Genomic DNA, 110,744 nt, shown 5'->3' on the forward strand with positions numbered 1-110,744 from the left:
ATGATCGTCGAGGTCCAGTTTACGGGGCCGTCCGGCGTCATCGTGGCAGGTCGGCGTCCGTGCTCCGCAGGGCGGCGGCTTCATCCAGGACGAGCGCGAGCGCCGCCGGGTCGTGCGCGAACCGCCCGAGGAAGAGGCCGTCGACGGCGTCGCCGATGGTGGTCAACAGGCCGGGGCCGGCGCTGCCGCCGTAGATGACGGCCGAGGAGGTGCCGACCGAACCCTGCTCGGCGAGCGCGTCGAGATGGCCGCGGAGCCGCGCGCACACCGTCCTGATGTGGTCGGGAGCGGCGGGCTCGGCGGCACCGATGGCCCAGTGCGGCTCGTAGGCGACGATGACCCGGCCGACGATCCCCGCGGCCAGTGCTCCGGACAGGGCGTCGTCGAGTTGCTCGATGCAGGAGGCGGCCGCGTCCTCGGGGTCGCCCTGCGCAGCCTCGCCGATGCAGAGCACGGGAGCGAGTCCGTTGCGGAGGGCGGCGGTGGTCTTCGCGCGGACGATGTCCGGTGTCTCGCCGAACAGTCGACGACGTTCGGCGTGCCCGACCTCGACGACTTCGCAGCCGACCTCGCGGAGCGCTGCGCCGCTGACCTCCCCCGTGAACGCACCGCTGTCCTCGGTCGCGAGGTCCTGACCCCCGACGGAGGCGACGCCGCGGAGCCGCTCGACCGCCCCGGTCATCGACAGGTACCCGGGGATGACGAACAGCTCGGCGGCGCCGCTCCGGAGGGCGTGGTGCTCGGCCGTGACCCCCGCGACGGCCGAGCACCAGTCGAGCGTCTGCACGTGGCCGAAGTACATCTTCAGACTCACGCCGACGAGGATCGGGCGGGGGTGGTGGGTCATCAGGAGGCTTCGTACGCGCTGATCTCCTGCACCTTGTCGTTCGACGCACTGGTGGTGTCGAACTCGTAGGTGAGCCATTCGCGGACGTTGCGGCGGGCCAGCTCGATGCCGACGACCCGCTGGCCCATGCAGAGCACCTGGGCGTCGTTGGAGAGGACGGCGCGTTCGACGGAGAAGCCGTCGTGGGCGGTGACGGCCCGGATGCCCTGGACCTTGTTCGCCGCGATCGCGACGCCGAGGCCCGTGCCGCAGATGAGCAGGGCCCGGTCGGCTTCGCCGCGGGCGACGATCTCCGCGGCCGTCACCGCGACGGTCGGGTAGTTGGTGTGGCCGTCGGCGTCGACCCCGACGTCGACCACCGAGGCGACCAGGTCGCTCGCCTCGAGGTCACGCTTGAGGATCTCCTTGTAGTCGTAACCGGCGTCATCGGAGCCGATGACGATTCGCCAGGTGCGGGTCATGGTGTGCCTTTCGTGGGAGTGCGGGACGGGTCAGTGGTCGGACAGCAGGGCGCCGACGCGTTCGACGATGAGGGCGAGGGAGACGGCTCCGGGATCCTCGACGCCGACGGCCTTCGAGCCGTGCGATCGGGCGCGACCCATGCCGGGCATGAGTCCGGCCGTGTCGTGGGCGGCCGTGGTCGCCACGGCGGCCGCCGCGATCCAAGCGGTGGGGAGATCGTCGCCGTCGCCGACGCGTGCTGCCAGGGTGTCGGCGAACGGGACGAGGGCGTCCACGAGGGTCTTGTCGCCGACGGAGGCCTTGCCGTAGCGCATGACGGCGTCCTTCGCGGCGGTGACGCCCTCGCTGACCGCGGTGGCCGTCGGGCGTTCGGTGTCGCCGAGGCGCTCGCCGAGGGTGCGCAGCATGACGCCCCAGAGGGCTCCGGACGTGCCGCCGGCCCGGTCGGACCAGGCGTCGCCCGCTCGGTCGAGCACGGTCGCGACGCCGGCGCCGGCCGCTCGCAGACGTTCGGCCTCCTCGGCGGCTGCGGTCGCCCCGCGGTCCATCCCGATGCCGTGGTCGCCGTCGCCGACGATGGCGTCGAGGCGGCCGAGTTCGTCGGCGTGCTCCGCGATCAGTTCGTGGATGGCCGTGATGGCCGTGGCGACGACGGCCGCGGACTCCTGTGACTCGGCGGACGCCTCCGGAACGACGAACTCGGCGGTCTCGGTGTCCTCGGCGGTCACGGTCTCGAGGGCGCCGGTGTCCACCGCGCCGGTGCGGTAGGCCGGGGTGTCGGCGGGCGCGCCCCACAGCCGTTCGAGCTCCTCGTCGACCCACAGCAGGGTCAGGGAGACGCCGGCCATGTCGAAGCTCGTGCAGAATTCGCCGACCTGCGGGTCCACGAGGGTGACGCCGGCGTCCTCGAGGAGGGTCGCGACGCGGTCGTAGACGACGAAGAGCTCCTCGGACTTCACCGAGCCGAGACCGTTGAGGATGGGGACGACGCGCGCCCCGTCCACCGTGACGCCCTCGGGGATCTCGGCGCCGTCGAGCAGGTGCCGCACGAACAGCTCGGCGAGGCCGTCGGCGGACGGGATGTCGGTCTCGTCGATGCCGGGTTCGCCGTGGATGCCGAGCCCGACGGCCATCCGCCCTTCCGGGACGGAGAACAGGGGCTCGTCGGCACCCGGCAGGGTGCATCCGGAGAACGCGACGCCCATCGAGCGGGTGCGGGCGTTCGTGAGGATCGCGACGCGCTCGACGTCGTCGATGCGGTAGCCGCTGGCTGCTGCTCCGCCCGCGACCTTGAAGACGGTCAGGTCGCCCGCGATCCCGCGGCGCTTCTGGAGTTCCGTCGCCGGGGCGCTGAAGATGTCGTCGGTCACGGTGACCGTGCGGCAGTCGATGCCGTCGGCGCGCACGGCGTCCTGGGCGGCGGTGAAGTGCAGCACGTCCCCCGCGTAGTTGCCGTAGCTGAGCAGGACGCCTTCGCCCTGTTCGCTCGCGCGGATGACGCTCTCGACCTGGTGGGCCGAGGGGGAGGCGAACAGGTTGCCCATCGCCGCACCGTGGGCGAGGCCGGGGCCGACCAGGCCGGCGAACGCGGGGTAGTGCCCCGACCCGCCGCCGATGACGAGCGCGACCTCCGGTTCGGCGGACCGCGTGGACCGGGAGACGCCACCGGAGACCTTGCGCACCCAACGACCGTTGGCTCGGACGAAGCCGTCCACCATCTCATCGGCGAAGTCCGCCGGCCGGTTCCAGAGCCTGGTCATCTGCATCTCCTCGTCATCGAGTCCGTCGTTCCGGCACCAGCCGGTACATCGCGATAATCCTATAGGATATTGGAACCGAGCGGAACCCTGGGTTGCACGACGCAGGGGCCCGACGGTGCATCGGGACGGTCGGGCATCGGCCTGCCGCGGCACGCGAAGGCGCTTCGGCGTCGTCCAGGCACGCATCGCCGCCCCGATGGCTGAACCTGCCGGGGCCAGTGTGGGGGAGACACGGCCCCGACAGGTTCGGCGATCGGGACGGCGAGCGTCAGGGGCGACGTGCTGCGGTGTCGCCCTGCGGCATGTCGGCTGCCGCGCGTTCGGCGCGTCGAGCGTCGAGCAGGGACGGTGTGATCGCGAAGGTGATGCTCGACGAGCGGCGGGGTGCGTCCTCCCGGAGGAAGCCGAGACGCTCCGCGAGGGCGATGGACCGGGTGTTCCCGGGTTCGATGACAGCCGTCACCGTCGTCGCCCCGACCTCGGTGAACGCCAGGTCGAGCATCGCGGCCGAGGCCTCGCTCGCGAACCCCTGGCCGCCGGCAGCCGGGTCGAGCACCCAGCCGATCTCCACCGAGCGCTCGGTCGGCCGCACGTCGCGGAGGTGCAGGGAGACGTCGCCGACGAGCTCCCCGTCCCGTTCCACGGCCAGCGCGAGGAAGTCGCCGGACTGCCACAGGCGGCGGTGTCCCATCCGATGGCGCAGGTGCTCCAGGGACGCCTGGCGGTCGCGGACCGGCCACGGCAGGTGCTCGACGACCTCGGGGGAGGACTGGATGCGGTACCAGGCCTCGGCGTCCTCGAGGCGGTGACGCCGCAGGACGAGGCGGTCGGTGCGGATCGGGTGCGCGTCGACCGGCGTCTCGATCCGCGGCCCGCGGAAGAGGCGAGGGCGCGAGACCCCTGCCGGGATCAGCGGACGGAGTGCTCGGACGACCTCGCCGAGGGTGACCCGCAGACCCTGCGTCGCTCCGGGCGCGTCACCCGGCCGCCGGCGATGGCGGGAGGTGTACGGCGTGCCCAGGGGCTCTGCTCGGGTCATGCCCTCCACGGTAGGCACCTCGCTCATGCGCTCGGCCTGAAAAGATATGAGCCCGCTATGAATCGCCCGTCGCTGCGTGTTCCCCGCACCGGACGACGGATAATCGATGCATGCCCTCCGACCTGCCGACGCAGGTCGTCGACTCGGGGCGCCGCCGGGCGGTCCTCGCCAAGCTTCCGCGGATGTACCGGGCCGACGGCTCGCCGATCCGTGTCCTCCTCGTCGACGACGAGGCGGTCCTCACCGACCTCGTGAGCCTCGCCCTCGGCTACGAGGGGTGGGTCGTGGACGTCGCCACCAACGGGCGCGAGGCCGTGCAGCGGTACCGCGCCGAGCGACCCGACGTCGTCGTCCTCGACATCATGCTGCCCGACATGGACGGCTTGAGCGTCCTCCGCCAGCTCCGCAGCTTCTCGCAGGGCGAGCCGGAGTCGGGCACACCGACCCTGTTCCTCACGGCGCGGGACTCCGTGGACGACCGCATCATGGGACTCACCGCCGGTGGTGACGACTACATGACGAAGCCCTTCTCGCTCGAGGAACTCGTCGCACGCCTCCGCGGCCTGCTCCGCCGGACCGCCCACGTCGTGTCCGACGACGACTCGCGCATCACGATCGGCGGCCTCTTCCTCGACGAGCGCAGCTACGAGGTCAGCCGCGATGGTGAGCCCGTCGCGCTCACCACCACCGAGTTCGAACTCCTGCGCTACTTCATGCGCAACCCGAAGCGCGTGCTGAGTCGCGCACAGATCCTCGACCGGGTGTGGAACTACGACTTCGCCGGCAAGGCCAGCATCGTCGACCTCTACGTCTCCTACCTGCGGAAGAAGATCGACGCCGACCGTGCGCCGATGATCCACACCGTCCGCGGGGTCGGGTACGTGCTGCGGCCCGTCGAATGAGCACCGGAGCGGTCCCGACCGCGGGCGTCCCGACGTTCCCACCGAAGCAGCGGCACCCGTGGACCCTGCAGCGCCGCCTGGTGACCGGCATCGCCGCCGTCATCGCCGCGGTCCTCGCGGTCTCCGGCGTCCTGACCATCGTCACGGTCGAGGCGTCGGTCACCGCGGTCGTCGACACCCAGCTCACCGGTTCGATGGAGGCCTTCGAGCACTCCGTCGTGAAGTTCCACGACCAGCAGTCCCGCGACGGGGCCGTCGCCGACCCGGATGCGACACGGGGCGAGCCCGGCTACGTCAAGCCGTTCGTCGACTACGTCGGCCACGGGCCAGGGACCCTCATCGCCCTCATCACCGATGGCCAGGTGGTCGACTCGGCACGGTTCACCCAGTCCAACGCGAAGGCGCTCGACGTCCGCACGCAGGCGCTCATCGAGGAGGCCGCAGCCGCCGGCGGCACCGAACGGCAGAACATCGGCCTCGGGTCGCTCGGCGGATACCGGCTCGAGTTCCTCGACCACGGCGACGGCGAGACGCTCGTCGCCGGGGTCTCCCTCGCCACCCCTCGCGCGGCCGTGCAGCAGGAGGCGATCGTCATCGCGATCCTCGCCGTCCTCGCCCTCGCCGTCACGATCGTCGGGGCGATCATCGTGGTCCGGCTCGCGCTCCGCCCGCTCTCGCGGGTGGCCGCCGCCGCAGCCGAGGTCTCGACGCTGCAACTCGAGCGAGGCGACACGGGGATCGACGTGCGCGTGGATCAGGCCGACACCGACCCGCGGACGGAGATCGGCAAGGTCGGCGAGGCGCTCAACGGCCTCATCGACCACGTCGACCGGGCGCTCGCCGTGCGCGCCGCCACCGACAAGCGCATGCGGCGCTTCGTCACCGATGCGAGCCATGAGCTGCGGACGCCGCTGGCCGCGATCCAGGGCTACGCCGAACTCACCCGCCAGGACAGCGAGAACCTCCCGCCGATGACGGAGCACGCCCTCGCCCGCATCGAGTCGGAGGCGACGCGCATGAGTTCGCTCGTGAGCGAGCTGCTCCTCCTGGCTCGACTCGACGAGGGCCAGGACCTCCACCTGGACGACGTGGACCTGAGCGACCTCGTCGCCGCCGCGGTGAGCGATGCGGCGGTCTCGGCTCCCGGGCACCACTGGTCGGTCGACGTGCCGGAGCGCGCGATCATCGTCCGGGGCGACCGCGAGCGGTTGCACCAGCTCGTCGTGAACCTGCTGTCGAACGCCGCGGTGCACACCCCGGCCGGCACCTCGGTGGTGACGCGCATCGCCGCGCCGAAGAACGCCGACGAGCCGCAGCGCGCGGCCCTCACGATCGCGGACGACGGCCCCGGCATCGACGAGGCGTTCCTCCCTGAGCTGTTCGACCGCTTCGCGAGGGCCGATTCGTCCCGGTCTCGGGCCGCGGGCAGCACGGGACTCGGTCTCGCGATCGCCCTGTCGATCGCCGAAGGGCACGAGGGCGCGATCGAGGTCGCTTCCTCGCCCGCCGGCACGACGTTCACGGTGACGTTGCCGTGGTCGGGGCCCTCCGACGAGCACCCCGCCGTCCGGTCGTCGGCCGGTGGCGCGGCCGCGGTGCACCCGGACGAGGTCCCCTCGGCCCGGTCCTGACCGCCGCCCTTCGACAGGCTCAGGGACCGGGGGCCACCGAAGCACCCCGCCCCGGTCACCGACCCACCCACCCCGGTCACCGACCCACCCACTCCGGTCACCGAGCCTGTCGAGGTGCGGCCTCAGCCGGCGGCGCGGCGGAGCGCCACGAGTTGCTCGGCCGAGTGCGCGAGGTGTGCACGCAGTTCCGCCTCGGCGTGGTCGCCGAGGAGTGCGTCGACGAGCCGGTCGTGCTGGCTGATGAGTTCCTCCGGCGGGAGGACGCTCCGGAGCTGCACCATGAACAGCCCGAGCTCGGCGAGCAGTCCGGCGTGGGCTTCGAGCAGCCTCGGACTGCCTGCGGCGGCCACGATCGCGTGATGCAGCTCGGCGTGGGCCCGCTCGATGCGGCGTTGCCCGTGGGGTCGTGCGGTGCAGGCCGTCCGGAGCGCCTCGTTCGCCGCGACGATCGCGTCGTGCGGTCGCGGTCCTGCCGCCGATCGCGTCCGGAGCAGCCGGAGTGCCTCGACCTCGATCGCCGTGCGGTACTCCATGAGGGCCAGGACGTCCGCATCGCTGAACGACCGCACCCGTGCGCCGCGGTAGGCCTCGAACGTCACGAGGCGTTCGGCCGCGAGCATCTGGAGCGCCGCGCGGACGGTGTGCCGGTTGACGCCGAACCGGGTGGTGAGGGCGGCCTCCCGGAGCGGCTCGCCCGCGACGGTTCGGCCGTCCAGGATGTCCTCCCGCAGCGCGTGTGCGACGGTCTCGACGGCGGTCATCGGATGCCCGGGCGACGGCTCCGGCGCGCCGGCGTCACGAGGATCGCCAGCCCGGCGAGCAGGAGTGCGGCGCCGACGACCGTGGTCGGCCCGAACGACTCGCCGAGCAGCAGGATACCCAGCAGGGTGGCCGTCATCGGTTCGAAGAGGGTCAGCGTCGCGACCCGTGAGGCGGGCAGCCCGCCGAGCGCGTAGCCGAAGAGCAGGTACCCGGCGAGGGTGTTCACGAGCGCGAGCCAGGCGACCGCGAGCGCTCCGGGGACGGTGGCGATCCAGGCGACCTCGGTGGCGAGGAGCACGGGCAGGGAGACGACCGCGGCCGAGCCGAAGAGCGCCGCCATGGTGCCGAGGGGGCTCCAGCCGTGGTCGATGAGCGCTTTGCTGCAGAGCGTGTAGAGGGCGTAGGAGGCGCCGGCACCCACCGAGGCGAGCAGCCCGTCCACGGTGACCTCCCCGACGCCGCCGGTCAGGCCGGACAGGACGGCGACGCCGGCGGCCGCGACCACGGTCGCGAGGAACCAGCGGGCGCTCGGGCGACGTCGATGGATCGCCCATTCGAGGAGCCCGGTGATGGCGGGTGCCGAGCCGAGCGCGGTGAGGGTGCCGATCGCGACGCCGTTGCGCTCCGCGCCGAGGAAGAAGAAGGGTTGGTAGGCCGCGACACCGACGGTTCCGAGGACGATCGCCGCGATGAGCGCCGGCCGGCCGAGCGGCGTGGCCCGCGGACGAGCTGCGGAGGGGGAGTCGGTGCGGGCCACCATCGCTCGCCTCGCCACGACGGCCCACACCAGGACGAGGAGGACGCCACCGAACACGATCCGTGCGGCGCCGAAGGCGACCGAGCCGACCTCGATGGGGAGGAGGGCGTGCACCGTCCCCGTCGTGCCGAAGCACACGGCGGCGAGGATCGCGGCCGCAACCGGGAGGCGCTGCGCCGCCGGGGCTGGAGCGCTCTGGCCGGCCGAGGTGGCTGATCGGGTCATGGGGACAGCCTGGCGGAGGATTGTGTAACAATCAACGCCCGACGTCGTGGGACCACGTACGACGACGCCCGCCGGCTCGAGGGGCAGGCGGGCGTCGTCGCGATGGCGGATCAGTTGATGGAGGCGACCATCGAGACGCCGAGCAGCAGGGCGGCACCGGCGGCGACGATCAGGGCCAGCGCGAGCATGGTGCCCGAGATGATGACGGCGGTGAGCGCGAAGCCCTTCGAGCGCGGTTTGCGGGCCAGGGCGATGATGCCCATGACGAGCGAGGCGATCGGGAGGAGGACGAACGAGGGGGCCACGATCGCGGCGATCGACAGCGCGAAGGCGATGATCGACAGCGTCTGCGTGGAGCTCTCGCGGTCTGCCGCCGCGGTGGCCGGCACCGGCGGGAGGGCGGCGAGGGCGGTGGTCTGGGTGGTGGGGATCGTCTGGACGGGTGTCGTCTGATCCGGGAGGGGTGTCGTCTGGGCGAGCGGGTCCGTGCCGAACGATTCGGTCGGGGCGTCGGCCAGGGTCACGTCCTCGGCGGGCGAGGTCGTGGGGGACTCGGTGGTGGCTGAGGCGGACATGGGCTTCGTTCCTTCCTCCGCGGTTGCGGAGCTGTCTCCGCGGTTGCGGAGCTGTTCGGTTGCTGGTGCAAGCCTCCTCCGATCGTGTCCGTCGCGGATCGCCCGCGCGCCCGATCTTCCCTCGTCCTGCGGGACCATCCGGGGTGACCGGTCCGTGGGTCGGTGGTGCCACCACGGTGGACACATCACGGATCGTCCAGGATGTCCCGCATCAGATTCAGGCTTCCTGCGCCGCAAGGGGAGTGCCTATCGTGGCGGGGGCATGACCCGCCGCATCGGAGCCGCTGTGCTCGTCCTGCTCGGAGCCTCCGCGCTCGCCCTCACCGCAGCCGTTCCGTCGGCCTCCGCCGCCACCACCTCGAGCTGGGCGGCGTGGCCCACCTTCTCCGGCGCCTCGGTTCGTACCAGGGCACGATGACCTTGGCCGGGCAGCCCGCCCTGACCGCGACGCTCACGAGCGACTCGCTCGGCGGCGCGAACCTCGTCTCCGGCGCCTCGAACTGGCTGGCGGCGTCGACCCCGGTGGGCGCGAAGTACGGCAGCAGTCGTGATCAGCCCTATCTGAACCTCCGGCCGAAGGCGAACAACCCGGCGTCGCCCTCGACCACGACCTACTCCTTCTCGACGCCGACACCGCCGTCCGGCTGGACGTTCGTGCTCGGCGACATCGACGCCGACCAGGTCACCGTGACGGCGATCGGTCCCGACGGGGTCGCCCTGGCAGCGGACGAGCTCGGGTTCAACGGAGGATTCAACGCGTGCGCTCCCGGCCTGACCGGCAAGCCCTCCTGCACCGGTTCCGCGACGGACGTCCCCACCTGGGATCCCGCGACGCAGGTGCTGCGCGGCAACGCCGCCGCCGCCGACACGAGCGGTGCGGCGGCCTGGTTCGAGCCTTCCGCTCCCATCTCCAGCCTCACCTTCTCCTTTCAGCAGCGCGCAGGGTTCCCGGTGTTCCAGACGTGGTTCGCGTCGATCGCGCGTGACGTGACCGGTACCGTGACCGACCAGGTCACCGGTGGTCTGGACGGCGTCGGCGTGCGGCTCATCGACCGCGACGGCCGGGTGGTCGCCTCGACGACCACTGCCGATGGAGGCGCCTACGCCTTCCAGGGCTACTTCGCGACCGACGGCTACACCGTGCAGCTCGTCCCGCCGGCCGGCAAGATCGCCGTCGAGGCGACGCGGGTCGGCGCCGACCTCACTGACACCGACGCGATCGCGGACTTCGTCGTCCGCGACATCGTGCCCGTCGCGGTCTCCGGCACCGCCCTCGACGCCGATGGTGTCCCCATCGTCGGGGCCACCGTCACGATCGACGGCGTGGGGAGCGTGACCACCGACACCGACGGGGACTATCTCTTCGACACCGTGCCGGTCGGCGACCACACGCTCGTCATCACGCCACCGGCGGGGTACGCCGTGCAGATCGCGCCGTCCCCGTTCTCCGTCCCGGCCGGGAGCGAGACGCCCATCACGGCACAGGACTTCGTGCTCGTCGCGAACCCGCGCCTCGGCGGCGTGATCAGTTCCGGCGGGGTCGGCGTGGCCGGGGTCACCGTGAGCGCCGAGGGTCCGAGCGGCGTCGAACGCGCCGTCACGGCCGCCGACGGCTCGTACAGCTTCCCGCTCCTGCCGGCGGGGTCGTACACCGTCTCGATCGTCGCGCCCGAGGGCTACGTCGTCTCCGGAACGGCGACGCGCTCCGAGGAGCTCGCCGACACGGATCTGGACGCGGTCGACTTCGAGCTCGCCCGGCTCGGCACCGTCATCGGTGATGTCCTGACGGACACGGGTACGCCCATCTCCGGAGCCACCGTGACGGTCGAGACGCCGACGGGCCCGGTGGTGTTGACGACGTCCGGTGAGGGCTCCTACGGGCTCGCCGACCTGCCACCCGGCGACTACCCGGTGACGCTGACCGTGTCGGCAGGGTATTCCGTCCCCGATGGCGGGGTGACGACCGCGGTCGCGGTCGTCGGCTCGGACGGTTCGGTGCAGACGGTGCCGAGCTTCGTGCTCGTCGTGGACGCGGTGCTCGGTGGGCTGACCGGAACCGTCGAGACGGATGCCGGAGCCCCGCTCGCGGACGTCGGCGTGACGGTCGACACCCCGGCCGGCGAGGTCGTCGTCACGACGGACGCCGAGGGCGCCTATCTCCTCGACGATCTCGCCGCGGGGTCGTACGAGGTCACGGTGACGGTGCCATCGGGCTACACCGCCGAAGGTGCCACCTCGGCCGTCGCGATCGTCGCGGCCGACGGATCGGTGGTCTCCGTGCCCGCGTTCGTCCTGGTCCCGGATGCCGTCACGCCCGTGCCCTCGGCGACCCCGAGCGACCCCGCCGTGCCGGGCACCTCGGGCCGCCTGCCCTCGACCGGCGCGGACACGATGCCGTGGATCGTCGCGGCCGGAGTGCTCTTCGTGCTCGGAGCCGCCGGCGTCGTGACGGCCGCGGTCCTCCGACGTCGACGTGCCGAGCGGGACACCCCGTCCGACGTTTGACCGCTCCGTCGTCCCGAAGGGGATCGGAGCACGCGGCTCGTCCGTAGACTTGGGCGAGCCGCGCTCCGACCAGGGGCGCGGATCGCATTCGTGAACGGGGACCCGTGGACGTCATCGGCTGGGTGGACGGCGCCACGACGGCGTTGCCCGATCCGATGATCTGGCTGGTCGGCCTCCTCTTCGCCGTGGCGGAGTCAGGGCTCTGGCTCGGCCTGCTGGTGCCGGGGGAGCCCGTCGTGCTCCTCCTCTCGGCGATGCTCGACTCCGGTCCGGCCGCGCTCGTCCTGTTCCTCGCCGTCGCGCTCGGTGGATCGCTCGGAGACCACCTCGGCTTCCTCATCGGTCGTCGGAGCGGCGGGCGCCTCCGCGACACGGCCGTCGTCCGGCGTCTCGGCGTCGGCGGCTGGGACCGGGCGGTCGAGGCGCTCGAACGACGCGGAGCCCAGGCCGTCTTCCTCACCCGCCTCGTCCCCGTGCTCCGGTGCCTGACGCCGGCCGCGGCCGGGGTCGCCCGCGTGCCGTACCGATCGTTCCTCCTGGCGTCGGTGCTCGGTTCGCTCCTGTGGTCCGCCGTCTTCGTCGGGGTCGGTTCGCTCGTCCGCGTCGTGCTCGACGGGGTCCGCCAGTACCTCGGCTCCGCCGGGTGGGTGCTGCTGCTCGCGCTCGTCGTCGTGGTGTCGGCCGTCGCGATCGTCCGCGCTCGACGGGGCCTCGCGATCCCCGGCGACGAAGCGATGATCCCGGTGACCCTGCACGAGAAGACGCCGCTCGCGCGCCTCCGCACCCAGCTCTTCGCGGACGACGACTGGCGGAACCTGCCCAATGCGATCACGGCGGGACGCATCCTCCTGCTCCCCGTCTTCGCCGTCCTCGTGATCACCGGCTCCTACTGGGCGGCGCTCGTCGTGGGGGCGGTCGTGTTCCTGAGCGACGTCGCCGACGGGCAGATCGCGCGCCGGACGGGGGCCGTCTCGGCGCTCGGCACCTGGCTCGACGGCGTCGCCGACCGCTTGACCGTCGTCGTGGTCGCAGCCTCCTTCGCCGTCGCGCAGATCATCCCGTGGCAGGTGTTCGTCGTCATGATCGTGCCCGACCTCCTCCTCGCGTTCATCGCGGTCGTCGCGTTCCGCGGGACGCCCGAGGTGCCGGTGAGCCTCGCCGGCAAGATCCGTACGGTGCTCCTCTTCGTCGGCTTCTTCGCGTTGCTCACGGGGCTCGCGCTCGGCGGTGGTGATCCGGCCTCGCCGCTGTCCCGCGTGTTCGGCGGTATCGGCTTCGTCGCGATCCTCCTCGGGCTCGTCGGGCACTTCGTGGCGGCGACCCAGTATGCGCGACGCATGATCGTCACCTGGCAGCGGCAGGGTGTCAGCCTGTCCCGCTGATCCCGGCCGGCTGTGCTGCCGGCAGCTTCCCCGAGACGCGCCCGGCGTGGACGCAGGCGGTGTCGTTTAGGCTCGGAGCATGCCAGTCGACTATCCGGACCTCGTCATCTTCGACTGCGACGGCACCCTCGTCGACACGGAACGCATCTCGGTGCGGGTGAACCTGCAGCTCCTCAACGAGGTCGGCGGCGACTACACCGAGGCCGAGGTGCGCGAACTGTTCGTCGGCGCATCGCTCGAGACCTACGCGACGCTCGTCGAAGCGCGGCTCGGCAAGCCCCTCGAGGCCGACTGGATCCAGCGCTGGAGCGACATGTTCCGCGGGATCTGCGAGCGCGAGCTGGAAGCGGTCGACGGTGTCGTCGACGCCCTCGACGGCATCGCGGCGACCGGGGTGCCGTTGTGTGTCGCCTCGAACGGCATGTTCCACGACGTCGTCCGGAACCTCGGCCAGGTGGGTATCCACGACCGGTTCGCCGGGCGGATCTTCAGCGCCACCGACGTCGCCGTCGGCAAGCCGGCCCCGGACCTGTTCCTGCATGCGGCCGCCGACTTCGACACAGCCCCCGAGCGGTGCGCGGTCGTCGAGGACAGCGTCGTCGGCGTCCTCGCCGCACGGGCCGCGGGGATGACCGTGTACGCCTACGCCGGTGGCATGACCCCGGCCGAGCGCCTCATCGGCGACGGCACCCACGTCTTCGACGACATGCGTGAGCTGCCCGACCTCATCCGAGACACCTGGGCGGAAACCGCCACCACGCGCTAGCCGCGACTGCGCAGTTCCGGGAACCGGCCGTCGTCAGGCACGGTGGCTCCTCCGGCGTCCGGGGCGGTCGCATCCTGCTCCTCGACGGCTCGTCGCGGGCGTTCACCGCCGCGCGCGACGGCCTGGCCGAACGCCTGCGGTCCCGTCGTCGCGAGGCGTCTCCAGGGCAGGGTCCCCTCGATCTCGATCTGCAGGGAGAAGCTCAGCAGGGTGCGGATGACGACGATGATCGCCAGGACGGCTGCGTCGGTCAGCGACGGCGTGGAGGTGACCGTCTTCACCAGGTCGGCGGCGACGAGGATCTCCAGCCCGAGCAGGATCACCGAGCCGATCGTCTCCCGCAGCATCCGGAAGGCCCGCCCGCCGTCACGGGTGCGGAGCCACAGGCGGGCCGACAGGGTGACGGCGATCACGAAGCCCACGACCATCGCCCCGACACCGGCGACCTCGAAGACGATGGTGACCAGCTCGAAGAAGTCCATGCGCCCATCATCCTCGTCGCCTCGCCGGACGGGAAGCTGCGCCGACCCGCTATGGTGGTCGCGAGTGACACGGGGTGCCGATCCCATGACGACCGGCTGAGAACACACCCGTCGAACCTGATCTCGTTAGTCCGAGCGAAGGGATGTCGCGAATGAGCATTCGCACACCGCAGCAGTCTGCCCACCCGTCCACCGACGAGTCCGCCGCCGGCGGGTTCGCGAGCGCCGCGGGGGACCTCCTCGACCGCCTGCGCGAACACACCCCGCTCGTCCAATCGATCACGAACGCCGTGGTCACGAACTTCACGGCGAACGTCCTCCTCGCCGTCGGTGCCGCCCCGGCGATGACCGACATCCCCACGGAGGCCGGGCCGTTCGCCCGCATCGCCTCCGGCGTGCTCCTCAACCTCGGCACACCGCAGGCGGAGCAGCGCGAGGCCATGATCGAAGCCGCGACCGCCGCGAACGAGGTGGGCACCCCGTGGGTGCTCGATCCCGTCGCGGTCGGGTCCCTCCCCGTCCGGACGGCGCTCGCCGCAGAGCTCCTCGCACTCCGGCCGACGATCGTCCGGGGCAACGCGAGTGAGATCATCGCCCTCGCCGGCCTCGGCGCCGGCGGTCGCGGGGTCGACAGCACCGACTCCGTCGACAGTGCGATCGAGGCGGCGACCGCGATCGCGCGCCGCTCGGGAGCCGTCGTGGCGATCTCGGGGCCGACCGACGTCATCACCGACGGTGAGCGCATCGTCCGCTGCTCCAACGGGCACGCCTGGCTCACGCTCGTGACGGGCGGCGGGTGCGCGCTCGGCGCCGTGTTCGCCGCGTTCGCCTCGCTCGACGACGACCGGTTGCTGACGACGGTGGCCGCCACGAGCGTGTACACGGTCGCCGCTCAGCTTGCCGCCGCGGAGAGCCGCGGGCCCGGGTCCTTCGCCCCGGCGTTCCTCGACCGCCTCCACCTCCTCGACGCGGAGACCGTCCGCCGACTGGCGGTGGTGGCATGAGCGCCGGGACGATGTCCGACGGGGTGCACGCGGCCCGTTCGCACGCCGCCCTCGTGCGCCGGGCCATGGCGACGTATCTCGTCACGGACGCCTCGGCCAGCGGCGCCCGGGGCGTACTCGACGTCGTCCGCCGAGCCGTCGACGGCGGGGTGACCGCGGTGCAGCTCCGGGAGAAGACCGCGACGGCCCGCGAGCTGTTCGAGCTGACGCTCCGTGCCGCGGAGCTCGTCTCGGGTCGAGCCCTGCTCCTCGTCGACGACCGGGTCGACGTCTTCCTCGCCGCCCGTTCCGCCGGCGCCGTCGTCCACGGTGTCCACGTCGGGCAGAGCGACCTCCCGGTCGACGCGGTCCGCCGGATCGTGGGTGACGCGGCCGTGGTGGGCTTGACGGCGAACACGCCCGCCCATCTCGCCGCGGTGGCCGCCCTGCCCGCGGGGACCGTCGACTACCTCGGCGTCGGCGTGATCCGCCCCACGGCGACGAAACCGGACCACCCGGAGCCGCTCGGCGTGGACGGGTTCGCCGCGATCGCCGCCGCCACCCAGCTGCCCTGCGTGGCGATCGGCGGGGTCGGGCTCGCCGACACCGCGGCCCTTCGATCGGCGGGTGCCGCCGGGCTCGCGGTGGTGTCAGCCATCTGTGCCGCCGACGATCCGGCCGCGGCGGCTCGCGCGTTCCGTGCCGCGTGGGACGAGGTGCCCGCGTGAGCGCCACCGACTCGCTGAGGACAGCCCCGGCCCGGCCGTCGCACGACGCGGGGATCGGGCGACGGCCGCTCGTCACGAGGACCACGCCGCGGGTGCTGAGCATCGCCGGCACCGACCCGACCGGCGGCGCCGGTGTCCAGGCCGACCTCAAGAGCATCGCCGCGAACGGTGGATACGGCATGGCGGTCGTGACCGCCCTCGTCGCGCAGAACACCCGCGGTGTCCGTTCCGTGCACACCCCGCCCGTCGGGTTCCTCCGTGAACAGTTGGACGCGGTGGCCGACGACGTCGTCATCGACGCCGTCAAGATCGGCATGCTGGGCGACGCACGGATCATCGAGGCCGTCGCCGCGTGGCTGCGCGAGACCGTGACCGGACCCGTCGTGCTCGACCCCGTCATGGTGGCGACGAGCGGCGACCGCCTCCTCCGGCAGGACGCCGAGGCCGCCATGCGCGAGCTCCTGCCGCTCGTCGACCTCGTCACCCCGAACCTCCCCGAGCTCGCGGTCCTCGCGGACGAACCGGTGGCGGAGCGCTGGGCCGACGCCCTCGCGCAGGCGCGGCGGGTGTCGGAACGGGCCGGGGTGATCGTGCTCGTGAAGGGTGGGCACCTATCCGGGGTGGTGGACTGCCCGGACGCCCTCGTCGACGCCGGCGGCGGCCTCGGTGCCGGCCGCTCGCTCGTCGAGTTCGACGGACCTCGCGTCGCCACGACGAACACCCACGGGACCGGCTGCTCCCTGTCGAGTGCGATGGCGACCCTCGTCGCCCGCACCGGCTCCTGGTCGGAGGCGCTCGGCGCGGCGAAGTCGTGGCTCACCGCGAGTCTCGAGGCGGCGGATGCGCTCGAGGTCGGCGCGGGGAGCGGGCCCATCAACCACTTCGCCACGGTGTGGGAGTCGGCGGGCCTCGGTGCGCGCCGGGCGGACGGTGCCGCGCTCGTCGCGGGCTGGTGGGACGACATCGCGGAGCTGCGGGCTCGGATCGACCGGCTGCCCTTCGTCGCGACGCTCGCCGACGGCACCCTCGATCCGGCCCGGTTCGCGTGGTACCTGCAGCAGGATGCGATCTACCTCCGCGCCTACTCGCGGGTGCTCGCGCGGGCGAGCGCGCTGGCCCCGACCCCCGAGGAACAGGTGTTCTGGGCGACGGGCGCCGCCGGCTCGATCGAGGCCGAGATGGAACTCCATCGCACCTGGCTCGAGGCCTCGGCCGCAGCTGGGGAGGAGATGGAACCGTCGGCGACCACGACGGCCTACCTCGACCACCTGCACGCTGCGAGTGTCGACGGCGACTACGGACGGGTGATCGCCGCGGTCCTCCCGTGCTACTGGATCTATCAGGATCTGGGGGAGCGGCTCGTCCAGGCGTCGCACGCCGCGCACCCGTTCGCCGCGTGGCTCGACACCTACGCCGATCCCGCCTTCGCGATCGCCACCGCGCGCGCGATCGAGATCGTCGCCGGTGCCGCCGAGCGCGCGGACGCGACGGGACGTCGGGCGATGCGTCGGGCGTTCCTGGCCTCTGCGGCACACGAGGAAGCCTTCTTCGCCGAGCCGATACGATGAATGGCGGATCGGCCACCGCGGTCGTGGACCACGAGGGAGGCCCCTGATGCTGACGAGCAACGAGTACTTCGACGGCAACGTGAAGTCGATCGGCTTCGCCACGCACGAGCCGGGAGCCGAGTCGGCGAGCGTCGGGGTCATGGCTCCGGGGGAGTACACCTTCACGACCGGCAAGGCCGAGGAGATGTCCGTCATCTCCGGCCGACTCCGCGTCCTGTTGCCCAACACGAGCGCCTGGCAGGACTTCGGCCCCGACGCCCAGTTCAGCGTCCCGGGGAGCAGCAGCTTCCAGGTCCAGGTGGAGGTCGCCACCGCCTACCTCTGCCGCTACCTGAACATCTGAGCGGCTGCCCTTCGACAGGCTCAGGGACCGGTGGGTGCGTCTCCGGCCGGTCTCGGCTCAGGGTCCGGCGACGACCTCGAGGGTGAAGACGACGGTCGAGTCGTCGGAGCGGTTCGTCAGCGTCACGTCGGTGCTGCCGACGGCGAGGGGCTGCAGGCCGGGGTTGAAGGAGGCGCCGCCCCGGGAGCCACCGGGCACGTACTCGGCGATCGACGGGTCCTCGATCTCGGCGGACCAGGCGTTCGGGTCGACGGCGACGAGGTCCACCACGTTGTCCAGCCCGACGGAGATCGTGCGGCCGTCCTGATCGACGAGCTGGACGATGACGGGCGCGATCACGCCGGCGGCACTCGCGGAACCCTGGCCGGAGGGTTCGTCCGAGCTGCCGGTGCACGCGCTGGTGCCGAGGAGGGCTCCGACGATCGCGATCACGGTGAGCCCTCGGGTGGCGCTGCGCATGGTGATCCTCTCTCGGCGTGACCTCACCCTACCGTCGGGCGGCGACGGACCTCAGGACCGCTGGGCCAGCGCGTCGGCGGCCGTGCTGAGACGACCGTCCTCCATGACGAGCACCTGGTCCATGCGTCCGAGGTGAGTCCGGTCGTGGGTGACGAGCAGGGTCGCTGCGCCCGACGATGCGGTGAGTTCGAGGATGAGCTCGATGATGGCGGAACCGCGTTCGTGGTCGAGCGCGCTGGTCGGCTCGTCGACGACGAGCGCGTCCGGCTCGTTCATGAGCGCCCGGGCGATGTTGACGCGCTGCCGCTGACCACCGGAGAGCTGGTGCGGCCGTTTGCCGGCCTGGTCCGCGAGTCCCACCGCGGCGAGCAACATCGTGGCCCGATCACGGGTCCGTGCCCGGTCGGCCCGGGAGGCGCGGCCGCCGAGGGTCCCGAGCACGCACAGCTGTTCGAGGGCGGTGAGCGACGGCAGGAGGTTGGCCTGTTGGAAGACGATACCGAGGTTCGTCCGGCGGAAGTCGGTGGCGGCTCGACGGTCGAGCGAGGTCACGTCGATCCCGGCGACCTCGACGGTGCCGCTGTCGGGGCGGATGAGTCCGGCCGCGACGGCGAGGACACTCGACTTGCCCGAGCCGGACGGGCCGGTGAGCGCGGCGACGGTCCCGGCCGGGACGATGAGGGTCGCGTGGTCGACGGCGGTGACGCGGTGGTCGCCGTCGGGGAAGGTGAGGGAGACGTCGGTGAGCGAGATCATGCGGGGACTCCGATGGTGACGGGGGTGGGTGCTGGAGTGGATGCGGTGGCGGAGCCCGGGTTCACCGGTTGCCGCCGAGCGCGGTCAAGGGATCGGCCGACAGGATCGACCGCAGCGCGAACGCTGCGCCGACGAGCCCGAGGGCGATCATGATGACGCCGGGCAGGAGCGTCGTCAGTGGGCTGAGGACGAACGGCAGCGCCGTGCCGGCGGCGGAACCCAGCACCGCCGTGAGCCCGATGCCGAGCCCGACGCCGAGGAGGAGCAGGACGGACGCCTGACCGAGCGCGTCGAGCGCGAGCCGCCGGGTCGTCGCCCCGAGCGCTTTGAGGATCGCGACGTCACCCGCGCGCTGCATGGTCCACACCGTGAAGAACGCACCGATCACGAGCGCCGAGATGCCGAACAGCATGCCGACCATGAGCAGCAGGGATCCGATCTCGGAGCGGAACGAGCCGATCGCGAGCAGCGAGGAGAGGACGTCCTTCGACACCGTGCCGGTGGCCTGCTCAGCTGCCGTGACGGCGTCCGCGGTCGGGGTACCGGAGATGGCGAGGGCCGTCGCGCCGTCTGCCGGGGCGCCGGAAGCGCCTTGGATCGACCGCCAGCTCGCGAGGCTCGTCCAGACGACGGGCGTGTGGCTGTACCACTGGTCGTCGACGACCGCGCCGACCGTGAGCGCCTCACCGCCGGCCGAGACGGTGTCACCGCGGACCACGTGGAGGGCTTCCGCGGCGGTCCGGCTGAGCCGGGCCGTGCCGTCGGCGGGTGCGTCGGGTGTGCGCTCGGCGCCTGCGGCGGCGCCGGCGGCGTCGGCGGTCCCGAACACCGCCACCGCGGTGCGTGCGTCGTCGGTCGTCAGGCGCGTCTGGCTGATGCCGAGCTCCAGGACGTGGTCAACGCCGGGGACGGCTGCCCACCGGTCGGCCGTGGCCTCGTCGATCGCCGAATCCGCGAACGTCGCCGGTCCGTCGTCGGCCGGGCCGGCGAGGACGATGCTCGACGCGCCGAGCCCGGTGATCGCGGAGATGTTCTGGTTCGCCAGGCCCGCCGTCAGGCCACTGAGGAATCCGACGAGCAGGGTGATGAGGGTGACGACCGCCCCGATCAGCACGAAGCGACCGGTGGCGAAGCGCATGTCGCGCCAGGCGACGAACATGGGGACTCCTTGTCGGCCGCCCGACGGCGTCTCCGTGGTGCGGCACCCTCTCAGCGTCGTCGAGCCGAGGCGGCACGGCATCGTCGGACGGGAGGGTCTCCTGGCACGGTCGGATGGAGGCGACGTTCCACCTTTCTGATGATTCGCCCCGACGGCTCGCGTCGTACGCTGGGCGGATGAAGCACTCGGCACTCAGCCCCGTGTTCACCGGCCTGCAGCTCGGCCTCCACGGCCTCGTCACCGCACTCATCGCGCTCGTGATCGTGCGATCCGTCTCGGTCGGTGGCCCGACGATGTCCGCGGCGCTCGTGTTCGCCGTCGTCATGCTGGCCACCTACACCGCCGGTGCCGTCGTCGGTGGTCGGCTCCGCCGGACGGCCACCGCGCCCACCGACCACGGTGTCGCGGCCACCGGGGCTCGTCGAGGTCGCTCCTTCGTCCTCGCCTGGTTGGTCTTCCTCAGCGTCGAGTGGGTGGTCCTCGTCCTGCTCAGTCCCGATGCGGCCTACCTCGTCTTCCCGTTGTTCTTCCTCTACCTCCACCTGCTTCCACGGGCCGTCGCGGTCCCAGCCGTCGTCATCGCCACGCTCTCGGCGATCGTCGCGATCGGTCTGCACGCCGGGTTCAGCGTCGGAGGCGTCGTCGGTCCGCTCGTCGGTGCGGCGGTGGCCGTGGCGATCGGCCTCGGCTACGAGGCGCTGGCTCGGGAGGCGGCCGAGCGTGAGCGGCTGATCGCCGACCTCGTCGCCGCCCGGGAGGAGCTCGCCAGGAGAGGGCAGGAGGCCGGCAAGCTGGCGGAGCGGGAGCGCCTCGCCGCCGGGCTCCACGACACGGTCGCCCAGGCCCTGTCGAGCATCCAACTGCTCCTGCATGCGGCCGAACGCTCCGCGGGCGAGGGGTCTGGAACCGGACAACTGCGCTCCCACATCGGCCTGGCGAGGGACGCCGCCGCGACCGCGCTCGCCGAGACACGCAGCCTCATCGACGAGCTGAGCCCGCCGGCGTTGGTGGGTGCCACGATCGCGGACGCACTGGGCCGGCTCGCGGAGACGACGACCGCGGAGAGCGGCACACCGGTCGCCACGACGGTCACCGGTGACGCCTTCGTCCTCGGCACGCCGGTGACCACCGCGCTCCTCCGGGCCGCGCAGAGCAGCCTCGCGAACGTCGTCCGTCACGCCGGGGCGACCCGAGCGGACGTCACGCTCAGCTACCTCGACGGAGAGGTCATCCTCGACATCGACGACGACGGTGCCGGGTTCGATCCGGCGACGGTCGTCGAGCGGGCTGCGGGCGGCTCGTTCGGCATGGTGTCCATGCGTCGTCGCATCACCGAGTTGGGCGGCGCCGTCGACGTCCGGAGCGCACCCGGTGCCGGGACGACCGTCACCGTCCGGTTCGCCGCACCGACCGCGACACCGACTCCGGACTCGACACCGGCACCGGACACGAGCAGGGAGGAAGCGACGATGCGCGACGGTGGGACCGATGCCTGAGGGCGCGAGCGAAGCCGGGGCCCGAGTGGTCGTCCGGGTGGTGGTGGCCGACGACCACCCGATCGTCCGAGCCGGACTGCTCGCCGTCCTGGCTCCGATCGCCGACATCGAGGTCGTCGGGACGGCGGCGACCGCGGCCGAGGCGGTCGCGGCGGCACCTCGAGCCGACCTGGTGCTCATGGACCTGAGCTTCGGCGACGGCCCCACCGGCATCGATGCGACGCGGGAGATCAGGGCACGCCCGGAACCACCCTCGGTCCTCGTGCTGACGAACTACGACTCCGACGCAGACATCCTCGGTGCGATCGAGGCCGGGGCCGCCGGGTACCTCTTGAAGGATGCCGCGCCCGAGGACCTCGTGGACGGCATCCGCTCGGCGGCCGGCGGGAACTCGGTGCTCGGCCCGGCCGTCGCGACCCGCCTGGTCGCACGGGTGAGCGCGCCGCAGCAGGCCTTGAGTGCACGCGAGATCGAGGTGCTCGCACGCGCCGCCGAGGGGCTCACCAACCTGGAGATCGCCGGACGACTCCACGTCGGGGAGACGACGGTGAAGTCGCACCTCGCCCACATCTACACGAAGCTCGACGTGTCGAACCGTTCGGCCGCCATCGCGGCAGCGCAGCGCGCGGGCCTGTTCCGCACCCGCTGAGCAGGGCTAGGCGCCCTTGACGTGCTCGTACGCGGCGAGGGCCGCCTGCCTCGTCTCACCGAGGTCGACGATCGGCTCCGGGTAGTCGGGCGTCCCGAACTCCGGCACCCACCGCTTGATGTAGGCGTCGTCGGGATCGAACCGTTCCCGCTGGCGTTCCGGGTTGAAGATCCGGAAGTACGGCGACGCGTCGAAGCCGCTCCCGGCGACCCACTGCCAGTTGAACGGGTTGGACGCCGGGTCCGCGTCGACGAGGGTGTCCCAGAACCACTCCTCACCGAGCCGCCAGTGGATGAGGAGGTTCTTCGTCAGGAACGACGCGACGACCATCCTGATCCGGTTGTGCATGCTGCCGGTCGTCCACAGTTCGCGCATACCGGCGTCGACGAGGGGGATGCCGGTGTGGCCGGTGGTCCAGGCGGTGAAGGCGTCCTGGTCGACGTCCGGCCAGGGGAAGCGGTCGAAGGCCTGCCGCCAGTTGCGGGTGGCGAGGTCGGGGAACGCGAAGAGGCAGTGGTAGGCGAAGTCGCGCCAGCCGAGTTCCTTGAGGAACGTGGCTCCGTCGTCGCCGAGGTGTCGGCGGTGGTCGCGAGCCGCGTGCCAGATCTGCGGTGAGCTGATCTCCCCGAACCGCAGGTGCGGCGACAGCCCGGAGGTCGACGGCTGGGCTGGGAAGTCACGATCCTCCGCGTACCCGGAGACCCCACCGTCGAGGAAGTCGGCGAGTCGTGCGTCCGCTCCGGCCTCGCCCGGCGTCCACTGTTCGCGGAGCCCACCCGCCCAGTCCGGCTTCGTCGGGAGGAGGTCCCACGATCCGAGCTCGTCACCGTCAGGCGCGTCCGAGACGCCGGTCAGCTCGGTGGGCGCGGGGAGCGGATGCCTCGGCGGGTTCGCCGAGTGACGTTGCAACGACGCCTTCCAGAACGGGGTGAACACCGAGTAGGGCTGGCCCTGCCCGGTGACGATCTCCCAGGGTTCGGCGAGGAGGTTCGCGGCGAAGCTCCGGGCGTCGAGGCCGGCGTCTTTCAGTTCCGTCTTGATCCCGGCGTCGATCTCCCGTTCCGCGGCTCCGTAGCGACGGTTCCACAGCACCGCGCCGGCTCCGAGGGAGGTGGCGAGTTCGGGAACGATCGTGGCCGCACTCCCCGAGCGGAGGAGGAGGGTGCCGCCGAGCCCGCGGATGTCCTCCCCGAGCGCCTCGAGGCTGTGATGCAACCACCAACGGGAGGCCCCGCCGAGCGGTCGCAGCTCTTCGCTGTCGTCGAGGACGAACAGGCAGAGGATCGGTGCGCCGAGCTCGACGGCCGCGTGCAGTGCGGGGTTGTCGGCCAGGCGGAGGTCGTCACGGAACCATACGATCGTCGGGGCAGTGGCCATCCCGTCAGCCTACGCGGCGCGCTGGTCCGAGCTGCGGGGTTGACCGCAGCCGCAGCCGTCCGCTCCGGTCTCCGAGCCTGTCGAGGTGCGCTCAGCTCAGCGCGGCCTCGCGGTCGAGCAACGACCGCTTGACGTCGAGTCCCCACGCGAAGCCGCCGAGCGAGCCGTCCGTCCGCAACACACGGTGGCAGGGGACGAACAGGGCGGGTGCGTTCGTCGCGCAGGCGCTCGCCGCGGCGCGGACCGCCGACGGTCGACCACTCGCCGCGGCGAACTCCGTGTAGGTCACCGGGCGTCCTGCGGCGATCGTCCGCAGAACCGTCCAGGCGTGGGTGCGGAACGGGCCGCCGAACTGGGCGACCGGGACCAGGTCGATCGCCGTCAGGTCACCGTCGTAGTACGCGCGGACGGCGTCCATCGCCTCGACGGTCCCCGCCACCGTCTCGCCGGGTCGGTCGGCGGGCCGGATCCGTTCGAGCATCACGCCGATGTCGTCGGACCACCCGGAGGAGAGCACCGCCCCGTCCTCCCGCGCGAGGACGGTGAAGGGGCCGTCCGGGGTGTCGACGGTCTGGCTGATCGCGGCGAGCTGCGCGCCGGACGCCCGACCGTCGCCGCGGCGGACGCTCGTGCTGGAGATGATGGTGGTCATGCTGCTGGGCCTTTCTCGAGGGCTGATGGTCTGGCGGTCGGTGCCGGTGTGGACGCCGCCTTCCACAGGTGGAGGCAGACGTACGAGCGCCACGGGGCGAACGCCTCCGCCTCCGCGGTGAGGGTCCGGGCGTCGGAGGGCAACCCGAGCCGGCCTGCCCCGGTGCGGACGGCGACGTCGCCGGGCAGGAACGCGTCGGGGTTCCCGAGCACCCGCATGCTGACGTAGTCGGCCGTCCAGGGGCCGATCCCCTTCATGGCGAGCAGGCGGGTCCGGAGCTCGTCGCGGTCGTCGCCGAACCCGATGGCCAGCTCCCCGGAGACGAGTGCCCGTGCCACACCGAGCAGACTGTCGATCCGCGCTCGGGGCCCGACGAGTGCCGCCTCCCCGCCGTCCGCGATCTGCGTCGCCGTCGGGAAGAGGCGATGCAGCCCGTGCCGTTCGGGGACCGTCGTGCTCACCTCGTCCGCGAGACGGCGGAGCTGGGTGCGCGCCGCGGCCACGGTGATCTGCTGGCCGACCATCGCCCGGACCAGCATCTCCTCCGGGTCGACCGCCCCCGGGAGTCGGATGCCCGGTGTGGCCGCGACCGAGGGAGCGAGCCGAGGGTCGGCCGAGAGCACCGCGTCGGCGGACGTCGGGTCGGCGTCGAGGTCGAAGAGTCGGCGGACCCGGGCGACGAGCACCGGCAGGTCGGCGAGGTCCGTCACCTCGGCGGTCAGTCGGAGGTCGTCGCCGAGCTGCCGGACCTCGAACCACGCCGTGCCGCCGGGGAGTGCGAGAAGCCGGGAGTAGTGGTCGGGCCCGGCCAGCTCGACGCCCGGGACGGCTCGTGGCGCGAGCCAGGCGAAGACCCCAGCGGCGTCGAAGGGGCGTCGGAACGGGAGCGAGAGGGTGATGGAACCGGGGTCCGGTTCGCCGATCCTGCGGTGCTTCGCCCGGAGTTCCCCGGGGGTCAGCTCGAACACCTCGCGCATCGTGTCGTTGAACTGCCGGATGCTCGAGAACCCGGCGGCGAACGCGATGTCACCGAAGGGGAGGTCGGTTCCGGTGAGGAGCTGGCGCGCGCCCTGGGCGCGATGGGCCCTGGCGAGCGCGAGGGGTCCGGCGCCCAGCTCGGCGGTGAGGATGCGCGTCAGATGACGGGTCGAGTAGCCGAGGCGCGAGGCGAGTCCCGGAACGCCCTCGCGTTCCACGACCCCGTCGGCGATGAGCCGCATGCTGCGAGCGGCGACGTCGTTGCCGAGGTTCCAGGCCGGCGTCCCCGGCACCGCCTCGGGCAGGCATCGTTTGCAGGCGCGGAAGCCTGCCTCGTGCGCGGCGGCGCTCGTCGCGTAGAAGGTGACGTTCTCGGGCTTCGGGGTCCGCGCCGGGCAGGACGGACGGCAGTAGATCCCGGTGGAGCTGACGGCCGTGATGAACTGCCCGTCGAAGCGCTGGTCGCGAGCCTGGATCGCGCGGTAGCGTTCCGCGAAGTCCGTGCGCCGTGTGTCGTCCATGACCAGAGTCTGACACGCACCACCGACCCGGACGAGCGGGAATCGGACACGGCAGTGGGGCGGCGCGGGCTCGCCCTCCGACCGTGTCAGGCGCCGCGGAGCTTGTCGCTCAGCGTCGCGAGCGTGGTCATCTCCTCGGGGCTGAGCGAGGTGGTCACGCGCTCGGCGATCGTCGCGCCGTGGGCGATGGCGACGGTGCGGTAGACGTCGTAGCCGGCCTCCGTCATGCGCACGAGCGTGCCGCGTCCGTCGTCCGGGTCCGGGCACTTGCCGACGAGACCGCGGGCGACGAGTCGGTCGACGAGGCGGCTGATGCTCGGCTGCGACAACAGCACGCTGGAGTTGAGATCGCGCAGGCGGATGCGGTGGTCGGGCTCGCGCGACATCGTGTGGAGGACGTCGTACTCGTTCAGGGAGATACCGTGGCTCGGGAAGTCGTGCGAGATGTGCCGCATGACCTCGACCTGGGCGCGGAAGAGCGATTCCCATGCGGCGATCGCGAGTCGCCTCTCATCCATGCTGTCTCCTGGTGCTGTCCGACGATCCACCACCTGAATCTATCCTGGACGGCGCATGAGCAGCACTTCGGGACGGATGCTTGCGCATCGGGCGGACCCCGGACATGGCGAGAGCCGGTCGCAGAGGCTACGACCGGCTCTCTTTCCCTTGCACCAAGAGTGTCCTGCAATCACATTCCGTCAGCTGCCACAGCAAACATCTGACGTTCCAAAACCATATAACGGATCGGTAACGAGCGGTAGTTATCGAACTGTTATTTTTACTGGGAATTCCCCGAGTGACGCTACCGGCGCGGAGCGTCCGGGCTCACTCCTGCGAGCCACTCGGCACGACGTCGACGACGCGCACCGTGATCGTCGGAGCGGCAGCGTCGTCGGGCGAGGGGAGCAGCTCAGCGATCGCGCGGTGCACCGCCTGCGCAACGGCGGGCGACGCGTGTTCCGCGGCGACGGCGACGTTCGCGTGCACGGACACGGCGCCGCGGACCCGCTTGACGCTCACGCGCGCGCTCTGGTCCGGTGCGCCGAGGAGCGCTCCGACGCCCTCGCGCGCGGCACGCACCAGCGTCGGTTCGGCCGCCGTGAGCCGGACGACCCCCGGCACCGCCTCGACGGCCGCGTCGAGGACCATCGCGAGCGTGTCGAGCTCGTCGCCCGTGTCCGTCAGGTCACTCACCGTCCCCCACCTCTCCGTGCTGCTCGGCCTCGAAGTGCAGGTCGTCGACGACGACGTCGAGCCCCGCCACCACCAGGTCGGTGTGCTGCACGAGACTCGCGCGCACCTCCTCGCGGAACTGTGCCACAGCCTCGGCGACCGAACGGCCCCAGCCGATGCTGACCGTGACGTGCAGGGTGATCGGCTCGCCGACCACCGTCACGTCGCCGTCGAGCACACACCGGCCGACGAGCACGCCGGGGGTGCGGTCGCCGGCACCGCGGACCAGGCCGCGGACCGTCCCCTCCGTGATGACGAGTGCCGCATCGTCGTCGGCCGTCGCGAACGGGATGTCGCGGCCGGCCTTGGCCTCGCGGCCGATGTTCTCCATGATCCCGCGGATCCAGTCCTGGTCGAGCGTCGTGACCGCTTCCTCGTCGGCCTCGAGCAGCGGCGCCGCGAGTGAGCGGACCCGCCGCAGCGAGCGGAGGATCCGCTGGCACTCGGGGGAGTCGTCGATCGTGGGGTCCGCCGGCAGCATGTCCCGTTCGAGGTAGTCGGTGAGGGCGTCGATGCCATGTGCGCACCCGCCCGGCTCGAACCCGTCGCTCTGGGTCCCGTCGGTCATCGCCACCCCTCCATCTCCGTCATCAGTTTCGCTCTCGCCCTGGCGAGGCTCCCTCGCACGCTCGCGACACTCTGCCCGAGCTGCTCGGCGATCTCCTCATAGGAGTACCCGCCGATCTCGCGGAGCACCCAGGCCTGGTGCTGTCCGTGCGGCAGTCTGTCGAGCGCGGCTGACAGGGCTCCCAGCTGTGAGGACGCCTCGGCCTTCCGCTCCGGCCCGTCGCGTTCCGGCGCCTCGATGACGGCGTCGTCGGTCGAGTCGGTGTCCTTGCGCTGCCGCATGAGGTCGATCGCCCGCCGGCTGACGATGCGCATCAGCCAGCTCTTCACCATCGCCCCGTCCTCGAGCGTGTCGATGCGCTTCCAGGCCGAGATGAGCGCCTCCTGGACGACGTCGTCGCCGTCAGCGGAGGAACGGGTGAGTCGGACGGCGTATGCCTTCATCATCCGGCCGTATCGGGTGATGAGCACCTGGAAGGCGCGGGTGTCGCCGTCGACGCAGCGCTCGACGAGGGTGCGGTCCGTCGCCTGATCGAGCAGGCTCACGGGTGTCCGCGCAGGCTCAGCTCCCACCGTGCAGCCACCTCTCTGATCCGACCCGCGACATCGTGCGACCGCTTTCCCCAGAAGGGAGCGTGACATCAGCGGGCCACGCTCCGTCTCACTACTGTAGGCACAGAGCGGCGGTCCGAGCGACCGCCGTACGAAGGAGACGCAGGATGTACCGATTCCGACCAGCTCCAACCCGTATCACCACCGAGGAGACCGCACGATGAAGACCCCCAAGCTCCGGTTGCCGGGGTTCTCCTCCACCCCGGAGGAGCGCGAAGCCAGGCGCGCCAAGCACGAGCAGGCGAAGCAGGAACGGGCAGCGAAGGCGGCGGCGTCCTCGCCGCCCTCCGCCGCGGTGGTCGCGGCGCTGCAGCCCTCGGCACCGAGCGTCCGGATCAACGCGTTCCGCATCGGCCTCGTCGGCGGTATCGGCGTGCTCGTCGCGCTCGTGCTGGGCAGCATCGTCACCCAACTGAGCACCACGCTGATCTACGTGGGCGTCGCCCTGTTCATCGCCCTGGGTCTCGACCCGCTCGTGTCGTGGCTGGAACAGAAGCTGCCCCGCGGCCTCGCGATCGCGGTCGTCTTCCTCGCGGTGATCGGTGCCTTCGTCGGGATCATCTTCGCCATCGTCCCGCTGCTCGTGACGCAGATCACGAACTTCGTGAACGACTACCCGAGGATCTCGCAGCAGTTCCTCAACAGCGACTTCGTCGGCTGGGTCCAGAACACCGTGGGCAACACCCTCGACATCGACTCCGCGCTGAACGACGTCTTCGCGTTCTTCAAGGACCCGAACAACCTGTTGAACATCGGCGGCGGCATCGTCGCGGTCGGCGCCGGCGTCGCCTCGGGGATCACCGGCGCGATCATCGTCCTCATCCTGACGCTGTACTTCCTCGCGTCGCTCCGCTCGATGAAGGCCGTCACGTACCGCTTCCTCCCCGCCTACCGCCGCGAGGGCTTCGCGCAGGTGCTCGAGGAGATCACCCAGGCCGTCGGACGATACGTCGTCGGCCAGGTCGGCCTCGCGCTCGTCAACGGTGTGCTGAGCTTCATCTTCCTCAGCATCATCGGCGCCCCGTTCCCGCCGCTGCTCGCGCTCCTCGCCTTCATCGGATCGATGATCCCGCTCGTCGGAACGCTGAGCGCGTCGATCGTGAACAGCGCCCTGTGTCTCTTCGCCTCGCCGGTGACCGCGCTCTTCGCGATCGGGTACTACCTGATCTACATGCAGATCGAGGCGTACGTCCTCAGCCCGCGCATCATGAACAAGGCCGTCGCCGTGCCCGGCGCCCTCGTGGTCATCGCGGCGTTCGGTGGCGGTGCGCTCGGCGGCATCCTCGGTGCGCTCGTCGCGATCCCGGTCGCCGCGTCGATCATCATCATCGTCCAGAAGGTCGTCTTCCCGAGCCAGGACGCCAAGGTCGTCCCGGAGCAGAAGCTCGGAGACGCTGAGACGGCGGCCGTCGGCACGAGTGCGGCGGCCAAGTGATGGGGATCGCGACGTTCCCGGCCCTGGCCGCCGGCGCCCTGGTGCTCTCCGGCTCCGCCGGTCTCGTGGCCGAGTCGCTCCGGACGGCCGGAGACCTCGACCTGCCGACGATCTCCGTCACGCCGTACCAGGCCATCGGCATCCCGATCGCGCTCGTCGGCGCGTTCTTCCTCGCGGTGGGGACGCAGCTGCAGTCCCGTGGCGTCGGCAAGGTCGAGGCCGCATCGTCGGCCTTCGGTCTGAAGCAGTTGCCGCAGTTGCTCGGTCGGCCGTCGTGGCTCATCGGCACGCTCCTGCTGGCGCTGGCGATCGTCTTCCAGCTCGTCGCCCTCGCGTTCGCGCCACTCATCGTGGTCCAGCCGCTCGGCGCGATCGCCCTCGTGATCACGGCCCTCCTGAACGCCAGGGTGACGAAGGTCCGCATCACGAAGGAGCAGACCCGCGCGATGGTGCTCTGCGTCGCGGGCATCGGGCTCTTCGTGATCGTCGCAGCCCTGTACGCGATCGAGGAACCCATCCGCCAGCCGCAGCTGATCATCATCCTGATCATGCTCGCGGTCGTGACGCTCGCGCTCGCCGGCGCCTACGCGCTGTGGCGCCGCAAGCTGCACACGGTGTTCTACGTCGTCGCGGCCGGGGTGCTGTACGGCTTCGTCGTGACGCTCGCGAAGGTCGTCATCAACCGGGTCATCACGCAGAACTTCGAGGGCCTGACGGTCGTCGGCATCGTCGCCCTGCTCGTCGCTGCCGGACTGGGCGGCTTCTTCGTCCAGAAGGCGCACCAGAGCGGTCAGCCCGACCTGGTGGTCGCCGGCTTGACCGTCGTCGATCCGCTCGTTGCCGTCGGTATCGGCATCGTGGTGCTGGGCGAGGCCTCGAGTGCCCCCTGGTACGCGCTCGTCCTGTTCGTCGTCGCCGGAGCGATCGCAGTGTTCGGTGTCTGGAAGCTCGCGATGCGTCCGGTGCCGGCTCCCGGAGAGACCCCGAAGCGCCCACGCGTGCAGTGACCGGTGGCATGAGAACAGGCCCGGCGGGTGGATGTCCACCCGCCGGGCCCGTTCGTGTGCGCTGCCCCGCTGCGGCTCAGAAGAGGTCGGGCGACGGCGTGCTGGCGTAGCGGATCGACACGTCCGCGTGGCGGTCGAAGCGGTAGCCGACCCCGCGCACGGTGCGCACGATGTCCTCGTAGCGACCGAGCTTGGCGCGGAGACGACGCACGTGGACGTCGATGGTCCGCTCGTTGGGCACTTCCTCGTCGTCGCCGGCCCGCCACAGGGACGAGATGAGCTCGGCACGCTCGATGGTGCGACCCTCGCGGAGCACGAGGTACTGCAGGAGCTCGAACTCCTTGTAGGTGAGGGCCGCGGGCTCGTTGTCGAGGACGAGGCGCTTGCGGGAGATGTCGACGACGACGCCGGCGTGGGCGACGTCCTGCTCCTCCTCCTCGACCTCGTCACGGTGGGCCGCGAGGGCCGACGGGTCCTGGAGGGCGAGGCGGACGACGTCGAGGTCGCGTCCGCCGGCACCGCGGGGTGCGAGGGCGACGGCGGCGTGCGTCTCGGCGTCAGGGGCGAACTGGGCGGTCAGGGCCTTGATGGCCTCGACGATTTCGCCGAGGCTCGTACCGGCTGCCTGCGCCTTGGCCTCGTCGAGTCCGACGTAGAGGACGAAGCCGCGGGCTTCCGGACCGGCCGGAACGGCGCGGACGTGCGGCGTCGCGCTACGAGGGGCGTCCTCGACGGCGGCGAGCTGGCGGGCGGGGCGGGTGGTCTGAACGGCTGCAAGAGACATGAGCGGGAAGTCCTCGGGGTGATGATGCTGCGGCGGATCGTGCGCGGTGCGCTCGGGCTGATCCCGCCTGCCGGTGGGCAGTGGCGGTCCCGCGATCCGGGAAGGTGGCGCGTCGGCCGGGTGCGGACGGGGTGCGTCCGGGAGTCGGCTCACCGGGTGGGGGAGCGACGGACTCTGTCGTGCTGGAGCAGTGGAGCGGATCCGACGGGATCGCTACCGATGCTGGAGGTGTCGGATCAGCGACACATTCGGCAGCACATGACCGCGCGGCCGGGCATCATCATGCCGGCGTCCCCAGGGGCCTCGAAGGAGGTCAGGGTGGGCGCGTTGGTCGTCATAGTCCGCAATACAACAGGAACGGCCCGGATCCTGTCAAGTATCTGCGCCAGATGACGGTTTGTTGCGTGGGGGTGTTGCGGGCGCCCGTGGAACGGTTCGAGGCGGACCGCCGCCCGTCAGGGCGCCGATCCGCCTCGGGTCAGCGGGAGGTCGCGGCTCAGACGACGCCGTAGAGGCGGTCTCCGGCGTCGCCGAGGCCCGGCACGATGTAGCCGTTCTCGTCGAGACGCTCGTCGAGGGCGCCGAGGACGATGGTGACGTCCTTGCCCGCGGTCTCGGCCTCGAGGCGCTCGAGGCCTTCGGGGGCGGCGAGCAGGCAGATCGCGGTGACGTGCACCGCTCCGCGCTGGAAGAGGAAGTCGATCGCGGCGGCGAGCGAGCCGCCGGTCGCGAGCATCGGGTCGAGGACGAAGCACTGGCGGTCGGAGAGGTCGTCCGGGAGTCGCTCGGCGTAGGTGGTGGGCTCGAGCGTCTCCTCGTTGCGCACCATGCCGAGGAATCCGACCTCGGCCGTGGGGAGCAGCTTCACCATGCCCTCGAGCATGCCGAGTCCGGCGCGCAGGATCGGGACGACGAGTGGACGCGGCTCGCTGATCTTGACGCCGACGGTCTCGGTGACCGGGGTCTGGATCGTGATCTCCTCGACGGTGACGCCACGGGTCGCCTCGTAGGCGAGCAGGGTGACGAGTTCCTCGGTGAGGGCCCGGAACACGGGCGACGGTGTCGTCTTGTCGCGGAGCACCGTGAGCTTGTGGGTGATGAGAGGGTGGTCGGCTACGTGCACTCGCATACGATCAATCTAGTCGCTCGCGAGGTGACGAGGATTTCGGGGAGATGACGGATGCACGCACCGCCCGAGTTCGTCGCCTGGATGGACCTCGCCCTCGCCGAGGCGGAGGCGGCGCTGGAGACCGACGACGTCCCGGTCGGCGCCGTCCTCGTCGCTCCGGACGGGACCGTCGTCGCGGCAGGCCGCAACGAGCGGGAGCTGCACACCGACCCGACGGCCCACGCCGAGGTCGTCGCGATCCGTGCCGCCGCGAGCGCACTCGGCGACTGGCACCTGACGGAGCTCACGCTCGTCGTCACCCTCGAGCCGTGCGTGATGTGCGCCGGAGCGATCCTCGCGGCCAGGATCCCGCGCGTCGTGTTCGGCGCCTGGGACGAGAAGGCCGGCGCGGTCGGCTCGGTCTACGACGTCCTGCGCGACCGGCGGTTGCAGCACCGCGTGGAGGTCTACGCCGGTGTCGAGGCCGAGCGCTGCTCGACGCTCCTCACCGACTTCTTCCGCGGGCCGAGCGGCGTCACAGCTCCCTGAGTCGCCCCCGGTCCTTGAGCCTGTCGAAGGGCTCCCAGCACTTCCGGAGGCCACTGTCGGTCGGTGATGGCAGGATCGCAGGATGCAACCCGGCGTGATCCTCGACATCGTCCTCGTCGTCATCCTGATCGTGTTCGTGATCCGCGGGTGGCGCGCCGGGCTCCTCGGGAGCCTCGGCGGACTGGTCGGCCTCGTGGCGGGTGGTGTGGGCGCCTTCTTCGCGATCCCGCTCGTCGCCTCCTGGGTTCCGGACACGGCCTGGCGGGGCTGGGCCGCGGTCGCCGCAGCCGTCGTCCTCTTGAGCATCGGGTACACGATCGGTGCCGTCATCGGTGGGGCCATCGGTTCGGTCGTCCGGAAGACCCCGCTGCGCGGACTGGAGCGACTCCTGGGAGCCGCCCTCAACCTGGTCGTCACCGCGCTCGTCCTCGTCACCGCCGCGCTCGGTGTGGGGTCACTCGGCATCCCGCTCCTCGCGCAGGCCGTGGGGTCCTCGGCGGTGATCGGCACGATCGATCGCGTCACGCCCGTCCAGGTGAAGAGCACGCTCGCCCAGCTGCGTTCCACGGTGGTCGACGGCGGCGCGCAGCGAGTCATCGAGGCCTTCGGTGGAACGGCGGACGTCCCGGCGGCCCCGCAGCTCGACACCTCGACGCCGGCGCTGCAGACGGCGTCCGAGTCCGTCGTGCGCATCAGCGGCACCGCCGAGTCCTGTGCGCGGAGCCTCACCGGCAGCGGCTTCGTCTTCGCCGACGACCTGGTCATGACGAACGCGCACGTCCTCGCCGGCGTCAGCGAGCCGGTCGTCGAGGTGCCGGGGTCCATGCCCAAGCCGGGGCGGATCGTCTACTTCGACCCGGTCGACGACCTCGCCGTCATCCGCGTCGACGGGCTCGGTGCCCGGGTGCTGCCGCTGGCCGCCAACCCGGCGCCAGGGGCGAAGGCGGTCGTCGCCGGCTACCCGTTCGGCGGCCCGTACACCGCGGGTGGCGCGCAGGTCATCGTCGTCGGGCCGAGCCTCGTCGCCGACATCACCGGAGCGAACCCGACGAGCCGACAGGTGGTGACGCTGTCGGGGACGGTGCAGCCGGGGAACTCCGGCGGTCCGCTCCTCACCGAGTCCGGCGAGGTGGAGGGCGTCATCTTCGCTCGAGACGCGGACTCCGCGCCGATCGGCTACGCCTTGGCGATGGACGAGGTCCTGCCGGTCGTCGCGCTCGCGACCTCCCTCCAGTCGGCGGTGCCGTCGGGCGCCTGTCTCGCCGACTGACCCGATCCGGGCAGGTGCCGACGAGCACGCGGGTCCCTAGACTCGCAGGGTGAGTGAAACGATCAGCCTGCCCAGCATCGCCATCCTCGGAGCCGGTTCGATGGGAGGGGCCGTGCTGCGTGGCCTCGTCCAACCGGGTGTCGAGGTCGACGGTGGCATCACCGTCACGAACCGGACGATCGCCAAGGCGGAGGCCCTGGCCGAGCTGCCGGGGGTCACCTCGATCGCGCTCGAGCAGGATGCCGACGGCAACCGCCGGGCGGCGGCTGCGGCGAAGATCGTCCTGATCGGCGTGAAGCCCTATCTGGTCGCCGACCTCCTCGCCGAGATCGCCGACGCGCTGCAGCCGGGGACGATCGTCGTGAGCCTCGCCGCAGGCATCCGCGGAGCCGCGTTCGAAGCCGCCCTTCCGGCGTCGGTGTCCGTGCTGCGGTCCATGCCGAACACCCCGTCCTACGTCGGCTTGGGGGTCACGGGGCTCGCCCCGGGCACCCGTTCCTCCGACGAGGACCTCGCCGTGGTGACCGCGCTCTTCGAGACGGTCGGCCAGGTCGTCGTCATCCCCGAGTCGAAGATCGACGCGCTGAGCGCCATCTCCGGCTCGGGTCCCGCCTACGTCTACTACCTCGTCGAGGAGCTGACCCGCACGGCGATCGGCCTCGGCTTCACGCCTGAGCAGGCGTCGCTGATGGTCAACGGCACCTTCCGGGGCGCCACGGAGTTGCTCGCGACGACGGGGGAGAGCGCCGAGCAGCTGCGCATCAACGTCACGAGCCCGAAGGGGACGACGGAGCGTGCGCTCGCGGTCCTCGCCGAGGCGGGCTTCAGTGAGACCTTCGACCGTGCCGCGGCCGCTGCGATCGCACGTGCCGAGGAGCTCTCGGCGTCCTGACCCGCCGAGGACCCGATCAGCCCAGCGACCGCACGAAGCAGTCGAGGCCGGGTCTGTCGTCCCAGGAGACGACCGCGACGAAGCCGGACCGTCGGTAGAGCGCGATCGCAGCGGACCGCCAGTGCCAGACGGAGAGACGCACCGTGTCGTCGCCCCGTCGCCTGGCGGCGGTCGTCGCAGCCTCGAGCAGGGTCGCGGCCACGCCCCGGCGGCGGGCGCGAGGGTCGACCCAGAGGCGCTTGAGCTCCGGCGACGGGCCGGCCGTCAGCACGACGCAGCCGAGCACCCGACCGTCCTCGACAGCCAAGAGGATCTCGTCGGCGGCGAAGGCCGTGCCCGGGTCGGCGACCTCGGCCCGGTAGCGGGCGGGGAGGGTGGTCGTCGGAACGGCCTCGTCCTCACGCGGCTCCCGGCCGAGGAGTTTCTCGTGCTCGGTCCGCCGGTGGTACCCCTCGAGGAGCTCGGAGAACCGTTCGCGGTGGTGGGCGGTCGCCTCCGCCCACCGGTGGACGACGATCATGCGTCGCTCGTCTCGTCGAGCCCGAGGGTGGACAGCAGTCGGTCCAGCGCGGCGAGCTGGGCTGTGGCGTCGTAGTGGTCGTCGTCGGCCGTGCTCAGGGTGCTCACGCCCTCGACGAATCCGACGACGATCGTGGCCGTCGCCGCGACCTCGTCCGCGCTCAGCTCGGGCCGGATCTCGGCGACGAGGCGCCGGGTGCGGGCGACGAACACCGCGTGACCCGCGCGATGCCGTTCGGCGAGGACGTCGTCGTCGAGCGCCGCCGCGAGGTACCCCAGCCAGACTCTGGCCTCCTGGCGGGTCTCCTCGGTGAGGGAGAGGGCTTGGCGGAGGACGGCGCGCAGGGCGAGTCGTGGGGTGTCGGCGGACGCTTCGAGCTGGGCCGTACGCGCCGCCGTGCGTTCGTGGAGGAGGTCCCGTGCGTGCAGCAGCAGCGCCCGCTTGTCCGGGAAGCGGTGGAGGACGAGACCGGTCGTGCACCCGGCGCGGTCTGCGACGGCGCGCAGGGTCAACCCCTGGGGACCGTGCTCGCCCAGCACCTCCCAGACCGCGTGGGAGATGCGCGCCTGCGCCTCGGGATCCTTCGTTCTGGCCATGTCCGTCTCACCTCGTGACAGATGTTACCGTAATGAACGTTACGGAATGAAGGGATATGGGATGACGATCACGATCGACCGGGTCGACTGGGCAGACGAGGCCGGAACCGAACTGCGCCGGGCACAGCGCGCCGAGCTCGACGCCCGCTACGGCAGCGACGACCATGAGCCGGGAACACCGCCGTCGGGGGACGACATCGCGGTCTTCCTCGTGGCGAGGGACGAGGTGGGCACGCCGGTCGGCTGCGGAGGCCTGCGGCTCCTCGGGGAGCAGCGTGCGGAGATCAAGCGCATGTTCGTGGCTCCTCAGGCGCGCGGCACCGGCGTCGCGGCCGCGGTGCTCCGAGCGCTCGAAGCCGAGGCAGGATCGCTCGGTGTCGTGGAGCTGCTGCTCGAGACGGGGACCGCGCAACCCGACGCGATGCGGTTCTACGAGCGCGAGGGATACTCGCCCATCCCCGCGTTCGGGCCCTACGTCGACGAACCCCTGTCGCGCTGCTACGCCCGCCGCATCGACTGAGTCGTCAGCCCTCGAGGGACGCGAAGCGTTCGATGTCGGCGGAGGTGCCCGAGACGATGATCAGATCGTGGTTCGAGACGACGGTGTCCGCGGTCGCGTAGGTGAACGGCTTCCCGGGTGACTTCACCCCGACGACCGTGATGCGGTACTTCGTGCGGACGCCCGACTCCGTCAGGTTGAGGCCGCGGATGGGCTTCGGCGGGTACATCTTCACGAGGGCGAAGTCGTCGTCGAACTGGATGAAGTCGAGCATCCGTCCCGACACGAGGTGCGCCACGCGCTCGCCGGCCTCCCGCTCGGGGTAGATGACATGGCTCGCGCCCACGCGGGCGAGGATCTTGCCGTGCGACTGGGAGACCGCCTTGGCCCAGATCTGCGGGATCTTGAGGTCGACGAGGTTCGCGGTGATGAGCACACTCGCCTCGATCGAGGATCCGACGGCCACGACGGCGACCGAGAAGTCCTGGGCGCCGATCTGGCGGAGGGCCTCGATGTTCTTCGCGTCGGCCTGCACGGTGTGGGTGACCCGGTCGGACCACTTCTGCACGAGGTCCGAGTTGTCGTCGATCGCGAGCACCTCGCGGTCGAGTCGGTCGAGCTCGCCGGCGCAGGCGGCGCCGAACCGTCCGAGTCCGATGACGAGGACCGGGGCGTCGTGCTTGATGCGGTCAACCAACGATGGGCCTCTCTTCGGGTCGCTTGAACAGCTGGCCGCTCTGGCTCGCGGCCACGGCTGCAGCGAGTGTCACTGTACCAACGCGGCCGAGGAACATGGTGACCGCGAGGACGTACACCCCGGCGTCGGGGAGGTCCGACACGAGGCCGGTGCTGAGGCCCACGGTCGCGAACGCCGAGATGACGTCGAAGAGCACGTGGTCGAGCGGTGCCTTGGTCATCTGCAGGATGACGATGGTGGACAGGGCGACGATGGTCGCACCCCAGAGGACGACGCTGACCGCGACGCGGAGCACGTCCTGGGGGATCCGGCGTCGGAAGACCTCGACACCTTCGCGGCCCCTCGCCTCGGCGAACGCCGCCAGGAACAGGACGGCGAGGGTGGTCACCTTGATCCCGCCCGCGGTGGACGCGGAGCCACCGCCGATGAACATGAGCATGTCGGCGACGAGCAGGGTGGAGCCGTTGAGATCACCGATGTCGACGGTCGAGAACCCGCCCGACCGCGTCATCGCGGACAGGAAGAACCCTTGGAAGATCGTGTCCCACAGGTTCCACTTGTTCCACGTCTCGGGGTTGTTGAACTCGAGCAGGATGAAGGCGAGCGCGCCCGCGAAGAACAGGATGATCGTGGTCACGAGGGTGAGCTTGACGTGCAGCGACCACCGGCTCGGGCGCCGGAAGTTGCGGCTCAACGCGTAGATGACCGGGAAGCCGATGCTGCCGAGGAAGACCCCGAGCATGAGGATGCTCAGGAACCAGTAGTCGTTCTCGAAGGCCGCGAGGCCCTCGGCGTTCGGCGTGAAGCCGGTGTTCGTGAACGCCATGGCGGCGTAGTAGACGCTGTTCCAGGCGGCGTCCCACGGGTTGATGCCGTCGAGCAGCATCCGCGGGAACAGGAGGACCGCGAGCGCCGCCTCGATCACGAGGGCGCTCACGGCGACGGTGACGAGGAGGTTGCCGATCTCGCCGAGGCGGACGGCCTGGCCCTCGGCGACCGGCCCGTGATGCGACCGCAGCGGGTTGGTGTCGCTCGCGGCCATGAGCTTCTGGCGCAGGCCGAGTCGTCGGGCGATGACGAAGCCGAGGATCGAGGCGAGCGTCAGGACGCCGAGGGCTCCGATCTGGACGCCGATGAACACCAGGACGTGCCCGAACAGGGACCAGTGCGTCGCCATGTCGACAGTGGAGAGTCCGGTGACGCAGATGACCGAGACCGCGGTGAACAGGGCGTCGGCGATCGGGGTCACCTCGCGGTCTGCGCTCGCGATGGGGAGCGAGAACAGCATCGTGAACACGAAGATCAGGAAGCTGAACACGAGGATGGCGAACCGGGAGGTGGACTTCGCCGCGAAGTCGCTGACGGCCTCCCTGACCCGTGCGAGTCCGTGCCGGACGATGATCTCGGGACGACGACCCATGGCATTGCCGCTCATCTGACCCCTCAACACCTCAGGACTGCGCCGGAGGCAATGGTACTCCGCGCGCTCGATCACTATCGTTGGAGCATGGCCGACATTTTCGACGTGATCGCTGACACCACCAGGCGGGACATCCTCGCACTGCTGCTCGAACGGCACGGCGGAGCGGGGACGAGTGTCTCCGAGATCGTCGCGCAGCTCGGCCTCAGCCAGCCCACCGTGTCGAAGCACCTGAAGGTCCTCCGCGAAGCGGAACTCGTCGAGGTCCGCGAGGAAGGCCAGCACCGCTATTACAGCTTGGACTACGCCCCCCTCGAGGACGTGGAGGACTGGCTCATCCCGTTCCTCAGCGTCGATTACGCGGACGACGACGTCGACTTCGCCGCCCTCTCGCTGCCGGAGCAGGCGAAGGCGGTCGCGGGCTCGGTCGGGAAGGTCGCTGCGGACGTCACGCACGCGGTCCAGTCGGTCACGAAGAAGCTGCGCCCGTAGGCCTGCCGGTTCCATACCGTTCACCCAGGGGATGTACAGGCGGTCGTCGTCCCTCTAGAGTTGCCATGCGGCGATCCGGACCTCGGACCGCCGTCCTAGAGTGTTCCCAGGCGTACCGGAGGGGTTCGATGACGCAGGATGCTGCAGACGTCCGCTTCCTCACCGTGGCCGAAGTCGCCGAGATGATGCGCGTGTCCAAGATGACCGTGTACCGACTCGTGCATTCGGGGGAGCTCCCCGCCATCCGGTTCGGGAAGTCGTTCCGGGTTCCGGAGACGGCTGTCGAGGCGGTCAGGCAGCGTCCTGTCGCCGACGTCGGCTGAGCGGTCTCCCGCTCCTACCAGCCTGCAGGCGAACGACGTGTGAACGACGCGCGCCGCAATCGGCTAGACTGGTGACAAGACTTGTTCTCTTCGGTCGCGATCCCTGCGGCCAAGCCCCCCAATTCTGTGAGGTAAATCCGTGGGTTCTGTTATCAAGAAGCGCCGCAAGCGTATGGCGAAGAAGAAGCACCGCAAGCTGCTTCGCAAGACCCGTCACCAGCGCCGCAACAAGAAGTAGCGAGCCGCTCCGTCAGGAGCGCTCGTCGAAATCGCGTCCACCGGAAGCGCCGGCCCCTGAGGGCATGGCGCTTTCTGGCGTTGGCGCGGTGGCCGGGCAACGCTCGCGCTGAGGGCCACGACGCTCCTCCACAAGCGAGCCAGGCAGCGACCGGTCCACAGCACGCCGCGGCACGCGGCCCCTCGGCCCGAGATCGTCGGCGGTCGTTCGTACCGTCGTCCCATGACCCGTGAACTCCCGCCCATCGCCCGCCGCAACCGTCGCGAACCCGCCTATCGAGTGCCGTTCATCGTCGAGCGGGACGACGCCCCGCGCTACCGGCTGCGGAACGTCAGCGACGAAGCCGTCCACTGGGTCGTCCTCCGGATGATCGGGCCGGGGTTGCTCTCGCCGCTGCAGCCGTGTCGGTTGACGCCGGAAAGTGCGCTCGAGTTCGAGGTCCTCGGCAGCACGCTCGCGCGTGCGAGCAGCGTGCAGGTGTCCTGGTTCCGCCCCGGTGGTCGCCAGTACCTGTGGCCCATCACCTTCTGACGGCCTGCGCGAGGGTGAGGCCTCAGCGCTCCTGGTCCCGTCGTGCCGCGAGCAGGTCGCGCGCGGTCAGTTTGTGCGTCCGCCCCGGGTACATGTCCGCGTCGAGACCCGTGACGAACTGCGCCGGGTCCAGGTCGAGGGCGGTGCTCAGGCGGACGAGGGTCTCGACGCTCGGGTGCACCTGCCCGCGCTCGATCTTGCCGATGTTCGTCCAGTGCATGCCGGCGAGCACGCCGAGGTCCTCGAGGGTCAGCTGGCGCTCGTTGCGAGCGGCGCGGAGTCGCTCGCCGAGGATGGTCGCGGCTTCAGAGTGTGCAGGCATCACTCAATGACAACGGACCTCGACCGGCCGAGGCCAGAGCGTCTGGACCCGATGCTTCCGGCACCAGTGCTGCTGTCACTCTTTGTCTCGTCCGGTCGCACCCGAGCATCGTCGCAGACACCCGTCGGAAAAGCGACAGGTGTCGTCGGAAGACCGCGCCCGGGCCGTGGGCCACCCCGTACAGTGGAAGGGTGTCCGCTCTCCATCTCACGCTCATCGGCAAACCCGGTTGTCACCTCTGCGACGATGCGCGTGCCGTGATCGACGAGGTCGTCGCCGGTCTTCCCGCCGACGCTCCGGCGATCGAGCGGGAGGAACTGTCGATCCTCGACGACCCGATCCTGCACGACCGCCACTGGGAGGAGATCCCCGTCGTCCTCATCGACGGCAAGGTCCACAACTATTGGCGCATCGATCCCGACCGCTTGCGGGCGGCCCTGCTCGCCGGCTGAGTCGTCGGCCCAACCGCCACCGTCCCGACCCATTGGAGTTCACGTGACCATCCGCCACATCGTCAGCTGGAAGCTGGCCGCCACCGACGAGACCGAGCGCGACGCCGCCTTCGCCACGATGCAGGCGGAGCTGGAGGGCCTCGCCGCGGTCATGCCGGACGACATCGAGAGCCTGCAGGTCGGGCGCAACATCGCATACCCGGAGAGCAACTGGGACGTCGTCCTGGTCGGCGACTACCCGTCCCTCGAGGCCCTTGAGCGGTACCAGGTGCACCCGGAGCACGTCCGCGTGGTGCAGATCGTGCGTCAGCTCGTCGTCGAGCGCTCCGCCGTGGACTTCGAGCTCGCGCGCTCCTGAGTCGTCAGCGACGGACCCCCTCGACGGCCGTGCCGTCGAGGTCGTCGTCGCGCCGGATCACGGCCGAGTAGCCCGTCGACTCCATGAGTCCCACCGTCCGCTCCGCTTGACGCGTGCTGGTCTCGACGACGAGGTGGGCGCCCGCGGGGAGCCACTCCGGCGATGCCGCGATGAGTCGCCGCTGGACGTCGAGGCCGTCTGCACCGCCGTCGAGCGCGATCGCCGACTCGTGGTCTCGAGCCTCCCTCGGCATCAGGGAGATCGAGGCGCTCGGGACGTACGGGGCGTTCGCGACCAGGACGTCGATGGACCCGCGGAGACGGTCCGGCAGGCCACCGAAGAGGTCGCCCGCCACGACGGTCCCGCCGAGTGGCGCCAGGTTGCGTCGGGCGCTCCGCACCGCGACCGGGTCGATGTCCGACGCCCAGAGCTCGAGACGGCCCGGCCACTCCGCGAGCAGGGCAGCGCCGACCGGGGCGACACCGCAGCAGAGTTCGACCACCGTCGCGCCCTCGTGCAGGTGCGCGGATGCGAGCTCCACCAGGAGGCCCGTCCGCTGGCGCGGCACGAAGACCCCCTCGTCGACGACGAGCCGATGGCCTCGGAACGCCACCCAGCCGAGGAGCTGTTCGAGCGGCCGGCCGTCGACCCGGGCCCGGACCATCGCTTCGAGCTGTTGCGGATCCGTCGCCTCCGCGAGGAGGAGGGCCGCCTCTTCCTCGGCGAACACGCACCCCGCGTCGCGCAGGCGCCGGACGACCGCGTCGTTCGTTGCACCCATCACATCGCACCCCTCGATCAGATGATCGAGGTTACCCGGCCGGCGGGGTCCGAGCCACGGACGGGACCGTCGGACTCGTCGCGGCTGTGCTCAGAGCTGTTCGGCTGCCGCGAGCACGCCGGGCAGCCAGGCGAGCGCGACGTCCTTCTTGCGTTCGAAGCCACCGTCGTCGTGGAGCCCGAACTCGCCGAAGCGGGTGGCCCCGTTCTCCGTCAACAGGGCGTCGAGCAGGGAGCTGCCCTGGTTGTAGGTGTCCTCGTAGCTGCTGTCGCCGAGACCGAAGATGGCGTAGCGGATCCCGTCGAGGTCGGTACCCGACTCTTCGAGCGCCTCGTAGAAGATCTGGCCGGTCTCACCGAGGAGGCCGTCGCCGTACGTCGAGGTGATGAAGATGTGGATCTCGTCGGCCGAGAGCTCGTCGGGGGATACGTCGCCGAGGTCGACGACGCGCCACTCGTGCTGCGAGCCGATGGCCTTGCCGAGGTCGTTGGCGAGCCGTTCGGCGTTACCGGATTCGGTTCCGTAGAGGATGACGATCTTCATGGGTGTCCTCTCTACGGGGCGAGGCGGGTCGGGCCGCGGAACAGGTAGGTCACCTCGCGGATCGAGGTCTCGTGCAGCATGAGCATCAGCACGCGGGCCAGGCCCATGCCGAAGCCGCCGTGCGCCGGGACGCCGTAGCGGAAGAAGTCGAGGTAGAACTCGAGCTCCTCGGGCTCGAGGCCCTTCTCCTTCGCCTGCTCGATGAGCACCTCGACGCGGTGCTCACGCTGTGCACCCGTGGAGATCTCGACACCGTTGTAGATGAGGTCGTAGCTGTTGGTGAGCGAGCCGTCCTCGCTGTTGCGCATGTGGTAGAACGGCCGGATGCTCGAGGCGTAGTCGGTGAGGAAGACGAACTCGTGGCCGTAGGTCTCCTTGACGTAGGCCGCGATCTGGCGCTCGCCCTCGGGGTCCATGTCGTCGTCGGCACGGGGCACCTCGTAGCCGCGCTCGGCGACGATGCGCTTGGCCTCGGCCAGCGGGATGCGCGGGAACGGACGGGAGGGGACCTCGAGCTCGATGCCGAAGAGTTCCGCGATCTGCTCGCCGTGCTTGGCCTTGACGGCCGTGAAGCCGGCGACGAGGAGCTCCTCGTGCAGCGTCATGACGTCCTCGTGCGAGTCGATCCAGCTGATCTCGGCGTCGACGCTCGTGAACTCGGTCGCGTGACGGCTCGTGAACGAGGGGTCGGCGCGGAACGCGGGTCCGACCTCGAACACCTTGCCGAAGCCGGCGGACTGCGCCATCTGCTTGAAGAACTGGGGCGACTGCGCGAGGTACGCCTTGCCCTCGAAGTAGTCGACCTCGAAGAGCTCGGCACGCGACTCGCTCGCGCTCGCCATGAGCTTCGGGGTGTGGATCTCGATGAAGTCGTTGTCGATCCAGTACTGACGCAGCGCGTGCTCGAACGTGGTCTGGATGCGGAAGATGAGGGCCTGCTTCGGCTGGCGCAGGTCGAGGAAGCGCCAGTCGAGGCGCTTGTCGAGTGAGGAGTCCGCCGCGATCGGCGTCTCGGGGTTCGCCGCGGTGACGACGTCCAGGGTGGCCACCTTGACCTCGATGCCACCGAGCTTGACCCGCTCGTCGTGCTTGAGCTCGCCGGTGACGGTGATGAAGGAGCCGTGCGCGAGGGCTGAGATGGCCTCCGTGGTGGCGAGGCGCTCGGCGGAACCCTCGACCTCGGGGTCGAGCTCCCGGACGGCCGGGTTCACCAGCTGCACGGCGCCGCTCTCGTCCCGGAGGACGACGAATTGCACCTTCTTCTGGTCGCGGACGGTCTCGACCCATCCGGAGACGGTGACGGGACCGTCGGACAGGGCGGCCAGGTTCTTCACAACGACGCGTTCACTCACCCCGACAGCTTAGCCGTCGCTCGTCGTTCGGATCCGGACGGAGGTCACGGTGAATCCGCAGCTTGGGGAAACGTACACTTGGAGGGTGGTAGCCGACCAGATCCATCTCGTGCGTCACGGCGAGGTGCACAACCCTTCTCGTGTGCTCTACGGTCGACTCCCCGCGTTCCGGCTGTCAGAGCTCGGCGAGCGCATGGCTCAGGCCGCCGCCGACGACCTCGTGAGCCGCGACCGCCCGATCGGCGCCCTGTATGCGTCGCCGCTGCAGCGCACGCAGGAGTCCGCCGCCCCGGTCGCCGCCGCCTTCGACCTCGCGATCGTCGCCGAGCCCCGGGTCATCGAGCCGTTCAACGAGTTCGAGGGCAAGCGGATGAGCCGTGCGCTCAAGAACCCGCTCAACTGGGCCAAGCTCCGCAACCCGTCCCGGCCGAGCTGGGGCGAGCCCTACGCGTCGATCGTGAACCGCATGACGGCCGCGATCGAGGACGCCTGGCGGGCGACACCGTCGGGCGATGTCGTCCTCGTTAGCCACCAGTTGCCGATCTGGATGATGCACAGCTCCGTGGTGGGTGCGCCGTACCGTCACGACCCCCGCCGACGCCGGTGCGCGCTGTCGAGCATCACCTCCTTCGAACGCACCGAGCACGGCTTCCTGGAGGTCGGCTACGTCGACCCGGCAGCACGTCTCGCGTCCGGCGCCACCGATGTCGGTGCCGTCTGATGGCCCGCAGATCGAGGACGTTCGCCGTCGCCGCCGTGTTGGCCGTCGGGGCACTCCTGCTGACGGCCTGCGGCAGCGACCCGCTCGCGGACCAGTACCGCGAGGGCAGCAGCAAGGGATACGTCGCGGGTGACGGCAGCGTGACCGAGGTCGCCGTCGAGGACCGCGGCGAGCCGATCACCTTCTCGGGCGTCGGCGAGGACGGCGAGCAGATCTCCTCCACGGACCACGCCGGCCAGGTCATCGTCGTGAACTTCTGGTACGCCGCTTGCGCGCCGTGCCGTGCCGAGGCGAAGGACCTCGAATCGTTGAACGCCGACTACACCGGCAAGGGTGCGACGTTCATCGGGGTCAACGTGCGCGACACGGCCGACACGGCGAAGGCCTTCAACGGCACCTTCGGCATCACCTACCCCTCCATCCTCGACGTCGACAGCGGCGAGGCGAAGCTCGCGTTCACCGGCAACGTGCCGCCGAACGCCGTGCCGACCACGATCGTCCTCGACGCCGAGGGGCGGGTCGCCGCGCGCATCCTCGGGCAGCTGCAGGACCGCACGATCCTCGACACCCTCATCCGCGACACGATCGCCGAGAGCTCCGCAGAGTGAGTCTGGGCGAGCTCGTCTACGGCGGCCAGCTCCTCGTGGCGATCCCGATCGCCATCGCGGCCGGTCTGCTGTCGTTCCTCTCGCCGTGCGTGCTCCCGCTCGTCCCCGGCTACCTCGGGTACGTCGGCGGCATGACGACGGTCGAGGAGGGGCGGTCCGCGGCCGGCCGCCGACGCGTCCTGCTCGGCGTCAGCCTCTTCATCCTCGGGTTCACCGTCGTGTTCGTGGCGATCGCCGCGTTCGTCGGCACCGTCGGCGCCTGGGTCGTCGAATGGGAGGGCGTGATCACCCGCGTCCTCGGCGCGGTGGTCATCCTCATGGGGCTCATCTTCATCGGACAGTTCTCCCGGCTCCAGCGGACGGTCCGCACGAGTTGGGCGCCGGCGACGGGCATCGCGGGTGCGCCCCTCCTCGGCTTCGTCTTCGCCATCGGGTGGACCCCCTGCCTCGGTCCCACGCTCACGGCGATCAGCGCCCTCTCGCTCTCCGGCGGCTCCGCCTGGCGAGGCGCCCTCCTCGGCCTGTTCTACTGCCTCGGCCTCGGCATCCCCTTCCTCCTCGTCGCGCTCGGACTCGGTTGGGTCACGGGGTCGCTGGCGTTCCTCAAACGGCACATCCGCACGATCAACATCGTCGGCGGCGTGCTCCTCATCGTGATCGGCGTGTTGATGGTCTCTGGTCTCTGGTCCGCATGGATGTACTCGTTGCAGGGGGTGATGAGCGGCCTTGTCACGCCCCTCTGATCACATCGATTCCGTCGCCCCGGCTCCGGCCGACGGCGTGAACCAGCCGAAGCTTGGCTTCGTCGGGTGGCTCCGGTTCTTCTGGCGCCAGCTCACGAGCATGCGCACGGCGCTCTTCCTGCTCCTCCTCCTCGCGATCGCCGCGGTCCCCGGCTCGCTCGTGCCGCAGCGGTCGAGCGACCCGAACGGTGTCACGCAGTACTTCACCGACAACCCGGACCTCGCGCCGATCCTCGACAAGGTCCAGGCCTTCGACGTCTACAGTTCGGCGTGGTTCTCCGCGATCTACCTCCTGCTGTTCATCTCGCTCATCGGTTGTGTGATCCCGCGGACGAAGCACCACTGGCAGGCACTCCGGTCCCGCCCGCCCCGCACGCCGGCGCGCCTGTCCCGGCTCTCCGCGTTCGAGCGCCGCAGTGACGACAGCGGGGCGACCCCCACCGAGCTCATCGACGACGCGACGAAGCAGCTGAAGCGGCAGGGCTACCGGGTCGAACGCTACGACGCCGAGGGCTCCGCCTCCGTATCGGCCGAGCGCGGCTTCCTCCGTGAGACCGGCAACCTCGTCTTCCACTCGGCGCTCGTCGGCATCCTCGTGACGGTCGGCTTCGGCGGCGGCTTCGGGTTCTCCGGGCAGCGGGTCCTCGTCGAGGGACAGACCTTCGTCAACACCCTGCTCGACTACGACTCCTTCAACCCGGGCCGCTTCTTCAACGAGTCGGAACTCGCGCCGTACAAGCTGACGCTCGACGAGTTCGGCGTGACGTACGAGACCGAGAACCTCGACGCCTACGGTCAGGCGATCGACTACCGCGCCAAGGTCACCGCGACCTCACCCGGTGGGAAGCCGCAGGACGCGACGATCAAGGTCAACGACCCGCTGCGGTTCGAGGGCACCGACGTGTACCTCCTCGGCAACGGCTACGCGCCGACGATCACGGTCCGCGACCCGGAGGGCAAGGTCGTCTTCAGCGACTCGATCCCGTTCCTCCCGCAGGATGCGCAGCTCACCTCGCTCGGCATCGTCAAGATCCCGGACGGTCTGGCCGAGCAGCTCGGCATGATCGGCTTCTTCTACCCGACGCAGGCCGCGTCCAAGCCGCCGTTCTTCTCCTCGTACCCCGACCTCGCGTACCCGGTGTTGACGCTCAACGTGTACTCCGGCGACCTCGGCATCAACGCCGGCGCCCCGAAGTCGGTCTACGCGCTTGACGTCGACGACATGAAGCAGCTCACGGGTGGCGACACCGGCGTCGAATCCATCGAACTCTCGCCCGGTCAGATCACCGACCTGCCGAACGGGCTCGGGACGGTGTCGTTCGACAACGTGGCCGCCAACCCGTCGACGGAGAACTACGCCGGCTCGGTCAAGCGGTTCGCCTCGTTCGACGTCCACCACGATCCGACCCAGCTGTGGGTCCTCGCGTTCGCCATCCTCGCGCTGTCCGGCCTCATCACCTCGCTGTTCGTCGCCAGGCGCCGCGTGTGGGTGAAGGCCGTGGCCGGTGCCGACGGCACGGTCTCGCTCGAATACGCCGGCCTCGCCCGTGGCGAGGACCCCGGCCTCGAGGCCGCGGTTGAAGCGATCGCGGAAGCCCACAGCCCAACGCCTGTCCCGTCCGAACCCGAAGGTAGAATCGCCCCGTGACCCTCGTCGAAATCTCGAACCTCTGCCTCTGGTCGGCTGTCGCCGTCTACGCGCTGGCGTTCATCGCCTTCACGTTCGACCTCGCGCGCCGGAGCGCCGAGGTCACCGCGGCGATCGACGCCGCCGAACGCGAGCGCGTCGCGCAGCCCGCTGCCCAGGAACGCGTCGGTGCCCTCGCCAACGCGAACGGCGGTTCGGTCGCGCCGATCAGCACGAGCGACGGCGTGGTCCGCAAGTCCCGCCGCCCGGCGGACGAGCCCGAGCAGCAGGCGTCGCGCAAGTCGCCGAGCCTCCGGGTCGGTGTCTCGCTCACCGTCATCGCCTTCCTGCTCCACCTCGTGGCCGACGTCACGCGAGGGATCGCCGCCGGTCGTGTCCCGTGGGCGAACATGTACGAGTTCGCGATGACGGGCACGCTGCTCATCGTCGCCGTGTTCCTCGTCGTCATCACGCGCGTCGACCTCCGCTTCCTCGGCAGCTTCGTCATCGGTCTCGTCACGGTCCTGCTCGGCCTCGCGACGGCCAATTTCTACGTCGAGGTCGTCCCGCTGCCACCGGCGCTGCAGTCCGCCTGGTTGGTCATCCACGTGTTCGTCGCGAGCCTCGGCACGGCGTTCTTCGCGATCGGCTTCGCGCTGAGTGTCGTGCAGCTCCTGCAGGGACGCCGTGAGCGCCGACTCGGGCTGGTGCAGCCCGCGCAGAGCTCGGGGCGACTCCGCTTCCTGCTCACCCTGCCGAACGCGGAACGCCTCGAGAACCTCGCCTACCGCGTGAACATCATCGGGTTCATCTTCTGGACGTTCACCCTCATGGCCGGCGCCATCTGGGCCGAGCGGGCCTGGGGCCGGTACTGGGGCTGGGACACCAAAGAGGTGTGGACCTTCATCATCTGGGTGATCTTCGCCGGGTACATCCACGCGAGGGCGACCCGCGGTTGGCGCGGATCCCGGGCGGCGACGCTCGCGATCATCGGCTTCAGTGCCGTGATGTTCAACTTCGTCGTGGTCAACGTCTTCTTCAAGGGCCTGCACGCCTACAGCGGCCTGTAAGCGGGACCGGTCCCCGAAGCGGCCCCTGACCCCGGTCCCTGAACCCCTCCGCCGGTCCCTGAGCTTGTCGACGGGCGGGCGTCAGCCGATCAGGGCGTGCGTCCGTCGCAGCCGGTCGAGCCACCAGGCGGTGCGTTCCGGCGACGCGGTGAAGTGGTCGAGGAGGTCGACGTCGACCTCCACGCGTCGCACCGCGATGCCACCGTCCACCGGGTCCAGCGCGCTGGTGGTCACATCGCCGCCGAGCAGCGCGGTCGTCCCGAGCCCGCAGTCGTAGTCGAGTTCGGGCAGTGCTGCTGCAAGGTGGGCTCCCATCGAGATCCCGACCGAGGTGTCGAGCGCGCTGGACACCACGATCGGCAGTCCTGCCTCCCCGGCGATGCGCAGTGCCGCGTGGACGCCGCCGAGTGGCTGCGCCTTGACGACCAGCAGGTCGGCGGCTCCGGCACGAGCGACGGCCAAGGGGTCCTCCGCCTTCCGGACGCTCTCGTCGGCCGCGATGGGGACGTCCAGGGAGGAGACGCGCTCACGGATCTCGGCGAGCTCGGCGACGGTCGCGCACGGCTGTTCGACGTACTCGAGGTCGAACGGTTCGAGGGCACGGATCGCGTGCTCGGCCTCGTCGACGTTCCAGTTCGTGTTGGCGTCCACTCGCAGCCGGCCCTCCGGTCCGATGGCCTTCCGGACGGCGGCGACGCGGGCGACGTCGTCGGCGAGGACCTGGCCGCGTTCGGCCACCTTCACCTTCGCGGTCCGGCAACCGGGGAAGCGGGACAGGATCGCCGCGACGTCGTCCGCGCCGACGGCGGGGACGGTGGCGTTGACGCGGATGCGGTCCCGGTTGAGCGGCGGGGACGCCGACCAGCCGAAGTCGATGGCGGCTCGAAGCCAGGCGGTGGCCTCGTCGTCGTCGTACTCGACGAAGGGGGAGAACTCCGTCCATCCCTCCGGCCCGCGGAACAGGACGGCTTCGCGGGTGTCGATGCCGCGGAAGCGGACGCGCAGCGGGATCGAGACCACGCGGGCTGTGGCGAGGACATCGTCGATGGTGGCGAGCATGCCCCTATCCTGCACCCTCCGATGCGCGGCCCCTCGGGGAGCCGGTGGACGGTCGTGACACAATCGGACGCGTGCCGCTGTTCTCCCGACGCAAGCCGACGCCCGGTGGTGGCCGTGGTGTGCCCGCGGACGAGCCGGGGACGTTCAGCGTGCCGGAGCCGATCTTCGAATCCGTCGCCGAGTCCGAGCCCGTCGAGCTGCCCGACGGCCCGGTCGAGGCCGCCGCCGAGGCGTCCGGGCCACGCGACCCGAACGCCCCGCCGGTCCCCGGGGGATCGCCGACCGCGCCGCTGACGAGCCCGCCCGCCGTCGAGCCGGGATCCGCGTCCGAACCGACGGCGGAGGATCTCGAGGCGGCGACCGCCCGCTTCCGCCGCCCGGGTTCGCGCGGACGGCAGAAACGAGCGAGCCCATCGGCTCGCCGCGCTCGAAGGGCCGCGCGATCGGACGCTGCCCGGTCGAAGGCCGCGCGCCCGAAGACGCCCGTCGTGGTCTCGGACGCCGTCGATCCCGAATCGGAGGCTCCGGCCCGCCGTGACGCGGCCGCGCCGGGCGCGAGCACATCCCAGCCGGCGCGGCCGGGCGGCTCGGCCTTCTCCCCAGCGATGTTGCTCCTGGCGGTCGTCGCCGTGACCCTCCTCGCCGCCCTGCTCGCCGTCGTGTACCGACCGGGCGAGGGCGCCTGGGCGGTCGTCACGGCGCTCGTCGTCGTCGGGCTCGTCCAGCTCGTGCTGGTGGTCGCGAGCATCGTCGTGATCCGACGGAGGGCACGCCGCGCGGGCGTCGTGGCGCTCGTGCTGCTCCTCGTCGTCAACCCGGTCACGGCGATGACCGTCGGCGGCCTCGTGTTCGACCGGTCGGGCGGCCAGTCCGCTGCCGGCGGCGCGCGCGAGGAGGACCACGACCCCATCTGGGACACCTATCCCGGCTCCGCCTACGTGGACGCCAAGGAGACCCTTGACGGACCGAGCTACGAGGCGTTCGTCGACCGCTCCGAGACGGTCCTCTCCGACATCCGGACCGCCCTCACCGCCGAGTTCGGCTTCGAGTGGGTGGAGCGACAGCCGGCCGAGAGTGAGCTCGACCACAACGGCTACGGCGGCGACTCGATGCTCTACGAGTACACGGCACCGGTGTGGCAGACGACCACGACCGTCCGCACCTTCGACGAGAAGTCGCGGGTCGTCGAGATCATCCGCGGGGTCCTGTTGCGCTCGGGCATCGCGAACCTGGACCTGCAGAACGCGCCGTCGTCGTGGCGCGAACCCGGCGAACTCACGGAGCAGTACGGCGGCGAGACGCTCGACACCCAGGCGCTCTGGGACCTCCACACCTACGGCGCCATCACGAGCGCGGGGAGCTTCGGCGCGAGCATCGTCGACCTCACCCTCGACCGCGCGGGGACCGTCGCGAAGGACCGCCAGTTCGACGTCACCGCGGGCATGGCGCTGGAGGGCATCGAGTTGCACCTCGACTCCTACGCGCTCCTCAAGGAGGCCGACCGTGCGGACTACCTCGCGGCCCTCGAACCCTACGCGGACCTCGACAAGCCGAAGTAGTGCCTAGGCTGGACGCATGAGCGATCGTGTGTCCGAACTGTTCGACCCGGAGATCTGGGACGTCGTGCCGGGGTTCGAGGACCTCACCGATCTGACGTACCACGTCGCGCGCGAGGGCGGCTTCGTCCGCATCGCCTTCGACCGTCCCGAGGTGCGCAACGCCTTCCGCCCGCACACCGTCGACGAGTTGTACCGCGCGCTCGACCACGCGCGGCAGAGCCCGACGATCGGGGTCGTGCTGCTCACCGGCAACGGGCCGAGCGCGAAGGACGGCGGCTGGGCGTTCTGCTCGGGCGGCGACCAGCGCATCCGCGGCCGCGACGGCTACCGCTACGCGAGCGACGACGCCGCCGACGACGAGACGGCGAGCGGGATCGACGCCGCACGCAACGGCCGACTCCACATCCTCGAGGTCCAGCGACTCATCCGATTCATGCCGAAGGTCGTCATCAACCTCGTGCCCGGCTGGTCGGCGGGAGGCGGACACTCGCTCGGCGTCGTGTGCGACCTGTCGATCGCGAGTCGTGAGCACGCACGCTTCAAGCAGACCGACGCCGACGTCGGCTCCTTCGACGCCGGGTACGGCAGCGCCTACTTCGCCCGCCAGGTCGGACAGAAGTTCGCACGCGAGGTGTTCTTCCTCGCGCAGGAGTACGACGCGGAACGCGCGCTGCAGGCCGGCGCGATCAACGCCGTGGTCCCGCACGCCGAGCTCGAGCAGACGGGTGTCGCCTGGGCGCGGACCATCCTCGGCAAGTCGCCGACGGCGATCCGCATGCTGAAGTTCGCGTTCAACGCCGTCGACGACGGCCTCGTGGGCCAGCAGGTCTTCGCCGGGGAGGCCACCCGGCTCGCCTACGGCACCGATGAGGCGGTGGAGGGTCGGGACGCGTTCCTGGAGAAGCGCAGCCCCGACTGGGCGCCCTTCCCCTGGCAGTTCTGAGGCGGTCGTGCGGCGCGGCACCCGGCGTACGCTGAGGGGATGACCCGTCCGCTGCATCCCGTCGAGGCGACCGCGTCGGCGATGTCCTCGGCGCTCGAGGCGGCGCTCGACGGATCCGGACCGGCGGTCCTGCCGGTGCAGACCGGGGTCGTCGCGCCGCCGCCCACCGCCGCGCCGGTCTCGGTCGACGACCGGGTCGCGCTCGTCATCGAGACCTCGGGCTCGACCGGTGTCCCGAAGCGGGTGGCGCTCACGGCGGACGCCCTGCTGGCGAGCGCGAACGGCTCCGCGACGGTGCTCGGCGGGACCGACGCCGATGGACGGTCCTCCCAGTGGATCCTCGCGCTGCCGGTGCACTACATCGCGGGCGTGAACGTGCTGCTCCGGTCCATCGTCGCCGGAACCACGCCGATCGAGCTGCCGGCCGGATCGTTCGACCCCCACGTGTTCTCGCGACACGTCGAGGCGATCTCCGCCGACGCGGGCTTCGCCGCGCTCGTCCCCGCGCAGCTGCGACTCCTGGTCGAGGCGGCGGAGCAGAGCGCCTCGATGCGCGACACGCTCGGCGGCCTGGCGGGGCTGCTCGTCGGAGGCCAGGCCACCCCGCGAGCGCTCCTCGAACGGTCGGCGTCGCTCGGCCTCCGCGTCGTGCGGAGCTACGGCTCCAGCGAGACCGCCGGTGGCTGCCTCTACGACGGGGTGCCGTTCCCCGGCGTCGAGGCGCGCCTGTCGAACGGCGAACTCCTCCTCGCCGGGCCGGTGCTCGCGGAGGGATACCTCGGCGAGCCCGACCGCACGGCCGCCGCGTTCCCACACGAGGGCGGGCGCCGGTGGTACCGCACCGGGGACACGGCCGAACTGACGGAGGGCGTCGTGCGGGTGACCGGTCGCGCGGACAACGTCATCATCAGCGGCGGCGTCAACATCTCCCTCGACCGCGTGCAGGCGGCCGTGCGGTCGGTGCCCGGCCTCGCCGAGGCGGTCGTCATCGCCGTCGCCGACGAGCGGTTCGGCCAGGCCTCGGTGATCGTCGCCGAGCGCGACCCCGCTGTCGAGGGACGGGCGGACGACGTGCTCCTCGAGACGGCCAGGAGCACGGTGGCCGAGGCGCTCGGACGCCCGGCACGCCCCGCGCGGCTGGTGCGTGTGGACGAGCTGCCGCTCCTGGCGAGCGGCAAACCCGACGTGGTCGCGCTCCGCGCACGGCTCGGCTGACGCCAGACGGGACGCCCCCGCCGACGCTTCCCTTCGCCGTGCCGTGGCGGTGGTTTGCGAGTCGTTCTCGCATACGGCAAGCTCTCCCATGCGCGTCGACGAGTGGCCGCAGCCGGGGGACGACGACAGGTGACGACGACGAGCGACACGGGCACCACGCCCACCAGGCCGACGGCGGCGTTCCGCGCCGACATCCAGGGTATGCGGGCCCTCGCGGTGACCGCTGTGGTGCTCGCGCACGCGACCGGGTGGCCGGCCGGTGGCTTCATCGGTGTCGACGTCTTCTTCGTGATCTCCGGGTTCCTGATCACCGGCCTGCTGCTCCGTGAGCACGAGCGGTCCGGACGCATCTCGCTGCCGGCCTTCTTCGGTCGGCGGATCAAACGGATCCTGCCGGCAGCGCTCGTGGTCCTCGCCGCGACCGCCGCCCTGGCGTCGTGGCTGTTCAACACGCCGCGGGCGATGTCGACCTGGTGGGACGCGGTGTCGGCGGCTTTGCTGGTGTCCAACTGGCGGTTCGAGGCGTCGGGGACCGACTACTTCCACGCCACGGACGCGGCCTCACCGCTGCAGCACTTCTGGTCGCTGTCCATCGAGGAGCAGTTCTACCTCGTCTGGCCACTGCTCCTCCTCATCCTCCTGGCGATCGCGGCCAAGGGGGCCCGGCCGGTCCTCCGCTCACGAATCGTCGTCGGGATCGTCCTCGTGGTGATCGTCGCGGCGTCGTTCGCCTTCGCCGTCTGGCAGTCCGCGGCGGCACCGCAGGCCGCCTACTTCGCGACCGGCGCCCGCGTCTGGGAGCTCGCGGCGGGCGCGCTCCTGGCGGTGTGCGCCCCGCTGCTCGCGCGCATGCCGATGGCGGTCCGCGTGATCGCCGGGTGGGCCGGGCTCGCGGGCGTCGTCGCGTCCGCCCTGCCGATCACCGGGTCGATCGGGTTCCCCGGCCCCTGGGCGCTCGCCCCTGTCGCGTCGGCGCTGCTGCTGATCGCCGCCGGGACCGGTGCCGGGCCGAGCTACTCCCGATGGATGTTCCCCCTCGGCAACCCCGTGAGCACCGGTCTCGGGGCCATCTCGTACTCCGTCTACCTCTGGCACCTGCCGATCCTCGTGTTCGTCCCGATGCTCGTGCCCGGCACCGCCCTGAGCACGGTCCCCGGGATGCTCGCGCTCATCTGCTGCATCTCCGTCCTGTCCTTCCTGCTCGTGGAGCAGCCCCTGCATCGGATGCCGCTCGTCGGCACGTTCCGCGGCGACACTGAGGGGCGCGCGGCCGCCTGGACCGCGTGGCGGGACCGGTTCGGTCAGCAGTTCCTGTACTCGGCAGTCGGTCTGGTGATTGTCGCCGGACTGGCCGTCATCGTGCTCGGGCCCGCACTGCGCATGCCGGTCGCCGCCGGAGGGCCGGCGGCCGTGGCTGCACCGGTGGGGGATCCGTTGCAGAGCATCGCGGGGGAGCTGCAGCTCGCGACCGAGGCGACGAGCTGGCCGGACGACCTGTCACCGAGCCTCGACGACGCGATCAGCGCGACCTCGAGCACGAATCCGGCGCGGGCGTGCTTCGACATCGGTGCGACGCCCGACGCGGGGTCCTGCACCTGGGGCGACGCCGGTGCCCCGAAGCACGTGTACCTCGTCGGTGACTCGACGGCGCTCGCCTACGCTCCGGCGTTCCGAGCCATCGCGGACCAGAGCGGTGGAGCGTTGCGGATCACCACGATGGGGTTGTACGGGTGCCGGTTCACGCAGGACCTCGTCCAGAACAGCGGCGCAGGCGTCATGGACGACTGCCCGACCCGGAAGCACGACATCGCCGAGCGCATCGCCGCGGACCAGCCCGACCTCGTGATCGTCTCGAACGCGTTCACCGACGGCCGCTCGACCGACGGACGCGCCTTGGACGCGGCGGCGATGGTCGCGTCGACGCTCGCCGAGACGGCCGCGTACCAGGTCCCCGGTCGGGTCGTGCTCCTCGCCCCACCGCCGCTCGGTGCCGAGCTCGGATCCTGCTACTCACGGGTCTCGAGTCCGCAGGACTGCGCGGTGGGTGTCGACGCCGCGTGGACCGACTTCGCGACCGCCTCGGAATCGGCCGCGGCGGCAGCGGGGGAGCGGTTCATCTCGTCGTTGCCCTTCAGCTGCGTCGACGGTGTGTGCCCGGCCTTCGCGGGGACGACGCCGACGAAGTACGACCGGGTGCACCTGACTCCGGCCTTCGCCGAGCACATCGCTCCGGCCGTCCTCCAGACGCTCCAGGCGGCCGGCGCGCTGTGACGAGATCCGCCGGAGGGCTCCGCGGGTAGACTCGCCGTCGTGGCACATGGAGCACGGCCGGCAGCGCCGAAACAGCAGAAGACGTCCGCACAGCGCCCGACCGCGGGACGCGGGGCGAACGGTGGACGATCCGGCAACCCGGCGCGTGGTGGCGGGCGCAAGGTCCCGCTCGCGAAGCCGGCAACGTTCCGCGACTGGGTCGGAGCCGCGCGGATCCGCACGCTTCCGATGGCGGTCGCACCCGTCCTCATCGGTACCGGCGCCGCGTCGATCATCGCCGGCCCCGGCGTCTACCACCCGGTCCGCGCACTGCTCTGCCTCGTCGTCGCCCTCGCGCTGCAGATCGGCGTCAACTACGCCAACGACTACTCCGACGGGGTCCGCGGGACGGACGACCAGCGGGTCGGCCCGAGCCGCCTGACCGGTTCCGGCGCGGCGAAGCCCAAGGCCGTCCTCGCCGTCGCGCTCGTGTTCTTCGGCATCGCCGCGGTGGCTGGCATCGTCCTCACGATCCTCACCCAGTTCTGGTGGCTGCTGCTCGTCGGAGCCGTCGCGATCGTCGCCGCCTGGTTCTACACCGGAGGCAAGCGCCCCTACGGGTACTTCGCGCTGGGCGAGGTCTTCGTGTTCGTCTTCTTCGGCCTCGTCGCCACGCTCGGCACGACGTTCGTGCAGGTCGGTCGGCTCAACCAGGAGGCATGGTTCGGCGCGATCGGAGCCGGCCTCATCGCCTGCGCGGCGCTCGTCGTCAACAACCTCCGCGACCTCGAGCAGGACAGGGCGGTCGGCAAGCGCACGCTGTCCACCTTCATCGGGCGCATCGCCTCGAAGGTGCTCTACTGCGTCCTGTTGCTCGTGCCGTTCGTCATCGCCGGCTTCCTCGCGCTGTTCTACCCGGTCGCGTGGCTCGCGATGTTCGGCCTGCTCGCCGCGCTCCCGGCCTGCGTCATCGTGCTGTTCTCGACGACCGCGAAGGAGCAGATCCTCGCGCTCAAGCTGACGGGACTCGTCCAGCTCGTGTTCGGCGTCGTGCTCGGCCTGGCGTTCTTCTACACGCCCGGCATCGCCGCCTGACGCTAGCGTCCCTGCTGCTCCTCAGGCGTCGACGCCGCGCGTCCGTCCGCGCTCGTGGCCTCGTCGGAGCGAGGGGTGCGTACGGTGTCCGCGTCGAGCGCCGCGTCCTCGGCGTCCTCGTCGTCGTGCGGCACCGGCTTGTCGCCGTGTCGGCGGGCGAAGAGCTCCTGCGCCACGGTCTCGCGCGGGGTGCGCAGGAAGATGTAGGAGACGCAGAGCCCGATGATCGCGGCGATGATCGCGGCGATCCAGGGCTGCAGGCCCGTGAGGAAGACGAGGAGCAGGAGCGGCACCGCGAACGCCAGCAGGCGGAGGACGGTGTACCGGACGGCGGCGGGAACGCGATTCACCAGTCAAGTCTAGGCGTCGTCCCTGAAGGCAACCCCAGGCAATCACGTCACCTGGCGTTTACGATGGAGACATGGTTCGTCTCTGGATCGGCCTCGCCGTCGCGGCAGTCGTCTTCATCGTGTATTCGGTGGTGGACTGCGCAACGATGCCCCGAGACCGCGTCCGGGGCATCTCCAAGCCGTCGTGGATCATCGCCATCCTCCTGCTGCCGGTCATCGGCGGTCTGCTCTGGTGGATCATCGGCCGGGTCCGCGCACCGAAGGCGGCGCCACGCGGCTCCGCACCCGACGACGACCCTGACTTCCTCAAGCAGCTCGATGCCGAACGCAACCAGGCGAAGCGCATCCGCGATCTCGAGGACGAGCTGAAGCGCTTCGACGACGAGCCCGGTGGCAGCGGGAGCGGCTCCCACGACGACCCGGCACCCGAATCCGACACCCCTGACGACGGCCCCGGTCGCAAACCGCCCGGCGCACCGAGCGCCTCGTGACCCCGCCCGCAGCACCCGAGCCCGCAGGCTCGGCCCCTTCGGCGAGCCCGGCGAGCGCATCCGCGTCGGCGCTCCTCGGGGCGTTCGTGGCGGCCGGCGTCTCCGACATCGTCGTGTGTCCAGGATCGCGCTCCCAGGCCCTCGCGCTCGCGGCGGCGGAACTCGCGGCCGCGGGACGGGTCGCCCTGCACGTGCGGATCGACGAACGGGTCGCCGGGTTCCTCGCGCTGGGACTGGGCGTCGAGACCGGCCGGCCGGCCGTCGTGATCACCACCTCCGGGACCGCGACGGCGAACCTGCACCCCGCCGTCCTCGAGGCGCACCAGTCGCGTGTGCCGCTGATCGTCCTCACCGCCGACCGGCCGACCGAGGCCCACGGGGTCCGTGCGAACCAGACGACCCGGCAGGACGACCTCTACGGTTCCGCGACACGCCTCGCGGTGGTCGCCGAGGCCCCGACGGGTGCCGAGGGTGAGCAGCGGGCGGCGCGCGGGCTTGCGCGCGAGGCCTACGACGCGGCGACCGGCATCCTCGACCCCGGTCCGGTCCACCTCGATCTCGCCTACCGCGAGCCGTTGTCCGGTGCCTTCGACCCGGAGCTGGACGACGAGGCCGATGCGACGGTCGCGCAGCGCGTCACGGCGGACGAGCATCCGCTCTACCCGGGACGTCCCCGGCTCGTGCTCGAGCGTGGACCGAGGACCCTGGTGGTCGCCGGCCACGACGCCGGCCCGGCGGCCGAGCAGCTGGCCGCCGACGGTGGTTGGCCGCTCATCGCCGAGGTCTCGAGCGGGGCCAGGTTCGGACGCCAGGTCATCGCCGCCTACCGCGAGCTGCTCCGGGAGGACGAGTACCGCGAGGCGGTCGAACGGGTCGTCGTGTTCGGCCACCCGACCCTCAGCCGTGAGGTCCCACTTCTGCTCCAGCAGGACCGGGTGGAGACGATCATCGTCGCCCCCGCCGGAGCCGAGGTCTACAACCCCGGGCGACGCGCCGACCACATCGTCTCCTCCGTCTCCGTGGAGCCGGGGCCGACCGACCGTGCCTGGCTCGGAGCCTGGGTCGTCGGATCCCGAGAGCGGGTCGTCGACCCGTCTCCGGCGGCACCCGACCTCGCGGGCCTGCACTCGACCACGCCGTCCGAGCGCCTCGCCTCGGTGCGGGCCGAGCTCGAGGCCGTCCGTCTCCCGGTCACCCGCGAGGTCCTCGTCGACGCCGTCTGGCGCGCGACCTGGCCGCACGACCGCCTCGTCGTCGGTGCGTCGCGACTCATCAGGGTCGCAGACGGGCTGGTCCCGGGACGCAAGATCAGTGTCCACGCCAATCGCGGCCTCGCCGGGATCGACGGCACCATCGCCACCGCCACCGGGATCGCGCTGGCGAGCCAGGCCGACGGCGGACCCGGTGTCACGCGTGTGCTCCTCGGCGACCTCGCGTTCCTCCACGACGTCGGCGCGTTGTTGCTCGAGGACGGCATCGCGCCGCGCCTGCAGGTGATCGTCGGGAACGACGGCGGCGGCACCATCTTCGACGGGCTCGAAGTCGCGCGCAGTGCGCCGAGTGAGCTGTTCGACCGGGTGCAGTACACCCCGCAGCAGGTCCGCCTGGAGTCGCTCGCGACCGCCTACGGCTGGGAGTATCGCCAGGCGACGACCCGGGCGGAGCTCGACCAGGCGTTCACCGCGCCGGTGACCGGACCCGTCCTCATCGAGGTGCCGCTGCCACGAGCCTGACCGCTCGGTCGAGGGTCGACTTCCGGGCCGGGATCCGGCCACAATGGGCGGATGAGCGCATCGAAGCACGCATCGACCTGGACGGCACCCCCTCGAGACACGCTCCGCGTGGGGGAGGGCTTCCGGCTCGCCGACGTCGACCCCGCGTCGACACCAGGGTTCGACGGCGACAAACAGCAGGGGGTGCACGAGCTGGCCGCAGGGGTGCCCGAGCTGTCCGAGCTGCAGGAGCGACTCTTCGCGGCGAGCACGCAGGGCGCACCGGATTCGGTGCTGCTCGTCCTGCAGGCGATGGACACGGCGGGCAAGGGCGGCATCGTCAAGCACGTCGTCGGCTCCGTCGATCCGCAGGGGGTGCACCATCACGCCTTCAAGAAGCCGACGGAGGAGGAGCGCGCCCACGACTTCCTCTGGCGGATCGAGTCCCAGGTCCCGATGCCCGGACAGATCGGTGTCTTCGATCGCTCGCACTACGAGGACGTCCTCATCGGCCGGGTGCGGCAGCTGGCGGAACCTGCGGAGATCGAACGCCGCTACGGTGCGATCAACGACTTCGAGGCCGGGCTCGTCGCGGGCGGGACGCGAATCGTGAAGGTCATGCTGCAGATCAGCTCCGACGAGCAGCGGGCCCGTCTCGCCGAGCGTCTCGAGCGCCCGGACAAGCACTGGAAGTACAACCCGGGCGACGTGGACGAGCGTGAGCTCTGGCCGGCCTACCAGGAGGCGTACCAGACGGTCTTCGAGCGGACGAGCACCGACGTCGCCCCGTGGTTCGTCGTTCCGGCGGACCGCAAGTGGTACGCACGCATCGCCGTGCAGCGTCTGCTCCTCGACGCCCTGGAGGACATCGACCCGCAGTGGCCGGAGGCCGACTACGACATCGCCGTCGAACAGGCGAGACTCGCGGCGAGCTGACGCACGCTGGTCCGGGTCCGGCGCGGCGTCGGCTCAGGCGGGGTCTCGACTCAGGCGAAGGCCTCGACGATCGGGCGGAACTTCATCTTCGTCTCCAGGAGCTCCGACGTCGGGTCGGAGTCGGCGACGATGCCGCAGCCCGCGTAGGCCGTGATGTCGCCGTCCGGCGCGATCTGCGCGCAGCGCAGGGCGACCGCCCACTCGCCGTCACCCGAGGCGTCGACCCAGCCGACCGGTCCGGCGTACCGGCCTCGGTCGAACGGTTCCAGCTCGCGGATGAGCGCGACCGCGTCGCGGGTCGGCGTGCCGGCGACGGCGGCCGTCGGGTGGAGGCCGTCCATGAGGTCGAGCGAGGAGGAGCCGTCGGACAGTCGGCCCTCGATGTCCGTCGCGAGATGCCAGAGGTTCGGCAGCTTCAGGGTGAACGGCGCCTCGCCGCTCCGCAGCTCCGGGCTGTGCTCCCGGAGGGCGGACAGTACCGAGCGCACGGCGAAGCGGTGTTCGTCCTGGTCCTTCCGGCTCGTCGCGAGCGCGAGCGCCTGATCGCGGTCGGCGTCGGCGTCGAGTCCACGCGAGATCGTTCCGGCGAGGACGCGGGCCGAGACGGCCCCACGGTCCACCCGGACGAGCGTCTCCGGGCTGGAACCGATGAATCCGTCGACCGCGTAGGTCCAGCAGTCGGGGTACCCGAGCGCGAGGTCGTGGAGGACCCGGCGGCGGTCGGCCTCCGCGGGGAGGTGCCCGGTGAGGTCGCGTGCCAGCACGACCTTGCTCAGCTCGCCGGCCTGGATGCGGGTGATCGCCTGCTCCGCCGCGCTGACGTAGCCGTCGCGGGACTGCTCGCCGGGGACCAGCTGGATGCGGTACTCCGGGCCGTACCCGGTGGTGTGGGGTTCGACGTCGTCGATGTCCCCGCTCAGCCGGACGCGCGTGATGAAGCTGGCGTCCGCGTACCGGCCGATGATGGTGCGTGGCACGATCAGGACGCTCGTCGCGGAGGACTCGTCGTCGAACGCGAAGGTCCCGAACGCGACGAGGCCGGTGCCGGGTCGTCGCACCTCGTCGGTGACGTCCGCGGCGGCGCACACCTCGCGCCATGCGGCTGCGGCGCTCGCGAAGCGGTCGGGGCCCGAGAACTCGAGTCGCAGCGCCTCGCCGAGTCCGACCAGGCCGTGTCCCTTCCTTACCCAGAGCAGCGGGGACGTCTGGTCGGCGAAGGGGAGGAGCTGGCGCGGGTCGTCGATGGCGACGGTCTGGGCGACCAGTGACGAGGTCAGGGGAATGGTCACCGTTCAACCCTACGCCTGTGGGCGGGCCGTCCCTCCCCGTCGCCGACGCCCGCGTGAACCCAACCGTTCGCTGGTATCGGGGCTCGTGGTCAGCCGACCGCCGGCGCGAGCGCTTGCAGCCCGGTCACCCCGAGGAGGGCGAGTTTCTCGGCGTCCTGACTGCCCGGGGCCGCCGTGTAGACGACGATGCGCAGGTCCGCGCCCGGGGTGGACAGGACGTCGCAGTCGACCGTGATGGGGCCGACCGCGGTGCGGGTGACCGTCTTGCGGCTCGCCCGATGCTCCGCGACCCTGGCTTCCGACCAGCGTCGTTCGAACTCGGGCGAGACCGACCGCAGTCGCGCGACGAGGCGGCCGAGTTCATCGTCGTGGGGGTACCGACCCACCGCGGCGCGGAGGTCCGCTGCCAGGTCGCTCGCGAACTCCTCCTCGTGCTGCTCGTCGAAGTCCGTTCCCTCGTGCCCGGACGTGAAGTACCGCCACACGAGGTTGCGGTCCGGGACGCTGAGCGCGGAGGGGTCGCCGTTCACCGCGGCCCAGAGCGGGTTCCAGAGGAGGATGTCGTGGGCTGCGGAGAACACCGCCAGCGGGACGTCGGCCAGGCGGTCGACGATGCGCTGGACACCGGGGCCGATGTGCCGTGGGACGACGCCCGCCACCGGTGGTGCGGCCCCGGCGACCCGGTAGAGGTGGTCGCGTTCCTGATCCGTCAACCGGAGCGCGACGGCCAGCGCTCGCAGCAGCTGCGGCGACGGGTTCCTGGCGCGTCCCTGTTCGAGCCGCACGATGTAGTCCACGCTGATCCCCGCCAGTGCGGCGAGCTCCTCACGCCGGAGGCCCGCGGTGCGTCGCCCCGGACCGGCCGGGAGCCCCACCTCGGCGGGGGAGACGCGCTCGCGCCAGGCCCGGAGTACGCCCGCGAATTCATCCATGCCGCCATTGTGCCCCCGCCGGCGGCCCGCATCGTGGTACTGCCGGTCCTCCTGTCGACGGGGACCTGGTGAGCCGACGATGACGGGACCAGCATGGACACATGACCACCACACTGATCACCGGGGCCAACAAGAGCCTCGGTCTCGAGACCGCCCGCCGACTCCTCGAAGCCGGCCACACCGTCTACGCCGGCATGCGCGACGTGAGCCGGGGTGACGCGGTCGCCGCCCTCGGAGCCCGTCCCGTCCAGCTCGATGTCACCGATCAGGCGAGCGTCGACACGGCGTTCGCCTCCCTTCCGGAGCTCGACGTCCTCGTGAACAACGCCGGCGTCCTCGGCACCTCCTTCGGCGTCGACGACCTCACACCGGCGTCGATGGAGGAGGTGCTCGACACCAACGTCGTCGGCATCGTCCGGGTCACCCAGGCCGCACTGCCCCTCCTGCGCCGATCGTCACGACCCGTCATCGTCAACGTCGCGTCCGGCGTCGGGTGGCCGCGTTTCCTCACGACCGAGGGCGCCGACGAGTACGGGGTCCCCACCATCCCGTACGCCGCATCGAAGGCGGCCGTCATCGCACTCACCGTGCAGTACGCGAAGAACCTGCCGACGTTCCGGGTGAACGTCAGCGACCCCGGATACACGGCGACCGACTTCAACGGCCACGGCGGTCACCAGACGGTCACCGAGGGGACGGACGCCACGGTGTCGCTCGCGCTCCTCGGTCCGGACGGACCCACCGGCGAATTCCACAGCCGGCACGGACGCATCGCGTACTGAGCGCGTGCCTGGGAGCCGCATCGGAACGGCCGGCTCCCAGGGCGGCGGACGTAGGATGGACGGGTGAACCGCGCCGACCTCTCCAAGCAGCCCGAGCAGGTCTCGGCCATGTTCGACGACGTCTCGACGAAGTACGACCGCATGAACGCGGTCCTCTCCGTCGGGAACGACGCCCTGTGGCGGATCGCCACCACCCGTGCCGTCGGGCCCGCAGCAGGGGAGCGCATCCTCGACCTCGCCGCGGGCACCGGCACCTCCTCGGCGGCCCTCGCACGCAACGGTGCCCAGGTCGTCGCCGCCGACTTCTCGCCCGGCATGATCGCCGTCGGGCGCGAGAAGTACGCGGACCGCTCCGACATCCAGTTCGTGGAAGCCGACGCCACCGCCCTGCCGTTCGCGGACGAGGAGTTCGACGCCACGACGATCTCCTTCGGCCTGCGCAACGTCGTCCGACCGAAGGACGCGCTCGCCGAGATGCTCCGCGTCACGAAGCCCGGCGGCCGGATCGTCATCTGCGAGTTCTCGACGCCGACGTTCGCCCCGATGCGGGCCGCGTACAACCTCTACCTCGAGAAGGTCATGCCGATCGTCGCCGGTGTCGCCTCGTCCAACGCCGAGGCCTACACCTACCTCAACGACTCGATCCGCGCCTGGCCGACCCAGCCGGAGCTCGCAGCCTGGCTGCGCGAGGCGGGCTACGAGCACGTCGCCTACCGCAACCTCACCGGCGGGATCGTCGCCCTGCACCGTGGGCTGAAGCCCGCCTGATCGTCCGATCGGCCCGCGGGTTCCCGCGCCCGGGCCGACGAAGCGGTACCGATCCCGGCGTCCTGAAGGCGTCTGGGCGACGGATTCCGTTGTGCCCGCCCGAACGGGAGCATTGACACACGGGTGCGCCCGGCCCTACCGTTCCGTCATGACAGCACAGGACACGGACCGCGCTTCGCAGTCGGGACCGCCCACCGGCGGTAAGGGACTCGCCACCGGCACGCTCGGGCTGTTCGGCTCGGTGATCATCGGTCTGGCCTCGACCGCTCCGGTGTATTCGCTCGTCGCGACGCTCGGGTTCGTCGTCCTCGCCGTCGGGGCCCAAGCGCCGATCGCCTTCATCGTGGCCTTCATCCCGATGCTGTTCATCGCCTTCGCCTACCGCGAGCTGAACCGCGACGTGCCGGACTGCGGCACCACCTTCACCTGGGCGACGAAGGCCTTCAACCCCGTCACCGGATGGATCGGCGGGTGGGGCGTCGCACTCGCCGGCATCGTCGTGCTCGCCAACCTCGCGCAGATCGCCGGACAGTACCTGTGGCTGCTCATCGGAGACGGCTCGCTCGCCTCGAACGTGCCGCTCGTGACGGCGACCGGTGTCGTCTTCATCGCGCTCATGACCTGGGTCTCGTACCGCGGGATCGAGCTCGGCGAGCGGATCCAGAACATCCTGCTGGCCGTGCAGTACCTCGCGCTCGTCCTGTTCGCCGTGTTCGCCTTCATCGGGGTCGCGAACGGGACCGCGCCCGACGCGACGCCGATCTCCCTCGACTGGTTCAACCCGTTCGCCTTCACCGACTACCACGGCTTCATCGAGGCGGTCCTGCTCGCCCTGTTCATCTACTGGGGCTGGGACACCTGCCTCGCCCTCAACGAGGAGACGAAGGACCCGCAGAAGATCCCCGGTCGCGCCGCCCTCATCTCCACCGTGGTCCTCCTGGTCACCTACGTCACCGTCACGGTGGCCGCCATGGCGTACGCCGGCCTGGGCGACACCGGCACGGGCCTCGGCAATGAGGACAACGCGAACGACATCTTCCTCGCCCTCAAGGACCTGGTCCTCGGGCCGTGGGCGTGGGTGCTCGTCGTCGCCGTGCTGATCTCCGCGGTGTCCTCGACGCAGACGACGATCCTCCCCACCGCGCGCGGGACCCTCTCGATGGCGGCGTACAGCGCGCTGCCGAAGCGGTTCTCGACCGTGCACCCCACGTTCAAGACGCCGTCGTTCTCGACGCTCGTGATGGGGATCGTGGCGATCGTCTACTACGTCGGCATGACGTTCGTCAGCGAGAACATCCTCGCGGACTCGATCCTCTCGCTCGGGCTCGCGATCGCGTTCTACTACGGCATCACCGGCTATGCCTGCGTCTGGTACTTCCGGAAGGTGCTGTTCCGCTCGGCGCAGGACTTCTTCTTCAAGGGACTCTTCCCGCTCCTCGGCGCGCTCATGCTCACCTATGCCTTCGTGCAGAGCTGCATCGACATGTTCGACGTCGACTACGGCTACACGGTGCTGTTCGGTGTGGGCGGCACGTTCGTGATCGGCGTCGGGTCGCTCGCCTTCGGCTTCGTGCTCATGCTGCTCTGGTACACGCGGAAGGCCTCCCGTCCGTTCTTCCGTGGCGAGAGCCTCAACCGCGACACGGAGGTGCTCGTGCCGGATGAGCCGATCGAGTACGGCCGTTCCGTCGACGGCGGGCTCACCTGACCCCGGTCCCCGAGTCTCCCTCCGGTCCCTGAGCCTCCCTCCAGTCCCCGCGCCTCCCTCCGGTCCCTGAGCCTGTCGAAGGGCGCATCACCCGGTCTCGTTCAGCCACGCCGGGCATACTGGTGGCATGTTGGACTCCCTGCCAGGCGGCCCGTGGATCTGGGGCATCGCGATCGTCGGTCTCGTGCTGGTCGTCATCCTGCTGAACGCGACGCGGGCGAAGTCGGCGTTCGCCAAGCCGTACGAGCGGTACGACACGACCGAGATCCCGCCGGACACCCCGGGCACACGCGAGTACATCGTGCGCGACGACGCGACCGGGGCCCGGCTCCAGTTCGTGGCGTCCGGCCCCTCCGCGAGGATCGCCCTGGTCGTCGTGCCGCCCAAGCACCTCGGCACGGGCGTCGAGGCAGGGCTCTTCCGTGCCGCGCTGCCGGCGGCGCCAGGGGTCGACGCCTGGACGTGGCCGCCCCTCAACACCGACGGGTACACGATGCTCCTGGACCTCGCGCACGAGTTCCCGCACCTGGCGTTCTACGACGCCGAGGGCGTCCGGCTCCGGTGATCTCGGGGCTGTGGTCCGACCACAGCTGTCAATCGGCTGTCCGCGGCCGTGCATTCGAGCGCTCCGGCACCGGTGGCGGGCTGCCCCGGCTAGGCTAGAGCTGTGAATCCCAGCGCGACCCGACGTGTCAGCAGCCTGGCCAGCCAGGCCGGGCTTGCCGAACGCATGTTCGCGACCGGAGCGGACCGCAAGCTCGCCCGGACGATCGACGACGGCGTCGCCCGCCTCGAGATCGGGCTGGAGGAGCAGCTGGGCTTCACCGACGACCTCGTCGACGTGACGGCCCGCTATCTGCTCGAGGCCGGCGGCAAGCGGGTGCGCCCCCTGTTGACCATGCTCATCGCGCAGCTCGGCGACGGCATCACCGAGGACGTCCTGCAGGCGGCCGAGGCGATCGAGATCACGCACCTCGGCTCGCTGTACCACGACGACGTCATGGACGACGCCGACAAGCGCCGCGGCGTGCCCAGTGCGCACCAGGTGTTCGGGAACAACACGGCCATCCTCACCGGCGACCTCCTGTTCGCCCGGGCCAGCCAGATCATGGCCGACCTCGGCGAGCGCGCGATCCGGATCCAGGCCGCCACCTTCGAGCGCCTGGTCCTTGGGCAGCTGCACGAGACCACCGGACCCCGCGAGGGGCAGGACGAGGTCGAGCACTACATCCAGGTGCTCGCCGACAAGACCGGCTCGCTCATCGCCGCCGCCGCCCGCAGCGGTGTCGTGTTCTCCAACGCACCGGCCGAGTTCGAGAACGCGGTCGTGGAGTTCGGCGAGAAGGTGGGTATCGCGTTCCAGCTCATCGACGACGTCATCGACCTCTCGCCGCAGCCGGAGGAGACGGGCAAGGTGCCCGGTACCGACCTCCGGGCCGGTGTCGTCACCCTCCCGATGCTCTACCTCCGTCGAGAAGCCGCCACCGACCCCGAGGCGGCCGCGCTCGTCGCACGACTCGACGCCGAGGTCACCGAGACGGACCACGACCCGGTCCGCTTCGCCGCCCTCGTCGCCACCCTGCGCGACCACGCCGTCACCGCCCGCACGTTCGCCGAGGCGCAGCAGTGGGCCAACGAGGCGATCGCCGCACTCGCACCGCTGCCCGACGGCTCGGTGAAGAAGGCACTCGTGCACTTCGCGAAGGCGATCGTCGACCGCAGGAGCTGACACCGCCGCCGCTCCGGCACGACCGGGGTGGCACGGTGTCCGCGACGCGTACGCATCACGGCCGGAGTGCTCCTCCGGCCGGACCCGGAACCCCGCACGGGGACACGAAAGGAACCACCGTGACCAAGCTCAGGCTGGCCATCGTCGGCGCAGGACCCGCAGGCATCTACGCGGCGGACATCCTCCTCAAGGCGGAACGGAAGTTCGACGTCTCCATCGACCTCTTCGAGCAGCTCCCGGCTCCGTACGGACTCGTCCGCTACGGCGTCGCGCCGGACCACCCGCGGATCAAGGGCATCGTCAACGCCCTCCGCGACGTCCTCGACCGCGGCGACATCCGGATCTTCGGCAACGTGCGGTTCGGGGTCGACATCACGCTCGACGACCTCAAGCACCACTACAACGCGGTCATCTTCTCCACCGGAGCCGTCGAGGACGCCCCGCTCGACATCCCGGGGATCGACCTCGACGGGTCCTACGGTGCAGCTGAGTTCGTGAGCTGGTTCGACGGTCACCCGGACGTCCCGCGCACCTGGCCGCTCGAGGCGCAGTCGATCGCCGTCATCGGCAACGGCAACGTCGCGCTCGACGTCGCCCGCATGCTCGCGAAGCACCCGGAGGACCTCCTGCCGACGGAGATCCCGGCGAACGTCCACGAGGGTCTGCAGCAGTCGCCCGTGACCGACGTGCACGTCTTCGGCCGTCGCGGACCCGCGCAGGTGAAGTTCACGCCGCTGGAGTTGCGCGAACTCGGCGAGCTCAAGGACGTCGACATGATCCTCCACGACGAGGACTTCGACTACGACGACGCGTCGAAGGCCGCGGTGGCGAGCAACAAGCAGGTCATGGTCATCGACCGCGTCCTGCAGCAGTGGCGCACCCGCGAGGTCGGGCAGGCGTCCCGTCGCCTGCACCTGCACTTCTACGCGAAGCCGCTCGAGCTCGTCGACGACGGCGCCGGCAAGGTCGCGGCGTTCCGGTACGAGCGCACGCGTCCGGACGGACAGGGCGGGGTCGAGGGCACGGGCGAGGTCCGCGAGCTCCCGATCCAGGCGCTCTACCGCGCGGTGGGGTACTTCGGCAGCCCGCTGCCCGGTGTGCCCTTCGACGCGCGGCACGGCGTCATCCCCAACCACGAGGGCAAGGTGCTCCACCCCGAGAGCAACGAGCGCGTCCCCGGGGTCTACGCCACCGGGTGGATCAAGCGCGGGCCGGTCGGTCTCATCGGCCACACGAAGTCGGACGCCATGGAGACCGTCGCCCACGTCATCAACGACCAGGCCGACTGGTGGTCGCCGGCCGAGCCCGAGGAGGAGGCCGTCGTCGCCCTGCTCGAGTCGCGCGGGGTGGCCTACACGGACCTCGAGGGCTGGCACCTGCTCGATCAGCACGAGATCGCCCTCGGCGAGCCGCAGGGCCGCGCGCGCGTCAAGGTGGTCCCGCGCGAGGAGATGGTCGCCATCTCCCGTGCGCAGGATCCCGAGGGCGGCGTGCCGACCGTCTGATCGCTCGTCGAGCGTGACGCAGCCCGATCGATCGGGCTGCGTCAACCCGGTCGCCCGGACCATCGTCCGAAGTGTGCCGGTCACTATGCTGGACGAATGACCGACCCCAACGCGCCCCAAAACGTCCCGTCGGACCAGCCGACGTCCGTCCCGCCGTCCGATCCGCCGGCATTCGTCGCCGACGGCCAGCAGCAGTCGCAGCAGCAGCCGCGGTACGGCGAGATGCACCCGGACCCCGTGCAGCAGCAGTGGAACCAGACCGGCCAGCAGACGCCGGCGCCGCAGCAGGCGGGGCAGTGGAGCCAGCCGCAGTCCGGCGACCAGGGTGGCCAGTGGGGTCAGCCGCAGCAGGGCCAGTACGGCCAGCCGAACGACCCGTCCGCCGCGACGCAGCACACCGGCCAGTACGGACAGGAGACCGGCCAGTACGGTCAGGACGCCGGCCAGTACGGTCAGTCCCAGACCGGTCAGTACGGCCAGCCGCAGCACACCGGCCAGTACGGCGCGCCCCAGGCGCCCTACGGTCAGTCGCAGACCGGCCAGTACGGTCAGCCGCAGCAGCAGTACGCGCAGGCTCAGCCGAAGGCGCCGAACCCCCGGGCGCGCGAGACCCGTCTCGCGCTCATCTCGGTGGGCATCGCGGGCGGTATCGCTGCAGCCGTCGCCCTCGTGGGCCTCATCGGCTCCTTCTTCAGCATCTCGGAGTACTTCCCCGTCGGTGACGTCCTCCTGAGCTTCGGCGCCAACCTGGTGAACATCGCCCTGTGGGGTGCCGGCGCAGCGCTCATCCTGATCCTCGTCCGCCCCCTGACGCGGGTCCGCACGGCGCGAGACCTCGTGCAGTCGGTCGGTATCGCCGCCGCGGTCGGCACCGGTGTCATGATGCTCATCGTGCTGATCGTCACGATCGTGCGCGGCGTGGTCGAGCAGTACGGGACCGCGACGTTCATCGTCAACCAGGGCTTCCTGTCGCCGCTCCTCTACGGTGTGACGCTCGCCGGCTTCCTGACGATCGGTGCGCTGCTCGCAACGCGTTTCGTCGCACCCGAGGGGCTCGCCGATGCTCCGCGAGGTCAGCACGACCAGCACCAGCAGGGCCAGCACCACCAGCAGCAGCACGGCCAGCCGGAGCACGGTCAGCACCAGCAGGGTCAGCAGCAGCCGTACGGGCAGCAGCCGCAGGGCCCGCAGCAGCACAACCCCTACCAGCAGTAGTCGACGACCGGATGGTCCGCGCGGAAGCCGGACCATCCGGGGGTCGATCGCTCGCGCACGGTAACGTGGCGACATGGCGGGATCTCGAGGCTGGACGGACGACATCCTCGGCGAGGGGTTCCAGCAGCGCACGCTGACGCTCGAACCGGACGACGAGGGCGACGTCGTTGCGACGCTCGTCCGCTACCGGATGCCGCCGCTCGAACAGCTGGGCGAGTTCCTGCTCCCCGACGTCGCCGACGGGATCGACGTCCTGTACGTCCACGGCTGGTCGGACTACTTCTTCCAACGGCACCTCGCCCGCTTCTGGGCGAGACTCGGCGCACGGTTCTACGCGCTCGACCTGCGGAAGTACGGACGAAGCCTCCGGCCGCATCAGACGCCCGGGTACGTGGACGATCTCCGTACCTACGACGAGGACATCGAGGCCGCCCTCACCGTCATGGGGCACGGTGCGGCGGATCACGCCGCGGGTCGGCGGACCCGTCGCCGACTCGTCCTCCTCGGGCATTCGACGGGTGGCCTCACCCTGAGCCTGTGGACGGCGCGGAACCAGGACCGGGTCGCCGGGCTCGTCCTCAACAGTCCCTGGCTGGAGTTCCAGGCGAGACAGCTCGGTCGGCTCGCCATCGCTCCGCTCATCCAGGCCGGTTCCCGGATCGATCCTCGGGCCCAGCTCCCCGTCGTCGACCTTGGGTTCTACACCCGGTCCGTGTCGAGCACGATGGACGGCGCGTGGGACTACGACCTCGCGTGGCGGCCGCTCCACGGGTTCCCGCTGCACCCCGGTTGGCTGAACGCCATCCTCACCGGGCATCGTCTCGTCGACGCGGGTCTGCACCTGCGCGTCCCGGCGCTCACCCTGCTGTCGGCGCGGAGCGTCCTGCTCCCACGGTGGAACGACGCGATGCTGCGGAGCGACACGGCGTTGGACGTCGATGCGGTCGCCGAACGCGCGCTCGACCTCGGTGAGACCGTCACGATCGTCCGCCTCGACGGAGCGCTCCACGATGTCTTCCTCTCGGAGGAGCCGGTCAGGGAGCGCGCGTTCGACCAGATCGTCGCGTGGGGCCGTGGGTATCTCGCGGCGCCCGTCACGCGTCAGCGCTGAGTCGGAGGGTGGCGGCGTCGCGGGCCGGCCGGGCGCCGCGGATCGGGGCGACCGAAGGCGAGCCACTCGGCATAACTGTGGTCCTGGCCGATCGAACACCAGCAGGGGACGCCGACCTGCTGGTCGTCGCTCGATGTCCGGAAGACTTCGAGATGCGATCCGTCCGAGGGTCTCGAATGATCCACGTGTGCTCCAACGACCGGGCCCCGTGGTGTTCGGGGCGGGCATCGTCCGGCCGAGGGCCGGACGGAGCGCGGTGCGCTCCACTGGAGAGAGTGGATCAGTCGTCGGTCATGACGCGGTCACGCCGAAGCGCCGCGCCCGATCGACTCAGCGGTAGTTGACGAACTGGAGGTCGATGTCGAGGTCGGCGCCCTTGAGCAGCGCCATCGTGGCCTGGAGGTCGTCGCGGCTCTTCGACGAGACGCGCAGTTCGTCGCCCTGGATCTGCGACTTGACCGACTTCGGGCCCTCGTCGCGGATGAGCTTGTTGGCCTTCTTGGCGATCTCCTGGCTGATGCCCTCCTTGAGGGTCGCCTCGATCCGGTACTCCTTGCCGCTGGCGAAGGGGTCGCCGACCTCGAGGCTCTTCAGAGAGATGCCGCGCTTGATGAGCTTCGACTCGAACACGTCGAGGATCGCCTTCACGCGCTCCTCGGTGTTCGCCTTCATGAGGATCTTCTCGCCGCTCCAGGCGATCGACGCACCGACGTTCTTGAAGTCGTAGCGCTGCTCGACCTCCTTGTGTGCCTGATTGAGGGCGTTGTCCGCCTCCATCTTGTCGACCTTGCTCACGACGTCAAACGAGGAATCTGCCATGTGGACCATGGTACCGCCGGTGTCGGTCAGGCGGGTGTGGTTGGCTGGGGGAGATGCACAGCCCAGAGACGCAGGACCGGCCGACGGCCGCCAGACGACGGCGGTCCCTCGCAGGTGCCTCGATCCTCCTGGGGGCCATCCTGCTGAGCGGGTGTGCACCGGAGCCGGAACCCGTGCCGTACGCCAAACCCGTCGAGGTGCCGCCGAAGAGCGACGCCCCCGACGGTGGCGTGGCGAACGTGGATCTCGCCGACGAGGCGTGGGTGGCAGAGGTGTCGTCGTCGAGCGGCATCCCGGAACGCGCCCTCCGGTCCTACGCGGGCGCCGCCATCCGCAAAGCGGAGCTGACGCCGGAGTGCGGCATCGGATGGACGACGATCGCCGCGGTGGGGTTCGCCGAGAGCGACCACGGCCGCCACGACGGTTCGAAGCTCGGCGAGGACGGCGTCGTGACGCCACCGATCTTCGGCGTCCCCCTGCAGGGTGGCGAGACGGAGGAGATCACGGACACTGACCAGGGCGTCATCGACGGCGACCCGGTCCACGATCGGGCGGTCGGGCCATTCCAGTTCATCCCGGAGTCGTGGGAGAACTGGGGGACCGACGCGAGCGGCGACGGGGTCCTCGACCCGCAGAACCTCGACGACGCGGCGATGGCGGCTGCGAACTACCTCTGCCGGGCGAGCGACTACGACATGCGGAAGGAGGCGGGATGGCTGAGCGGGATCCGGGCCTACAACTCGTCCCCCGAGTACCTTCGACGGGTCGCCGCCGCTGCGAACGAGTACGCCGAAGCGGTGTCGTCAGCGGAGAAGTGAGCGGCCTGACGACTGGTCCTCTTGCTGATTTCGCGTCCGGCCATCTGGCGGCTATATTGGTCAAGCGCTTTCGGTTGGCTGTTCGAAAGTCGGTCGGGCGCGCTTGGCGAGTTACCCTAGCGGCCAAAGGGATCTGACTGTAAATCAGACGGCTCAGCCTTCGGGGGTTCGAATCCCTCACTCGCCACTGAACGATTGCCTCACCCCCGCGGGTGAGGCAATGTTCGTTTCTGGGACTGGTGCCTGTGGGTGCCGCCGGAGAGTCATGGGTTGCCGCCGCCGCTCGACGCCGCTGGACGCAGCCTCAGTTCTCAAGCCCGCCATGGTGGCCGAGCTCAACCGGGATGCCGAGGGTGTCGAAGTGCCCACGGGGTACGTCCACGACGGTCTCAACTCGGCATCTGGAATGTCAGTGGTCCATGGTGGACTGGTGTCATGACCGAGACCCCCACCGCGATCCGCGCGAGCGACGAGTACGCCGCGCAGCTCGCCGAGTTCTCGGACGAGTATGCGGAGATCGGTCGACTGCGGGCGGCACTCGACGCGCGAGAAGCGCGCCTGCTCGCGCGCTCCGCTGCGTATGCGGATGCTCTCGCTGACTCCGTCGTCCCCGCGATCTACCCGCCCGCAGAGCGGCGTGCACTCTCGCGGCGTTCGACGGGCGCGATGCTCGCGATGGCGACGCGTTCCTCGGAACAGACCGTCCTGCACGCCACAGACGACGCCGAGCGCCTCGTCAACGAGGCACCCATGGTGTTGGCGGCACTGGAGGCTGGCCTCATCTCCGGCCGGCATGCGCGCACGATCACGGACCAGCTTCGCGAGGTCCCGACCGTCGGCCGTGCCTCCTTCCTCGCCGAGGTGCTTCCCATCGCGGAACGGTCCACCGTTGCGCGGCTGAAGCAGCGCGCGAAGGACCTCCGCGAACGACTGCACCCGGAATCCATCACCGCCCGCGCGATCCGTTCCGGGGCGGACCGACGGGTGGAGTTCGAGTCCGCGGGCGACGGCATGGCGTGGGTGCACCTCTTCACCACGGCGCCCATCGCGCAGGGCATCGTCGAGCGGCTTGAGAGCGCGGCGTCCGAGGCGCGTCGCGCTGGCGACCAGCGCACCTGCGGTCAGCTGCAGGCCGACGCCCTCGCGGCCCTCGCTCTCATCGGCGTCACGCCGGACGATGTCGCTTCCAACCCCGTGCTCCCGCACCCGATCGAAGTGCAAGAGCACATCAGGCCTACCGTGCAGATCACCGTCCCGGCGCTCAGCATGGCCGGCGTCTCCGACGCACCCGCCACGCTCGATGGGTACGGTCCGATCGACCCCGAGACCGCCGCCCGCATCGCGGTCAACGCACCCTCCTTCACCCGCATCCTGGTCCAGCCGGAAACCGGAGCCGTCCTCTCCGTCGGCCGCGGCCAGTATCGCGTTCCCGCCGATCTCCAGCGGGCGGTGCGGCTCCGAGACGGCACCTGTCGGGCACCAGGGTGTGGGCGCCGCGCGAGAGCTTGCGACCTGGATCATTCGGTCGCCTGGCAGGACGGCGGAACGACAGACGTGGGGAATCTCGCCTGTCTCTGCCGACATCACCACCGGATGAAGCACCTCCCCGGCTGGGGCCTTGAACATCGACCGGGTGGAGTGCTCGACTGGACGACACCCGACGGCAAACACCATCGAACCGAGCCGGACCGCGCACCGTTCTGACCACGTCCGGTCCCTGAGCTTGTCGAAGGGTGCGCACTCCTCGGCGACCGGGCCGGCCAGGGCGCATGAGGCGGGCGGCCGTAGGGTGGTGGGGTGACCGGCCACGAAGAGCTCCTCAAGATCGCCACCGACATCGCCACCGACGCGGGGGAGCTGATCCTGCGCCGACGACGCGAGGGCGTCGAGATCGCCGCGAGCAAGTCCTCGATCGAGGACGTCGTCACGCGAGCCGACCGCGAGTCCGAGCAGTTCATCCGCGATCGTCTCCTCGCAGCCCGCCCCGACGACGGCTTCCTCGGTGAAGAGACCGGCGCGGAAGGCGGCTCGACCGGCACCTCGGGCCTCACCTGGGTGGTCGACCCCATCGACGGCACCGTCAACTACCTCTACGACATCCCCGCGTACGCCGTGAGCATCGGGGTCGTCGAGGGTGAACCCGATCCCGCCACCTGGACCACACTCGCCGGTGCCGTCGTGAACCCGGTGCTGGGCGAGTCGTACACGGCGGCCCGTGGATCCGGATCGCACCTCAACGGCCGCACGCTCGAGGTGAACCGGGGTGTCGCCCCGAACGTCGCCCTGCTCGGCACCGGCTTCTCGTACACGGCCTCGCGGAGGATGGAACAGGCCGCGGTCCTCGGTGCACTCCTCGGCACCTTCCGTGACGTCCGCCGGATCGGTTCCGCGGCCCTCGACCTCTGCAGCGTCGCGTCCGGCCGCCTGGACGCCTACTACGAGAGCGGGCTGAAGCCCTGGGATCAGGTCGCCGGGGCGCTCGTCGCGGCTGAAGCGGGCGCGACGGTCGCCGGGTTCGACGGCGCCCCCGCCACCACGAAGCTCATCATGGCCGCAGACGCACCCCTGCTCGACGTCCTCGAGCGCCTGCTCGTCGAGCAGGGCTTCGCCTCGTCCATCGGCTGAACCGTCGGCCCGGCGGCGAGGGACGCCCCGAAACGCTCCGGTCGCGACTCGTTCATAAGAGAACTCTCATATGGGCTCTGACCAGGGTTTTCCACAACAAAACCGAGCACTGCCATGGCTTTTTCAGGCTCCCGTTGCTAGCATTTATCTATTCGTTACGTCCGCGTTCCCCCGCGTGGACGGACTTCAAGCCCTATCTGCTAGCCCCATTGAAAGGCCCCCGCCCCCTTGTCACGCCATGCAAGCCCTGAGGACACCCCTGTGCTTCCCGACCCTCAGGACCCGCAGAACACGTCCGCCGAGCGAGACACTGCACCCGTGCAGACGCCTCCCCTCAGCCGCCGTGAACTCCGCGAACGCGAGCGTCAGGCGGCGGCAGCCCTCGAGCAGCAGGAGTCCGTGCTGCAGGACCCGACCCACGAGGCGAACGTCGCCGAGCCCGAGGCCGCTCAGGCTGTCGACCCCGTCGACGAGATGATCGCCGAGGCGATCGAAGCCGTCCACACGTTGGACGTCGCCGACCTCGCGCCGGCCGAGTCCGAGTCGCTCATCGCCGAGCCGACCCTCGCCCCCGACGCCACCACGCCGACGTCCTCCGTTCCCGTCGACACCGACATCCCCCTCGCCGACGCCTCGCGTCCGCGCCGCTCGACCCGGGCCACCTCCGCTCCCGCGTCGACGACGAAGCCCCGCAACACGAGTCGTCCGGCGTCCACGCCTGCCGCTCCTCGCCCCTCGGGCATCGCACGCAAGCGCCGCATCACCACCAAGATCTTCGCCGGTGCCGCGATGGGCTTCGTCGCCCTCATGGCCGTCGCGACCTCCGTCCCGGCCAACGCGCTCCTCACCGCTGAAGACGTCGCGACGTCGGTCGCCGAGGCCTCCCAGGCTGAGCTCGGCGACGGCAACGGGCTCAGCAACCAGGCCTCCCAGTCGCTCGACAGCGAGGGCTCGGCAGAACTGACCTTCACCCGCGACGACTACACGACGAGCACCGTCGAAGAAGCCGCCGCCGCGATGGGCATCCGCCCCGCCAACACCTTCACCAACAACCCGAACGGCACCATCCAGTGGCCGTTCGCCGTCGGTGTGACCATCGGCGACCGCTTCGGTGCTCGCGACTGCGCAGGCTGCTCCAGCGACCACCACGGCCAGGACTTCAACCCCGGCAACGGCGCACCCATCCAGGTCATCGCCGACGGCGTCGTCCGCCACGTCGAAGACGGCGAAGGCTCGCTCGGCGTCAACGTCATCGTCGACCACACGATCAACGGCCGCCTCGTCTCGAGCGTCTACGCGCACATGCAGCACGGCTCCGTCCGGGTCACCGAGGGGCAGGCCATCAAGGTCGGCACCATCCTCGGCCTCACCGGCTCCACCGGTATGTCCACCGGGCCGCACCTGCACTTCGAGATCCGACTCGACGGCGTCACCTGGGTCGACCCGCTCGAGTGGTTGTACGCCAACGTCAACTGACGTCGCGGACCCCGCCACCTGACGAACGCCTCGCCCGAGTCCGGGCGGGGCGTTCGTGTTTCTGCCGACAGCGGAGTGGGTGGGTGCCCTTCGACAGGCTCAGGGACCAGAGGAGATCGGCGTTCGGCTCAGCGACCTGCACGACGAAGGCCCGCCGGCTGATGCCGACGGGCCTTCGTTCGTGACGGGGAGGGTTACTGACCCTGCTCCTGGTACTTCGCCTCGGTGGCGGCCTTCTGCGGCTTCCACCAGGACTCGTTGTCGCGGTACCAGGCGATCGTGTCGGCGAGGCCGGCCTCGAAGTCGCTGAAGGCCGGCGTCCAGCCGAGTTCCGTGCGCAGCTTCGACGAGTCGATCGCGTAGCGGAGGTCGTGGCCCGGGCGGTCGTTCACGTGGTCGTAGGCGTCGGCCGACTGACCCAGCTGCGTGAGGATGAGCTCCACGACGTCCTTGTTGTTCTTCTCACCGTCGGCACCGATGAGGTACGTCTCGCCGATGACCCCCTTGTCGAGGATGGTGAGCACCGCGGAGGAGTGGTCGTTCGCGTGGATCCAGTCGCGGACGTTCTCGCCGGTGCCGTACAGCTTCGGACGCTCGCCGCCGAGGACGTTCGTGATCTGACGCGGGATGAACTTCTCCACGTGCTGGTACGGACCGTAGTTGTTCGAGCAGTTCGAGATCGTCGCCTTGACGCCGAAGGAACGCACCCACGCGCGGACGAGGAGGTCGCTGCCGGCCTTCGTCGACGAGTACGGGCTCGACGGGTTGTACGGGGTCTGCTCCGTGAACCGCTCCGGGTCGTCGAGCTCGAGGTCGCCGTAGACCTCGTCCGTCGAGATGTGGTGGAACCGGGTCCCGTGCTTGCGAGCAGCCTCGAGCAGCGTGTACGTGCCGATGATGTTGGTGTCGAGGAACGGGCGGGGGTCGTGCAACGAGTTGTCGTTGTGCGACTCGGCCGCGTAGTGCACGACGGCGTCATGGCGAGCGAAGAGCTCATCGACGAGCGTCGCGTCCTGGATGTCGCCGACGACCAGCTCGAAACGATCGGCCGGGAGGCCGTCGAGCGAGGCGCGGTTGCCCGCGTAGGTCATCTTGTCGAGGACGGTCACCGAGTGATCGGTGTTGTTCAGGACGTAGTGGACGAAGTTCGAGCCGATGAATCCGGCGCCGCCGGTAACGAGAAGTCTGGACACGAGAACCGAGTCTACCCGGCGGTCTCTGGAAGCCGGGGGAGAATCCTGCTCCTGAGCCGACGGGTGTCCGCCCCGCCGCGGCTCAGTGTCCGGGCAGGATCCGGCGCAGCAGGTTCGTGTTCGCGAGGTCGAGGAGTTCGTCACCCCGACCCGACATGACCGTGCGGAGCGCGTAGAGCGTGAACCCCTTCATCTGCTCCGCCGTGATCGTCGGCGGGATCGACAGTTCCTGCCGTGCCGTCACGACGTCGACGAGCGCCGGACCGTCGTGCTCGAACGCGCGCCGGATGGCACCCTCCAGATCGCTCGCCCGCTCGACGCGTTCGCCGTGGATGCCCATCGCCTCGGCGACGCGGGCGAAGTCCGGGTTCTGGAGGTCCGTGCCATAGTTCACGAAACCGGCCGCCTTCATCTCCAGCTCGACGAAGTTCAGCGAGGAGTTGTTGACGACGACGACCTTCACGGGGAGCCGGTTCTGCGTGAGCGAGATGAGCTCACCGAGCAGCATGGTGAGGCCGCCGTCGCCGGCGAGCGCGACGACCTGCCTGCCGGGCTGCGACGCCTGGGCGCCGAGGCCCTGCGAGACCGCGTTCGCCATGCTGCCGTGGCTGAAGGACCCGATCAGCCGGCGTCGTCCGTTCATGGTGAGGTACCGCGACGCCCAGACGACGGGCGAACCGACGTCGGGGATGAACACGGCGTCGTCGGTGGCGAGCTCGTCGATGACCTTCGCGAGGTACTGCGGGTGGATGGCCTGGCGGTCGTGGTCGGCGGTCGCGAGTTCGTCGAGGCCCTTCCGGGAGCTGCGGTAGTGCTTGAGCGCCTCGTCGAGGTGCTTCCGGTGCGTCTTGCGTTCGAGTTTCGGCAGGAGGGCGTCGAGGGTGTCGCGGACGGTGCCGACGAGTGGGAGGTCGACGGGGTGCCGTCGGCCGATCTGCTCGCCCCGAATGTCCACCTGGATGACGGTCGCGTCCTCGGGGAAGAACTGGGGGTAGGGGAAGTCGGTGCCGAGCATCAGCAGCACGTCGCACGACAGCATGGCGTGATAGCCGCTGGCGAAGCCGAGGAGTCCGGTCATGCCGACGTCGAAGGGATTGTCGTATTCGACGTGCTCCTTGCCGCGGAGCGCGTGCACGATGGGGGCGCCGAGGGCGTCGGCGGTCGCGATGAGTTGCTCGTGGGCGCCCTTCACACCCGCGCCGGCGAGGATCGTGACGCGCTTGCCGGCGTTCAGGAGGCGGGCCGCTTCATCGAGTTCGTGGGCGGCGGGCAGGATGCGCGGCTGCGTCGCCCGGATCGCCGAGACGTGCTCGGAGACCGCGTGCTGCAGCATGACGTCGCCCGGCACGACGACGACCGCGACCCCGCGACGTTCCACCGCGGTGCGCATCGCGATCTCGAGGACCCGGGGCAGCTGCTCGGGCATGGAGACGAGCTCGACGTAGACGCTGCACTCACGGAACAACTCCTGCGGGTGCGTCTCCTGGAAGTAGGTCGTGCCGATCTCGGAACTCGGGATGTGCGCGGCGATCGCGAGGACCGGCACGCGCGAGCGGTTCGCGTCGAACAAACCGTTGATGAGGTGGAGGTTGCCGGGCCCGCAGCTGGCGGCGACGACGGCGAGTTCCCCGGTCAGCTCGGCTTCGGCTGCCGCGGCGAACGCGGCCGCCTCCTCGTGGCGGACGTGCACCCACTCGATCCGTCCGTTGGTCCGGAGGGCGTCCGTGAACCCGTTCAGTGAATCGCCGGGCAGTCCGTACACCCGCTGCACCCCACTGGCTTCGAGCGTGGCGACGACGGTTTCGGCGACAGTGGACATGGGTGCTCCTCGCAGCTGGCGACTCTCGGTCCGGGGTTCCCGGTCCTTCCATGCTCCTCGGGTGGTCCGAGCGTCACAAGGGAGCGACTCGGCCTTGCAGAGCCCTACCAGGTGCGGTAACGCTTCTCAACACTCCGGGGTCAATCCACCTGAACGACGAACGCCTTGTAGCGTGGATGTTGGAACAGCCTGCCGACGACGCGGTGGTGCGGCCAACATCGACTGCACCGTGAAAGGGGCGGCCGTGAGTGACTCCCTGCACCGACCGCCGGCACACGCGGGATCGGTGACCGATCCCGCCGCCATGTTCACCGAGCACAGCGAGACGGTCGTCACCGGCGTGAGCCTGTCCAACGGCCGTTACAGCATCGGCGAGCAGCTCGGTTCGGGCGGTTCCGCGAACGTCTACCGGGCTCGCGACGAGCTCCTGTCGCGACCCGTGGCCGTGAAGCTCTTCCGCGACGAGGCGGCGACCGCGAACGACCGCCTCCGCCAGGAGCGCGAGATCCGCCTGCTCGGCGAACTGCGCCACCCGGGTCTCGTGGAGCTGTACGACTCCGGTTCCGTCGTCCACCGTGGCGTCGAGCACCGCTTCCTGGTGATGGAGTACATCCCCGGTGCCACGCTCACCGACAAGCTGCAGGCGGGCCCGATGCTGCCGCGCGATGCCGCTGCGCTCGGCGCCCAGGTGGCCGACGCCCTGTCCTTCATCCACACGCGGTCGATCGTCCACCGCGACATCAAGCCCGACAACATGCTCTTCAGCGACATCGCCGCCTTCGGGCACGCGAACCTCGTGAAGCTGTCCGACTTCGGGATCGCCCACTTCATCGGCGGCTCCCGCTTGACGAACACCGAGGCGATCTCCGGGACCGCGAACTACCTCTCACCCGAGCAGGCGCTCGGCGACACGGTCAGCACGGAGACGGACATCTACTCGCTGGGCCTCGTGCTGCTCGAGGCGATCACGGGCCGTCGTGAGTTCGACGGCGGTCTCGTCGAGTCCGCGATCGCGCGGTTGCACCGCGATCCCGTGATCCCGCCCGAGCTGCCGGCCGCCTGGCACCCGCTCCTGCGTTCGATGACGGCCCGTCGCCCGGAGGACCGGCCGGCGGCCCACGAAGTCGCCTCGACCCTGCGCGAGATCTGGTCGGAATCCCGTGTCCGACGCGTCCGCCGGGTGCGCGCGCGTCTCGGGCTCGTGACCGAACGAGGCGTCGATCCGCGGATCGCACTGCTGCTCGCCGGCGCCACGGCCGCTGCCGGCCTCGCCATCGGTGTGGCCATCGGCATCTTCGCCTTCTGACCCCGTCAGCTCCCGCCCTACCACGTTTCGCGCGCTTCCGGGGAAGTCAGCCGGCCGGTGTACGGTCTCATCAACGATCGATTCCTTCGAGTGAAAGGGCGCCATGACGCTCTCGACCCCCTATCCGCTCGGCGTCACCCTCCGGGGCGATGGTGCGAACGTCGCCATCTACTCCGAAACCGCCGACTCCGTCACCGTGTGCCTGTTCCCCGAGGGCGGCGAGGAGCAGCAGACCCGCCTCGAACGACGGACCGGTCACGTGTTCCACGGCCTCGTCGAGGGCCTCGTACCCGGCATGCGCTACGGCGTCCGGGTCGACGGTCCGTGGGACCCGGCCAACGGCCTCCGGCACAACCCGGCGAAGGTGCTGCTCGACCCGCACGCGACGGCGGTCACCGGGCGCTACGACCTCGGCCAGGCGCAGTTCAGCCACCGTCTGGACGCCCCCGAGTCGATGGACGACACCGACTCGGCCGGTCACGTCGCCCTCGGCGTCGTCACCGACCCGTCGTCCTTCGACTGGGACGCGGACGGCGCGGACGTCGCGCCTCGGATCCCGCTCGCCGAGACGATCGTGTACGAAGTGCACGTGAAGGGCTTCACGAAGCAGCTCGCTGAGGTGCCCGAGGAGATCCGCGGCACCTACGCCGGTCTCGCGCACCCGGCCGCCCTCCGGTACCTCACCGACCTCGGCGTGACCGCGGTCGAGCTCCTGCCCGTGCACCAGTTCGTCCAGGACAGCCACCTCGAGGAGAAGGGCCTCCGCAACTACTGGGGCTACAACTCCATCGGCTTCTTCGCCCCGCACGGCGAGTACGCGGCCGCAGGCGACACCGGCGGCCAGGTCGACGAGTTCAAGGCGATGGTGAAGGCGATGCACGCCGCCGGCCTCGAGGTCATCCTCGACGTCGTGTACAACCACACCGCCGAGGGCAACCACATGGGCCCGACGCTGTCGTTCAAGGGCATCGACAACGCCGCGTACTACCGCCTCGTCGACGAGGACCGCGAGCACTACTTCGACACCACCGGCACCGGCAACAGCGTCAACGTCGGCCACCCGGCGGCGCTCGGCCTCATCATGGACTCGCTCCGCTACTGGGTGACCGAGATGCACGTCGACGGCTTCCGCTTCGACCTCGCGACGACGCTCACCCGCCAGGACGGTTCCGCCGAGATCCACAGTGCCTTCCTGTCGCTCATCGAGCAGGACCCGGTCCTCGCACCGATCAAGATGATCGCCGAGCCGTGGGACACCGCCGGCTACCAGGTCGGCGGCTTCCCCGCGAGCTGGTCCGAGTGGAACGGGAAGTTCCGCGACGACGTCCGCGACTTCTGGAACGGCGCCGACAGCGTGCTCGGCACCATGTCGCAGCGCGTCCTCGGCAGCCCGGACGTCTACGAGGCGTCCCGACGCTCACCGCTGTCCAGCGTCAACTTCGTCACCGCGCACGACGGCTTCACCCTCGCCGACCTCACGGCGTACTCGACGAAGCACAACGCGGCGAACGGCGAGGACAACAACGACGGCGAGAGCGACAACCGCTCCAGCAACAACGGTGCGGAGGGCCCGACGGACGACCCCGCCGTGAACGCGCGCCGCGATCGCCAGCGTCGCAACTTCCTCGCGACGGTCCTGCTGTCGGCCGGTGTCCCGATGATCCTCGGCGGCGACGAGATCGCCCGCACCCAGGGCGGCAACAACAACGCGTACTGCCAGGACAACGAGGTGTCGTGGTTCGACTGGGAGCACGCCGACCACGACCTCCTCGGCTTCACCAAGCGGATGATCGCACTGCGTACGGCCGAGCCGGCCCTCCGACCGGACTGGTTCCGTCAGGGCCCCGGCTCGAAGGCGGACGACCGCGTGTTCATCACGCGGTCCGACGACGAACCCTTCTCGGAGGACGACTGGGAGAACCCGGACGCCCGCTCGATCACCTTCGTGTTCCGTCACGCCGGATCGGCGTCCTTCGCCCTGCTGCTCAACGCGGCCGAGAACGGCGTCGAGTTCACCCTTCCGAAGGCTCCCGGCCAGCCGTGGACCCTCGTGGAGTCGAGCGATCCCGAGCAGATGCTCGCCGAGGGCTCGACGACGGTGATCGTGCAGGGCACGTCCTTCACCCTCCTGCGGTCGGGGGTCACCTCATGACCACCGTGCCCGTCTCCACCTATCGGCTCCAGCTGACCGCCGACTTCCGGCTGCAGGACGCCGCCGCCCTCGTCGACTACATCCAGGCCCTCGGAGCGGACTGGGTCTACCTCTCGCCCATCCTCCGTGCCGAGCCCGGATCGACGCACGGGTACGACGTCGTCGACCACACCACGGTCGACCCCGAGCGGGGCGGCGCCGAGGGGCTCACGGCGCTCGCCGAAGCCGCGCACGCCGCCGGACTCGGGGTCCTCATCGACACCGTCCCGAACCACATGGGGGTCGCGACCCCGGTCGAGAACGCCTGGTGGTGGGACCTGCTCCAGCACGGCCGCGAGGCCGAGCACGCCGCCGCGTTCGACGTGGACTGGGAGTCGGGTGCCGGCAGGATCCGCATCCCGATCCTCGGCGACGACGAGGGCGACCACAGCGCCCTCGACGACCTCACGATCGAGGACGGCGAGCTGCGGTACTTCGAGAACCGCCTGCCCATCGCGCCGGGGACAGCGGACGACGGTGCGACGCCACGCGAGGTCCACGACCGTCAGCATTACGAGCTCGTCAACTGGCGTCGTGCGGACGCGGAACTGAACTACCGTCGCTTCTTCGCCGTGAACACGCTCGCCGCGATCCGCGTCGAGGACCCCGCGGTGTTCGACGGCTCGCACGTCGAGATCGGCCGCTGGTTCGACGAGAAGATCGCCGACGGCATCCGCGTCGACCACCCGGACGGCCTCCTGGATCCGGGTGCCTACCTCGACCGCCTGTCCGAACGCATCGGCGGGGCGCCGATCTGGGTCGAGAAGATCCTCGAAGGCGAAGAGGACCTCCCGGCCGAATGGGCGACGCTCGGCACGACCGGGTACGACGCGCTCGGCGACGTCGACCGGGTCCTCGTCGACCCCACCGGCCTCCCGGTCCTGGCGGAGCTGGCCGGGGTGGAACTCACGCGCGACGCGTGGGACGAGCTCGTGCACACCACCAAGCGCGGCATCGCGGACGGCATCCTCGGATCCGAGGTCCGACGGCTCGCCCGTCTCGTCCCCGAGGTCGACGAGGCCGTCGACGCGCTGGCCGAGATCCTGACGGCGTTCCCGGTGTACCGCTCGTACCTGCCGCTCGGCGACGAGTACCTGGACGCCGCCCTGGAGACCGCGGAGACCCGCAGGCCGGAGCTCGCCGAGGCGTTCGCCGCCCTCGCGCCGCGGCTCCGCAACCCGGCCGACCCACTGGCCGCGCGCTTCCAGCAGACCTCCGGCATGGTCATGGCCAAGGGGGTCGAGGACACCGCGTTCTACCGGTACACCGCGCTCACCTCGCTGACCGAGGTCGGTGGCGACCCGGCGGAGACCGACATCAGCGTGGCCGAGTTCCACCACCGTCAGGCACGACGGCAGGCGGAGTGGCCGTCGTCGATGACGACGCTCAGCACCCACGACACGAAGCGCAGCGAGGACGTCCGCGCCCGCATCGACGCGCTGAGCGAAGTGGCTGACCGGTGGGCCGAGCACGCGGTCGCCCTGCACACGAGCAACGGCTTCCCGGACCGGCGGCTCGAGCAGCTCGTCTGGCAGGCCGCCGTCGGTGCCTGGCCGATCGAACGCGAGCGTCTGCACGCCTACGTGGAGAAGGCGGCCCGCGAGGCCGGCGACTCGACCACGTGGACGGCGCCGGACGAGGCCTTCGAAGTCGCCCTGCACGCCGCGGTCGACGGGCTCTACGACAGCCGTCGCGCGAACGCCGCGCTCCTCGACGCCGTCGCCGACGTCGAAGCGGCGGGCTGGACGAACAGCCTGGTGGCGAAGGCCGTGCAGCTCACGATGCCGGGCGTGCCCGACGTCTACCAGGGCAGCGAACTCTGGGACCGGTCCCTCGTCGACCCCGACAACCGTCGACCCGTCGACTACGCCGAGCGCCGCGAGCTGCTGGCGAAGCTCGACGACGGGTGGCTCCCGCCCGTCGCCGCCGACGGAGCCGCGAAGCTCCTCGTCACCTCACGGCTGCTCCGACTCCGCCGGAGCCACCCCGAGCGGTACACGGAGTACACGGCGCTCGCCGCGGAGGGTGCGGCCGCTGAGCACGTCCTCGCCTTCTCCCGCGGTGGTGTGGTGACGATCGCCACCCGCCTGTCCCTCCGGCTCGCCGAGCGCGGCGGGTGGAAGAACACCAACGTCGTGCTTCCGGAGGGACGCTACGTGGAGGTGCTGACGGGCCGCGAGATCTCAGGCGGACCGGTCTCCGTCGCCGCGCTCCTCGAGCAGTACCCGGTCGCCGTCCTCACCATCGCCGACGGCGATGAGCACACCGAACCGGCCACCACCACGTCTGGAGATGAGGAGTCACCGCGATGACGAGCACGACCACCAGCCCCGCCGACGGCTTCCGGGTCTGGGCACCGATCGCCGAGCGCGTCGACTTGGTGCTCGGCGACGACCGCTTCCCGATGAGCCGCGACGCGGTGGCGGAGGGATGGTGGGTCGCGCTCGACGGCGACGCCCCGCGCGCGGCGATCGTCGACACCGACTACGGCTACGTCCTCGACGGCGACGGGCCGATAGCCGACCCGCGGTCGCGTCGCCAACCAGACGGCGTCCACGGCCTGTCCCGCGTCGTCGCATCCGACCCCGCGCCCTCCGACGGCACCGGCTGGCGGGGACGGCCGCTCATCGGCGCGGTGCTGTACGAACTCCACATCGGCACGTTCACCGAAGCGGCCACCTTCGACGGCGCGATCGAGCGACTCGACGACCTCGTCGAACTCGGCGTCGACGCGGTCGAAGTGCTCCCGGTCAACGCCTTCAACGGCGTCTGGAACTGGGGGTACGACGGCGTGTTCTGGTCGGCCGTCCACGAGGCCTACGGCGGACCCGAGGGCTACCGGCGCTTCGTCCGGGCCTGCCACGAGCGCGGGCTCGCCGTGATCCAGGACGTCGTCTACAACCACCTCGGCCCGTCCGGCAACGTCCTGCCCAGATTCGGCCCGTATCTCGCAGACGGCGCCGGCAACACCTGGGGCGACAGCGTCAACCTCGACGGCCCCGACTCGGACGAGGTGCGCCGGTACATCATCGACAGCGCCCTCATGTGGTTCGAGGAGTACGGCGTCGACGGTCTGCGGCTCGACGCCGTCCACGCGCTGCACGACACCCGGGCGGTCCACCTCCTGGAGGAACTCGACGCGGCCGTCGACGCGCTCGCTGCGGATCTGAACCGGCCGCTCACGCTGATCGCCGAGTCGGACCTCAACGACCCGAAGCTCATCACCCCGCGTGGGCCCGGCGGCTACGGGCTGGACGCCCAGTGGAGCGACGACTTCCACCACGCCCTCCACGTCGCCCTCACCGGTGAGGTGTCCGGGTACTACGCCGACTTCGCGCCGCTCGGTGCGCTCGGCAAGGTCATGGAGGAGGGGTTCTTCCACAACGGGACCTGGTCCAGCTTCCGGAAGCGGCACCACGGCCGGCGGATCGACCTCGAGCGCACGCCGAGCTGGCGCCTCGTCGTCTCCGACCAGAACCACGACCAGATCGGCAACCGTGCCGTGGGCGACCGATTGGCGGCCAGCCTCGACGACGGTCAGCTGGCCATCGCCGCCGCCCTCACCCTGCTCGGACCGTTCACGCCGATGCTCTTCATGGGTGAGGAGTGGGCGGCGTCGACCCCGTGGCAGTTCTTCACCTCCCACCCCGAGCCGGAGCTCGGTGAGGCGACGGCGAAGGGGCGCATCGCCGAGTTCGCCCGGATGGGCTGGAACGAGGCCGACGTACCCGACCCGCAGGACCCGGAGACGTACCGACGCTCGATCCTCGACTGGTCCGAACGGTCGCAGGGTCGCCATGCGCGGCTCCTGACCTGGTACCGGCGCCTGATCGAGCTGCGGCGCACCGTGCCCGCGTTCACCGATCCGGCGTTCGCCGACACCACGGCGGTCGCCGACGAGTCGACCGATTCGTTCGTGCTGCGTCGTGGCTCGGCCACGCTGGCGGTGAACTTCGGGACGGAAGCCGTGGAGTTGCCGCTGCGGGTCGATGATCTGCTCGACAGCTTCGGCGAGGTCGTCACCTCGGACGGTTCCATCCGTCTCGGCGCGCACTCGGTCGCGATCCTCCACCACTGAGCCGGATCCGCTCCTCGTGTGCCGTCGCCGCGGCGCACGAGGAGCGTGCAGGGCTGGGCCCTTACGGCGTCGTGAACCAGACCGTCGTGTCGCCGTGGATCGTGGTGCCGTCGAACGGGCCGCTCGCGACGAGGACGGACGACTCGGCGAGCGACGACGGGACCGGCACGTCGTCCGCGCCGGTGTTCGCGACGACCGTGACCGTGCCGTTCGTGAGCGCGAGGATGCTCTCCGGAGCACCCTCGATCCACGCGACCGATCCGAGGCCCAGGCCGTGCTCTCGACGCAGCCGCAGGAGCGTGCGGTAGAGCTCGAGCGTCGACCCGGGGATGCCCGCCTGGGCGTCGCGCGAGTAGTCGTTCCAGTCGTCGGGCTGCGGCAGCCAGGAGGCGCCAGTCGTGTTGAAGCCGTACGCGGGGTGGCCGGCCTCCCACGGGATCGGCACGCGGCAGCCGTCGCGCCCGTAGCGCTCGTGGTTCGTGCGGAACCAGGTGGGGTCCTGACGGGCGTCGTCCGGGAGGTCGATGACCTCCGGAAGCCCGAGCTCTTCGCCCTGATAGAGGTAGGCGCCGCCGGGGAGACTCAGCATGAGCGCGGTCGCGGCGCGAGCACGCTGCAGGCCGAGTGCGCGGTCCGGCTTGCCGGGGGTGTTCGGCCCGACGCCGTAGCCCTGCGGGTTCTCCTCCGTGAGCGCGAGGCGGGAGGCGTGGCGGACGACGTCGTGGTTCGACAGCACCCAGGTGCTCGGTGCGCCGACCTGGGCGAAGGCCCGCAGCGACTCCGAGACGACCGTCTTGAGTGCCGCCGCGTTCCAAGGCGTCTCGAGGTACGGGAAGTTGAACGCCTGCTGCATCTCGTCGGGCCGCACCCAGAGTGCCATCTTGTCGAGCGGGTCGACCCAGGCCTCGGCGCAGAGGACGCGGTCGCCCTCGTACGTCGCGAGCAGCTCGTGCCAGTCGCGGTAGATCTCGTGGACACCGTCCTGGCCCCAGTACGGAGCGGTCTCCGGCCACGACTCCGGCCCGGTGCCGGCGGCCTCGAGTGACGCGTCCACGGACGCGCCGCCCATGCTGCCACCCTCGGCGGGCGGGGTGTAGTCGGGCAGCCCGTCGGCCTTGATCATGCCGTGCGCCACGTCGACGCGGAAGCCGTCGACGCCGCGGTCGAGCCAGAAGCGCAGGACGCCGCGGAACTGCTCCCGCACCCACGGGTTCGTCCAGTCGAAGTCCGGCTGCGAGGAGTCGAAGATGTGCAGGTACCACTGGCCGGGGGTACCGTCCGCCTCGACGACGCGCGTCCAGGCCGGACCGCCGAAGACGGACTCCCAGTTGTTCGGGGCCTGCTCCCCGTGTTCGCCCTTGCCGTCGCGGAACATGTAGCGGGCGCGTTCCTCGGACCCCGGTCCGGCCGCGAGCGCCTCCTGGAACCAGCGGTGCGCGGTCGACGAGTGGTTGGGGACGAGGTCGACGATGACTCGGATACCGGCACCGTGGGCGGCGGCGGTCATCGCGTCGAAATCGGCGAGCGTGCCGAAGATGGGATCGACGTCGCAGTAGTCGGCGACGTCGTAGCCGGCGTCCTTCTGCGGGCTCGTCATGAAGGGGGACAGCCAGATGGCGTCGACGCCCAGTTCCTGGAGGGCGCCGAGGCGGGAGGTGATGCCGGGCAGGTCGCCCAGACCGTCACCGTTCGCGTCGGCGAAGGAGCGGGGGTAGATCTGGTAGATGACGGCGGAACGCCACCACTCCGATCCGGGGGTGGAGCCTCCTGCGGGGGAGGCATGCTGAGCTGCGGTCGCCGACGAGGTCGGGAGGGCGGAGTCCATGTCGCTACCCTAGGCCATCGCCGAGGCCTCCCGCCGCGCGTCGACCGGGGCCCGATTCGCACCGGATTCCCGGTGACGACCCGTCAGGTGCTGCCTAGAGTGGGGACATGACGACGGAATCGGACAGCACCGCCCGCAGCACGGCCAAGCGCGTCGGAGCGCAGGCGGGGCGGGTCGCCGGTTCGGCGGCCCGGACCACCCGCGGGATCATCCGCCGGAACCCGACGGCGAACCGCGTCTACCGCGCGGGTGTCGGCGTCGTCGGCGGTGGCACGGTCGCCCTCGGCGTCGCGCTCATCCCGCTGCCCGGCCCTGGGGCACTCATCGCCGTCGGCGGGCTCGCCGTCCTCGCCTCCGAGTTCGACGGGGCCAAGCGGGCGAGCACGAAGGCGAACGCCGCCGCCAAGAAGGGTGTCGCCGTCGCGAAGGACCTCCGGGCGAAGCGCCAGGCCAAGAACGCCGCGAAGGCCGCACCACAGCCCTGACGAGTCGCCCCGTCGCCGCCCTCGGTTACGGTGGACGGGTGGTGACGTCGGCGAAGGGGAACAGCGGTCGCCGGCCCGCCGGATCGAAGCCGCGAGCCTCCGCGCGGACCCGGAGCGGAGCCACCCGGTCGGCTCCGAAGCCACGGTCGCGGACCGTCGGCGCGCGCAGTGCCGCCAAGCGGCCGAACCGGAGGCCCGGTCGGAGGCGCCTGCAGTCGGCCCCGATGGGTTGGGTCGTCGCCTTCGCAGCCGTGGCCGTGGGGCTCGCCGTCATCGTCGCCGTCGTCACCTGGGGGCCGGAGCTCGTCAGGCAGGCGCAGGTGCGGGACTCGACCCTCGGGACCGCACCCCACGCCGCGGTCGAAGGGCCCGGCATCCCGGCGGTGGGCTCGGCCGGGACGGCTCCTGCCGCCATCACCGATCGCGTCGACCTCACGTGGGCGTCGGCCACGGCGCAGCGCCTCGGTATCCCGGAACGCGCCATGTCCGCCTACGCGGGGGCGGCACTGGCCACCGCGCAGGCGCGACCCGAGTGCGGGATCGCGTGGAACACCCTCGCCGCGCTCGGGAGCGTCGAGTCCGGGCACGGGACCATCTTCGGTGGCGCCCTCGACGCAGCCGGTCGAGCGACCCCGCCGATCATCGGGCCCGCACTCACCGGAACCGAGTTCGACGCCGTCTCGGACACCGACGGCGGCGCGTTCGACGGCGACGCCCGGTGGGACCGCGCGGTCGGTCCGATGCAGTTCATCCCCTCGACCTGGGAGCGGTGGGGAGCGGACGGGAACGGCGACGGCGTCGCGGACCCGCAGCAGATCGACGACGCGGCGCTCGCCGCGGCGGGCTACCTCTGCCACGGCGGGCGCGACCTCCGGATCGAGGCGGACTGGGTCGCCGCGATCGGCTCGTACAACGGCGCCGCCTCGTACCTCGCGAAGGTCGTGCACGCCGCCGACACCTTCGCGGCCAAATGATCCGAGAGCGTGTACGAAGCACGCCTCCGGGGATGCTAGTCTCTACTGGTGCCATTTCCGCGTGAGCGGTCTGGTTCGCGCTCCGATAGCTCAGTGGTAGAGCACTTCCTTGGTAAGGAAGAGGTCGCGGGTTCAAGTCCCGCTCGGGGCTCGTTCTCTCCGTCACTGCTCTCGCCGGCATACGGAGAGACGTGGCAGGGTAGCTCAGTTGGTGAGAGCGCACGACTCATAATCGTGAGGTCGAGAGTTCGAATCTCTCTCCTGCTACGCAAGGCCCGGGCTTCCGGGCCTTTTGCGTATCCGCGGGAGCTGATCCTCGCCGAGCGTCCCCGTCTCAGTGGGTCCCGGTCAGGGAGCCGCCGAGCATGATCGCAGCGGGCACCAGCAGGCCGAGCAGCACAGCGCCGATCGCAGCCCAGATGCCGATGCGGGCATGCGGCGCCATCCGGGGGCGGAGGCCGAGTTCCTCGCCGATCTCCCGGATCCGTGCGCGTTCGTTCTCGGGGCTGAACGCGACCTCGAACCCGCCGGGCGCGATGCCGAGCATGATGACCCGGCCGTAGCGGACCCGACCCGACTGCCAGGAGAACGACCACGACAGCCGTGGGACGAATCCGGCGGCGCCCGCCGACCAGCCCATGGTGCGAAGGGTGTCGGTGATGCTGAAGCGCCGTCGTCGTTCGTCCACGCGGACGGTGTACGTGATGCTGTCGGACACCTCGTTCAGCTGGAGGACGTCCAACCAGTGGGCGTTCGCGAGGTCGAACCCGACCCGGAACCCGTCCGGGACGTCCGTGACGATGAACGGGGTGTTCTGGAGTTCGGCCTCGACGGCCCACCGGTACTCCTCGAGCACGCCGGTCGAGGTGTTGTCGGTTCCGTTCACGGGTTCAGTATGGCAAGGCGACAGGCGTCGGAGTGGTTCACCGCATGGGCAGCACTCCCCATCGCCGCGGCCGCCGGAACCACGCCGGGAGCGATGGTCTCTGACACAATCGGGCCATGGAAAGCGCACCGATCATGGCCTGGACCCTGCAGAACGAGATCCCGATCCCCGCGGATGTGACCCAGCTGCTCGTGCAGGGGGAACAGGCGGTCGCGGCGTTCAAGACGTTCCGCGACTCCGCGGTGTTCACCACCAAGCGGCTCATCGTGCGCGACGCGCAGGGCATCTCCGGCAAGAAGGTCGAGATCTACTCCCTGCCGTACAGCTCGATCAACATGTGGTCCTCCGAGAACGCCGGAACCCTCGACTGGAACTCGGAGATCGAACTCTGGACGAGGGCTGGGCACATCAAGGTCAAGCTTGCGAAGGGCGTCGACGTCCGTCGTCTCGACAGCCTCATCGCGTGGGCGGTCCTGCAGGCGCACTAGCGCGTGACGAACATGCAGGACACACCCGCCACGGACGTGATCTTCATCGGAGGTCGCTCTGGCGTCGGCAAGACGTCGGTCGCTGCCGAAGCATCCAAGATCCTGCAACGCGCCGACCTTCCTCATGCCGTCATCGACGGCGACAATCTCGACCAGGCGTACCCGGAACCATGGCGCAACGGCAGCGACCTGGCAGAGCAGAACCTTGCAGCCATGTGGGCGAACTACCGGTCGGCAGGCTACTTCCGCCTCCTGTACACGAACACCGTCAGCGTGCTGCAGATCCCCACGCTGGTCGCCGCCCTCGGCACGAACGTCCGTTCGTTCGGCGTGCTCTTGACCGCGACCGACAGGACCGCCGCGCAGCGCCTCGCTCGGCGCGAGATCGGGACGGCGCTCGAGGAGCACCTCGAGCGGAGTGCTCGCGCGGCCACCAAGCTGGAGGAGGCGAGCACGGCGCGCAGGGTCGTCACCGATGACCGGGCCGTGCAGGAGATCGCTCACGAGATCCTCTGGGTGGCAGGCTGGCTGGCCGATCCCGGTGGCCGGAATCACTCGAGCGCCTAGCGCCGGGCTGCGGACCGGGCCGTCTCACCGGTCCCAGATGCTGCGGTACCCCGGGGAGAAGGCGATCATCGCCGCCAGCAGGGTTCCGATACTGAGGAGCGGGAGCGCCGGCCCGAGCTCCCAGGGCGAGTCCGCGAAGATGCCGATCAGCATCACCATCCAGGCACCGATGTTGCCGAGGATGAGCACGATGATGACGGTCACGGCCGTGGCACCCGCCCGGGCGGAGGTCCGGCTCCCCCGGAACACCGGGGTGGTGCAGATCGCCGCGATGATCACCAGGATGAGCACCAGGAACGCGCTCGCGAACAGGATCGAGGCGGCCTCCGGATCACCGTCGTCATCGCGATCGGCGAAACCAGCGAGGAAGAAGAAGAGGTTGAAGACCTCCGTGCCCTCGTCGTCGGTCGTCTGACTGGCGAACGGCACGAACAGCGAGAGGATGAGCGCGACCTCCAGCAGCAACATGGGGATCGTGATCAGGATGGATTCGATGCTCGCCACGCGCTGTTCGAGCCGGGTGCGTGCCGCCTGCGCCGCGACCGACTCGGTCGTACTCGTCTGTCCCTGGCTCTCGGATGCACTCATCGCTGACCCCCGTCTCGGCTACCGCGAAGGCTGGCCACCGGTTGTTTCCTCGACCTCCGACCTGGTCATGGTAGCCGCGACGGACCGACCGCGTCGGAGACGGGCCGAGGGGCTCAGGCGGCGTCCAACTCGACCTGATGCTCCTCGCGCAGGGCCGGGCAATGCTCGGGCGTCGGGTGGAGCGTGATGTCGATGACCGCTTCGAGGCGGGCGCGCGCCGCCTCGAGGTCCGCCAGTTGCGCCGTGATGCGGTCGCGTTCGGTCCGAAGCAGCTCAAGCGATTCCGGCGTCGCGACCCCGGCGTCGACGCAGGGGAGGAGCTGCACGATGGTGCGGCTCGGGAGGCCGGCCGCGAAGAGCTGCTGCACGAGCTCGACCCGTTCGACCGCCGCTTGTTCGTAGTGGCGCTGGCCGCTCGTCGTGCGCGTAGCGGTGAGCAGCCCCTGCTCTTCGTAGTAGCGGAGCGAGCGGACGCTCGCCCCGGTCCGAGCCGCGAGATCCCCGATGCGCATCGATCTTCCGTTCCTGGCTTGCACCTGACATTGATGTGAGGTCTTAGCCTAACCAGGCTGCTGCGGGATCGCCCCGCACGCGGGAAGGAATCATGGACATCGCAGGATCCGTCGCACTCGTCACCGGCTCGAACCGGGGCATCGGGCGCCGATTCGTCACCCAGCTGCTCGAGCGCGGCGCCGCGAAGGTGTACGCGACCGCGCGCCGCCCCGAGCTCGTCGACATTCCCGGCGTGGAGGTGCTGCAGCTCGACATCACCGACCAGGCCTCCGTCGAGGCGGCGGCCGCGATCGCGACCGACGTCACGCTGCTCGTCAACAACGCCGGCATCGCCACGCAGGGCTCGATGCTGACCGGCGACCTCGCCGACGCGCGTCGCGAGATGGACACCCACTACTGGGGCAACCTCGCCATGGTGCGTGCCTTCGCTCCGGTGATCGAAGGGAACGGGGGCGGGGCGATCGTCAACGTGCTCTCCGCCCTGAGCTGGTTCGCCCACCCGGGTTCCGGTGGATACGCCGCGGCCAAGGCGGCGGAGTGGAACATGACGAACGCGGTCCGTCTGGAACTCGCACCGAAGGGGGTCTCTGTCCAGGGACTGCACCTCGGTGCCGCCGACACCGACATCATGGCGGGCTACGAGGGGCCGATGGTCGACCCGGCGGACGTCGCCCGGGCGAGCCTCGACGGCGTCGAGCAGGGTGTCGCCGAGGTCGTCGTCGACGACTGGAGCGCCATGGTCAAGGCGTCACTCGCCAACGCCCCCGAGGCGTTCTACGCGCAGTTCGCCTGAGGCCTGCTCCGGTGAGCGGTGTCCCGTCCGGCGTCGCCGGCTCCGGGACGCCGCCGCAGGAGAGCGCGCATACTGGATGCCATGAGTGACGACACTGGGGCGCAGCCGCAGGGCAGGGGAGCCGTCGACGACGCCGTCCTCGAGGCGACCATCCTCGACCTCCTCGGCAAGCGCGCCGTCACCTCGTCCATCTGCCCGTCCGACGCCGCCCGTGCCGTCGGCGGCGAGGACTGGCGCGAGCTGATGGACGACACCCGCCGGGTCGCCTGGCGGCTCGTCGACGCCGGCCGGGTGCGGATCACGCAGGGCGACGAGGCGGTCGACCGCGCGACGGTCCGCGGACCCATCCGGATCCGCTGGGCGACGGAAGCCGGGAGTGACACCGAACGGTGAGGCCGGCCCAGACCGGTGATGCGTGCGCCGTCGGCGGTTAGGCTTGGGGGTATGACCATCGCCCTCGTCCGTCACGGACAGACCGCCTGGAACTTCGAACGACGGTTGCAGGGGACGACGGACATCCCGCTGAACGACACGGGGCGGGAGCAGGCGGCCACGGTCGCCCCTCGCCTCACGGGCACCTGGGACGTCGTCGTTAGCTCCCCACTGGGGCGCGCACGCGAGACCGCGCAGATCATCGCGGACGCGCTCGGACTCGAACTCGGCCCCACCTACCCCGACGTCGTCGAGCGCCACTACGGCGACGCCGAGGGCGCGACGGCGCAGATGGTCCTTGAGAACTGGCCAGACCACCAGTACCCGAACCTCGAGACCGAGGAGTCGGTCATCGAACGCGGACTCCGCGGCATCGACGCCATCGCACGCGACTTCCCCGGGCAGAACGTCCTCGTCGTGAGCCACGGCACCCTCATCCGCCTCACCCTCAGCCACCTCTCCGGTACGACGGTCCCACCGCTGGAGAACTGCTCCGTGTCGGTCATCGAGGCGACCGACACCGGTTGGTCGCTCCTCGACGCCGGAACCGCTCGCACCACCCCGTCCCTCGAGACGGCGCTCTCCGGCCCCACCGCACGGTGACCGGAGACGACACGACCGGCCGTCCGGTCCGATCCGCGTCCGGCATCGCCTGGCTCATCGGGATCGGCCTGACCGCCGGGTTCCTGTCGGGGCTCTTCGGCGTCGGCGGCGGCATCCTCATCGTCCCCGCCGTCGTGTTCCTCCTCGGGTTCGGGCAACGGCTCGCCGCTGGGACCTCGCTCGCCGCGATCGTCCCGACGTCGCTCGTCGGGGTCATCTCCTACGCGGTGAACGGCACGGTCGACTGGGTGGCGGCGATCCTGCTGGCGGCCGGCGCGATCGGAGGCGCCCAGCTCGGCAGCTACCTCCTGGCGAAGCTCCCCAAGAAGGCGCTCCAGTGGGGCTTCATCGGCTTCCTGCTCGTCGTCGTGGTCTCCCTGTTCCTCATCGTCCCGTCCCGCACCGCCGAGATCGATCTGCACGTCGGTTCGATCATCGGCCTCATCCTCCTGGGCTTCCTGACCGGCGTCCTGTCGGGACTCCTCGGGATCGGTGGCGGGGTCGTCGTCGTGCCGATGCTCATCCTGCTGTTCGGAGCGAGCGACCTCATCGCCAAGGGCACGTCGTTGCTCATGATGGTGCCGACCGCGATCTCCGGCACCGTCGGCAACGTCCGGCGTGGCAACGTCGACCTCCGCGCCGCGGCGATCATCGGGGTCGCGGCGTGCACGACGACCGCGCTCGGCGCCATCGTCGCGTCGGTCGTCCCGCCGTTCGTCGGCAACCTGCTCTTCGCGGCGTTCCTCGTGGTCATCGCGATCCGCATGGTGTTCCAGGCGCTGAAGCGCTCCTGATCACCCCGGTCGTCGATCCGGCTCCAAGACCCCCTCGCCGGGCCAGCGGGTAGGCTGGAGGGCGTGTCAGTGAACCCAGAGCTCGCCGGTCGGGTCTTCCCGCCCGTAGCCCCGTACCTGGTCGGACGCGAGAAGATCCGCGAGTTCTCGCGGGCCGTCTTCGCGACGAACCCCATCAACCTCGACCCGGAAGCGGCACGCGCCGCAGGCCACGCCGACGTGGTCGCGCCGCCGACCTTCGCGGTCGTCGTGCAGGAGCACACGCTGCAGCAGCTCCTCGCCGAGCCGGACGCCGGCATCGACTTCAGTCGGGTCGTCCACGGCGACCAGCGGTTCGTGCACCACCGCCCGATCGTCGCGGGCGATGAACTGACCGCGCAGCTGACGGTCACCTCGATCAAGTCCCTGGGCGGCCACTCCATGGTGACGTGCGACTCGGTCATGACCGACGCCGACGGCGAGCCGGTGGTCACCGCGACCTCGACGCTCGTGGTGCGAGGAGACGAAGGATGAGCGACGTGCAGCAGACGACTCCCGCCATGCCCGCCGTCGGCGACGTCGTCGCCGAGCGGACGGTCCACCTCACCCGCGACGCGCTCGTGCGCTACGCCGGTGCCTCGGGCGATTTCAACCCGATCCACTACCGTGACGACGTCGCCGCGTCCGTCGGGCTGCCCGGTGTCCTCGCGCACGGCATGCTGACGATGGGGATCGCCGCGCAGCCGGTGGTCGACTGGATCGGCGACCCCGGCCGCGTGCTCGACTACCAGGTGCGGTTCACGCGCCCGGTCGTCGTCGACCCGGAGACCGGCGCCGAACTCCACATCGTCGCGAAGGTCGGCAAGCTCGACGCGGACGCGCAGACCGCACGCATCGACCTCACCGTCACCTTCGCCGAGCAGACGGTGCTCGGCAAGGCGCAGCTCGTCGTCGGCTTCGCCTGAGCTGCGGAGCGCCATGACCGACACCATCAGTCTGCGCGAGCTCACCACCCTGCAGGTGGGTGGGCCCGCCGCAGCCTTCGTGGAGTGCACGAGCGAGGCCGAGCTCATCGACGCCGTGCTCGACGTCTGGAACACCGACCAGCCATGGCTGCTGCTCGGGGGCGGATCGAACCTCCTCGTCGGTGACGAGCCGGTCGAGGCCACCGTCATCAGGGCGGCGAACCGCGGCATCGAACGGCTCGAGGCTCCCGCCGGACGCGTCCGGTTGCGGGTGCAGGCCGGCGAGGACTGGGAGGCGCTCGTCGCCTACACGGTGGAGCACGGCTTCGCGGGCATCGAGGCGCTCTCCGGCATCCCGGGATCCTGTGGGGCGGCCCCCGTCCAGAACATCGGCGCCTACGGACAGGAGATCGTGTCGTCGCTCGTCGCGGTCGATCTGCTCGACGAGGAGTCGCAGACCGTCGAGCGCGTCCCCGCTGCCGAGCTCGGCCTCGGGTACCGGACGTCGGTCCTGAAGCGTCACGGCGGTGGGGAGCCCGAGCGGTCGGGCGTGGTCGTCGCGATCGTCATCGAGCTCGACGACGTCGGTGTCGACGGTCTCGCCGCGCCGATCGCCTATCAGCAGCTCGCCTTCGCGCTCGGCGTGGAGGTCGGCGAGCAGGTCCGTCTGGCCCAGGTGCGCACGACGGTGCTCGCGCTCCGCGCCTCGAAGGGCATGGTGCTCGACCCGGACGACCCCGACACCGCCAGCGCCGGATCGTTCTTCACGAACCCGATCGTGTCCGAGCACGTCGCCCGCTCGCTCCCCGGTGACGCTCCCTGGTGGCCCGTCGACCCGCCGGCCGACGACGACACCGAGTACGTCTTCCCACTCGGCGAGGTCGTCAACCCGCCCCGGCCGGCTCCCGTGGAACGCCTGGCGAAGCTGTCGGCGGCCTGGCTGATCGAGCGGGCCGGGGTCCGTCGCGGGTTCGCGCTCCCCGGATCGCACGCCGCGGTCTCCACGAAGCACACCCTCGCGCTGACGAACCGGGGCGGCGCGACCGCCACCGAGATCGCCGAACTCGCCCGCTTCGTGCAGGCGCGGGTCCACGCCGAGTTCGGTGTGCTCCTGCAGCCCGAACCCGTGGTGGTCGGCGTCACGATCTGACGGCGACGTCGTCTTCCAGCCGAACGTCCGCCCACCGCATGCCGGCGGGCGGACGACGGATCAGGACGCGAAGAGGCGCTGCAGCCGCTGGACGCCCTCGAGGAGCTGGTCGTCGCCGAGTGCGTAGCTGAACCGCAGGTACCCGGACGGCCCGAACGCCTCGCCGGGCACGGCGGCGACCTCGGCCTGGTCGAGCATGAGGTCCGCGAGCTCGAGTGAGGTCGTGGGCGTCACACCGCCGAACGTCCGGCCGAGCAGTGCCGTCACGTCGGGGTAGACGTAGAAGGCGCCCTGCGGCGTGGGCGTCGCGAAACCGTCGATGTTGTTCAGTTCCTCGACGATGAGCTTGCGACGACGGTCGAAGGCCTCGCGCATGGCCTCCGCAGCATCCTGCGGGCCGGTGAGGGCCGCGATCGCCGCGCGCTGCGCGATGTTGTTCACGTTGCCGGACAGGTGCGACTGGAGGTTGCCGAGCGCCTTGATGGCGTCCGCCGGGCCGACGGTCCACCCCACGCGCCAGCCGGTCATCGCGTAGGTCTTCGCCACCCCGTTGACGAGGAGGGTCTGCTCCGCGAGCTCGGGGACCGCCTCGACGATGGACGTCGCACGGACGCCGTCGTAGGTGAGGTTCTGGTAGATCTCGTCGGAGATGACCCAGATGCCGTGCTCGAGCGCCCACTCGCCGATGGCCTTCGTCTGCTCGGGGGAGTAGACGGAGCCGGTCGGGTTCGACGGCGAGACGAAGAGGAGGACCTTGGTGCGTGGGGTGCGCGCCGCCTCGAGCTGCTCGACCGTGACCTGGTAGTTCTGCGAGGCGTCGGCGAAGACGTCGACCGCGACACCGTCGGCCAGGGCGATGGCCTCCGGGTAGGTGGTCCAGAACGGCGTGGGCACGATGACCTCGTCGCCGGGGTTCAGCAGCACCTGGAACGCCTCGTACACCGACTGCTTACCGCCGTTGGTGACGATGACCCGGCCGGGGTCGACCTCGAGACCGGAGTCGCGGAGCGTCTTCTCGGCGATCGCCGCGCGGAGGTCGGGCAGCCCGGCGGCCGGCGTGTACCGGTGCGCCTTCGGGTCGCGCGCGGCGACGAGGGCGGCCTCGACGATGTGCTCCGGCGTCGGGAAGTCGGGCTCGCCCGCCGCGTAGGAGATGACGGGGCGACCCTGCGCCTGCAGGGCCTTCGCCTTCGCGTCCACCTTCAGCGTGGCGGACTCGGCGATCGCTGCGATCTTCGTGGACAGGCGGGGCGTGGAGGTCGATTCAGGCACGACTCCGAGCGTACCCAACCCGGTGTCGCGAGGACAGTGCGTGACGCGGACCGGACCCTATCGGGACCGGGCGCCGTCGACGGCCGCTGCCGCCCACGCCACACCGACGCCGATGGCGGCGGAGACGCCCGTCAGCAGGTCCTCACGGGTGACGCCCGACCAACCGGTGTGGGTCAGCCGCTCGGTCAGCAGCGGCACGGCGGCGAAGGCGAGCAGGAGGACGAAGGTCGGCAGGGATCGGCCCCGGACGATCAACCAGACCGCGGCAGCCGTGAAGGCGCCGATTGCGAAGGACATCGATCCGTACAGCAGGAACGGCGGCGTCGCGATCGTCGCCGTCGCCGACCCGAACGCATGGACCGCGAGACCGGCCACGACGACGGCGGAGGCCAACACGCGTCGCGCCAGGGAGACCGGGGCGATCAGGGCACCGGCCACGAGGACCGCGCCGCCCACGAAGAACTGGAGGAGCAGGGCGCCGATGACGTTGGCGTCCGACTGGAGCCACATGACATTCAATCCGCCGCGCATGGCGAGGTATCCACCCAGGACGACGGCCACGAGCGAGGCACCGTATCGGCTCGACGCGTTCCATCGTGGCATCGCCTGCGTCTCCGGCGAGGTCGTTCCGACCGACGGGAGACGGGCGGGCATCGCTTCCTGAACGTTGTGGGTCATACGCCCGACTCTACGGTGTCGGTCGCGGGGCGGCCAGAGCACGGATGCACCGCCGCTCGCCGTCGGTCCCCGGAAGGATTCCGGGCGGCTTCCGACGACGAGCGGCGGGCAGGAGCGCTGGACGTCGCGCACCTACGCCGGGTCGACCAGGTGGCGGGTGTACGCCGGCACGGTGAGGAAGGTCGGGAACTCGTCGCGGAGCGCCACCTCGCGGAACAGCTCGGCGGCGTCGTCGAAGCGGTCCTCGGCGGTCCGGGGGAGCGAGGCGAGCAGCTCGTCGACGAGGCCCTCGACCCGCTCGCGCGTGATCGGCCGGCCGTCGTCCGTCGCGACGTCCTGGTGGATCCACTGCCAGATCTGCGAGCGGCTGATCTCCGCCGTCGCGGCGTCCTCCATCAGTCCGTCGATGGCCGCCGCGCCGACCCCGCGCAGCCAGGAGTCGAGGTAGCGGACCGTGATCGACACGTTGTCGCGGAGGCCGGTGTCGGTGACGGCACGACCGATGCGCACGTCGAGGAGCTGCGCCGGGGTGACCGACACGTCCTCCCGCAGTCGGTCCAGTTGGTTCGGGCGTTCGCCGAGGATCGCGTCGAACTCGTCCCGCGCGGCCCGGATGAGTCCCGGGTGCGCCACCCAGGTCCCGTCGAACCCGTCGGCCGCCTCCCGTCGCTTGTCGGCCGAGACCTTCTCGATGGCCAGCGCCGTGGCCTCCGGGTCCCGGCTGTTCGGGATGAAGGCCGACATGCCGCCGATCGCGTGCGCGCCGCGGCGGTGACAGCTCTGCACGAGCAACTCGGTGTACGCCCGCATGAAGGGCACCGTCATCGTGACCTCGCTCCGGTCGGGGAGGACGAAGCGGGCACCGCGACCGCGGTAGTGCTTGATGATCGAGAAGATGTAGTCCCACCGTCCGGCGTTCAGCCCGGCGCAGTGGTCTCGGAGCGCGAACAGGATCTCGTCCATCTCGAACGCCGCCGGCAGCGTCTCGATGAGGACGGTCGCACGGATCGTGCCGTGCACCAGTCCCAGGCGCTCCTCCGTGAAGGTGAAGACGTCGTCCCAGAGCTTCGCCTCCTCGCTCGACTCCAGCTTCGGGAGGTAGAAGTACGGCCCCCGACCCGAGGCGATGAGGGCCTCGGCGTTGTGGAACACGTACAGGCCGTAGTCGATGAGACTCCCGGACGCCGCCATGGAGGCGCCCGTGCGGTCGACGAAGCGCAGGTGCTTCTCGACCAGGTGCCAGCCGCGCGGGCGCATGACGATCGTGGGGGTCTCGGTCGCCGTGACGCGGTACTCCTTGCCGGCCTCGTTCGTGAACGTCAGCTCGCCGCGGATCGCGTCGCGGAGTGAGAGCTGCCCGCCGATGACGTTGGCCCAGGTCGGGCTGGTCGCGTCCTCCTGATCGGCGAGCCAGACGTCCGCGCCGGAGTTGAGCGCGTTGATGGTCATCTTCGGATCGGTCGGTCCGGTGATCTCGACCCGGCGGTCCTCGAGGCCGGGACCGGCGCCGGCGACCCGCCAGGAGGCGTCTCCACGGATCGCGGCGGTGTCGTCGCGGAACTTCGGGTCACGGCCGTTGCCGATCTCGAATCGTCGGCGCATGCGCTCGGCGAGGCGGTCGTGCCGGGCGCCCGCGAACCGCTGGTGCAGCTCGGCGAGGAAGGCGAGGGCGTCCGGCGTGAGGATCTCCTCGGAGCGGTCGAGGCGTCGACCGACCACCTCGATGGCGGGGCCGGTGCGCTTCGTCGGAACCGGTGCCGTGGTGGGCGTGGGTGGGGAGGCGAGGATGGTGTTCATGGGGTGACTCCGTTTCGGATGGAGGTGGTGATGGGTGGGGCAGGGCTCAGTGGAACTGCTGTTCCTCGGTCGATCCGGCGAGGGCGAGGGTGGCGCTGCCGGGGTTGAGTGCGGTCGCGACCAGGTCGAAGTAGCCGGTGCCGACCTCCCGCTGGTGCTTCGTGGCGGTGTAGCCGTGGGCGGCCGAGGCGAACTCGGCCTCCTGGAGGTCGACGTACGCGCTCATCGCCCGCTCCCGGTAGTCGCTCGCCAGCGTGAACATCGAGTGGTTGAGGGCGTGGAAGCCGGCGAGGGTGATGAACTGGAAGGCGTACCCCATCGCGGCGAGTTCGCGCTGGAAGGATGCGATCTGCGCGTCGTCGAGGTGCGACCGCCAGTTGAACGACGGGGAGCAGTTGTAGGCGAGCTGCTTACCGGGGAACCGTTCGTGGACGGCCTCGGCGAAGCGACGGGCGAGGTCGAGGTCGGGTTCCGCCGATTCGACCCAGAGGAGGTCGGCGTACTCCGCGTAGGCGAGGCCGCGGGCGAGCACCGGACCGATGCCGTTCTCCACCTCGTAGAAGCCCTCCGGGGTGCGGTTCCCGTTCAGGAACGGCTGGTCGCGTTCGTCGATGTCGCTCGTGATCAGCGTGGCGGCGAGTGCGTCGGTGCGGGCGATGACGACCGTGGGGACACCGGCGACGTCGGCCGCGAGGCGTGCCGCGTTGAGCGTCCGGATGTGCTGGCCCGTCGGCACGAGGACTTTGCCGCCCATGTGGCCGCACTTCTTCTCGGCCGCGAGCTGGTCCTCCCAGTGGACGCCTGCCGCGCCGGCCTGGATCATGCCGGACATGAGCTCGTAGGCGTTCAGTGGGCCGCCGAAGCCCGCTTCCGCGTCGGCGACGATCGGGGCGAGCCAGTCGATCGCCTCCCGTCGCGGGGCTTCGCCGAGGGGTGCCTCGGCGAAGTCGATCTGTTCGGCTCGCAGGAGGGCGTTGTTGATCCGGCGGACGACCGCGGGCACCGAGTTCGACGGGTAGAGGCTCTGATCGGGGTAGGTCTGTCCGGACAGGTTCGCGTCGGCAGCGACCTGCCAACCGGAGAGGTAGATGGCCTTGAGGCCTGCCCTGACCTGCTGGACGGCCTGGTTGCCGGTGAGGGCTCCGAGAGCCGGCACCCACTCCTCGGTGTGGAGGAGGTTCCACAGTCGCTCGGCGCCCCGACGGGCGAGGGTCGGTTCCTCGCGGACGCCGCCGCGGAGGCGGATGACGTCGGCCGCGGTGTAGTCACGGCGGACGCCGTCCCAGCGCGGGTCGGTGTCCCACTCCTCCTGCAGCTCCTCGGCGGTCTGCGTCTGGTCGCCGGCACGGAGCGGGCTGCGGTGGTCGGATGGGCTGGTGGCGGCGTTGCTCACGGTGGCTCCTGAGGTCGGATGCGGTCGGTCTGGAGATGCTGTGGGACCGATCCTGTGCCCGCCGGAACCTCGATGACCGTGATCCGTGAGCAGAAGAACGGCCGACCTTCTGGTTGCCGGAACTAACGGGCCGTGTGAGCATGATCCCCATGACCAGCACCGTCGCTGCTCCACCCGGCTCCGCCTCCCCTGGCGACGCCGCCCCCGCCCACGCCGACGCCCTCGTCCTCGGGCGTCGGATCCGTGACGCCCGCCTGCGCGCCGGACTCACGCTCGACGACCTCGCCCGCGCGATGGACCGCGCTCCGTCGCAGGCGTCGGCCGTCGAGAACGGGCACCGCGAGCCGAGCCTGGCGACGCTCCGCCTCATCGCGGCGGCCGTCGACACCACGGTCGACGACCTCCTCCGCGACGAGCCGCCGAGCGAGCGGGCCGCCCTGGAGATCGCCGTCGAGCGGGCACAACGGGGCACGGTCTTCTCCGCGCTCGGGATCACGCCCATCCGTGTTTCACGGGGAACGGCCGACGAGACCCTGCGTGCCGTCCTCGCGCTCCACGACGAGGTCGCCAGATTGCATCGTGAACGGGCGGCGACGCCGGAGGAGGCGCGCCGGGCGAACGTGGCCCTGCGCGCGGACATGCGGGCCGCCGACAACTACTTCCCCGAGCTCGAGGCCGTCGCGAAGGGGCTCCTCGACGCCGTCGGCTACACGGGTGGACCGGTCTCGCACCAGACCGTCTCGGAGATGGCGCAGTACCTCGGGTTCTCGCTCCACTCGGTCTCCGACCTGCCGCATTCGACACGGTCGGTCACCGATCGGCGGAACGGACGGATCTACCTGCCGACCGAGCCGTCGGTGTCGCGCGACTCGCGGTCACCCATCCTGCAGGCGTTCGCCAGTCACCTCTGCGGACATGAGGAGCCGAGAAACTACGCCGACTTTCTGCGGCAGCGCGTCGAGACCAACTATCTGACGGCCGCGCTGCTGCTGCCTGAGCGTGACGCCGTCCGGGTGCTCGGCGCGGCGAAGCAGCTGCGACGCATCTCGATGGAGGACCTGCGCGACGCGTTCGCCGTGTCCTACGAGACGGCCGCACACCGGTTCACGAACCTCGCGACGAAGCATCTCGGTCTCCCGGTGCACTTCATGAAGGTGCACGAGTCGGGGACGATCATCAAGGCGTACGAGAACGACGGAGTGACCTTCCCCTCCGACGTCCTCGGTGCGGTGGAGGGCTCGCCGGTCTGCCGCAACTGGACGGCCAGGACGGTCTTCGACGTCGAGGACCGCTTCAGCCCCTGGTACCAGTACACGGACATGGACACCGGCACCTTCTGGTGCACCTCGCGCCTCGAGCGGGCGAAGGAGGGGGAGTACTCGGTGAGTGTCGGGGTGCCGTTCGCGCACGTCAAGTGGTTCCGAGGCCGCGAGACGCCGCATCGGGCCACGTCGAACTGCCCGGACGAGCGGTGCTGTCGTCGAGCGTCACCGGCGCTCGTCGAACGCTGGGCCGGGCAGGCCTGGCCGGCGGCGCGGACCCCGACGAGTCTGCTCGCGGCTCTGCCGACGGGCTCGTTCCCCGGGGTCGACCCCGTCGAGGTGTACGAGTTCCTGGAGGCCCACGCCCCACCTGAAGTGGAGTGAGCTGAGGCGCCTCGTCACGCCGCGGTCCGCGGAACGACGAGGCGCCTCACCTCGAGCGGATCAGCTCGCGAGGCGCGGGTAGTCGGTGTAGCCCTCGGCGCCGGGGCCGTAGAAGGTCGCGGGGTTCGGCGTGTTCTCCTCGTGCTCGCCGGCCCAGCGCTCGACGAGGTCCGGGTTCGCGATGGCGAGACGACCGACGGCGACGGCGTCGGCGTGTGCGTGCTCGACGAGCGCGATCGCCTCTTCGCGGGTCGTGACGGTGCCGAAGCCGCTGTTCACGATGAGGTTGCCGCCGAAGTGACCGCGCAGGTCCTGCACGAGTGCGCCGGCTGGCTCCTCGTGGAGGATGCTGAGGTAGGCGAGCCCGAGGGGGGCCAGGGCGTCGAGCAGCGAACCGTAGGTGGCGCGGACGTCGGCCTCGTCGGTCTCCGCCGTGTCGCCGGCACCGTTCATCGGGGAGATGCGGATGCCGACGCGTGCTGCGCCGACGGCCTCGGCCACGGCGCGGACGACCTCCGCGACGTACCCGGCGCGGGCCTCAGGGCTTCCGCCGGCGCGGTCCGTGCGCACGTTGGAGACGGGGGAGAGGAACTCGTGGAGCAGGTAGCCGTTGGCGGCGTGGAGTTCGACGCCGTCGAGCCCGGCCTCGATCGCGTTGCGGGCGGCCTGGACGAACTCGTCGCGGACCGTGTCGAGCTCCTCGGTCGTCAGGGCGTGCGGCACCGGGTAGGGCTGTGCGCCGGCCGGGGTGCGGACCTCGCCGGTGATCGCGATGGCGCTCGGCGCGACGATGCGGTCGGTCCCGGTGATGTCGGTGTGCGAGACCCGGCCGCCGTTCATGAGCTGCATGACGATGAGACCGCCCGCGCCGTGCACGGCGTCGGCGACACCTCGCCAGCCGGCGACCTGCTCGGGGGTGACGATCCCCGGCTGCCCCGGGTAGGAACGCGACTCGGCGCTCGGGTAGGTGCCTTCGGTGATGATGAGGCCGAGGCCCGCGCGCTGTCCGTAGTGCTCGGCGACGAGGTCGCCGGGGACGCCGTCGGCACCGGAACGCATCCGCGTGAGCGGTGCCATGACGACGCGGTTGGCGAGTTCGAGGTCGCCGAGACGGACGGGGGCGAAGAGATCCATGCGGGTGGTGCCTTTCGTGGGGGTGCGGTGCGCGGACGACGCAGCCTCAGGAGGCAACCCTGGATCATGGACCGGTATTCCGATGAGGCTTCTGAACCTTGTGCTTCTCGCATTCCAGTCGCTAAGCTCAATGCGTGCTCGTCGAGCTCTGTCCCCGCAGCTCGCGGCGAGCACGGCCCGGTACCGACGAATCCGAGGGGGAGGCGTCGGTACCGGGTCCCATTGGGGTCCCGCCTGGCGGGCGATCCTGGCGAAGCCTGTCAGGATACGGAGATGCCAGCCCCTCGATTCGGTCTCGCCGCAGACCTCCGCCGTCCGGAGTCGGGCGAGCGCGCCGAGCGCGTGACCTTCGTCGAGCTCTTCTTCGACCTCGTCTTCGTCTTCGCGCTCACCCAGTTGAGCAAGCTCATCGCCGACGACCAGAGCGTGACCGCGGCGCTCGAGTCGGTCGTCCTCATCCTCGCGCTGTGGTGGTCCTGGGTCTCGACGAGCTGGGTGACGAACTGGCTCGACCCGGAACGCCTCGCCGTACGGCTCGCCCTCATCGGCTTCGGACTGCTCGCCTTCGTGGCTGCGGTCTCGGTCTCGGCGTCCTTCGCGGACCGCGCGCTGGCGTTCGCGGTCGCGTACGTCGTGCTGCAGCTCATCCGCACCCTCTTCATGGTGGTCGCGACCTGGCGGCACGACCGCGACGTCGCCCTGAGTTTCGCCCGCGTCCTCGTCTGGGCGGCGCTCGCCGGGGTCTTCTGGATCGCGGGCGCCCTGGTGCCCTCCGAGTGGCAGCTCCCGCTCTGGGTGGCGGCGGTCGCCATCGAGTACGGCGGTGGGGCGCTCGGCTTCCGCCTCCCGGGCATGCAACGGTCGGAGGTCGAGAGCTGGGACCTCTCCGGCGCGCACCTCTCGGAGCGGGCGTCCCTGTTCATCATCATCGCCATCGGTGAATCGCTGCTCGTCACCGGGTTCGCGTTCGTCGAACTCGAGACCTCACCCGAGGCGGTCGTCGCGATGCTGAGCGCCTTCGTCTCCGCCGCCGCCCTGTGGTGGCTGTACTTCCACCGCACCGAGGCCGTGGGGCGACACGCGGTGGAGGCCGCCGAGGAGGAGGCCGACCGAGCGAGGGACCATCAGCCCGCACGCCGCGGTCCGGGTCGTGTCGGACGCATCGCGCGAGACGGCTACAGCTACGCCCATGTCGTCATCGTGGCCGGGATCGTGCTCGTCTCGGTGGGAGACAAGGAGATCCTCGACCGGCCGGCCGCCGCGGTCGAGCTCGCCGGAGGCGTCGTCATCGTCGGTGGCCCGGTGCTGTACCTCGTCGGCCTCCTGCTGTTCCGCTTCGTCGTCGACCGAGCCCTGCCGGTCGCCCCGCTCGTCGGGCTCGCCGCGCTCGCCGGTTGTGCGCTCGCCGCCCTCTTCGTGCCGAACCTGGGCGAGCTCGCCCTCGGGTGCCTCTGCACCGCGGCGCTCGTCGTGGCCGCGCTCACCGATGCGGTCCGCCCGACGCGGCGGGTCACTTCGGGGGAGTCGGCCTGATCCGCTCGGCGTCACGGTGCGGCCCGGTGTCGTACCGTGCGCCACCCTCGTCGCTCGGTTGTGCGGCGAGCCAGATGAAGAAGAACCACCCGAAGATCGGGACCAGGGCGATCAGCTGCCACCACCCGCTGTGATCGGTGTCGTGCATGCGTCGGGCGCCGAGCGACAGGCCGGGGATGATCGTCGCGAGTCCCCAGATCCCGTACAGGACGCTCTGGGCACCCCAGGCCGGCCCTTCGGAGAGGTCGCCCTCCCAGAACCCCGAGGTCATGCCGGTGGAGACGTCGACGGCCCGCCCGATGGCCAGGAGTGCCAGGGCGATCACCGCGTTGAGGAGCGTCCACCACCAGAACTCACTGCGGCTCGCGCGTCCCGTGAAGATCGGGTAGCGCGCCCAGAATCTGCCGAAGGCCTGGAGCGGTGAGGCTCCCGGAAGCGGGCTGTCGTCCGCGAAGCGCGCAGGGATCCGGCGGTCGTGCTCGCCGTCCGCGCCGGTCGTGGTCGGTCCGTGTTCGTCTGCGCTGCTCATCGTCCCCCGAGGTCGAATCCGTCTTGACGATCCCCACGCTATCAAATCTCCAGCAGGTGTTGTATTTCAGTTGCACATGTGAAATATTAATACCAACAACCCAAGCCGATCTCGGCCCGACTCTGGAGAATCCCCATGACCACCGTTCTGTCCCCCCGCTCCCGCCGCCTCGTCCGCTGGGCTGCACTGCCCGTCGCCGTCCTGGCGAGCGGCGTCATCGTCTCGACCGCGTCCTACTCCGCCTTCACGTCTTCGACCGACAACCCCGGCAACGCCTGGAGTGCCGGATCGATCGCGCTCTCCGACGACGACTCCGGCGCGGCCATGTTCGCCGCCGAGGACCTCCAGCCCGGTTCGGTCGGCGAGAACTGCATCGCGATCACCTCCGACGGATCGCTCGAGTCGGACATCCGTCTCTACGCCGACAACGCCGTTCAGGAGAAGGGTCTCGACCAGTACCTCCGGCTCGAGATCGTGCAAGGCGAGGGCGGCGGGTACGGGTCCTGCGAGGACTTCGTCCCGGCGGCGTCGGGCGCCACCGTCTACAGCGGCACCCTGGCAGCTCTCGCCTCCGCCGCCGTCGACCACGCCTCAGGGATCGGCTCGTGGGCGTCCGCCGGTGGTGGCGAGGAGCGTGTCTTCAAGGTCTCCTACACGCTGACCGCCGACGCCCCCAACACGGTCCAGGGCGGATCCGCCACCGTCGACCTCGTCTGGGAGGGTCGCACGGCCACGTCCTGACCCGACCGGGATGCCCTCGGTCCGAGACCGAGGGCGCCCGCCGTCGCCTCCTCCACCCGCCGCCCTCGACACCCCTGGACTCCTCGTGAACGACACATCGCTCCGCCGGCGCCTCTGGCCGCAGGTGCTCACCGTCGTCGCACTCGGCGCCCGTGTCCTCGCCCTGCTCGCGCTGTGCCTCCTCGCGTGGGCCGCGGTACCGAGGCTCGCGGGCTGGATGCCGACCACGGTGGCCTCCGGCTCGATGGAACCGCGCATCCTCACCGGCGACGTCGTCGTCTCGATGCCGATCGACGGCAAGGACGTGAGCAGCGGTCAGGTGGTGCTCGTCGACGATCCGGCCACCGACGGGTCACTCCTCCTCCACCGGGTGGTGGATCGGGAGGCCGGCGGTCTGCGCTTGCAGGGTGATGCCAATCGGCAGCCGGATCGACTCCTGGTCGACGACGCGGCCGTGCGTGGGGTCGCCGTCCTCCGGGTGCCCTTCATCGGCCTTCCGACCGTCTGGGCGCGAGCCGGGGACTGGGTGCCGCTCGCGCTCACCGGTCTCCTCGCGGTGGGGGTCGGTGGCGCCGTCCTCGGGACGCGCCGACTCCTCGACGAGGAGGGCGGAGCCCGATCGCCGCAGCATCCGCTCCGCGCCGCACTCCCCATCGCCGGCGCGGCGCTCGCTGCGGCGCTCGCCGTCTCGTCCGTCCTGCCGACGGCCGGAGCGACGTGGGCGGCGAGCACCGAGGCGGCCGGGAACCGTCTCGCCGCGGGCACCTTCTCCTGCTTCAACGCGCCGCTCAGCGCGCCGGTGATCCAGTTCGACTTCAACGAGCCGACGGGGACCGCGGTGATCAACCACGGCACCGGGCCGTGGGCCGCCTCACTCGGCAGCGAGGCCTC

113 protein-coding genes, 3 tRNA genes and 1 riboswitch (1 of these 117 cut by a window edge) are annotated in these 110,744 nt (G+C 70.6%); of the genes, 71 read left to right on the forward strand and 45 right to left on the reverse strand.

What is annotated here, in order from left to right; all coding sequences use genetic code 11:
- Positions 1-37: 37 nt before the first annotated feature.
- From QRN26_RS01610 to QRN26_RS01625, 4 genes are all read right to left on the reverse strand, one after another.
- Positions 38-847 carry a triose-phosphate isomerase family protein gene (locus tag QRN26_RS01610; RefSeq protein ID WP_285035024.1) on the reverse strand — a complete coding sequence of 270 codons (810 nt, stop codon included), beginning with the start codon at positions 845-847 and terminating at the stop codon, positions 38-40.
- On the reverse strand, positions 847-1,308 hold the full coding sequence (locus QRN26_RS01615; protein ID WP_056013815.1) for a ribose-5-phosphate isomerase: 462 nt from the start codon (positions 1,306-1,308) through the stop codon (positions 847-849). Before QRN26_RS01615 ends, QRN26_RS01610 begins: the two co-directional genes overlap by 1 nt.
- 30 nt (positions 1,309-1,338) lie before the next feature.
- Positions 1,339-3,069: a dihydroxyacetone kinase family protein gene (locus QRN26_RS01620; RefSeq protein ID WP_285035025.1), complete on the reverse strand. Its 1,731-nt coding sequence runs from the start codon at positions 3,067-3,069 to the stop codon at positions 1,339-1,341.
- Positions 3,070-3,337: 268 nt separating this feature from the next.
- Entirely contained in the window at positions 3,338-4,108 is a 771-nt protein-coding gene (locus tag QRN26_RS01625) for a GNAT family N-acetyltransferase (RefSeq protein WP_285035026.1), read from the reverse strand.
- A gap of 110 nt (positions 4,109-4,218) precedes the next feature.
- Here QRN26_RS01625 and QRN26_RS01630 point away from each other — a divergent pair, with 110 nt between their 5' ends.
- A complete protein-coding gene (locus tag QRN26_RS01630) occupies positions 4,219-5,010 on the forward strand; it encodes a response regulator transcription factor (RefSeq protein WP_056013818.1) in 792 nt (263 codons plus the stop codon).
- Complete coding sequence (locus QRN26_RS01635) at positions 5,007-6,641, forward strand: sensor histidine kinase (protein WP_285035027.1); 1,635 nt, start codon at positions 5,007-5,009, stop codon at positions 6,639-6,641. The genes QRN26_RS01630 and QRN26_RS01635 overlap by 4 nt, the downstream gene beginning before the upstream one ends.
- A 122-nt stretch (positions 6,642-6,763) precedes the next feature.
- Here QRN26_RS01635 and QRN26_RS01640 read toward each other — a convergent pair whose 3' ends face one another.
- From QRN26_RS01640 to QRN26_RS01650, 3 genes are all read right to left on the reverse strand, one after another.
- Entirely contained in the window at positions 6,764-7,402 is a 639-nt protein-coding gene (locus tag QRN26_RS01640) for a GntR family transcriptional regulator (RefSeq protein WP_285035028.1), read from the reverse strand.
- Positions 7,399-8,385, reverse strand: a complete 987-nt coding sequence (locus QRN26_RS01645) for a DMT family transporter (protein ID WP_285035029.1) — start codon at positions 8,383-8,385, stop codon at positions 7,399-7,401. Before QRN26_RS01645 ends, QRN26_RS01640 begins: the two co-directional genes overlap by 4 nt.
- Before the next feature lie 110 nt (positions 8,386-8,495).
- Entirely contained in the window at positions 8,496-8,960 is a 465-nt protein-coding gene (locus QRN26_RS01650) for a hypothetical protein (protein WP_285035030.1), read from the reverse strand.
- A gap of 262 nt (positions 8,961-9,222) precedes the next feature.
- Between QRN26_RS01650 and QRN26_RS01655 the strand changes: the two genes are divergently transcribed.
- The 4 genes from QRN26_RS01655 to QRN26_RS01670 all read left to right on the forward strand — a co-directional run bounded on the left by QRN26_RS01655 (position 9,223) and on the right by QRN26_RS01670 (position 13,613).
- Positions 9,223-9,378, forward strand: a complete 156-nt coding sequence (locus QRN26_RS01655; RefSeq protein ID WP_285035031.1) for a hypothetical protein — start codon at positions 9,223-9,225, stop codon at positions 9,376-9,378.
- Positions 9,333-11,465: a carboxypeptidase regulatory-like domain-containing protein gene (locus QRN26_RS01660; protein ID WP_285035032.1), complete on the forward strand. Its 2,133-nt coding sequence runs from the start codon at positions 9,333-9,335 to the stop codon at positions 11,463-11,465. Before QRN26_RS01655 ends, QRN26_RS01660 begins: the two co-directional genes overlap by 46 nt.
- A 104-nt stretch (positions 11,466-11,569) precedes the next feature.
- The gene (locus QRN26_RS01665; RefSeq protein ID WP_082455631.1) at positions 11,570-12,847 is read left to right on the forward strand and encodes a CDP-alcohol phosphatidyltransferase family protein; all 1,278 of its coding nucleotides are present in this window, start codon (positions 11,570-11,572) and stop codon (positions 12,845-12,847) included.
- A gap of 79 nt (positions 12,848-12,926) precedes the next feature.
- The gene (locus QRN26_RS01670; RefSeq protein ID WP_056013833.1) at positions 12,927-13,613 is read left to right on the forward strand and encodes an HAD family hydrolase; all 687 of its coding nucleotides are present in this window, start codon (positions 12,927-12,929) and stop codon (positions 13,611-13,613) included.
- Here QRN26_RS01670 and QRN26_RS01675 read toward each other — a convergent pair.
- Positions 13,610-14,095 carry a DUF1622 domain-containing protein gene (locus tag QRN26_RS01675; protein ID WP_285035033.1) on the reverse strand — a complete coding sequence of 162 codons (486 nt, stop codon included), beginning with the start codon at positions 14,093-14,095 and terminating at the stop codon, positions 13,610-13,612. The two genes, QRN26_RS01670 and QRN26_RS01675, sit on opposite strands and share 4 nt — an antisense overlap.
- Before the next feature lie 60 nt (positions 14,096-14,155).
- Positions 14,156-14,256: riboswitch (TPP riboswitch) on the forward strand.
- On the opposite strand from QRN26_RS01675, the gene thiM reads away from it, so the two are divergent.
- From thiM to ppnP, 4 genes are all read left to right on the forward strand, one after another.
- Positions 14,239-15,099 carry a hydroxyethylthiazole kinase gene (gene thiM, locus QRN26_RS01680; protein ID WP_502927341.1) on the forward strand — a complete coding sequence of 287 codons (861 nt, stop codon included), beginning with the start codon at positions 14,239-14,241 and terminating at the stop codon, positions 15,097-15,099. It overlaps the preceding riboswitch by 18 nt.
- Entirely contained in the window at positions 15,096-15,806 is a 711-nt protein-coding gene (gene thiE / locus QRN26_RS01685) for a thiamine phosphate synthase (RefSeq protein ID WP_285035035.1), read from the forward strand. Before thiM ends, thiE begins: the two co-directional genes overlap by 4 nt.
- Positions 15,803-17,374: a bifunctional hydroxymethylpyrimidine kinase/phosphomethylpyrimidine kinase gene (locus QRN26_RS01690; RefSeq protein ID WP_285035036.1), complete on the forward strand. Its 1,572-nt coding sequence runs from the start codon at positions 15,803-15,805 to the stop codon at positions 17,372-17,374. The genes thiE and QRN26_RS01690 overlap by 4 nt, the downstream gene beginning before the upstream one ends.
- Before the next feature lie 46 nt (positions 17,375-17,420).
- A complete protein-coding gene (gene ppnP, locus QRN26_RS01695) occupies positions 17,421-17,717 on the forward strand; it encodes a pyrimidine/purine nucleoside phosphorylase (RefSeq protein WP_056013836.1) in 297 nt (98 codons plus the stop codon).
- Between the two features lie 57 nt (positions 17,718-17,774).
- Here the strand turns inward: ppnP and QRN26_RS01700 are convergent, their stop codons facing one another.
- The 3 genes from QRN26_RS01700 to QRN26_RS01710 all read right to left on the reverse strand — a co-directional run bounded on the left by QRN26_RS01700 (position 17,775) and on the right by QRN26_RS01710 (position 20,091).
- On the reverse strand, positions 17,775-18,176 hold the full coding sequence (locus QRN26_RS01700; RefSeq protein WP_056776792.1) for a hypothetical protein: 402 nt from the start codon (positions 18,174-18,176) through the stop codon (positions 17,775-17,777).
- A gap of 51 nt (positions 18,177-18,227) precedes the next feature.
- Positions 18,228-18,932 carry an ABC transporter ATP-binding protein gene (locus QRN26_RS01705; protein WP_056776791.1) on the reverse strand — a complete coding sequence of 235 codons (705 nt, stop codon included), beginning with the start codon at positions 18,930-18,932 and terminating at the stop codon, positions 18,228-18,230.
- A 61-nt stretch (positions 18,933-18,993) separates the two neighbouring features.
- Complete coding sequence (locus QRN26_RS01710) at positions 18,994-20,091, reverse strand: ABC transporter permease (protein ID WP_285035037.1); 1,098 nt, start codon at positions 20,089-20,091, stop codon at positions 18,994-18,996.
- A gap of 176 nt (positions 20,092-20,267) precedes the next feature.
- Here QRN26_RS01710 and QRN26_RS01715 point away from each other — a divergent pair, with 176 nt between their 5' ends.
- Together QRN26_RS01715 and QRN26_RS01720 are read left to right on the forward strand one after the other, a co-directional pair.
- A complete protein-coding gene (locus tag QRN26_RS01715) occupies positions 20,268-21,587 on the forward strand; it encodes a sensor histidine kinase (protein ID WP_082455627.1) in 1,320 nt (439 codons plus the stop codon).
- Positions 21,580-22,236, forward strand: coding sequence for a response regulator (locus QRN26_RS01720; RefSeq protein ID WP_285035038.1), 657 nt, complete (start codon positions 21,580-21,582; stop codon positions 22,234-22,236). The genes QRN26_RS01715 and QRN26_RS01720 overlap by 8 nt, the downstream gene beginning before the upstream one ends.
- 6 nt (positions 22,237-22,242) lie before the next feature.
- On the opposite strand, the gene QRN26_RS01725 is transcribed toward QRN26_RS01720, so the two are convergent.
- From QRN26_RS01725 to QRN26_RS01755, 7 genes are all read right to left on the reverse strand, one after another.
- Positions 22,243-23,613: a cryptochrome/photolyase family protein gene (locus tag QRN26_RS01725; RefSeq protein ID WP_285035039.1), complete on the reverse strand. Its 1,371-nt coding sequence runs from the start codon at positions 23,611-23,613 to the stop codon at positions 22,243-22,245.
- A 91-nt stretch (positions 23,614-23,704) separates the two neighbouring features.
- Positions 23,705-24,265: a methylated-DNA--[protein]-cysteine S-methyltransferase gene (locus QRN26_RS01730; protein WP_285035040.1), complete on the reverse strand. Its 561-nt coding sequence runs from the start codon at positions 24,263-24,265 to the stop codon at positions 23,705-23,707.
- Entirely contained in the window at positions 24,262-25,764 is a 1,503-nt protein-coding gene (locus tag QRN26_RS01735; protein ID WP_285035041.1) for a DNA-3-methyladenine glycosylase 2, read from the reverse strand. The genes QRN26_RS01730 and QRN26_RS01735 overlap by 4 nt, the downstream gene beginning before the upstream one ends.
- Before the next feature lie 86 nt (positions 25,765-25,850).
- The gene (locus QRN26_RS01740; protein ID WP_056776776.1) at positions 25,851-26,282 is read right to left on the reverse strand and encodes a MarR family winged helix-turn-helix transcriptional regulator; all 432 of its coding nucleotides are present in this window, start codon (positions 26,280-26,282) and stop codon (positions 25,851-25,853) included.
- Between the two features lie 307 nt (positions 26,283-26,589).
- A complete protein-coding gene (locus QRN26_RS01745) occupies positions 26,590-26,958 on the reverse strand; it encodes an Asp23/Gls24 family envelope stress response protein (RefSeq protein ID WP_056013859.1) in 369 nt (122 codons plus the stop codon).
- Entirely contained in the window at positions 26,951-27,565 is a 615-nt protein-coding gene (locus QRN26_RS01750) for an Asp23/Gls24 family envelope stress response protein (RefSeq protein WP_285035042.1), read from the reverse strand. The genes QRN26_RS01745 and QRN26_RS01750 overlap by 8 nt, the downstream gene beginning before the upstream one ends.
- Positions 27,562-28,110 carry an RNA polymerase sigma factor gene (locus QRN26_RS01755; protein WP_056013865.1) on the reverse strand — a complete coding sequence of 183 codons (549 nt, stop codon included), beginning with the start codon at positions 28,108-28,110 and terminating at the stop codon, positions 27,562-27,564. Before QRN26_RS01755 ends, QRN26_RS01750 begins: the two co-directional genes overlap by 4 nt.
- A gap of 226 nt (positions 28,111-28,336) precedes the next feature.
- Here QRN26_RS01755 and QRN26_RS01760 point away from each other — a divergent pair, with 226 nt between their 5' ends.
- Entirely contained in the window at positions 28,337-29,611 is a 1,275-nt protein-coding gene (locus QRN26_RS01760) for an AI-2E family transporter (RefSeq protein ID WP_082455621.1), read from the forward strand.
- Positions 29,611-30,618, forward strand: coding sequence for a DMT family transporter (locus QRN26_RS01765; RefSeq protein ID WP_082455619.1), 1,008 nt, complete (start codon positions 29,611-29,613; stop codon positions 30,616-30,618). The genes QRN26_RS01760 and QRN26_RS01765 overlap by 1 nt, the downstream gene beginning before the upstream one ends.
- Before the next feature lie 76 nt (positions 30,619-30,694).
- Here QRN26_RS01765 and QRN26_RS01770 read toward each other — a convergent pair whose 3' ends face one another.
- Both QRN26_RS01770 and upp read right to left on the reverse strand, forming a co-directional pair.
- Positions 30,695-31,402, reverse strand: a complete 708-nt coding sequence (locus QRN26_RS01770) for a winged helix-turn-helix domain-containing protein (protein WP_285035043.1) — start codon at positions 31,400-31,402, stop codon at positions 30,695-30,697.
- A 496-nt stretch (positions 31,403-31,898) separates the two neighbouring features.
- Entirely contained in the window at positions 31,899-32,531 is a 633-nt protein-coding gene (upp, locus tag QRN26_RS01775) for a uracil phosphoribosyltransferase (protein ID WP_056013869.1), read from the reverse strand.
- Between the two features lie 51 nt (positions 32,532-32,582).
- Here upp and tadA point away from each other — a divergent pair, with 51 nt between their 5' ends.
- From tadA to proC, 3 genes are all read left to right on the forward strand, one after another.
- Positions 32,583-33,059, forward strand: a complete 477-nt coding sequence (gene tadA, locus QRN26_RS01780; protein ID WP_285035044.1) for a tRNA adenosine(34) deaminase TadA — start codon at positions 32,583-32,585, stop codon at positions 33,057-33,059.
- An 82-nt stretch (positions 33,060-33,141) separates the two neighbouring features.
- The gene (locus QRN26_RS01785) at positions 33,142-34,329 is read left to right on the forward strand and encodes a MarP family serine protease (protein WP_285035045.1); all 1,188 of its coding nucleotides are present in this window, start codon (positions 33,142-33,144) and stop codon (positions 34,327-34,329) included.
- A 49-nt stretch (positions 34,330-34,378) separates the two neighbouring features.
- Positions 34,379-35,221: a pyrroline-5-carboxylate reductase gene (proC, locus tag QRN26_RS01790; protein ID WP_285035046.1), complete on the forward strand. Its 843-nt coding sequence runs from the start codon at positions 34,379-34,381 to the stop codon at positions 35,219-35,221.
- A 16-nt stretch (positions 35,222-35,237) separates the two neighbouring features.
- Here proC and QRN26_RS01795 read toward each other — a convergent pair whose 3' ends face one another.
- Both QRN26_RS01795 and QRN26_RS01800 read right to left on the reverse strand, forming a co-directional pair.
- On the reverse strand, positions 35,238-35,741 hold the full coding sequence (locus tag QRN26_RS01795; RefSeq protein ID WP_285035047.1) for a GNAT family N-acetyltransferase: 504 nt from the start codon (positions 35,739-35,741) through the stop codon (positions 35,238-35,240).
- Positions 35,738-36,337, reverse strand: coding sequence for a TetR/AcrR family transcriptional regulator (locus QRN26_RS01800; protein ID WP_285035048.1), 600 nt, complete (start codon positions 36,335-36,337; stop codon positions 35,738-35,740). The genes QRN26_RS01795 and QRN26_RS01800 overlap by 4 nt, the downstream gene beginning before the upstream one ends.
- Before the next feature lie 61 nt (positions 36,338-36,398).
- Here QRN26_RS01800 and QRN26_RS01805 point away from each other — a divergent pair, with 61 nt between their 5' ends.
- Positions 36,399-36,857 (forward strand): GNAT family N-acetyltransferase, encoded by a 459-nt coding sequence (locus QRN26_RS01805; RefSeq protein ID WP_285035049.1) that lies wholly within the window; start codon positions 36,399-36,401, stop codon positions 36,855-36,857.
- 4 nt (positions 36,858-36,861) lie between these two features.
- Here the strand turns inward: QRN26_RS01805 and QRN26_RS01810 are convergent, their stop codons facing one another.
- Complete coding sequence (locus QRN26_RS01810; protein WP_056013885.1) at positions 36,862-37,533, reverse strand: potassium channel family protein; 672 nt, start codon at positions 37,531-37,533, stop codon at positions 36,862-36,864.
- Entirely contained in the window at positions 37,526-38,968 is a 1,443-nt protein-coding gene (locus tag QRN26_RS01815) for a TrkH family potassium uptake protein (RefSeq protein ID WP_056776751.1), read from the reverse strand. The genes QRN26_RS01810 and QRN26_RS01815 overlap by 8 nt, the downstream gene beginning before the upstream one ends.
- Positions 38,969-39,040: 72 nt before the next feature.
- On the opposite strand from QRN26_RS01815, the gene QRN26_RS01820 reads away from it, so the two are divergent.
- The 4 genes from QRN26_RS01820 to QRN26_RS01835 all read left to right on the forward strand — a co-directional run bounded on the left by QRN26_RS01820 (position 39,041) and on the right by QRN26_RS01835 (position 40,537).
- Positions 39,041-39,445: an ArsR/SmtB family transcription factor gene (locus QRN26_RS01820; RefSeq protein WP_056014679.1), complete on the forward strand. Its 405-nt coding sequence runs from the start codon at positions 39,041-39,043 to the stop codon at positions 39,443-39,445.
- Positions 39,446-39,573: 128 nt separating this feature from the next.
- Complete coding sequence (locus QRN26_RS01825) at positions 39,574-39,768, forward strand: helix-turn-helix domain-containing protein (protein WP_056776748.1); 195 nt, start codon at positions 39,574-39,576, stop codon at positions 39,766-39,768.
- Between the two features lie 139 nt (positions 39,769-39,907).
- A complete protein-coding gene (locus QRN26_RS01830) occupies positions 39,908-40,006 on the forward strand; it encodes a 30S ribosomal protein bS22 (protein ID WP_003792170.1) in 99 nt (32 codons plus the stop codon).
- Positions 40,007-40,228: 222 nt separating this feature from the next.
- Positions 40,229-40,537 (forward strand): hypothetical protein, encoded by a 309-nt coding sequence (locus QRN26_RS01835; protein WP_285035050.1) that lies wholly within the window; start codon positions 40,229-40,231, stop codon positions 40,535-40,537.
- Between the two features lie 22 nt (positions 40,538-40,559).
- Here QRN26_RS01835 and QRN26_RS01840 read toward each other — a convergent pair whose 3' ends face one another.
- Positions 40,560-40,859 (reverse strand): helix-turn-helix domain-containing protein, encoded by a 300-nt coding sequence (locus tag QRN26_RS01840; protein WP_056013896.1) that lies wholly within the window; start codon positions 40,857-40,859, stop codon positions 40,560-40,562.
- A 191-nt stretch (positions 40,860-41,050) separates the two neighbouring features.
- Here QRN26_RS01840 and QRN26_RS01845 point away from each other — a divergent pair, with 191 nt between their 5' ends.
- Complete coding sequence (locus tag QRN26_RS01845) at positions 41,051-41,311, forward strand: glutaredoxin family protein (protein ID WP_056013899.1); 261 nt, start codon at positions 41,051-41,053, stop codon at positions 41,309-41,311.
- A gap of 43 nt (positions 41,312-41,354) precedes the next feature.
- Complete coding sequence (locus QRN26_RS01850) at positions 41,355-41,669, forward strand: Dabb family protein (RefSeq protein ID WP_056013904.1); 315 nt, start codon at positions 41,355-41,357, stop codon at positions 41,667-41,669.
- Positions 41,670-41,673: 4 nt separating this feature from the next.
- On the opposite strand, the gene QRN26_RS01855 is transcribed toward QRN26_RS01850, so the two are convergent.
- The 3 genes from QRN26_RS01855 to aspS form a co-directional block, all read right to left on the reverse strand.
- Positions 41,674-42,450 carry a putative protein N(5)-glutamine methyltransferase gene (locus QRN26_RS01855; protein ID WP_285035052.1) on the reverse strand — a complete coding sequence of 259 codons (777 nt, stop codon included), beginning with the start codon at positions 42,448-42,450 and terminating at the stop codon, positions 41,674-41,676.
- Positions 42,451-42,540: 90 nt separating this feature from the next.
- Complete coding sequence (locus QRN26_RS01860; protein ID WP_056013909.1) at positions 42,541-42,993, reverse strand: flavodoxin domain-containing protein; 453 nt, start codon at positions 42,991-42,993, stop codon at positions 42,541-42,543.
- Positions 42,994-43,004: 11 nt separating this feature from the next.
- The gene (aspS, locus tag QRN26_RS01865; RefSeq protein ID WP_056013912.1) at positions 43,005-44,345 is read right to left on the reverse strand and encodes an aspartate--tRNA(Asn) ligase; all 1,341 of its coding nucleotides are present in this window, start codon (positions 44,343-44,345) and stop codon (positions 43,005-43,007) included.
- An 85-nt stretch (positions 44,346-44,430) separates the two neighbouring features.
- Between aspS and QRN26_RS01870 the strand changes: the two genes are divergently transcribed.
- From QRN26_RS01870 to ccsB, 5 genes are read left to right on the forward strand one after another with little or no spacing between them, the layout of a single operon-like run.
- A complete protein-coding gene (locus QRN26_RS01870; protein WP_056776740.1) occupies positions 44,431-45,066 on the forward strand; it encodes a histidine phosphatase family protein in 636 nt (211 codons plus the stop codon).
- On the forward strand, positions 45,066-45,674 hold the full coding sequence (locus tag QRN26_RS01875; protein WP_056013919.1) for a TlpA family protein disulfide reductase: 609 nt from the start codon (positions 45,066-45,068) through the stop codon (positions 45,672-45,674). Before QRN26_RS01870 ends, QRN26_RS01875 begins: the two co-directional genes overlap by 1 nt.
- Complete coding sequence (locus tag QRN26_RS01880; RefSeq protein ID WP_285035053.1) at positions 45,671-46,417, forward strand: cytochrome c biogenesis CcdA family protein; 747 nt, start codon at positions 45,671-45,673, stop codon at positions 46,415-46,417. The genes QRN26_RS01875 and QRN26_RS01880 overlap by 4 nt, the downstream gene beginning before the upstream one ends.
- Positions 46,401-48,065 carry a cytochrome c biogenesis protein ResB gene (resB, locus tag QRN26_RS01885; RefSeq protein WP_056013925.1) on the forward strand — a complete coding sequence of 555 codons (1,665 nt, stop codon included), beginning with the start codon at positions 46,401-46,403 and terminating at the stop codon, positions 48,063-48,065. The genes QRN26_RS01880 and resB overlap by 17 nt, the downstream gene beginning before the upstream one ends.
- Positions 48,062-49,114, forward strand: coding sequence for a c-type cytochrome biogenesis protein CcsB (gene ccsB / locus QRN26_RS01890; protein ID WP_056013928.1), 1,053 nt, complete (start codon positions 48,062-48,064; stop codon positions 49,112-49,114). Before resB ends, ccsB begins: the two co-directional genes overlap by 4 nt.
- A gap of 81 nt (positions 49,115-49,195) precedes the next feature.
- Here the strand turns inward: ccsB and QRN26_RS01895 are convergent, their stop codons facing one another.
- Positions 49,196-50,173 carry an o-succinylbenzoate synthase gene (locus tag QRN26_RS01895; protein ID WP_056013931.1) on the reverse strand — a complete coding sequence of 326 codons (978 nt, stop codon included), beginning with the start codon at positions 50,171-50,173 and terminating at the stop codon, positions 49,196-49,198.
- 71 nt (positions 50,174-50,244) lie between these two features.
- On the opposite strand from QRN26_RS01895, the gene QRN26_RS01900 reads away from it, so the two are divergent.
- From QRN26_RS01900 to QRN26_RS01920, 5 genes are all read left to right on the forward strand, one after another.
- Positions 50,245-51,732 carry a hypothetical protein gene (locus QRN26_RS01900; RefSeq protein WP_056013934.1) on the forward strand — a complete coding sequence of 496 codons (1,488 nt, stop codon included), beginning with the start codon at positions 50,245-50,247 and terminating at the stop codon, positions 51,730-51,732.
- Positions 51,733-51,748: 16 nt separating this feature from the next.
- Positions 51,749-52,675: a 1,4-dihydroxy-2-naphthoyl-CoA synthase gene (locus QRN26_RS01905; protein WP_056776729.1), complete on the forward strand. Its 927-nt coding sequence runs from the start codon at positions 51,749-51,751 to the stop codon at positions 52,673-52,675.
- A 39-nt stretch (positions 52,676-52,714) separates the two neighbouring features.
- On the forward strand, positions 52,715-53,890 hold the full coding sequence (locus QRN26_RS01910) for an AMP-binding protein (RefSeq protein WP_285035054.1): 1,176 nt from the start codon (positions 52,715-52,717) through the stop codon (positions 53,888-53,890).
- Between the two features lie 129 nt (positions 53,891-54,019).
- Positions 54,020-56,161, forward strand: coding sequence for an acyltransferase family protein (locus QRN26_RS01915; RefSeq protein ID WP_285035055.1), 2,142 nt, complete (start codon positions 54,020-54,022; stop codon positions 56,159-56,161).
- Positions 56,162-56,200: 39 nt separating this feature from the next.
- The gene (locus QRN26_RS01920; protein WP_056013943.1) at positions 56,201-57,235 is read left to right on the forward strand and encodes a 1,4-dihydroxy-2-naphthoate polyprenyltransferase; all 1,035 of its coding nucleotides are present in this window, start codon (positions 56,201-56,203) and stop codon (positions 57,233-57,235) included.
- 2 nt (positions 57,236-57,237) lie between these two features.
- On the opposite strand, the gene QRN26_RS01925 is transcribed toward QRN26_RS01920, so the two are convergent.
- Positions 57,238-57,585, reverse strand: a complete 348-nt coding sequence (locus QRN26_RS01925) for a DUF4229 domain-containing protein (protein ID WP_285035056.1) — start codon at positions 57,583-57,585, stop codon at positions 57,238-57,240.
- A gap of 71 nt (positions 57,586-57,656) precedes the next feature.
- On the opposite strand from QRN26_RS01925, the gene QRN26_RS01930 reads away from it, so the two are divergent.
- From QRN26_RS01930 to QRN26_RS01940, 3 genes are read left to right on the forward strand one after another with little or no spacing between them, the layout of a single operon-like run.
- Positions 57,657-58,076, forward strand: coding sequence for a PLD nuclease N-terminal domain-containing protein (locus tag QRN26_RS01930; RefSeq protein ID WP_082455611.1), 420 nt, complete (start codon positions 57,657-57,659; stop codon positions 58,074-58,076).
- Positions 58,073-59,809: a 2-succinyl-5-enolpyruvyl-6-hydroxy-3-cyclohexene-1-carboxylic-acid synthase gene (gene menD, locus QRN26_RS01935; RefSeq protein ID WP_285035057.1), complete on the forward strand. Its 1,737-nt coding sequence runs from the start codon at positions 58,073-58,075 to the stop codon at positions 59,807-59,809. The genes QRN26_RS01930 and menD overlap by 4 nt, the downstream gene beginning before the upstream one ends.
- Before the next feature lie 51 nt (positions 59,810-59,860).
- Positions 59,861-60,724, forward strand: a complete 864-nt coding sequence (locus QRN26_RS01940) for a polyphosphate kinase 2 family protein (protein ID WP_285035058.1) — start codon at positions 59,861-59,863, stop codon at positions 60,722-60,724.
- 50 nt (positions 60,725-60,774) lie between these two features.
- On the opposite strand, the gene QRN26_RS01945 is transcribed toward QRN26_RS01940, so the two are convergent.
- A complete protein-coding gene (locus tag QRN26_RS01945) occupies positions 60,775-62,013 on the reverse strand; it encodes an isochorismate synthase (protein ID WP_285035059.1) in 1,239 nt (412 codons plus the stop codon).
- An 89-nt stretch (positions 62,014-62,102) separates the two neighbouring features.
- Positions 62,103-62,945, reverse strand: a complete 843-nt coding sequence (locus tag QRN26_RS01950; RefSeq protein WP_056776712.1) for a helix-turn-helix domain-containing protein — start codon at positions 62,943-62,945, stop codon at positions 62,103-62,105.
- A gap of 101 nt (positions 62,946-63,046) precedes the next feature.
- Between QRN26_RS01950 and QRN26_RS01955 the strand changes: the two genes are divergently transcribed.
- From QRN26_RS01955 to QRN26_RS01990, 8 genes are all read left to right on the forward strand, one after another.
- Positions 63,047-63,727 (forward strand): SDR family NAD(P)-dependent oxidoreductase, encoded by a 681-nt coding sequence (locus QRN26_RS01955; RefSeq protein WP_285035061.1) that lies wholly within the window; start codon positions 63,047-63,049, stop codon positions 63,725-63,727.
- Between the two features lie 108 nt (positions 63,728-63,835).
- Positions 63,836-64,495: a bifunctional demethylmenaquinone methyltransferase/2-methoxy-6-polyprenyl-1,4-benzoquinol methylase UbiE gene (gene ubiE / locus QRN26_RS01960; protein ID WP_235522525.1), complete on the forward strand. Its 660-nt coding sequence runs from the start codon at positions 63,836-63,838 to the stop codon at positions 64,493-64,495.
- Between the two features lie 148 nt (positions 64,496-64,643).
- A complete protein-coding gene (locus QRN26_RS01965; protein WP_056776708.1) occupies positions 64,644-66,203 on the forward strand; it encodes an APC family permease in 1,560 nt (519 codons plus the stop codon).
- 127 nt (positions 66,204-66,330) lie between these two features.
- Positions 66,331-66,768, forward strand: coding sequence for a hypothetical protein (locus QRN26_RS01970; protein ID WP_285035062.1), 438 nt, complete (start codon positions 66,331-66,333; stop codon positions 66,766-66,768).
- Positions 66,769-66,870: 102 nt separating this feature from the next.
- Positions 66,871-67,932 (forward strand): polyprenyl synthetase family protein, encoded by a 1,062-nt coding sequence (locus QRN26_RS01975; protein WP_056776705.1) that lies wholly within the window; start codon positions 66,871-66,873, stop codon positions 67,930-67,932.
- Positions 67,933-68,051: 119 nt separating this feature from the next.
- Positions 68,052-69,437 (forward strand): FAD-dependent oxidoreductase, encoded by a 1,386-nt coding sequence (locus tag QRN26_RS01980; RefSeq protein WP_285035063.1) that lies wholly within the window; start codon positions 68,052-68,054, stop codon positions 69,435-69,437.
- 96 nt (positions 69,438-69,533) lie between these two features.
- Positions 69,534-70,652, forward strand: a complete 1,119-nt coding sequence (locus tag QRN26_RS01985) for a hypothetical protein (protein ID WP_285035064.1) — start codon at positions 69,534-69,536, stop codon at positions 70,650-70,652.
- Between the two features lie 73 nt (positions 70,653-70,725).
- Entirely contained in the window at positions 70,726-71,763 is a 1,038-nt protein-coding gene (locus QRN26_RS01990) for an alpha/beta hydrolase (RefSeq protein WP_285035065.1), read from the forward strand.
- A gap of 330 nt (positions 71,764-72,093) precedes the next feature.
- Here QRN26_RS01990 and QRN26_RS01995 read toward each other — a convergent pair whose 3' ends face one another.
- Positions 72,094-72,582 carry a YajQ family cyclic di-GMP-binding protein gene (locus tag QRN26_RS01995; protein WP_056014685.1) on the reverse strand — a complete coding sequence of 163 codons (489 nt, stop codon included), beginning with the start codon at positions 72,580-72,582 and terminating at the stop codon, positions 72,094-72,096.
- 53 nt (positions 72,583-72,635) lie between these two features.
- Between QRN26_RS01995 and QRN26_RS02000 the strand changes: the two genes are divergently transcribed.
- The 5 genes from QRN26_RS02000 (at position 72,636) to QRN26_RS02020 (ending at position 77,501) form a co-directional block, all read left to right on the forward strand.
- Positions 72,636-73,400 (forward strand): lytic transglycosylase domain-containing protein, encoded by a 765-nt coding sequence (locus tag QRN26_RS02000; RefSeq protein ID WP_285035066.1) that lies wholly within the window; start codon positions 72,636-72,638, stop codon positions 73,398-73,400.
- 105 nt (positions 73,401-73,505) lie between these two features.
- Positions 73,506-73,587, forward strand: a tRNA-Tyr gene (locus tag QRN26_RS02005).
- Positions 73,588-73,835: 248 nt separating this feature from the next.
- Complete coding sequence (locus QRN26_RS02010; protein ID WP_285035067.1) at positions 73,836-75,104, forward strand: HNH endonuclease signature motif containing protein; 1,269 nt, start codon at positions 73,836-73,838, stop codon at positions 75,102-75,104.
- Positions 75,105-75,197: 93 nt separating this feature from the next.
- On the forward strand, positions 75,198-76,025 hold the full coding sequence (locus QRN26_RS02015; protein WP_056013989.1) for an inositol monophosphatase family protein: 828 nt from the start codon (positions 75,198-75,200) through the stop codon (positions 76,023-76,025).
- Positions 76,026-76,343: 318 nt separating this feature from the next.
- Positions 76,344-77,501, forward strand: coding sequence for a peptidoglycan DD-metalloendopeptidase family protein (locus tag QRN26_RS02020; RefSeq protein ID WP_285035069.1), 1,158 nt, complete (start codon positions 76,344-76,346; stop codon positions 77,499-77,501).
- Positions 77,502-77,695: 194 nt separating this feature from the next.
- Here QRN26_RS02020 and rfbB read toward each other — a convergent pair whose 3' ends face one another.
- A complete protein-coding gene (gene rfbB, locus QRN26_RS02025) occupies positions 77,696-78,694 on the reverse strand; it encodes a dTDP-glucose 4,6-dehydratase (RefSeq protein ID WP_056013996.1) in 999 nt (332 codons plus the stop codon).
- A gap of 82 nt (positions 78,695-78,776) precedes the next feature.
- A complete protein-coding gene (gene poxB / locus QRN26_RS02030; protein WP_056013999.1) occupies positions 78,777-80,513 on the reverse strand; it encodes a ubiquinone-dependent pyruvate dehydrogenase in 1,737 nt (578 codons plus the stop codon).
- A 244-nt stretch (positions 80,514-80,757) separates the two neighbouring features.
- Here poxB and QRN26_RS02035 point away from each other — a divergent pair, with 244 nt between their 5' ends.
- From QRN26_RS02035 to treZ, 4 genes are all read left to right on the forward strand, one after another.
- A complete protein-coding gene (locus QRN26_RS02035) occupies positions 80,758-81,819 on the forward strand; it encodes a serine/threonine-protein kinase (protein ID WP_285035071.1) in 1,062 nt (353 codons plus the stop codon).
- Positions 81,820-81,922: 103 nt separating this feature from the next.
- Positions 81,923-83,971, forward strand: a complete 2,049-nt coding sequence (gene glgX, locus QRN26_RS02040; protein ID WP_285035072.1) for a glycogen debranching protein GlgX — start codon at positions 81,923-81,925, stop codon at positions 83,969-83,971.
- Positions 83,968-86,322 carry a malto-oligosyltrehalose synthase gene (gene treY / locus QRN26_RS02045; protein ID WP_285035073.1) on the forward strand — a complete coding sequence of 785 codons (2,355 nt, stop codon included), beginning with the start codon at positions 83,968-83,970 and terminating at the stop codon, positions 86,320-86,322. Before glgX ends, treY begins: the two co-directional genes overlap by 4 nt.
- Positions 86,319-88,088 carry a malto-oligosyltrehalose trehalohydrolase gene (gene treZ / locus QRN26_RS02050; protein ID WP_285035074.1) on the forward strand — a complete coding sequence of 590 codons (1,770 nt, stop codon included), beginning with the start codon at positions 86,319-86,321 and terminating at the stop codon, positions 88,086-88,088. Before treY ends, treZ begins: the two co-directional genes overlap by 4 nt.
- A gap of 61 nt (positions 88,089-88,149) precedes the next feature.
- Here treZ and QRN26_RS02055 read toward each other — a convergent pair whose 3' ends face one another.
- Positions 88,150-89,913: a glycoside hydrolase family 13 protein gene (locus QRN26_RS02055; RefSeq protein ID WP_056014016.1), complete on the reverse strand. Its 1,764-nt coding sequence runs from the start codon at positions 89,911-89,913 to the stop codon at positions 88,150-88,152.
- 107 nt (positions 89,914-90,020) lie between these two features.
- Here QRN26_RS02055 and QRN26_RS02060 point away from each other — a divergent pair, with 107 nt between their 5' ends.
- The 4 genes from QRN26_RS02060 (at position 90,021) to QRN26_RS02075 (ending at position 91,639) form a co-directional block, all read left to right on the forward strand.
- A complete protein-coding gene (locus QRN26_RS02060) occupies positions 90,021-90,398 on the forward strand; it encodes a PGPGW domain-containing protein (RefSeq protein ID WP_056014019.1) in 378 nt (125 codons plus the stop codon).
- Positions 90,399-90,622: 224 nt separating this feature from the next.
- The gene (locus tag QRN26_RS02065; protein WP_082455605.1) at positions 90,623-91,372 is read left to right on the forward strand and encodes a lytic transglycosylase domain-containing protein; all 750 of its coding nucleotides are present in this window, start codon (positions 90,623-90,625) and stop codon (positions 91,370-91,372) included.
- A 79-nt stretch (positions 91,373-91,451) separates the two neighbouring features.
- Positions 91,452-91,523, forward strand: a tRNA-Thr gene (locus QRN26_RS02070).
- Between the two features lie 42 nt (positions 91,524-91,565).
- Positions 91,566-91,639: transfer RNA gene (locus tag QRN26_RS02075), tRNA-Met, on the forward strand.
- A 67-nt stretch (positions 91,640-91,706) separates the two neighbouring features.
- Here QRN26_RS02075 and QRN26_RS02080 read toward each other — a convergent pair.
- A complete protein-coding gene (locus QRN26_RS02080; protein ID WP_285035075.1) occupies positions 91,707-92,258 on the reverse strand; it encodes a hypothetical protein in 552 nt (183 codons plus the stop codon).
- Positions 92,259-92,374: 116 nt separating this feature from the next.
- Here QRN26_RS02080 and QRN26_RS02085 point away from each other — a divergent pair, with 116 nt between their 5' ends.
- Both QRN26_RS02085 and QRN26_RS02090 read left to right on the forward strand, forming a co-directional pair.
- Positions 92,375-92,746, forward strand: a complete 372-nt coding sequence (locus QRN26_RS02085) for a PH domain-containing protein (protein ID WP_056014031.1) — start codon at positions 92,375-92,377, stop codon at positions 92,744-92,746.
- 12 nt (positions 92,747-92,758) lie between these two features.
- Positions 92,759-93,313 carry a nucleotide-binding protein gene (locus QRN26_RS02090; RefSeq protein ID WP_285035125.1) on the forward strand — a complete coding sequence of 185 codons (555 nt, stop codon included), beginning with the start codon at positions 92,759-92,761 and terminating at the stop codon, positions 93,311-93,313.
- A gap of 24 nt (positions 93,314-93,337) precedes the next feature.
- Here the strand turns inward: QRN26_RS02090 and QRN26_RS02095 are convergent, their stop codons facing one another.
- A complete protein-coding gene (locus tag QRN26_RS02095) occupies positions 93,338-93,901 on the reverse strand; it encodes a hypothetical protein (protein ID WP_056776672.1) in 564 nt (187 codons plus the stop codon).
- A 113-nt stretch (positions 93,902-94,014) separates the two neighbouring features.
- A complete protein-coding gene (locus tag QRN26_RS02100) occupies positions 94,015-94,413 on the reverse strand; it encodes a MerR family transcriptional regulator (protein ID WP_056776668.1) in 399 nt (132 codons plus the stop codon).
- A 92-nt stretch (positions 94,414-94,505) separates the two neighbouring features.
- Between QRN26_RS02100 and QRN26_RS02105 the strand changes: the two genes are divergently transcribed.
- From QRN26_RS02105 to QRN26_RS02135, 7 genes are all read left to right on the forward strand, one after another.
- Positions 94,506-95,207: an SDR family oxidoreductase gene (locus QRN26_RS02105; protein ID WP_285035076.1), complete on the forward strand. Its 702-nt coding sequence runs from the start codon at positions 94,506-94,508 to the stop codon at positions 95,205-95,207.
- Positions 95,208-95,288: 81 nt separating this feature from the next.
- Positions 95,289-95,600 carry a DUF3253 domain-containing protein gene (locus tag QRN26_RS02110; protein ID WP_285035077.1) on the forward strand — a complete coding sequence of 104 codons (312 nt, stop codon included), beginning with the start codon at positions 95,289-95,291 and terminating at the stop codon, positions 95,598-95,600.
- A gap of 51 nt (positions 95,601-95,651) precedes the next feature.
- Complete coding sequence (locus tag QRN26_RS02115) at positions 95,652-96,242, forward strand: histidine phosphatase family protein (RefSeq protein ID WP_082455603.1); 591 nt, start codon at positions 95,652-95,654, stop codon at positions 96,240-96,242.
- Positions 96,239-97,036 (forward strand): sulfite exporter TauE/SafE family protein, encoded by a 798-nt coding sequence (locus QRN26_RS02120; RefSeq protein ID WP_082455601.1) that lies wholly within the window; start codon positions 96,239-96,241, stop codon positions 97,034-97,036. Before QRN26_RS02115 ends, QRN26_RS02120 begins: the two co-directional genes overlap by 4 nt.
- 63 nt (positions 97,037-97,099) lie before the next feature.
- Entirely contained in the window at positions 97,100-97,549 is a 450-nt protein-coding gene (locus tag QRN26_RS02125; RefSeq protein WP_082455599.1) for a MaoC family dehydratase N-terminal domain-containing protein, read from the forward strand.
- On the forward strand, positions 97,546-97,980 hold the full coding sequence (locus tag QRN26_RS02130) for a MaoC family dehydratase (protein ID WP_228507299.1): 435 nt from the start codon (positions 97,546-97,548) through the stop codon (positions 97,978-97,980). The genes QRN26_RS02125 and QRN26_RS02130 overlap by 4 nt, the downstream gene beginning before the upstream one ends.
- A gap of 13 nt (positions 97,981-97,993) precedes the next feature.
- Positions 97,994-99,130: a UDP-N-acetylmuramate dehydrogenase gene (locus QRN26_RS02135; protein WP_285035080.1), complete on the forward strand. Its 1,137-nt coding sequence runs from the start codon at positions 97,994-97,996 to the stop codon at positions 99,128-99,130.
- A 60-nt stretch (positions 99,131-99,190) separates the two neighbouring features.
- Here QRN26_RS02135 and QRN26_RS02140 read toward each other — a convergent pair whose 3' ends face one another.
- The 4 genes from QRN26_RS02140 to aceA form a co-directional block, all read right to left on the reverse strand.
- The gene (locus QRN26_RS02140) at positions 99,191-100,402 is read right to left on the reverse strand and encodes a pyridoxal phosphate-dependent aminotransferase (RefSeq protein WP_157579746.1); all 1,212 of its coding nucleotides are present in this window, start codon (positions 100,400-100,402) and stop codon (positions 99,191-99,193) included.
- A 57-nt stretch (positions 100,403-100,459) separates the two neighbouring features.
- Complete coding sequence (locus QRN26_RS02145) at positions 100,460-101,080, reverse strand: hypothetical protein (protein ID WP_285035083.1); 621 nt, start codon at positions 101,078-101,080, stop codon at positions 100,460-100,462.
- Between the two features lie 132 nt (positions 101,081-101,212).
- Positions 101,213-102,877, reverse strand: a complete 1,665-nt coding sequence (aceB, locus tag QRN26_RS02150) for a malate synthase A (protein WP_285035084.1) — start codon at positions 102,875-102,877, stop codon at positions 101,213-101,215.
- Between the two features lie 46 nt (positions 102,878-102,923).
- Complete coding sequence (gene aceA, locus QRN26_RS02155; protein WP_285035087.1) at positions 102,924-104,270, reverse strand: isocitrate lyase; 1,347 nt, start codon at positions 104,268-104,270, stop codon at positions 102,924-102,926.
- Between the two features lie 149 nt (positions 104,271-104,419).
- Between aceA and QRN26_RS02160 the strand changes: the two genes are divergently transcribed.
- The gene (locus tag QRN26_RS02160) at positions 104,420-105,916 is read left to right on the forward strand and encodes a helix-turn-helix transcriptional regulator (protein ID WP_285035088.1); all 1,497 of its coding nucleotides are present in this window, start codon (positions 104,420-104,422) and stop codon (positions 105,914-105,916) included.
- A 60-nt stretch (positions 105,917-105,976) separates the two neighbouring features.
- On the opposite strand, the gene QRN26_RS02165 is transcribed toward QRN26_RS02160, so the two are convergent.
- Positions 105,977-107,050: an alkene reductase gene (locus QRN26_RS02165; protein ID WP_056014059.1), complete on the reverse strand. Its 1,074-nt coding sequence runs from the start codon at positions 107,048-107,050 to the stop codon at positions 105,977-105,979.
- Positions 107,051-107,323: 273 nt separating this feature from the next.
- Between QRN26_RS02165 and QRN26_RS02170 the strand changes: the two genes are divergently transcribed.
- Complete coding sequence (locus QRN26_RS02170) at positions 107,324-108,583, forward strand: low temperature requirement protein A (protein ID WP_285035089.1); 1,260 nt, start codon at positions 107,324-107,326, stop codon at positions 108,581-108,583.
- Here the strand turns inward: QRN26_RS02170 and QRN26_RS02175 are convergent.
- On the reverse strand, positions 108,561-109,112 hold the full coding sequence (locus QRN26_RS02175; protein ID WP_285035090.1) for a DUF805 domain-containing protein: 552 nt from the start codon (positions 109,110-109,112) through the stop codon (positions 108,561-108,563). The genes QRN26_RS02170 and QRN26_RS02175 overlap by 23 nt on opposite strands.
- Before the next feature lie 135 nt (positions 109,113-109,247).
- On the opposite strand from QRN26_RS02175, the gene QRN26_RS02180 reads away from it, so the two are divergent.
- On the forward strand, positions 109,248-109,853 hold the full coding sequence (locus tag QRN26_RS02180) for a hypothetical protein (protein ID WP_056014065.1): 606 nt from the start codon (positions 109,248-109,250) through the stop codon (positions 109,851-109,853).
- Positions 109,854-109,938: 85 nt separating this feature from the next.
- Positions 109,939-110,744 carry the 5' portion of a LamG-like jellyroll fold domain-containing protein gene (locus QRN26_RS02185; RefSeq protein ID WP_285035091.1) on the forward strand. The gene runs 553 nt beyond the window's last position, so only the first 806 of its 1,359 coding nucleotides appear in the window; it begins with the start codon at positions 109,939-109,941; its stop codon lies off the right edge, out of view.

The sequence above is a fragment of the Plantibacter sp. ME-Dv--P-095 genome (assembly GCF_030209365.1).
Classification (GTDB): Bacteria; Actinomycetota; Actinomycetes; order Actinomycetales; family Microbacteriaceae; genus Plantibacter.

Bases quoted from the DNA above. Each gene is read 5' to 3' on its own strand.
- QRN26_RS02055 (WP_056014016.1), bottom strand. From the start codon at position 89,913: ATGGACTCCGCCCTCCCGACCTCGTCGGCGACCGCAGCTCAGCATGCC.
- QRN26_RS01895 (WP_056013931.1), bottom strand. From the start codon at position 50,173: ATGCTCGCCACCATCGACGATGTCCTCGCCACAGCCCGCGTGGTCTCG.
- QRN26_RS02180 (WP_056014065.1), top strand. From the start codon at position 109,248: ATGACCACCGTTCTGTCCCCCCGCTCCCGCCGCCTCGTCCGCTGGGCT.
- QRN26_RS01800 (WP_285035048.1), bottom strand. From the start codon at position 36,337: ATGGCCAGAACGAAGGATCCCGAGGCGCAGGCGCGCATCTCCCACGCG.
- QRN26_RS01630 (WP_056013818.1), top strand. From the start codon at position 4,219: ATGCCCTCCGACCTGCCGACGCAGGTCGTCGACTCGGGGCGCCGCCGG.
- QRN26_RS01930 (WP_082455611.1), top strand. From the start codon at position 57,657: ATGGTTCGTCTCTGGATCGGCCTCGCCGTCGCGGCAGTCGTCTTCATC.
- QRN26_RS01965 (WP_056776708.1), top strand. From the start codon at position 64,644: ATGACAGCACAGGACACGGACCGCGCTTCGCAGTCGGGACCGCCCACC.
- QRN26_RS01815 (WP_056776751.1), bottom strand. From the start codon at position 38,968: ATGAGCGGCAATGCCATGGGTCGTCGTCCCGAGATCATCGTCCGGCAC.
- QRN26_RS01725 (WP_285035039.1), bottom strand. From the start codon at position 23,613: ATGGCCACTGCCCCGACGATCGTATGGTTCCGTGACGACCTCCGCCTG.
- QRN26_RS02090 (WP_285035125.1), top strand. From the start codon at position 92,759: ATGCAGGACACACCCGCCACGGACGTGATCTTCATCGGAGGTCGCTCT.
- QRN26_RS01875 (WP_056013919.1), top strand. From the start codon at position 45,066: ATGGCCCGCAGATCGAGGACGTTCGCCGTCGCCGCCGTGTTGGCCGTC.
- QRN26_RS01825 (WP_056776748.1), top strand. From the start codon at position 39,574: ATGACGCAGGATGCTGCAGACGTCCGCTTCCTCACCGTGGCCGAAGTC.
- QRN26_RS01670 (WP_056013833.1), top strand. From the start codon at position 12,927: ATGCCAGTCGACTATCCGGACCTCGTCATCTTCGACTGCGACGGCACC.
- QRN26_RS01675 (WP_285035033.1), bottom strand. From the start codon at position 14,095: ATGGACTTCTTCGAGCTGGTCACCATCGTCTTCGAGGTCGCCGGTGTC.
- QRN26_RS01645 (WP_285035029.1), bottom strand. From the start codon at position 8,385: ATGACCCGATCAGCCACCTCGGCCGGCCAGAGCGCTCCAGCCCCGGCG.
- QRN26_RS01710 (WP_285035037.1), bottom strand. From the start codon at position 20,091: ATGTTCGTCGCCTGGCGCGACATGCGCTTCGCCACCGGTCGCTTCGTG.
- QRN26_RS01655 (WP_285035031.1), top strand. From the start codon at position 9,223: ATGACCCGCCGCATCGGAGCCGCTGTGCTCGTCCTGCTCGGAGCCTCC.
- QRN26_RS02170 (WP_285035089.1), top strand. From the start codon at position 107,324: ATGCCAGCCCCTCGATTCGGTCTCGCCGCAGACCTCCGCCGTCCGGAG.
- treZ (WP_285035074.1), top strand. From the start codon at position 86,319: ATGACGAGCACGACCACCAGCCCCGCCGACGGCTTCCGGGTCTGGGCA.
- QRN26_RS02065 (WP_082455605.1), top strand. From the start codon at position 90,623: ATGGGTTGGGTCGTCGCCTTCGCAGCCGTGGCCGTGGGGCTCGCCGTC.
- QRN26_RS02165 (WP_056014059.1), bottom strand. From the start codon at position 107,050: ATGGATCTCTTCGCCCCCGTCCGTCTCGGCGACCTCGAACTCGCCAAC.
- QRN26_RS01730 (WP_285035040.1), bottom strand. From the start codon at position 24,265: ATGACCACCATCATCTCCAGCACGAGCGTCCGCCGCGGCGACGGTCGG.
- QRN26_RS01640 (WP_285035028.1), bottom strand. From the start codon at position 7,402: ATGACCGCCGTCGAGACCGTCGCACACGCGCTGCGGGAGGACATCCTG.
- QRN26_RS02160 (WP_285035088.1), top strand. From the start codon at position 104,420: ATGACCAGCACCGTCGCTGCTCCACCCGGCTCCGCCTCCCCTGGCGAC.
- QRN26_RS01620 (WP_285035025.1), bottom strand. From the start codon at position 3,069: ATGACCAGGCTCTGGAACCGGCCGGCGGACTTCGCCGATGAGATGGTG.
- QRN26_RS02130 (WP_228507299.1), top strand. From the start codon at position 97,546: ATGAGCGACGTGCAGCAGACGACTCCCGCCATGCCCGCCGTCGGCGAC.
- QRN26_RS01635 (WP_285035027.1), top strand. From the start codon at position 5,007: ATGAGCACCGGAGCGGTCCCGACCGCGGGCGTCCCGACGTTCCCACCG.
- aceB (WP_285035084.1), bottom strand. From the start codon at position 102,877: ATGAACACCATCCTCGCCTCCCCACCCACGCCCACCACGGCACCGGTT.
- QRN26_RS01855 (WP_285035052.1), bottom strand. From the start codon at position 42,450: ATGGGTGCAACGAACGACGCGGTCGTCCGGCGCCTGCGCGACGCGGGG.
- QRN26_RS01720 (WP_285035038.1), top strand. From the start codon at position 21,580: ATGCCTGAGGGCGCGAGCGAAGCCGGGGCCCGAGTGGTCGTCCGGGTG.
- QRN26_RS01835 (WP_285035050.1), top strand. From the start codon at position 40,229: ATGACCCGTGAACTCCCGCCCATCGCCCGCCGCAACCGTCGCGAACCC.
- QRN26_RS01795 (WP_285035047.1), bottom strand. From the start codon at position 35,741: ATGATCGTCGTCCACCGGTGGGCGGAGGCGACCGCCCACCACCGCGAA.
- QRN26_RS01610 (WP_285035024.1), bottom strand. From the start codon at position 847: ATGACCCACCACCCCCGCCCGATCCTCGTCGGCGTGAGTCTGAAGATG.
- QRN26_RS02095 (WP_056776672.1), bottom strand. From the start codon at position 93,901: ATGAGTGCATCCGAGAGCCAGGGACAGACGAGTACGACCGAGTCGGTC.
- ubiE (WP_235522525.1), top strand. From the start codon at position 63,836: ATGTTCGACGACGTCTCGACGAAGTACGACCGCATGAACGCGGTCCTC.
- thiE (WP_285035035.1), top strand. From the start codon at position 15,096: ATGAGCGCCGGGACGATGTCCGACGGGGTGCACGCGGCCCGTTCGCAC.
- QRN26_RS01740 (WP_056776776.1), bottom strand. From the start codon at position 26,282: ATGGATGAGAGGCGACTCGCGATCGCCGCATGGGAATCGCTCTTCCGC.
- QRN26_RS01820 (WP_056014679.1), top strand. From the start codon at position 39,041: ATGGCCGACATTTTCGACGTGATCGCTGACACCACCAGGCGGGACATC.
- QRN26_RS01950 (WP_056776712.1), bottom strand. From the start codon at position 62,945: ATGGATGAATTCGCGGGCGTACTCCGGGCCTGGCGCGAGCGCGTCTCC.
- QRN26_RS02100 (WP_056776668.1), bottom strand. From the start codon at position 94,413: ATGCGCATCGGGGATCTCGCGGCTCGGACCGGGGCGAGCGTCCGCTCG.
- QRN26_RS01760 (WP_082455621.1), top strand. From the start codon at position 28,337: ATGAAGACCCCCAAGCTCCGGTTGCCGGGGTTCTCCTCCACCCCGGAG.
- QRN26_RS02085 (WP_056014031.1), top strand. From the start codon at position 92,375: ATGGAAAGCGCACCGATCATGGCCTGGACCCTGCAGAACGAGATCCCG.
- QRN26_RS01765 (WP_082455619.1), top strand. From the start codon at position 29,611: ATGGGGATCGCGACGTTCCCGGCCCTGGCCGCCGGCGCCCTGGTGCTC.
- QRN26_RS01985 (WP_285035064.1), top strand. From the start codon at position 69,534: ATGACCGACCCCAACGCGCCCCAAAACGTCCCGTCGGACCAGCCGACG.
- QRN26_RS02000 (WP_285035066.1), top strand. From the start codon at position 72,636: ATGCACAGCCCAGAGACGCAGGACCGGCCGACGGCCGCCAGACGACGG.
- QRN26_RS01805 (WP_285035049.1), top strand. From the start codon at position 36,399: ATGACGATCACGATCGACCGGGTCGACTGGGCAGACGAGGCCGGAACC.
- QRN26_RS01860 (WP_056013909.1), bottom strand. From the start codon at position 42,993: ATGAAGATCGTCATCCTCTACGGAACCGAATCCGGTAACGCCGAACGG.
- QRN26_RS01995 (WP_056014685.1), bottom strand. From the start codon at position 72,582: ATGGCAGATTCCTCGTTTGACGTCGTGAGCAAGGTCGACAAGATGGAG.
- QRN26_RS01700 (WP_056776792.1), bottom strand. From the start codon at position 18,176: ATGCGCAGCGCCACCCGAGGGCTCACCGTGATCGCGATCGTCGGAGCC.
- QRN26_RS01785 (WP_285035045.1), top strand. From the start codon at position 33,142: ATGCAACCCGGCGTGATCCTCGACATCGTCCTCGTCGTCATCCTGATC.
- thiM (WP_502927341.1), top strand. From the start codon at position 14,239: ATGTCGCGAATGAGCATTCGCACACCGCAGCAGTCTGCCCACCCGTCC.
- QRN26_RS01910 (WP_285035054.1), top strand. From the start codon at position 52,715: ATGACCCGTCCGCTGCATCCCGTCGAGGCGACCGCGTCGGCGATGTCC.
- QRN26_RS02145 (WP_285035083.1), bottom strand. From the start codon at position 101,080: ATGACCCACAACGTTCAGGAAGCGATGCCCGCCCGTCTCCCGTCGGTC.
- QRN26_RS01705 (WP_056776791.1), bottom strand. From the start codon at position 18,932: ATGATCTCGCTCACCGACGTCTCCCTCACCTTCCCCGACGGCGACCAC.
- QRN26_RS01840 (WP_056013896.1), bottom strand. From the start codon at position 40,859: ATGCCTGCACACTCTGAAGCCGCGACCATCCTCGGCGAGCGACTCCGC.
- QRN26_RS01955 (WP_285035061.1), top strand. From the start codon at position 63,047: ATGACCACCACACTGATCACCGGGGCCAACAAGAGCCTCGGTCTCGAG.
- QRN26_RS02105 (WP_285035076.1), top strand. From the start codon at position 94,506: ATGGACATCGCAGGATCCGTCGCACTCGTCACCGGCTCGAACCGGGGC.
- QRN26_RS02110 (WP_285035077.1), top strand. From the start codon at position 95,289: ATGAGTGACGACACTGGGGCGCAGCCGCAGGGCAGGGGAGCCGTCGAC.
- QRN26_RS02135 (WP_285035080.1), top strand. From the start codon at position 97,994: ATGACCGACACCATCAGTCTGCGCGAGCTCACCACCCTGCAGGTGGGT.
- QRN26_RS02175 (WP_285035090.1), bottom strand. From the start codon at position 109,112: ATGAGCAGCGCAGACGAACACGGACCGACCACGACCGGCGCGGACGGC.
- poxB (WP_056013999.1), bottom strand. From the start codon at position 80,513: ATGTCCACTGTCGCCGAAACCGTCGTCGCCACGCTCGAAGCCAGTGGG.
- QRN26_RS02060 (WP_056014019.1), top strand. From the start codon at position 90,021: ATGACGACGGAATCGGACAGCACCGCCCGCAGCACGGCCAAGCGCGTC.
- QRN26_RS02010 (WP_285035067.1), top strand. From the start codon at position 73,836: ATGACCGAGACCCCCACCGCGATCCGCGCGAGCGACGAGTACGCCGCG.
- glgX (WP_285035072.1), top strand. From the start codon at position 81,923: ATGACGCTCTCGACCCCCTATCCGCTCGGCGTCACCCTCCGGGGCGAT.
- QRN26_RS01625 (WP_285035026.1), bottom strand. From the start codon at position 4,108: ATGACCCGAGCAGAGCCCCTGGGCACGCCGTACACCTCCCGCCATCGC.
- upp (WP_056013869.1), bottom strand. From the start codon at position 32,531: ATGCGAGTGCACGTAGCCGACCACCCTCTCATCACCCACAAGCTCACG.
- QRN26_RS01770 (WP_285035043.1), bottom strand. From the start codon at position 31,402: ATGTCTCTTGCAGCCGTTCAGACCACCCGCCCCGCCCGCCAGCTCGCC.
- QRN26_RS01990 (WP_285035065.1), top strand. From the start codon at position 70,726: ATGGCGGGATCTCGAGGCTGGACGGACGACATCCTCGGCGAGGGGTTC.
- QRN26_RS01750 (WP_285035042.1), bottom strand. From the start codon at position 27,565: ATGACCGACGGGACCCAGAGCGACGGGTTCGAGCCGGGCGGGTGCGCA.
- QRN26_RS02115 (WP_082455603.1), top strand. From the start codon at position 95,652: ATGACCATCGCCCTCGTCCGTCACGGACAGACCGCCTGGAACTTCGAA.
- QRN26_RS01905 (WP_056776729.1), top strand. From the start codon at position 51,749: ATGAGCGATCGTGTGTCCGAACTGTTCGACCCGGAGATCTGGGACGTC.
- QRN26_RS01735 (WP_285035041.1), bottom strand. From the start codon at position 25,764: ATGGACGACACACGGCGCACGGACTTCGCGGAACGCTACCGCGCGATC.
- tadA (WP_285035044.1), top strand. From the start codon at position 32,583: ATGCACGCACCGCCCGAGTTCGTCGCCTGGATGGACCTCGCCCTCGCC.
- QRN26_RS01940 (WP_285035058.1), top strand. From the start codon at position 59,861: ATGAGCGCATCGAAGCACGCATCGACCTGGACGGCACCCCCTCGAGAC.
- QRN26_RS01970 (WP_285035062.1), top strand. From the start codon at position 66,331: ATGTTGGACTCCCTGCCAGGCGGCCCGTGGATCTGGGGCATCGCGATC.
- ppnP (WP_056013836.1), top strand. From the start codon at position 17,421: ATGCTGACGAGCAACGAGTACTTCGACGGCAACGTGAAGTCGATCGGC.
- QRN26_RS01715 (WP_082455627.1), top strand. From the start codon at position 20,268: ATGAAGCACTCGGCACTCAGCCCCGTGTTCACCGGCCTGCAGCTCGGC.
- treY (WP_285035073.1), top strand. From the start codon at position 83,968: ATGACCACCGTGCCCGTCTCCACCTATCGGCTCCAGCTGACCGCCGAC.
- QRN26_RS01650 (WP_285035030.1), bottom strand. From the start codon at position 8,960: ATGTCCGCCTCAGCCACCACCGAGTCCCCCACGACCTCGCCCGCCGAG.
- QRN26_RS01615 (WP_056013815.1), bottom strand. From the start codon at position 1,308: ATGACCCGCACCTGGCGAATCGTCATCGGCTCCGATGACGCCGGTTAC.